Annotated in this window: 110 protein-coding genes and 1 pseudogene (1 of these 111 running past the window's edge); 70 read left to right on the forward strand and 41 right to left on the reverse strand. The window is 57.5% G+C overall.

Annotated elements, in window-relative coordinates:
* The first annotated feature begins 88 nt into the window (after positions 1-88).
* The gene (locus tag ACSVHP_RS01650) at positions 89-628 is read left to right on the forward strand and encodes a DUF2058 domain-containing protein (RefSeq protein ID WP_447550754.1); all 540 of its coding nucleotides are present in this window, start codon (positions 89-91) and stop codon (positions 626-628) included.
* Positions 629-634: 6 nt separating this feature from the next.
* Here the strand turns inward: ACSVHP_RS01650 and ACSVHP_RS01655 are convergent, their stop codons facing one another.
* Entirely contained in the window at positions 635-1,321 is a 687-nt protein-coding gene (locus tag ACSVHP_RS01655) for an RluA family pseudouridine synthase (RefSeq protein WP_417315957.1), read from the reverse strand.
* A gap of 89 nt (positions 1,322-1,410) precedes the next feature.
* Positions 1,411-2,016 (reverse strand): FMN-dependent NADH-azoreductase, encoded by a 606-nt coding sequence (gene azoR / locus ACSVHP_RS01660; RefSeq protein ID WP_447550755.1) that lies wholly within the window; start codon positions 2,014-2,016, stop codon positions 1,411-1,413.
* Between the two features lie 204 nt (positions 2,017-2,220).
* On the opposite strand from azoR, the gene hrpA reads away from it, so the two are divergent.
* Complete coding sequence (gene hrpA / locus ACSVHP_RS01665; RefSeq protein WP_447550756.1) at positions 2,221-6,123, forward strand: ATP-dependent RNA helicase HrpA; 3,903 nt, start codon at positions 2,221-2,223, stop codon at positions 6,121-6,123.
* Positions 6,124-6,192: 69 nt separating this feature from the next.
* Here hrpA and ACSVHP_RS01670 read toward each other — a convergent pair whose 3' ends face one another.
* From ACSVHP_RS01670 to ACSVHP_RS01690, 5 genes are all read right to left on the reverse strand, one after another.
* A complete protein-coding gene (locus ACSVHP_RS01670; protein ID WP_447550757.1) occupies positions 6,193-6,852 on the reverse strand; it encodes an O-methyltransferase in 660 nt (219 codons plus the stop codon).
* A gap of 100 nt (positions 6,853-6,952) precedes the next feature.
* Positions 6,953-8,332, reverse strand: a complete 1,380-nt coding sequence (locus ACSVHP_RS01675) for an efflux transporter outer membrane subunit (protein ID WP_447550758.1) — start codon at positions 8,330-8,332, stop codon at positions 6,953-6,955.
* Positions 8,329-9,411 carry an HlyD family secretion protein gene (locus ACSVHP_RS01680; RefSeq protein WP_234672584.1) on the reverse strand — a complete coding sequence of 361 codons (1,083 nt, stop codon included), beginning with the start codon at positions 9,409-9,411 and terminating at the stop codon, positions 8,329-8,331. The genes ACSVHP_RS01675 and ACSVHP_RS01680 overlap by 4 nt, the downstream gene beginning before the upstream one ends.
* 33 nt (positions 9,412-9,444) lie before the next feature.
* A complete protein-coding gene (locus ACSVHP_RS01685) occupies positions 9,445-11,097 on the reverse strand; it encodes an MFS transporter (protein ID WP_447550759.1) in 1,653 nt (550 codons plus the stop codon).
* A 158-nt stretch (positions 11,098-11,255) separates the two neighbouring features.
* Entirely contained in the window at positions 11,256-12,575 is a 1,320-nt protein-coding gene (locus ACSVHP_RS01690) for an MFS transporter (protein ID WP_447550760.1), read from the reverse strand.
* Positions 12,576-12,965: 390 nt separating this feature from the next.
* Here ACSVHP_RS01690 and ACSVHP_RS01695 point away from each other — a divergent pair, with 390 nt between their 5' ends.
* Together ACSVHP_RS01695 and aldA are read left to right on the forward strand one after the other, a co-directional pair.
* A complete protein-coding gene (locus ACSVHP_RS01695; RefSeq protein ID WP_447550761.1) occupies positions 12,966-13,769 on the forward strand; it encodes a YdcF family protein in 804 nt (267 codons plus the stop codon).
* A gap of 198 nt (positions 13,770-13,967) precedes the next feature.
* Positions 13,968-15,407, forward strand: a complete 1,440-nt coding sequence (gene aldA / locus ACSVHP_RS01700; RefSeq protein ID WP_447550762.1) for an aldehyde dehydrogenase — start codon at positions 13,968-13,970, stop codon at positions 15,405-15,407.
* Between the two features lie 36 nt (positions 15,408-15,443).
* Here aldA and gap read toward each other — a convergent pair whose 3' ends face one another.
* A complete protein-coding gene (gap, locus tag ACSVHP_RS01705) occupies positions 15,444-16,445 on the reverse strand; it encodes a type I glyceraldehyde-3-phosphate dehydrogenase (protein ID WP_447550763.1) in 1,002 nt (333 codons plus the stop codon).
* 188 nt (positions 16,446-16,633) lie between these two features.
* Between gap and cybB the strand changes: the two genes are divergently transcribed.
* Positions 16,634-17,164 (forward strand): cytochrome b561, encoded by a 531-nt coding sequence (gene cybB / locus ACSVHP_RS01710; RefSeq protein WP_447550764.1) that lies wholly within the window; start codon positions 16,634-16,636, stop codon positions 17,162-17,164.
* A gap of 68 nt (positions 17,165-17,232) precedes the next feature.
* Here cybB and ACSVHP_RS01715 read toward each other — a convergent pair whose 3' ends face one another.
* From ACSVHP_RS01715 to ycgZ, 5 genes are all read right to left on the reverse strand, one after another.
* On the reverse strand, positions 17,233-18,300 hold the full coding sequence (locus ACSVHP_RS01715; protein ID WP_447550765.1) for an oxidoreductase: 1,068 nt from the start codon (positions 18,298-18,300) through the stop codon (positions 17,233-17,235).
* A gap of 16 nt (positions 18,301-18,316) precedes the next feature.
* Positions 18,317-19,060 carry a DeoR/GlpR family DNA-binding transcription regulator gene (locus ACSVHP_RS01720; RefSeq protein ID WP_447550766.1) on the reverse strand — a complete coding sequence of 248 codons (744 nt, stop codon included), beginning with the start codon at positions 19,058-19,060 and terminating at the stop codon, positions 18,317-18,319.
* A gap of 125 nt (positions 19,061-19,185) precedes the next feature.
* Entirely contained in the window at positions 19,186-19,464 is a 279-nt protein-coding gene (locus ACSVHP_RS01725; RefSeq protein ID WP_417314853.1) for a biofilm development regulator YmgB/AriR family protein, read from the reverse strand.
* A gap of 23 nt (positions 19,465-19,487) precedes the next feature.
* The gene (locus tag ACSVHP_RS01730) at positions 19,488-19,787 is read right to left on the reverse strand and encodes a hypothetical protein (RefSeq protein WP_234672570.1); all 300 of its coding nucleotides are present in this window, start codon (positions 19,785-19,787) and stop codon (positions 19,488-19,490) included.
* Positions 19,788-19,849: 62 nt separating this feature from the next.
* Positions 19,850-20,089 carry a regulatory protein YcgZ gene (ycgZ, locus tag ACSVHP_RS01735; RefSeq protein ID WP_447550767.1) on the reverse strand — a complete coding sequence of 80 codons (240 nt, stop codon included), beginning with the start codon at positions 20,087-20,089 and terminating at the stop codon, positions 19,850-19,852.
* 174 nt (positions 20,090-20,263) lie between these two features.
* Between ycgZ and ACSVHP_RS01740 the strand changes: the two genes are divergently transcribed.
* On the forward strand, positions 20,264-20,461 hold the full coding sequence (locus ACSVHP_RS01740) for a hypothetical protein (protein WP_234672567.1): 198 nt from the start codon (positions 20,264-20,266) through the stop codon (positions 20,459-20,461).
* Positions 20,462-20,526: 65 nt separating this feature from the next.
* Here ACSVHP_RS01740 and ACSVHP_RS01745 read toward each other — a convergent pair whose 3' ends face one another.
* Positions 20,527-20,799, reverse strand: a complete 273-nt coding sequence (locus tag ACSVHP_RS01745) for a CsbD family protein (protein WP_234672565.1) — start codon at positions 20,797-20,799, stop codon at positions 20,527-20,529.
* A 151-nt stretch (positions 20,800-20,950) separates the two neighbouring features.
* Here ACSVHP_RS01745 and ACSVHP_RS01750 point away from each other — a divergent pair, with 151 nt between their 5' ends.
* From ACSVHP_RS01750 to ACSVHP_RS01760, 3 genes are all read left to right on the forward strand, one after another.
* The gene (locus ACSVHP_RS01750) at positions 20,951-21,226 is read left to right on the forward strand and encodes a metal/formaldehyde-sensitive transcriptional repressor (protein WP_234672564.1); all 276 of its coding nucleotides are present in this window, start codon (positions 20,951-20,953) and stop codon (positions 21,224-21,226) included.
* 32 nt (positions 21,227-21,258) lie between these two features.
* On the forward strand, positions 21,259-22,377 hold the full coding sequence (locus tag ACSVHP_RS01755) for an S-(hydroxymethyl)glutathione dehydrogenase/class III alcohol dehydrogenase (RefSeq protein ID WP_447550768.1): 1,119 nt from the start codon (positions 21,259-21,261) through the stop codon (positions 22,375-22,377).
* Positions 22,378-22,536: 159 nt separating this feature from the next.
* Positions 22,537-24,225, forward strand: coding sequence for a methyl-accepting chemotaxis protein (locus ACSVHP_RS01760; RefSeq protein ID WP_447550769.1), 1,689 nt, complete (start codon positions 22,537-22,539; stop codon positions 24,223-24,225).
* Between the two features lie 120 nt (positions 24,226-24,345).
* Here ACSVHP_RS01760 and ACSVHP_RS01765 read toward each other — a convergent pair whose 3' ends face one another.
* Together ACSVHP_RS01765 and ACSVHP_RS01770 are read right to left on the reverse strand one after the other, a co-directional pair.
* Positions 24,346-26,730: a glucose/quinate/shikimate family membrane-bound PQQ-dependent dehydrogenase gene (locus tag ACSVHP_RS01765; RefSeq protein ID WP_447550770.1), complete on the reverse strand. Its 2,385-nt coding sequence runs from the start codon at positions 26,728-26,730 to the stop codon at positions 24,346-24,348.
* A gap of 285 nt (positions 26,731-27,015) precedes the next feature.
* Positions 27,016-27,939: a LysR substrate-binding domain-containing protein gene (locus ACSVHP_RS01770; RefSeq protein ID WP_447550771.1), complete on the reverse strand. Its 924-nt coding sequence runs from the start codon at positions 27,937-27,939 to the stop codon at positions 27,016-27,018.
* Positions 27,940-28,211: 272 nt separating this feature from the next.
* Here ACSVHP_RS01770 and hglS point away from each other — a divergent pair, with 272 nt between their 5' ends.
* Positions 28,212-29,555, forward strand: coding sequence for a 2-oxoadipate dioxygenase/decarboxylase HglS (gene hglS, locus ACSVHP_RS01775; protein WP_447550772.1), 1,344 nt, complete (start codon positions 28,212-28,214; stop codon positions 29,553-29,555).
* 42 nt (positions 29,556-29,597) lie between these two features.
* A complete protein-coding gene (locus tag ACSVHP_RS01780) occupies positions 29,598-31,106 on the forward strand; it encodes a carboxylesterase/lipase family protein (protein WP_447550773.1) in 1,509 nt (502 codons plus the stop codon).
* Here ACSVHP_RS01780 and ACSVHP_RS01785 read toward each other — a convergent pair.
* The gene (locus ACSVHP_RS01785; protein WP_447550774.1) at positions 31,093-31,935 is read right to left on the reverse strand and encodes a LysR family transcriptional regulator; all 843 of its coding nucleotides are present in this window, start codon (positions 31,933-31,935) and stop codon (positions 31,093-31,095) included. The two genes, ACSVHP_RS01780 and ACSVHP_RS01785, sit on opposite strands and share 14 nt — an antisense overlap.
* A gap of 114 nt (positions 31,936-32,049) precedes the next feature.
* Here ACSVHP_RS01785 and ACSVHP_RS01790 point away from each other — a divergent pair, with 114 nt between their 5' ends.
* The 4 genes from ACSVHP_RS01790 to rimL all read left to right on the forward strand — a co-directional run bounded on the left by ACSVHP_RS01790 (position 32,050) and on the right by rimL (position 36,480).
* Positions 32,050-33,219, forward strand: coding sequence for a methionine aminotransferase (locus ACSVHP_RS01790; protein WP_447550775.1), 1,170 nt, complete (start codon positions 32,050-32,052; stop codon positions 33,217-33,219).
* Between the two features lie 10 nt (positions 33,220-33,229).
* Positions 33,230-34,003: an ABC transporter substrate-binding protein gene (locus ACSVHP_RS01795; RefSeq protein WP_447550776.1), complete on the forward strand. Its 774-nt coding sequence runs from the start codon at positions 33,230-33,232 to the stop codon at positions 34,001-34,003.
* A 227-nt stretch (positions 34,004-34,230) separates the two neighbouring features.
* Complete coding sequence (locus ACSVHP_RS01800; protein ID WP_447550777.1) at positions 34,231-35,886, forward strand: glucan biosynthesis protein; 1,656 nt, start codon at positions 34,231-34,233, stop codon at positions 35,884-35,886.
* A gap of 45 nt (positions 35,887-35,931) precedes the next feature.
* Positions 35,932-36,480 carry a 50S ribosomal protein L7/L12-serine acetyltransferase gene (rimL, locus tag ACSVHP_RS01805; RefSeq protein ID WP_447550778.1) on the forward strand — a complete coding sequence of 183 codons (549 nt, stop codon included), beginning with the start codon at positions 35,932-35,934 and terminating at the stop codon, positions 36,478-36,480.
* Here rimL and ydcK read toward each other — a convergent pair.
* The gene (ydcK, locus tag ACSVHP_RS01810) at positions 36,475-37,455 is read right to left on the reverse strand and encodes a YdcK family protein (protein ID WP_447550779.1); all 981 of its coding nucleotides are present in this window, start codon (positions 37,453-37,455) and stop codon (positions 36,475-36,477) included. The genes rimL and ydcK overlap by 6 nt on opposite strands.
* A gap of 122 nt (positions 37,456-37,577) precedes the next feature.
* Here ydcK and tehA point away from each other — a divergent pair, with 122 nt between their 5' ends.
* Complete coding sequence (gene tehA / locus ACSVHP_RS01815) at positions 37,578-38,582, forward strand: dicarboxylate transporter/tellurite-resistance protein TehA (RefSeq protein WP_447550780.1); 1,005 nt, start codon at positions 37,578-37,580, stop codon at positions 38,580-38,582.
* Complete coding sequence (tehB, locus tag ACSVHP_RS01820) at positions 38,579-39,172, forward strand: tellurite resistance methyltransferase TehB (RefSeq protein WP_447550781.1); 594 nt, start codon at positions 38,579-38,581, stop codon at positions 39,170-39,172. The genes tehA and tehB overlap by 4 nt, the downstream gene beginning before the upstream one ends.
* Here tehB and pepT read toward each other — a convergent pair.
* On the reverse strand, positions 39,169-40,398 hold the full coding sequence (pepT, locus tag ACSVHP_RS01825; RefSeq protein WP_447550782.1) for a peptidase T: 1,230 nt from the start codon (positions 40,396-40,398) through the stop codon (positions 39,169-39,171). The genes tehB and pepT overlap by 4 nt on opposite strands.
* A 114-nt stretch (positions 40,399-40,512) precedes the next feature.
* On the opposite strand from pepT, the gene ACSVHP_RS01830 reads away from it, so the two are divergent.
* Both ACSVHP_RS01830 and ACSVHP_RS01835 read left to right on the forward strand, forming a co-directional pair.
* On the forward strand, positions 40,513-42,108 hold the full coding sequence (locus tag ACSVHP_RS01830; RefSeq protein WP_447550783.1) for an ABC transporter substrate-binding protein: 1,596 nt from the start codon (positions 40,513-40,515) through the stop codon (positions 42,106-42,108).
* Positions 42,109-42,241: 133 nt separating this feature from the next.
* Positions 42,242-42,916, forward strand: coding sequence for a DUF3313 domain-containing protein (locus tag ACSVHP_RS01835; protein ID WP_234675023.1), 675 nt, complete (start codon positions 42,242-42,244; stop codon positions 42,914-42,916).
* A 70-nt stretch (positions 42,917-42,986) separates the two neighbouring features.
* Here ACSVHP_RS01835 and ACSVHP_RS01840 read toward each other — a convergent pair whose 3' ends face one another.
* Positions 42,987-43,883 (reverse strand): DMT family transporter, encoded by an 897-nt coding sequence (locus tag ACSVHP_RS01840; protein ID WP_447550784.1) that lies wholly within the window; start codon positions 43,881-43,883, stop codon positions 42,987-42,989.
* Positions 43,884-44,058: 175 nt separating this feature from the next.
* On the opposite strand from ACSVHP_RS01840, the gene ACSVHP_RS01845 reads away from it, so the two are divergent.
* A complete protein-coding gene (locus tag ACSVHP_RS01845; protein WP_447550785.1) occupies positions 44,059-44,931 on the forward strand; it encodes a helix-turn-helix transcriptional regulator in 873 nt (290 codons plus the stop codon).
* Here ACSVHP_RS01845 and ACSVHP_RS01850 read toward each other — a convergent pair.
* Positions 44,911-46,098 carry a benzoate/H(+) symporter BenE family transporter gene (locus ACSVHP_RS01850; protein WP_447550868.1) on the reverse strand — a complete coding sequence of 396 codons (1,188 nt, stop codon included), beginning with the start codon at positions 46,096-46,098 and terminating at the stop codon, positions 44,911-44,913. The genes ACSVHP_RS01845 and ACSVHP_RS01850 overlap by 21 nt on opposite strands.
* Positions 46,099-46,171: 73 nt before the next feature.
* Between ACSVHP_RS01850 and ACSVHP_RS01855 the strand changes: the two genes are divergently transcribed.
* Positions 46,172-46,699: a helix-turn-helix domain-containing protein gene (locus ACSVHP_RS01855; protein ID WP_447550786.1), complete on the forward strand. Its 528-nt coding sequence runs from the start codon at positions 46,172-46,174 to the stop codon at positions 46,697-46,699.
* A gap of 514 nt (positions 46,700-47,213) precedes the next feature.
* The gene (locus tag ACSVHP_RS01860) at positions 47,214-49,178 is read left to right on the forward strand and encodes a peptidase U32 family protein (RefSeq protein ID WP_447550787.1); all 1,965 of its coding nucleotides are present in this window, start codon (positions 47,214-47,216) and stop codon (positions 49,176-49,178) included.
* Here ACSVHP_RS01860 and ACSVHP_RS01865 read toward each other — a convergent pair whose 3' ends face one another.
* Complete coding sequence (locus tag ACSVHP_RS01865) at positions 49,179-49,409, reverse strand: DUF2554 family protein (protein WP_234675029.1); 231 nt, start codon at positions 49,407-49,409, stop codon at positions 49,179-49,181.
* A gap of 335 nt (positions 49,410-49,744) precedes the next feature.
* On the opposite strand from ACSVHP_RS01865, the gene ACSVHP_RS01870 reads away from it, so the two are divergent.
* Positions 49,745-50,119 (forward strand): hypothetical protein, encoded by a 375-nt coding sequence (locus tag ACSVHP_RS01870; protein ID WP_447550788.1) that lies wholly within the window; start codon positions 49,745-49,747, stop codon positions 50,117-50,119.
* A 139-nt stretch (positions 50,120-50,258) separates the two neighbouring features.
* Here the strand turns inward: ACSVHP_RS01870 and ftrA are convergent, their stop codons facing one another.
* Positions 50,259-51,299 (reverse strand): transcriptional regulator FtrA, encoded by a 1,041-nt coding sequence (gene ftrA, locus ACSVHP_RS01875; protein WP_447550789.1) that lies wholly within the window; start codon positions 51,297-51,299, stop codon positions 50,259-50,261.
* Between the two features lie 73 nt (positions 51,300-51,372).
* Between ftrA and ACSVHP_RS01880 the strand changes: the two genes are divergently transcribed.
* The 8 genes from ACSVHP_RS01880 (at position 51,373) to zinT (ending at position 59,381) form a co-directional block, all read left to right on the forward strand.
* A complete protein-coding gene (locus tag ACSVHP_RS01880) occupies positions 51,373-51,792 on the forward strand; it encodes a rhodanese-like domain-containing protein (RefSeq protein ID WP_447550790.1) in 420 nt (139 codons plus the stop codon).
* Positions 51,793-51,942: 150 nt separating this feature from the next.
* Entirely contained in the window at positions 51,943-53,046 is a 1,104-nt protein-coding gene (locus ACSVHP_RS01885; protein ID WP_447550791.1) for a cobalamin-independent methionine synthase II family protein, read from the forward strand.
* Positions 53,047-53,242: 196 nt separating this feature from the next.
* Positions 53,243-54,514, forward strand: a complete 1,272-nt coding sequence (gene urtA / locus ACSVHP_RS01890; protein ID WP_447550792.1) for an urea ABC transporter substrate-binding protein — start codon at positions 53,243-53,245, stop codon at positions 54,512-54,514.
* A 19-nt stretch (positions 54,515-54,533) separates the two neighbouring features.
* Positions 54,534-56,108 carry an urea ABC transporter permease subunit UrtB gene (gene urtB / locus ACSVHP_RS01895; protein WP_447550793.1) on the forward strand — a complete coding sequence of 525 codons (1,575 nt, stop codon included), beginning with the start codon at positions 54,534-54,536 and terminating at the stop codon, positions 56,106-56,108.
* A complete protein-coding gene (gene urtC / locus ACSVHP_RS01900) occupies positions 56,108-57,181 on the forward strand; it encodes an urea ABC transporter permease subunit UrtC (protein WP_447550794.1) in 1,074 nt (357 codons plus the stop codon). Before urtB ends, urtC begins: the two co-directional genes overlap by 1 nt.
* Positions 57,181-57,978: an urea ABC transporter ATP-binding protein UrtD gene (gene urtD / locus ACSVHP_RS01905; protein ID WP_234675037.1), complete on the forward strand. Its 798-nt coding sequence runs from the start codon at positions 57,181-57,183 to the stop codon at positions 57,976-57,978. The genes urtC and urtD overlap by 1 nt, the downstream gene beginning before the upstream one ends.
* Positions 57,979-57,988: 10 nt before the next feature.
* A complete protein-coding gene (gene urtE, locus ACSVHP_RS01910; protein WP_447550795.1) occupies positions 57,989-58,687 on the forward strand; it encodes an urea ABC transporter ATP-binding subunit UrtE in 699 nt (232 codons plus the stop codon).
* Between the two features lie 52 nt (positions 58,688-58,739).
* Complete coding sequence (gene zinT, locus ACSVHP_RS01915; protein WP_447550796.1) at positions 58,740-59,381, forward strand: metal-binding protein ZinT; 642 nt, start codon at positions 58,740-58,742, stop codon at positions 59,379-59,381.
* Positions 59,382-59,443: 62 nt separating this feature from the next.
* Here the strand turns inward: zinT and ydeE are convergent, their stop codons facing one another.
* Positions 59,444-60,661 (reverse strand): efflux MFS transporter YdeE, encoded by a 1,218-nt coding sequence (ydeE, locus tag ACSVHP_RS01920; RefSeq protein WP_447550797.1) that lies wholly within the window; start codon positions 60,659-60,661, stop codon positions 59,444-59,446.
* A 192-nt stretch (positions 60,662-60,853) separates the two neighbouring features.
* Between ydeE and eamA the strand changes: the two genes are divergently transcribed.
* Entirely contained in the window at positions 60,854-61,753 is a 900-nt protein-coding gene (eamA, locus tag ACSVHP_RS01925) for an O-acetylserine/cysteine exporter (RefSeq protein WP_447550798.1), read from the forward strand.
* 38 nt (positions 61,754-61,791) lie between these two features.
* Here eamA and marB read toward each other — a convergent pair whose 3' ends face one another.
* From marB to marR, 3 genes are read right to left on the reverse strand one after another with little or no spacing between them, the layout of a single operon-like run.
* Positions 61,792-62,007 (reverse strand): multiple antibiotic resistance protein MarB, encoded by a 216-nt coding sequence (gene marB, locus ACSVHP_RS01930; protein WP_234675042.1) that lies wholly within the window; start codon positions 62,005-62,007, stop codon positions 61,792-61,794.
* Positions 62,008-62,039: 32 nt separating this feature from the next.
* Complete coding sequence (marA, locus tag ACSVHP_RS01935) at positions 62,040-62,420, reverse strand: MDR efflux pump AcrAB transcriptional activator MarA (protein WP_001303241.1); 381 nt, start codon at positions 62,418-62,420, stop codon at positions 62,040-62,042.
* An 18-nt stretch (positions 62,421-62,438) separates the two neighbouring features.
* The gene (marR, locus tag ACSVHP_RS01940) at positions 62,439-62,873 is read right to left on the reverse strand and encodes a multiple antibiotic resistance transcriptional regulator MarR (protein ID WP_234675043.1); all 435 of its coding nucleotides are present in this window, start codon (positions 62,871-62,873) and stop codon (positions 62,439-62,441) included.
* 256 nt (positions 62,874-63,129) lie between these two features.
* Between marR and ACSVHP_RS01945 the strand changes: the two genes are divergently transcribed.
* Complete coding sequence (locus ACSVHP_RS01945; RefSeq protein WP_234675044.1) at positions 63,130-63,795, forward strand: MarC family NAAT transporter; 666 nt, start codon at positions 63,130-63,132, stop codon at positions 63,793-63,795.
* 92 nt (positions 63,796-63,887) lie between these two features.
* Here ACSVHP_RS01945 and ACSVHP_RS01950 read toward each other — a convergent pair whose 3' ends face one another.
* Positions 63,888-65,084, reverse strand: a complete 1,197-nt coding sequence (locus tag ACSVHP_RS01950) for a sugar transporter (RefSeq protein WP_447550799.1) — start codon at positions 65,082-65,084, stop codon at positions 63,888-63,890.
* A gap of 176 nt (positions 65,085-65,260) precedes the next feature.
* On the opposite strand from ACSVHP_RS01950, the gene ACSVHP_RS01955 reads away from it, so the two are divergent.
* The 3 genes from ACSVHP_RS01955 (at position 65,261) to ACSVHP_RS01965 (ending at position 67,471) form a co-directional block, all read left to right on the forward strand.
* Positions 65,261-66,049: a PhzF family phenazine biosynthesis protein gene (locus tag ACSVHP_RS01955; protein ID WP_447550800.1), complete on the forward strand. Its 789-nt coding sequence runs from the start codon at positions 65,261-65,263 to the stop codon at positions 66,047-66,049.
* A 27-nt stretch (positions 66,050-66,076) separates the two neighbouring features.
* Complete coding sequence (locus tag ACSVHP_RS01960) at positions 66,077-66,868, forward strand: PhzF family phenazine biosynthesis protein (RefSeq protein WP_447550801.1); 792 nt, start codon at positions 66,077-66,079, stop codon at positions 66,866-66,868.
* Positions 66,869-66,988: 120 nt separating this feature from the next.
* Complete coding sequence (locus ACSVHP_RS01965) at positions 66,989-67,471, forward strand: GNAT family N-acetyltransferase (RefSeq protein WP_447550802.1); 483 nt, start codon at positions 66,989-66,991, stop codon at positions 67,469-67,471.
* Here the strand turns inward: ACSVHP_RS01965 and ptrR are convergent.
* Positions 67,425-68,303, reverse strand: a complete 879-nt coding sequence (gene ptrR / locus ACSVHP_RS01970) for a putrescine utilization regulator PtrR (protein ID WP_447550803.1) — start codon at positions 68,301-68,303, stop codon at positions 67,425-67,427. The genes ACSVHP_RS01965 and ptrR overlap by 47 nt on opposite strands.
* Positions 68,304-68,402: 99 nt before the next feature.
* Between ptrR and sad the strand changes: the two genes are divergently transcribed.
* The 10 genes from sad to ACSVHP_RS02020 all read left to right on the forward strand — a co-directional run bounded on the left by sad (position 68,403) and on the right by ACSVHP_RS02020 (position 79,883).
* A complete protein-coding gene (gene sad / locus ACSVHP_RS01975) occupies positions 68,403-69,791 on the forward strand; it encodes a succinate-semialdehyde dehydrogenase (RefSeq protein ID WP_447550804.1) in 1,389 nt (462 codons plus the stop codon).
* Positions 69,792-69,885: 94 nt separating this feature from the next.
* Positions 69,886-71,475 carry a methyl-accepting chemotaxis protein gene (locus tag ACSVHP_RS01980; protein ID WP_447550805.1) on the forward strand — a complete coding sequence of 530 codons (1,590 nt, stop codon included), beginning with the start codon at positions 69,886-69,888 and terminating at the stop codon, positions 71,473-71,475.
* Between the two features lie 62 nt (positions 71,476-71,537).
* Positions 71,538-72,464 (forward strand): glutaminase B, encoded by a 927-nt coding sequence (gene glsB, locus ACSVHP_RS01985; RefSeq protein ID WP_447550806.1) that lies wholly within the window; start codon positions 71,538-71,540, stop codon positions 72,462-72,464.
* Entirely contained in the window at positions 72,464-72,826 is a 363-nt protein-coding gene (locus ACSVHP_RS01990; RefSeq protein WP_447550807.1) for a DUF4186 domain-containing protein, read from the forward strand. The genes glsB and ACSVHP_RS01990 overlap by 1 nt, the downstream gene beginning before the upstream one ends.
* Before the next feature lie 107 nt (positions 72,827-72,933).
* A complete protein-coding gene (locus ACSVHP_RS01995) occupies positions 72,934-74,379 on the forward strand; it encodes a diguanylate cyclase (RefSeq protein ID WP_447550808.1) in 1,446 nt (481 codons plus the stop codon).
* Between the two features lie 189 nt (positions 74,380-74,568).
* Positions 74,569-75,561, forward strand: coding sequence for a diguanylate cyclase (locus tag ACSVHP_RS02000; protein WP_447550869.1), 993 nt, complete (start codon positions 74,569-74,571; stop codon positions 75,559-75,561).
* Between the two features lie 52 nt (positions 75,562-75,613).
* Positions 75,614-76,579: a sensor domain-containing diguanylate cyclase gene (locus ACSVHP_RS02005; RefSeq protein WP_447550809.1), complete on the forward strand. Its 966-nt coding sequence runs from the start codon at positions 75,614-75,616 to the stop codon at positions 76,577-76,579.
* An 82-nt stretch (positions 76,580-76,661) separates the two neighbouring features.
* Entirely contained in the window at positions 76,662-77,189 is a 528-nt protein-coding gene (locus ACSVHP_RS02010; RefSeq protein ID WP_447550810.1) for an N-acetyltransferase family protein, read from the forward strand.
* A gap of 117 nt (positions 77,190-77,306) precedes the next feature.
* Positions 77,307-78,758 carry a tagaturonate reductase gene (locus ACSVHP_RS02015; protein WP_447550811.1) on the forward strand — a complete coding sequence of 484 codons (1,452 nt, stop codon included), beginning with the start codon at positions 77,307-77,309 and terminating at the stop codon, positions 78,756-78,758.
* Positions 78,759-78,968: 210 nt separating this feature from the next.
* Positions 78,969-79,883 (forward strand): bestrophin family protein, encoded by a 915-nt coding sequence (locus ACSVHP_RS02020; RefSeq protein WP_447550812.1) that lies wholly within the window; start codon positions 78,969-78,971, stop codon positions 79,881-79,883.
* Here ACSVHP_RS02020 and ACSVHP_RS02025 read toward each other — a convergent pair.
* Positions 79,871-80,419 carry a GNAT family N-acetyltransferase gene (locus ACSVHP_RS02025; protein WP_447550813.1) on the reverse strand — a complete coding sequence of 183 codons (549 nt, stop codon included), beginning with the start codon at positions 80,417-80,419 and terminating at the stop codon, positions 79,871-79,873. The genes ACSVHP_RS02020 and ACSVHP_RS02025 overlap by 13 nt on opposite strands.
* Positions 80,420-80,500: 81 nt before the next feature.
* On the opposite strand from ACSVHP_RS02025, the gene ACSVHP_RS02030 reads away from it, so the two are divergent.
* The 6 genes and pseudogenes from ACSVHP_RS02030 (at position 80,501) to ACSVHP_RS02055 (ending at position 85,977) form a co-directional block, all read left to right on the forward strand.
* Positions 80,501-80,971 (forward strand): N-acetyltransferase family protein, encoded by a 471-nt coding sequence (locus ACSVHP_RS02030; RefSeq protein ID WP_447550814.1) that lies wholly within the window; start codon positions 80,501-80,503, stop codon positions 80,969-80,971.
* Between the two features lie 12 nt (positions 80,972-80,983).
* Positions 80,984-81,424, forward strand: a pseudogene (locus ACSVHP_RS02035) (N-acetyltransferase family protein).
* A gap of 150 nt (positions 81,425-81,574) precedes the next feature.
* Positions 81,575-82,570: an alpha/beta fold hydrolase gene (locus ACSVHP_RS02040; RefSeq protein ID WP_447550815.1), complete on the forward strand. Its 996-nt coding sequence runs from the start codon at positions 81,575-81,577 to the stop codon at positions 82,568-82,570.
* 44 nt (positions 82,571-82,614) lie between these two features.
* Positions 82,615-83,355 (forward strand): response regulator, encoded by a 741-nt coding sequence (locus ACSVHP_RS02045; protein ID WP_447550816.1) that lies wholly within the window; start codon positions 82,615-82,617, stop codon positions 83,353-83,355.
* Entirely contained in the window at positions 83,352-84,650 is a 1,299-nt protein-coding gene (locus ACSVHP_RS02050; RefSeq protein WP_447550817.1) for a sensor histidine kinase, read from the forward strand. The genes ACSVHP_RS02045 and ACSVHP_RS02050 overlap by 4 nt, the downstream gene beginning before the upstream one ends.
* 136 nt (positions 84,651-84,786) lie before the next feature.
* Positions 84,787-85,977, forward strand: coding sequence for a cytochrome c biogenesis protein/redoxin (locus ACSVHP_RS02055; protein WP_447550818.1), 1,191 nt, complete (start codon positions 84,787-84,789; stop codon positions 85,975-85,977).
* Here ACSVHP_RS02055 and tam read toward each other — a convergent pair.
* Positions 85,974-86,732 carry a trans-aconitate 2-methyltransferase gene (gene tam, locus ACSVHP_RS02060; RefSeq protein ID WP_447550819.1) on the reverse strand — a complete coding sequence of 253 codons (759 nt, stop codon included), beginning with the start codon at positions 86,730-86,732 and terminating at the stop codon, positions 85,974-85,976. The two genes, ACSVHP_RS02055 and tam, sit on opposite strands and share 4 nt — an antisense overlap.
* A gap of 82 nt (positions 86,733-86,814) precedes the next feature.
* Positions 86,815-87,399 carry a GDP-mannose pyrophosphatase gene (locus ACSVHP_RS02065; protein ID WP_447550820.1) on the reverse strand — a complete coding sequence of 195 codons (585 nt, stop codon included), beginning with the start codon at positions 87,397-87,399 and terminating at the stop codon, positions 86,815-86,817.
* A gap of 87 nt (positions 87,400-87,486) precedes the next feature.
* On the opposite strand from ACSVHP_RS02065, the gene ACSVHP_RS02070 reads away from it, so the two are divergent.
* Complete coding sequence (locus ACSVHP_RS02070) at positions 87,487-88,260, forward strand: DeoR/GlpR family DNA-binding transcription regulator (RefSeq protein WP_417313568.1); 774 nt, start codon at positions 87,487-87,489, stop codon at positions 88,258-88,260.
* A gap of 99 nt (positions 88,261-88,359) precedes the next feature.
* Positions 88,360-89,652 (forward strand): glycoside hydrolase family 28 protein, encoded by a 1,293-nt coding sequence (locus tag ACSVHP_RS02075; RefSeq protein ID WP_447550821.1) that lies wholly within the window; start codon positions 88,360-88,362, stop codon positions 89,650-89,652.
* A 44-nt stretch (positions 89,653-89,696) separates the two neighbouring features.
* Here the strand turns inward: ACSVHP_RS02075 and ACSVHP_RS02080 are convergent, their stop codons facing one another.
* Entirely contained in the window at positions 89,697-90,056 is a 360-nt protein-coding gene (locus ACSVHP_RS02080) for a DUF4406 domain-containing protein (protein WP_447550822.1), read from the reverse strand.
* 240 nt (positions 90,057-90,296) lie between these two features.
* Between ACSVHP_RS02080 and ACSVHP_RS02085 the strand changes: the two genes are divergently transcribed.
* The 7 genes from ACSVHP_RS02085 to ACSVHP_RS02115 all read left to right on the forward strand — a co-directional run bounded on the left by ACSVHP_RS02085 (position 90,297) and on the right by ACSVHP_RS02115 (position 97,669).
* The gene (locus ACSVHP_RS02085) at positions 90,297-91,025 is read left to right on the forward strand and encodes a hypothetical protein (protein WP_447550823.1); all 729 of its coding nucleotides are present in this window, start codon (positions 90,297-90,299) and stop codon (positions 91,023-91,025) included.
* 478 nt (positions 91,026-91,503) lie between these two features.
* Positions 91,504-92,196, forward strand: coding sequence for an aldehyde dehydrogenase iron-sulfur subunit PaoA (gene paoA, locus ACSVHP_RS02090; protein WP_447550824.1), 693 nt, complete (start codon positions 91,504-91,506; stop codon positions 92,194-92,196).
* Positions 92,193-93,149: an FAD binding domain-containing protein gene (locus ACSVHP_RS02095; protein ID WP_447550825.1), complete on the forward strand. Its 957-nt coding sequence runs from the start codon at positions 92,193-92,195 to the stop codon at positions 93,147-93,149. Before paoA ends, ACSVHP_RS02095 begins: the two co-directional genes overlap by 4 nt.
* Positions 93,146-95,344: an aldehyde oxidoreductase molybdenum-binding subunit PaoC gene (gene paoC / locus ACSVHP_RS02100; protein WP_447550826.1), complete on the forward strand. Its 2,199-nt coding sequence runs from the start codon at positions 93,146-93,148 to the stop codon at positions 95,342-95,344. The genes ACSVHP_RS02095 and paoC overlap by 4 nt, the downstream gene beginning before the upstream one ends.
* A gap of 9 nt (positions 95,345-95,353) precedes the next feature.
* Positions 95,354-96,292 (forward strand): XdhC family protein, encoded by a 939-nt coding sequence (locus ACSVHP_RS02105; protein ID WP_447550827.1) that lies wholly within the window; start codon positions 95,354-95,356, stop codon positions 96,290-96,292.
* Entirely contained in the window at positions 96,289-96,840 is a 552-nt protein-coding gene (locus ACSVHP_RS02110; RefSeq protein ID WP_447550828.1) for a nucleotidyltransferase family protein, read from the forward strand. Before ACSVHP_RS02105 ends, ACSVHP_RS02110 begins: the two co-directional genes overlap by 4 nt.
* A gap of 88 nt (positions 96,841-96,928) precedes the next feature.
* Positions 96,929-97,669, forward strand: coding sequence for an NADPH-dependent oxidoreductase (locus tag ACSVHP_RS02115; protein WP_447550829.1), 741 nt, complete (start codon positions 96,929-96,931; stop codon positions 97,667-97,669).
* 32 nt (positions 97,670-97,701) lie between these two features.
* Here ACSVHP_RS02115 and ACSVHP_RS02120 read toward each other — a convergent pair whose 3' ends face one another.
* Positions 97,702-97,983, reverse strand: coding sequence for a hypothetical protein (locus ACSVHP_RS02120; protein ID WP_447550830.1), 282 nt, complete (start codon positions 97,981-97,983; stop codon positions 97,702-97,704).
* A gap of 131 nt (positions 97,984-98,114) precedes the next feature.
* Here ACSVHP_RS02120 and ACSVHP_RS02125 point away from each other — a divergent pair, with 131 nt between their 5' ends.
* Positions 98,115-98,402, forward strand: coding sequence for a VF530 family protein (locus ACSVHP_RS02125; RefSeq protein ID WP_234675081.1), 288 nt, complete (start codon positions 98,115-98,117; stop codon positions 98,400-98,402).
* A gap of 7 nt (positions 98,403-98,409) precedes the next feature.
* Positions 98,410-99,702: a glycoside hydrolase family 10 protein gene (locus ACSVHP_RS02130; RefSeq protein WP_447550831.1), complete on the forward strand. Its 1,293-nt coding sequence runs from the start codon at positions 98,410-98,412 to the stop codon at positions 99,700-99,702.
* Between the two features lie 38 nt (positions 99,703-99,740).
* Here the strand turns inward: ACSVHP_RS02130 and dsbG are convergent, their stop codons facing one another.
* The 5 genes from dsbG to ACSVHP_RS02155 form a co-directional block, all read right to left on the reverse strand.
* On the reverse strand, positions 99,741-100,499 hold the full coding sequence (dsbG, locus tag ACSVHP_RS02135; RefSeq protein ID WP_447550832.1) for a thiol:disulfide interchange protein DsbG: 759 nt from the start codon (positions 100,497-100,499) through the stop codon (positions 99,741-99,743).
* Positions 100,500-100,602: 103 nt separating this feature from the next.
* Positions 100,603-102,153, reverse strand: a complete 1,551-nt coding sequence (locus ACSVHP_RS02140) for a methyl-accepting chemotaxis protein (RefSeq protein WP_447550833.1) — start codon at positions 102,151-102,153, stop codon at positions 100,603-100,605.
* 181 nt (positions 102,154-102,334) lie between these two features.
* Entirely contained in the window at positions 102,335-103,549 is a 1,215-nt protein-coding gene (locus tag ACSVHP_RS02145; RefSeq protein WP_447550834.1) for a diguanylate phosphodiesterase, read from the reverse strand.
* A 145-nt stretch (positions 103,550-103,694) separates the two neighbouring features.
* Positions 103,695-105,179, reverse strand: coding sequence for an alpha/beta hydrolase (locus tag ACSVHP_RS02150; protein WP_447550835.1), 1,485 nt, complete (start codon positions 105,177-105,179; stop codon positions 103,695-103,697).
* Positions 105,180-105,295: 116 nt separating this feature from the next.
* Positions 105,296-106,048: an SDR family NAD(P)-dependent oxidoreductase gene (locus tag ACSVHP_RS02155; protein WP_447550836.1), complete on the reverse strand. Its 753-nt coding sequence runs from the start codon at positions 106,046-106,048 to the stop codon at positions 105,296-105,298.
* A gap of 154 nt (positions 106,049-106,202) precedes the next feature.
* On the opposite strand from ACSVHP_RS02155, the gene ACSVHP_RS02160 reads away from it, so the two are divergent.
* Positions 106,203-107,129, forward strand: coding sequence for a LysR family transcriptional regulator (locus ACSVHP_RS02160; protein ID WP_447550837.1), 927 nt, complete (start codon positions 106,203-106,205; stop codon positions 107,127-107,129).
* A 4-nt stretch (positions 107,130-107,133) separates the two neighbouring features.
* Here ACSVHP_RS02160 and ACSVHP_RS02165 read toward each other — a convergent pair whose 3' ends face one another.
* The gene (locus tag ACSVHP_RS02165) at positions 107,134-107,562 is read right to left on the reverse strand and encodes an OsmC family protein (RefSeq protein ID WP_234674655.1); all 429 of its coding nucleotides are present in this window, start codon (positions 107,560-107,562) and stop codon (positions 107,134-107,136) included.
* A gap of 98 nt (positions 107,563-107,660) precedes the next feature.
* Entirely contained in the window at positions 107,661-108,536 is an 876-nt protein-coding gene (locus ACSVHP_RS02170; protein WP_447550838.1) for a LysR family transcriptional regulator, read from the reverse strand.
* Positions 108,537-108,647: 111 nt separating this feature from the next.
* On the opposite strand from ACSVHP_RS02170, the gene ACSVHP_RS02175 reads away from it, so the two are divergent.
* The 6 genes from ACSVHP_RS02175 to ACSVHP_RS02200 form a co-directional block, all read left to right on the forward strand.
* Positions 108,648-109,499 (forward strand): Vmh family MBL fold metallo-hydrolase, encoded by an 852-nt coding sequence (locus tag ACSVHP_RS02175; protein ID WP_447550870.1) that lies wholly within the window; start codon positions 108,648-108,650, stop codon positions 109,497-109,499.
* Positions 109,500-109,550: 51 nt separating this feature from the next.
* Positions 109,551-110,072 (forward strand): VOC family protein, encoded by a 522-nt coding sequence (locus ACSVHP_RS02180; RefSeq protein WP_447550839.1) that lies wholly within the window; start codon positions 109,551-109,553, stop codon positions 110,070-110,072.
* Between the two features lie 142 nt (positions 110,073-110,214).
* Positions 110,215-110,430 (forward strand): biofilm-dependent modulation protein, encoded by a 216-nt coding sequence (gene bdm / locus ACSVHP_RS02185; RefSeq protein WP_234674658.1) that lies wholly within the window; start codon positions 110,215-110,217, stop codon positions 110,428-110,430.
* Between the two features lie 95 nt (positions 110,431-110,525).
* The gene (gene sra / locus ACSVHP_RS02190; protein ID WP_234674659.1) at positions 110,526-110,663 is read left to right on the forward strand and encodes a stationary-phase-induced ribosome-associated protein; all 138 of its coding nucleotides are present in this window, start codon (positions 110,526-110,528) and stop codon (positions 110,661-110,663) included.
* Positions 110,664-110,834: 171 nt separating this feature from the next.
* Positions 110,835-112,532 carry an NAD-dependent malic enzyme gene (locus tag ACSVHP_RS02195; protein WP_447550840.1) on the forward strand — a complete coding sequence of 566 codons (1,698 nt, stop codon included), beginning with the start codon at positions 110,835-110,837 and terminating at the stop codon, positions 112,530-112,532.
* 691 nt (positions 112,533-113,223) lie between these two features.
* Positions 113,224-113,292 carry the 5' portion of an ABC-F family ATP-binding cassette domain-containing protein gene (locus ACSVHP_RS02200; protein ID WP_447550841.1) on the forward strand. 1,641 nt of this gene lie beyond the right edge of the window, so only the first 69 of its 1,710 coding nucleotides appear in the window; its start codon is at positions 113,224-113,226; its stop codon lies beyond the right edge, outside the window.

A 113,292-nucleotide genomic window follows, 5' to 3' on the forward strand; every position in this document is an offset into this window, starting at 1 on the left:
CTTAATTTCACTGCAACATGAGCGATCTTCATGAAGCTCTCGATTCCCGGTATAATCCCTGAAAATTCCTGATGATTAAGAAACGAACATGACAAAACTCACCTTACAAGAGCAGATGCTGAAAGCGGGCTTAGTGACCAGCAAAAAGATGGCGAAGGTCCAGCGAACGGCGAAGAAATCACGCGTGCAGGCTCGCGAGGCGAGAGAGGCGGTAGAAGAGAATAAAAAGGCCCAGATCGAGCGCGACAAGCAGCTGAGCGAGCAGCAAAAGCAGGCGGTGCTGGCAAAAGAGTTTAAGGCGCAGGTGAAGCAGCTTATCGAGATGAACCGCATCACCGTGTCCCGTGGCAACATCACCTTTAACTTCACCGACGGCAATCTTATCAAAAAGATTGAGGTGGATAAGCAGACCCAGGCCCAGCTGATCAACGGACGTCTGGCTATCGCGCGTCTGGTGATTAACGCCAACGGCGACTGCGATTACGCCATTATTCCGGCGGTGGTGGCGGATAAAATCGCCCAGCGCGATGCCGACAGCATCGTGCTTAACAGCGCGTTAACTCAGGAAGCGGAAGATGAAGACGATCCGTACGCTGATTTCAAAATCCCTGACGATTTAATGTGGTAAACAGTGTCAGAACGGTGCGTCGTGGCGCGCCGTTATCTCCTCTCCGCTCACCGGATGCCTGAAATCCAGCCCGCTGGCGTGCAGCATCAGCCGCGGCGTCCGTTCGGTGCCGGGCAGCGTCAGCCCGCCGTACAAATCACAGCCCAAAATAGGGTGCCCTGCGTGCTGGCAGTGAATGCGCAGCTGGTGGGTGCGCCCGGTTTCCGGGAACAGCTCGACCCGCGTTAACGGCAGCGTCGCCCCTTGATAAAACCGCTCGACGACCCGATAACGTGAACGGGCCGGTTTTCCGGTTTCTGCGCAAATTGACATCAGCGGGAACAGCGCCGGATCGCTGGCAATCGGCGCGTCTATCAGCCCTTCGTCACGCTCAACGTGCCCGCACAGCAGGGCGCTGTAGCGCTTTTCCACCGCGCGCTGGCTAAACTGCTGGCACAGGGCGGCGTTAATCGCTTTGTTGCGCGCCACCACCATTAAACCGGACGTGCCGAAATCCAGCCGATGCACCAGCGTGCAGCCGGGAAACAGCTTCACCAGACGATGATGTACCGAATCGAGGTTTAGCGGATTTTTGCCCGACAGGCTGAGCAGCCCGGAGGGTTTGTTGATCAGCACCAGATGATCGTCCTGATAAAGGATCTCGATCTGTTCGCTACAGGGTGGGGCAATAAAGGTATCGACAATAACAGACATCAGGCTGCCCGGCTGGAGAGTGGGAGCGGATGATAGCGAAATGCGGGGAAAAGAAAAACCCTCCCACCGGGCGGTGAGAGGGGGAAATCTTAGGCTGCAACCAGGCTGTCGATTGCGGCTTTCGCGTCGTTCTGCGCTTTCGTCGCCACTTCAGGGCCGTAAGCGATGCCTTCAGCGAACACGAAGTTCACGTCGGTGATGCCGATGAAGCCCAGGAACAGGCTCAGGTACGGCGCAACCAGGTCGGTTGGAGTATCTTTATGGATGCCACCGCGGCTGGTCAGCACAACGGCACGCTTACCTTTAACCAGACCTTCCGGGCCGTTTTCGGTGTAGCGGAACGTTACGCCAGCACGTGCCACCAGGTCGAAGTAGTTTTTCAGCTGAGTCGGGATGTTGAAGTTGTACATTGGGGCGTTAATCACGATAACGTCGTGCGCCTGCAACTCAGCGATCAGCTCGTCGGACAGCGCCAGCGCTTCCTGCTGACGCGGGGTCAGTGGCGCGTCGCTTGGACGCAGCGCGCCAACCAGTTCACCGTCCAGCACAGGAATCGGGTTTGCTGCCAGGTCGCGTACGGTGATTTCGTCAGCAGAGTGCTGTTCGCGCCATTGTTCAACGAAATAGTCGGACAGCTGACCGGACTGAGAGTACCCTGCCAGAATACTGGATTTCAAAACTAATACTTTGCTCATGGGTGATTCCTGTTGTGTATTTGATTGAAGGGGGTTGCCCCGTTGCTTGTTGACACTCTATTCACAATCCTGTCGCAGAGAAAGCGCAATATATCGAAGTCTATGTTCGAAATTTTTGAATAAGGCGGCGAAAGCCGCGATGTGGTACTCTATATCAATCATTAAAAAGAGATTTTATCCGGCAGTGCACTGCCCGTTAACGCTATGACAGAACAACAAAAGTTATCCTTCCCCATGCTCATGAATCAGCTGGATATGCTGATGCTGCGCGACAAACAGCGCTTTGCGCGTCGTCTGCACGGGGTGAAGAAGGTTAAAAATCCTGATGCACAACAGGCCATTTTCCAGGAGATGGCGAAAGAGATTGAACAGGCGGCAGGGAAAGTTGTGCTGCGCGAGGCGGCGCGTCCGGCGATTACGTACCCGGAAAATCTGCCCGTCAGCCAGAAAAAGCAGGACATCCTCAACGCCATTCGCGATAACCAGGTGGTGATCGTGGCCGGGGAAACCGGTTCGGGTAAAACCACCCAGCTGCCGAAAATCTGTATGGAGCTGGGGCGTGGGGTGAAAGGGCTGATCGGCCACACCCAGCCGCGTCGACTGGCGGCGCGTACCGTGGCGAACCGTATTGCCGAAGAGCTGCAAACGGAGCCGGGCGGCTGCATCGGCTATAAGGTGCGCTTTAGCGACCACGTCAGCGACAATACCATGGTCAAGCTGATGACCGACGGTATTCTGCTGGCGGAAATCCAGACCGATCGCCTGCTGATGCAGTACGACACCATCATCATCGATGAGGCGCACGAGCGCAGCCTGAACATCGACTTCCTGCTCGGCTATCTGAAAGAGCTGCTGCCGCGCCGTCCGGATCTGAAAATTATCATCACCTCCGCGACCATCGATCCGGAGCGTTTTTCAAAGCATTTCAATAACGCGCCGATTATCGAAGTTTCCGGGCGCACCTTCCCGGTGGAAGTGCGCTATCGCCCGATCGTTGAAGAGGCGGACGACACCGAGCGCGACCAGCTCCAGGCTATTTTCGACGCCGTGGACGAGCTGGGTAACGAAAGCGCAGGGGATATCCTGATCTTCATGAGCGGCGAGCGCGAAATCCGCGACACCGCCGATGCGCTGAGCAAACGCGACCTGCGCCACACCGAGATCCTGCCGCTTTACGCGCGCCTGTCGAACAGCGAACAGAACCGCGTCTTCCAGGCGCACAGCGGACGTCGCATCGTGCTGGCGACCAACGTGGCGGAAACGTCGCTCACCGTACCGGGCATTAAATATGTGATTGACCCGGGCACGGCGCGTATCAGCCGCTACAGCTATCGCACCAAGGTGCAGCGCCTGCCGATCGAGCCGGTGTCGCAAGCCTCGGCCAACCAGCGTAAAGGGCGCTGCGGCCGCGTGTCGGAAGGGATCTGTATTCGTCTTTATTCCGAAGACGACTTCCTGTCGCGCCCGGAATTTACCGACCCGGAAATTCTGCGTACCAACCTCGCGTCCGTTATCTTGCAGATGACCGCGCTGGGGCTGGGCGATATCGCCGCCTTCCCGTTTGTGGAAGCGCCGGACAAGCGTAATATTCAGGACGGCGTGCGCCTGCTGGAAGAGCTTGGCGCCATCACCACCGACGAGCAGGCCACGGCCTACAAACTGACGCCGATGGGGCGCCAGCTCAGCCAGCTTCCGGTGGATCCGCGTCTGGCGCGTATGGTGCTGGAAGCACAGAAATACGGCTGCGTGCGCGAGGCGATGATCATCACCTCTGCGCTGTCGATTCAGGATCCGCGCGAGCGTCCGATGGACAAGCAGCAGGCCTCCGACGAAAAACACCGCCGCTTCCACGACAAAGAGTCCGATTTCCTCGCCTTCGTGAACCTGTGGAACTACCTCGGTGAGCAGCAAAAAGCGCTGTCGTCGAACCAGTTCCGCCGCCAGTGCCGCGTCGATTTCCTCAACTATCTGCGCGTGCGCGAGTGGCAGGACATCTACACCCAGCTGCGTCAGGTGGTGAAGGAGCTGGGCATTCCGGTAAACAGCGAGCCGGCGGAGTACCGTGAGATCCACATCGCGCTGCTGACCGGTCTACTGTCCCATATCGGGATGAAAGACGCCGATAAACAGGAGTTTACCGGCGCGCGCAACGCCCGTTTCTCCATCTTCCCGGGTTCTGGCTTATTCAAAAAGCCGCCGAAGTGGACGATGGTGGCAGAGCTGGTGGAAACCAGCCGCCTGTGGGGACGCATTGCCGCGCGTATCGATCCGGAATGGGTCGAGCCGCTGGCGCAGCACCTGCTGAAACGCTCGTACAGTGAACCGCACTGGGAGCGCGCACAGGGCGCGGTGATGGCGACGGAGAAAGTAACCGTCTACGGCCTGCCGGTGGTTGCGGCGCGTAAGGTCAACTACAGCCAGATCGATCCGGCGCTCTCCCGCGAGCTGTTTATTCGTCACGCGCTGGTGGAGGGCGACTGGCAGACGCGTCACGCCTTCTTCCGAGAAAACCTCAAGCTTCGCGCCGAAGTGGAAGAGCTTGAGCACAAAACGCGCCGCCGCGACATTCTGGTGGACGACGATACGCTGTTTGAGTTTTACGATCAGCGCATCAGCCATGAGGTGATTTCCGCCCGCCACTTCGACAGCTGGTGGAAAAAGGTCAGTAAAGAATCGCCGGATCTGCTCAATTTTGAAAAGAGCATGTTGATCAAAGAGGGCGCGGAGCAGGTCAGCAAGCTCGACTACCCGAACTTCTGGCATCAGGGCAACCTGAAGCTGCGCCTGACCTATCAGTTTGAGCCGGGAACCGACGCCGACGGCGTAACGGTGCATATCCCACTGCCGCTGCTCAATCAGGTGGAAGAGAGCGGCTTCGAGTGGCAAATTCCGGGCCTGCGCCGCGAGCTGGTGATTGCCCTGATTAAGTCGCTGCCGAAGCCGGTGCGCCGTAACTTTGTGCCCGCGCCAAACTACGCGGAAGCCTTTTTAGGCCGCGCGACGCCGCTGGAGCTGCCGCTGCTGGAATCCCTCGAACGCGAGTTCCGCCGTATGACCGGCACGACCATCGACCGGGAAGACTGGAACTGGGATCAGGTGCCCGATCACCTGAAAATCAGCTTCCGCGTGGTGGACGATAAAAACAAAAAGCTTCAGGAAGGCCGTTCCCTGACGGCGCTGAAGGACGCGCTCAAAGGGAAAGTGCAGGAAACCCTCTCCGCCGTGGCGGACGATGGAATCGAACAGAGCGGGCTGCATATCTGGAGCTTTGGTCAGCTTCCGGAAAGTTACGAGCAGAAACGCGGGAACTATAAGGTGAAAGCCTGGCCCGCGCTAGTGGACGAGCGCGACAGCGTGGCCATCAGGCTATTTGATAATCCGCTGGAACAGCAGCAGCAGATGTGGCGCGGCCTGCGTCGCCTGCTGTTGCTGAATATCCCGTCGCCGATCAAATATCTGCACGAAAAGCTGCCGAACAAGGCCAAGCTGGGGCTGTACTTTAACCCGTACGGCAAAGTGCTGGATCTGATCGACGACTGCATCTCCTGCGGCGTGGACAAGCTCATCGACGAAGCGGGTGGCCCGGTCTGGACCGAAGAGGGCTTTGCTAAGCTGCACGAGAAGGTCCGCGCCGAGCTGAACGATACGGTGGTCGAGATTGCCAAACAGGTCGAACAGATCCTGACGGCGGTGTTCAATATCAACAAACGTCTGAAAGGGCGTGTGGATATGACCATGGCGCTGGGGCTGTCGGACGTGAAGGCGCAGATGGCGGGGCTGGTGTATCGCGGTTTCGTTACCGGCAACGGCTTTAAGCGTCTGGGCGATACGCTGCGTTATCTGCACGCGATTGAAAAGCGTCTGGAGAAGCTGGCGGTCGATCCGCACCGGGATCGTGCGCAAATGCTGAAAGTCGAAAGCGTGCAGCAGGCGTGGCAGCAGTGGCTTAACAAACTGCCGCCTGCCCGTCGCGACGATGAAGACGTCCAGGCGATCCGCTGGATGATCGAGGAGCTGCGGGTGAGCTTCTTCGCGCAGCAGCTTGGTACGCCGTACCCGATTTCGGACAAACGCATTTTGCAGGCGATGGAGCAGATTTCGGGTTAACGCCATGCCAGTTTTTATCCCTCTCCCCGTGGGAGAGGGCCAGGGTGAGGGCATCAGACCGCACTGTTTTTACCCGTTAACCACCGCCAGCGTAAACCCATCCCACCCTTTGATCCCGACCGTTTGCAGCGCCGTTGCCGTCAGGCGCGGGTTATCGCCAATCATCTCAATAAACCGGCGCACGCCCTGAACGCGCGCGTCGTCGCTTTGGCCGTTAATCACTTCACCGTCGCGCACCACGTTATCGCCAATAATCAGCGTCCCGGGACGTGAATAGTGCAACGCCCACTCCAGATAGCCGGGGTTATTGGGTTTATCGGCATCAATAAAGATCAGATCGAAAGGTGGCACCTCACCAAACCCTTCGAGGGAGCGCAGCGCCGGGCCTTCAATCAGCTCAATGCGATCGCTAAGCCCCGCCAGCGCAATGTTCTGCCGCGCCACGTCGGCATGAACCGGATCGGCTTCGAGGGTGATGAGCTGTCCATCGGCCGGTAATGCCCGCGCCATCCAGATAGAGCTGTACGCCCCGAGCGTGCCGATTTCAAGAACGCGTTGCGCCTGGGTCATGCGCACAAACAGCGCCAGCAGCTGCCCCTGGTTGGCGGCCACGTCGTGGGCAGGCAGCCCGGCGCGCTGGTTGTTGTCGAGCACCTTTTGCAGGACATCATCCTGGGGAATAAGTGAAGAAATCATGTAATTATCTACGGCAGACCACTGTTGTTGCATAGATTGACTCCTGAAGAGAATCGCCGGGTGGAGGCTGCGCCTTACCCGGCCTACGGGGAGAAATGTAGGCCCGGTAAGCGCAGCGCCACCGGGCAGGTTTTCAGGCACTGACCCAACCTCCGCCCAGCGCCTTGTAAAGGTCGATCTGCGCCAGCAGCAGGTTGTTTTTCACCTGCACCACGCTGGTTTGCACCGAGAAGAGGGTTCGCTGCGCGTCCAGCACGTCAAGATAAGAAGAGTAACCGTTGTTATAGCGGTTTTGCGCGATCCGCAGGGTCTCCTGCGCCACCTCCTGCTGCGCCAGCAGCTCCGTGAGCTGTTCCTGATAGCGCGTAATGGCGTCCAGGCTGTCGTTGACCTCGCCAAAGGCATTACGCACAGTTTTTTCATAGCTGTAGAGCGCCTGATTGCGCTGGGACTGGGAAATATCCACCTGCGCATTCAGCGCCTGACGGTTCAGCAGCGGGGCGAGAATGCTGCCGCCCACGCTCCAAAGCTGAAGCGGGTTATCCAGCAGGCCGTGCAGGGCCGGATCCTGTACCGATCCGGTGGCGGTCAGGTTGATCGACGGTAGCAGGCTGGCGCGCGATGCCGCAAGGGTGGCATCTGCGGCAATCAGCTGGCGTTCCGCCTGCACGATATCCGGGCGGCGGTTCAGCAGCGAAGAGGGCAGCTGCGAAGGGATGCGCAGCGGCGTGAGGTTATCAAAGCTGGCGTTACGCGCCACCTCGCCGGGATTGCTGCCCACCAGCTGGCTGAGGGCGTTTTCCTGCTGGGCGATCTGATGCTGTAGCTGCGGGACCTGCGCCCGCGTGGCGCGCAGTTCGGAATCCGACTGCATCAGTTCGAGCCGCGAGCTATAGCCGGTCTCAAACTGCCGCTTTGCCAGGTTAAACGCCTCTTCGCGGGATATCAGCGTGGACTGCGTGACGCGAAGCTGTTCATCCAGCGACAGCAGGGTGACGTAACCCGACGCCACCGACGAGGCCACGGTAAGATCCGCTGCGGCGGCGGCCGCTTTCTGCGCATCAAGAGAAGCCTCGGCCGCGCGGGAGGTGCTGCGATTCACGCCCCAGATATCCACGTCATAGCTTGCCGTCAGGCTGCCTTTATACAGCGAGCCGTAAACCGGAAGCCCGGTGGCGGCAGATTGCGAACGGGCGCGCGTACCCGATAACCCTGCATCCAGCGACGGAAAAAGGCTGCCGTCGCTGGCGTATACCCGCGCCTGATATTCATTGATCCGCTCGCGGGCAATCAGCACGTCGCTGTTGTTTTTAAGCGCCAGATCCACGTAGCGGTTCAGGTCGTTGTCATGAAAATTGCGCCACCACAGCTGCTCCGCCGGGCTGGCAGGGCCAGAGGCCGCGCGCCACTGCGCCGGGATCTGCAACGTTGAACGGGCGGGCGCGACGTCAACCGACTGGCATCCTGCCAGCAGCGTCACCAGCAGCGCGGCGGTTAGCGGGCGAAGCCTCATGGTTTCGCCTCCTGGGTGTCGATAGTGACCTGCACCGACATGCCGGGGCGCAACAGCGCGGCCTCTTCAGGCTTGCCGAGCACCTCGATGCGCACCGGAATACGCTGGGCGATTTTGACGAAGTTACCCGTGGCGTTATCCGGCGTGATGGCGCTGAACTCCACGCCCGTAGCCGGCGAAATGCTCTCCACGCGCCCCTGATAGGCTCTGTTGTTTAGCGCATCGACGGTGAACTTCACTGGCTGCCCGACGCGCAGGTTCGCCAGCTGGGTCTCTTTGATATTGGCAATCACCCAGTGCTGCGGCGGCACCAGAGTGGTGAGATGCGTTCCGGCGGTGACGTAAGCCCCAAGACGCACGGCGATTTGCCCAAGCTGCCCGTCGCGCGGGGCGACAATGCGGGTGTTTTGCAGGTCTATCTGCGCCAGCTCCAGCGCGGCTTTGGCGTTTTCAACGTCCGCCTTGAGCGACTCGCGGTTAACAATCACCGTTTGCAGATCCTGACGCGACATCTCAAGCGTGGCTTTCGCCTGGTCAATGTCCGCGCTGCCCTGCGCGGCGCTGGCGAGGGCGGCGTCGCGCTCGCGAATGGAGAGCGAGCCGTCGGCGGTCAGATCCTTCACGCGCTTTAGGTCGGCCTGGGTTTTCAGGCTCTGGGCGCGGGCGTTTTTCAGCGCCGCCTCGTTACGCGCAATCACCGCTTCGGCGCTTTTACGCTGCTGCTGGTTGTTGTTCAGCGCGGCAATCTTCATCGCCAGCTGCGCCTCGGCCTGATGGACGCGCTGGCGATAGATGCGGTCGTCAATTTGCAGCAGCAGATCGCCTTTTTTGACCTGCACAAAATCCTGCACCTTGACCTCGGTGATATAGCCGTTCACCTGCGGGCTGATAAAGGTGGTCTGGCCGCGCACGTAGGCGTTATCGGTGAACTGCGCGTCGCGGGTAAACGGCGGCAGCTGCCACGCGTAGAGGATCACCAGCACCCCGACAATCCCGATTGCCGCGGCGGTGAACACGGAAACAATGCGCACATTCTTGCGGGTGTTGGCCTGCTCTTTGGCGGCATCCTGCTGACTCATAACGTCTCCCAAACCATCATCTGTCGATATCCCTTATTGGTTGCCAGTGGCTTTTTTGAGCGCCATCCGGGCCGTAATGCGCAGGCGCAGCAAGCGCCACAAAATCCACACCAGCGTGGCGGTCGCGATGCTGGCGGTCAGTAAATAGGTGTCGTTATAGGCCAGAATATTGGCTTCCACGCTGGTCACAGATTGCAGTTGCAGAATAGCCTGGGTGCCGAGCAGCGAGCTGTCGCCTATCAGGCTTTTATACAGTTGGGTATAGATCTGAATGCGCTCGTTCACCAGCGGATTAAGCGTGGTGAGCTGCTCCGCCAGCAGGCTGGAGTGGTATTTCTCGCGCCAGGTCTGGAAGGTGCCCAGAATAGCGGAACCCAGCAGGCCGCCGAGGTTCTGGCTCATGCCGAACAGCACCGAGAAGCTGACCAGGTTGCGCGGGTCGGCAATCACGCCGCCAATGCCCGCCAGCATCGCGGGCGCGAGGAAGAACGCGCTGCCGAAGCCGAGCAGGAACTGGCTGACCATCAGCTGATCCGGGCGGGTCAGGTTGCTGGACTGGCTGTCGAGCAGCGAGGCGATAATCATCAGCACCAGCGAGGTGACAATCGGCCAGGCCAGTTTTGTCGGCTTGATGGTCAGACAGCTGGCGACGATCCCGCAGACAATCCCGGCCAGTATCGACCAGGCCAGGTGGGTCATCTGCTCGTTTTGCAGGCCGACGTATTGCAGCCAGCCAATCACCCCGGTGTTTTGCTCCGCCAGCACGATGCGGATCAGCAGCATAATCAGCCCCAGGCGCACGATACTGCCGCTCGACAGCCAGCGGGTATTGAGCAGGGGATTGGCGCGGTTATGCTCAAAGACAATCGCGGTGACAATCAAAACCAGCGAGAGCGCCAGCGACCAGCCGATCCACGGCGCTTCAAACCACCAGTCGAGGCGGCCTAACGACAGCACTCCGCACAGCAGGGCCATCCCCGGCGCGAGCAGAATAAAGGTGACGAAATCTTTCTTCTCAAAAACTTTGCGTCGGTCGCCGGGCGGGAGCTTCAGCGCTATTACGCAGGCCAGCGACACCAGCGCCAGACCCAGCTCAAAAAAGTACAGCCCGCGCCACTCGTCGAGCTGAAGCAGTTCAGAAGAGAAGAGGCGGGCGATGGGGATCGCCAGCGACGAACCGGTGATGCCGATGGTCAGCGCCTTCAGGCGGTGCTTCGCGGGCCAGGCCTGGATTTGATAGTAAATGCCCAGCGAGCTCAGCGCCGCCGCCACCATGCCGTGGGCGGCGCGCACCATCAGGGCGGAGCTGAGATCGTTCACAAACAGGTGGAAGAAGGTCACCAGCACATACAGCACCAGAAACCCTTCGGTAAAGGCGCGCAGCCCGTACTGCTGACGAAATTTCACCAGCAGCAGGTTGATGGACACGTTGGTCATCACGTATACGGCAGGCAGCCAGGCGATTTCGGTGGACCAGGCGGCAAAGGTACCCTGTAAATTTTGCAGGTTGGCGGCGACGAGCGCATTGCCCAATGCCCCGGTCAGGCAGACCAGTAACCCGACCACGCCATAGGCGACGCGCTTTGGCGTGCTGTGGACAGGCGTTGAGGGCGAGCCCAGCAGGGCCGGTTTCTCGTGTGGCTGCCACTCGCGAGGAGCATAAGGATCGCGTTGAGGCAGGCGCATAACGTCGTTTACCTTTGTAAAAATGGAATAGTTAGTGGGCTAATGATTCTATGTCTGACGCAAATGATAATTCAAGCGAATGTGATTATCGCATGATAATCATATGTATTGAGAGAGAATAAGGCAAAAGCGCGACCCGGGAACGGGTCGCGTGAGGATCACAGCTCGTTGGGCTGAGCCTGAATCGCGGGCGCGCGTTTCACCCGGCTGGCGCAGAAGATAGCAATCAGCGAGATAGCGATGGTGACGGCCAGATACCAGGCCACCGGCACCCAGTCGCCGTCGTATTTTGCCAGCAGTCCGGTGGCGATAAGCGGCGCCGTACCGCCCGCCAGCGCTGCGCCAAGCTGGTAACCGAGCGTGATGCCCGTGTAGCGCACGTTAGCGCTGAAAATTTCCGAACAGAGCGTGCCCAGCACGGCGGTGACCGGCGCCCACAGCACGCCAAAGGCGATCACCGTGGCAAGGACAATCCCCCAGGTGGTGCCGGTATTGAGCAGCATAAACCACGGCACGATAAACAGGCCGAGGATGAACACGCTTACGGCGTACATCCGCTGGCGACCGATTTTATCGGACAGCAGGCCCATCAGCGGGATCATCACAGTGGCCACCAGCGCGCCTAGCGTGACCGCCTCCAGCGCCTGGGATTTCTGGTAGGTCAGGGTAGTGGTGGCGTAACTCACGACAAAGGTCGAGAAGATGTAAAAAGGTGCGGTTTCGACCACCTTCAGCCCGGCGGCGATCAGCACTTCGCGCCAGTGGTGCTTCAGGGTATCGCGCAGCGGCGCTTTTGCCACCTGGCCGGCGGTTTTCACCTTTTTAAACTCGGGCGTTTCGTCGATATCTTTGCGGATCCACAGGCCGAGCAGCACCAGAACCGAGCTTAACAGGAACGGAATACGCCAGCCCCAGGAGAGGAAATCCTCTTCGCTGAACAGCGTCATCAGCGACACGATAAAGGTCGCCATCAGCATCCCGATGGTGACCCCGGCCTGCGGAATACTGCCGAAGAAGCCTTTACGCTTTTCCGGCGCATATTCATAGGCCAGCAGCAGCGCGCCGCCCCATTCGCCGCCGATGCCCATTCCCTGAATTACGCGCATCAGGATCAGCAAGGCGGGTGCCCACATGCCAATCATGTCGTAGGTCGGGAGCAGGCCAATCATGACGGTTGCACCGCCCATTAGCGAAAGCGTAAGCACCAGCGTTTTTTTGCGCCCGATACGATCCCCGATGTGGGCGAAAAGCACGCCGCCGATAGGACGGATAAAAAAGGTTAGCGAGAACGAAAGATAGGAGAGGATCAGCCCGATAACCGGGTCGACCATTGGAAAGAAAATCTTGTTAAACACCAGCGCGGCGGCCGTGCCGTAGAGAAAATAGTCAAACCATTCAATTGCGCTGCCGGTCAGGCTTGCGATCAACACCTTCTTATTTTTGCGTAATACCGTCGTTGTGCTTTCTTGTTGTGCCATGACATCTAACCCCGCCACGTAGAGGATGAAAGAGGTGTCACCTGGCGCGCTTCAGGTGCAACCTCAGGAAAGTAAAAGGTTGTGAAATTGTTAAGCAACTTAGGGTTGGATGTTGTATTTGGCAAGCGGGGTGCGGGCGTGACTGGTCAGATCACGCTGAAATAAGCAGCAATGGGTGCTTTTGTAGACGGCATGGCTGGCAGGATGTTTTGTACGGCTCACGATTAAAAGCATAAAATGCAGGTGCAACCCGGCGATTTTTGGATGTTTCTGGTTATTTCAGAAAAATGACAAATGGCGCTTAATTTTGTCTCCTGGCTTTCGGAGGTCTCCTCTGGTTCGTCAGGGAAAACGAACTACCCTGAAAAGAGTTGAGCGAAGGAGAACATCATGACCCAGGCTAATTTTCCTAATTTGCCGGACGTCACCCTGGCGGCCGTCAATACCGTCGGTCAATGGCTGGCCCAGGATGATATCGGGACGAACGCACCGGCGCAGCGTATCGACAGAGTGGTGCTGGCCGGAAATGCGGTGATCCCAACCATCGACGCCGCCTGCCGCTTTGCAGCCGACCATCAAGTCCCGCTGTTGATAAGCGGCGGTATCGGTCACTCCACCGCCTTCCTCTATGCCGCCATCGCGCATCATCCTCGTTATCACAGACTCGCCACCGCCGGGCGGGCGGAAGCCAGCATTCTGGCGGACGTGGCACAGCAGTTCTGGCAGATCCCGCAGGCGCAGATCCTGATTGACGATCAGTCCACCAACTGCGGGGAAAATGCCCGCTTTAGCTGGGACATGATGAAACGCCATAGCCTACAGGCTGAAAAGGTGCTGGTGGTGCAGGACCCGACCATGCAGCGCCGCACGATGGCAACCTTTGCGCGGGTGTGCCGGGATGAGCCCGTGTCGCCTCTCTGGATTGCCCATCCCGGCGTGCTCCCTCTGCTGGAAAACAGCGATAAGGGCCTGGCGTTCAGCGGCGGCGGTGACGGGCTGTGGCCTGTCGATCGCTATCTGTCGCTGGTGCTGGGTGAACTGCCGCGCCTGTACGATGACGTCAACGGCTACGGCCCCGCCGGGCGCGATTTTATTGAGCACGTCGCGTTCCCCGGCGACGTGCTGACGGCGTGGGAGATCTTACGCCGGGACGCCATTCTCACCGATGCCCTGACCAGCCGCTCTCTTATTTAGCCCGCTGCCCGTTTGCGCCGCTGTTCACGCAAACGGGCAATTTGTGTTGCTGGAATGTAATAATTTCCCGTAGCTGACCCGATTCTTTTTTGAGATATCTCACAAAAACAGCGCGATAGAGTAGGCAAGCGGACGTGTGACTGTAGTTTTTAACAATAAATTTACTTGTTAAAAACAGTGTAACTACAGGAGCAGGTCATGACAGTACCCGTACAACATCCTATGTATATCGATGGTCAGTTTGTTACCTGGCAGGGTGATGCCTGGATTGATGTGGTCAACCCGGCGACCGAAGAGGTCATTTCCCGTATTCCCGACGGTCGTGCTGAAGATGCGCGCAAGGCTATCGACGCCGCTGATCGTGCGCAGGAAGCCTGGGAAGCGCTGCCGGCTATCGAACGAGCGGGGTGGTTACGCAAAATTTCTGCCGGGATCCGCGAACGCGCCAGCGAAATCAGCGCGCTGATCGTCGCCGAGGGCGGCAAAATCCATCAGCTCGCGGAGGTTGAAGTGGCCTTCACCGCCGATTACATCGACTACATGGCCGAGTGGGCGCGCCGCTACGAGGGCGAAATCATTCAGAGCGACCGTCCGGGCGAGAACATTCTGGTCTTTAAGCGTGCGCTTGGCGTCACCACAGGGATCCTGCCGTGGAACTTCCCGTTCTTCCTGATTGCCCGCAAGCTTGCTCCCGCGCTGCTGACCGGGAACACCATCGTGATCAAACCGAGCGAATTTACCCCCAACAACGCCATCGCGTTTGCGAAAATCGTCGATGAGATCGGTCTGCCGAAAGGGGTGTTTAACCTGGTGCTCGGACGCGGTGAAACCGTCGGACAGGAGCTGGCGGGCAACCCGAAAGTGGCGATGGTCAGCATGACCGGCAGCGTCGGCGCCGGGGAAAAAATCATGGCCGCCGCCGCGAAGAACATCACCAAAGTGGGGCTTGAGCTCGGCGGCAAAGCGCCTGCGATTGTGATGGACGACGCGGATCTTGAGCTGGCGGTGAAGGCGATTGTCGACTCCCGCGTCATCAACACCGGGCAGGTCTGCAACTGCGCCGAGCGCGTGTATGTGCAAAAAGGCATCTACGACCGCTTCGTTAACCGTCTGGGCGAGGCGATGAAGGCGGTGCAGTTCGGTAACCCGGCGGAGCGCAGCGATATCGCCATGGGGCCGCTGATCAACGCCGCCGCGCTGGAGCGCGTGGAGCAGAAGGTGGCGCGCGCGGTGCAGGAAGGGGCGAAGGTAGTGCTCGGCGGTAAAGCGGTCGACGGAAAAGGGTATTACTATCCGCCGACCCTGCTGCTGGACGTGCGTCAGGATATGGCCATCATGCACGAAGAGACCTTCGGCCCGGTGCTGCCGGTGGTGGTGTTTGATACGCTGGAAGAGGCCATTAAGATGGCGAACGACAGCGACTACGGCTTAACCTCGTCGATTTACACGCAAAATCTGAACGTGGCGATGAAGGCAATCAAAGGGCTGAAGTTCGGGGAAACCTACATCAACCGCGAGAACTTTGAAGCGATGCAGGGCTTCCACGCGGGCTGGCGCAAATCGGGGATTGGCGGAGCGGACGGCAAGCACGGCCTGAATGAATACCTGCAAACCCAGGTGGTCTATTTGCAGTCATAGGCGAACGCCCCCTCCGGCCAGCGAGGGGGCATTTTTTTACAGCGCCGCGTATTTATCCAGCGTGCGCACCAGCTGCGTCACAAAGCCATATTCGTTGTCGTACCAGGCAACGGTCTTCACCAGCTGCACATCGCCCGCGTCGGTCACTTCCGTCTGGGTGGCATCAAACACCGAGCCGAAGTGCGAGCCGATCACGTCAGACGAGACAATTTCCTCTTCGGTATAGCCGAATGATTCGTTATTCGCCGTGGCCTGCTTCAGCGCCTGGTGGATCTCTTCGACGGTCACCTTTTTATCCAGAATCGACACCAGTTCAGTTACCGATCCGGTTTTGACCGGCACGCGCTGGGCGTGGCCTTTGAGCTTGCCGCTCAGCGCCGGGATCACCAGCCCAATGGCCTTTGCCGCCCCGGTGGTGTGCGGAATGATATTTTCCGCCGCCGCGCGAGAGGCGCGTAGATCTTTACCGCGCGGCCCGTCGACCAGCGCCTGGGTGCCGGTGTAGGCGTGGATGGTGGTCATGGTGCCGACTTTGATGCCAAAGGCGTCGTGTAGCGCTTTTGCCAGCGGAGCCAGGCAGTTGGTGGTGCAGGAGGCCACGGAAATAATGGTATCGCTGGCCTCGATGGTGTCGTCGTTAACGTTGAACACAATGGTTTTCATCTCACCCGCAGGGGCAGAAATCAGCACTTTTTTGGCTCCCGCCTCCAGGTGGGCCTTAGATTTCTCTTCAGAGGTATAAAAACCGGTGCATTCCACGACGATATCCACGCCTGCCGCTTTCCACGGGATATGTTTGGCCTCTTTTTCGGCGTACACCGAAATCGATTTGCCGTCGACAATCAGCGAATCCTCGGTGAAATCCACGCTCCACGGGAAACCGCCGTAGTTAGAGTCGTGCTTGAGCAAATAGGCCAGCACTTTGGGAGAGGTGAGGTCGTTGATGGCGACCACGGTATTGCTGTCCTGGGTTTCAAGAAGACGGCGCAGTACAAGGCGTCCAATGCGTCCAAATCCGTTAATACCAATTTTACTCATGGTTATCTCCTGGTTGGCTGTCGGTGCGACAGAGTTAACTCATCCAGGCTTAGACCATCAGATAGAGAGAGGCAATTGAAGTACGTCATGCGTCGGGAAGCATTTGAAAATCCATACAGAAAAGTTAATGAATTTTTAAGGAAAGCTGGTTATGTTGACGCGATAAACGTTTTTTCTCGGGAAATCATATGCGAACTAAATATACGGGCCTGCAAATTGGCATTCACTGGCTGGTGTTTCTGCTGGTCATCGTGGCGTACTGCGCCATGGAGTTCAGGGGCTTTTTCCCGCGCGCTGACCGTCCGCTCATCAACATGATCCACGTGTCCTGCGGGATCTCTATTCTGGTGCTGATGGTGGCGCGCCTGCTGGTGCGTCTGAAATACCCGGCACCGCCGATCCAGCCTAAGCCGAAGGCGATGATCACCGGGATGTCTCACCTGGGGCATTTAATCGTTTATCTGCTGTTTATTGCGCTGCCGCTGATCGGCATTGTGATGATGTACAACCGTGGAAACGACTGGTTTGCCTTTGGCATGGTGATGCCACACGCGGCGGAGTCGAATTTCGACCTGGTTGATATGCTAAAAGAGTGGCACGTCACCCTGGCGAATCTGGGCTATTTCGTGATTGGCCTGCACGCCCTGGCGGCGCTGATGCATCACTACTACTGGAAAGACAACACCCTGCTGCGCATGATGCCGAAAAAACGGACGTAGCGGACGTAATTGCCCTTCGGGGTACTGAATTGCAGGCCGGGCAAGCGCATCGCTACCCGGCCTGTTTTTTAACGCAGCTGAGACCGCTCTTCAGCCGTTAATTCCAGCGTCTGAGTTGACCCTGTTTCAGATGACGTTACCGCCGCTTCCAGCACCGCCATCACCGCCAGCGCTTCGACCGGGTGAACCGGATTCTCAATCTTGCCGTTCAGCGCATCGCGCACGTTAATGTAATACTGACGCTGATCGCCTTTCGGCGTCGTGATGGTTTGCGGCTCGCCGCTGGCGTTGAACAGCACCATGCTGTCGCTGTCTTCACCCCAGGTTTCGCTTCCCGGGACAACGCCTGCCAGCAGCTGTGCTTCCTGCTGATCGATACGGGCTTTCACCACGCTGGCCTTATCCCCGTGGACGGTAAAGCGCGACACGCCCCCGGCAACCAGCATACTGCAATGCAAAACGACCTTATGCTGCGGATAATTTAATACCACATGCGCCCAGTCGTTGATCTCCGCGCCGTCGCGCAGGGTGGCGATATTTCCCTGAACGGACTGCGGCAGGCCAAACAGCTGGAGCGTCTGGTCGATCATGTGTGGGCCGAGATCGAACCACAAACCGCTGCCCGGCACGTTTTGCTCTCTCCAGCGCACGCGCACTTCCGGGCGGAAGCGGTCAATGTGCGACTCAAAATGCTTCACGTTGCCAATCTGGCCCTGTTCGATAACCTGTTTAATGCCGAGGAAATCGCTGTCCCAGCGGCGGTTATGGAATACCGAAAGCAGCAGCTGTTTATCTTCGGCCAGCGCAATCAGCTCGCGCGCTTCCTGCATGTCCAGGGTAAAGGGCTTATCGACGACAACGTTCTTGCCCGAGTTCAGGGCAAGGGTCGCCAGCGGGGCGTGGGTGGCGTTAGGGGAGGCGATCACCACCAGGTCAATATCCGGATGCTGAATGGCCTCCTCCGGCGTGGCGACCACGGCCACGTCCGGGAGATCGCGTTTCACCTTCTCTTCATCACTGGAAGAAACGACCGCCAGCTTCAGTCCCTCGACGGACTGGATCAGCGGGGCGTGAAAGGTCTTACCCACAAACCCATAGCCGATCAGCGCTACATTGATTGTCTTATCGTTTTTCATGACCCTCTCCACGTTATTAAGCGTCCGCAATGATGACTTGCAGCGCGCCGTTATCCCCAAGCTCGGCCCAGGGACGATCTAAATACAGTTGATGAATGTCGGATAACCCGGCAACCAGGTAAGGCTCGCAGTGGTTGAGCTTAAGATGGTCGGCCACGATCCAGTGCTCATGGCTTGCCGCCAGCATGGCCCGTTTGACTTCGGCATCGGCCTCTTTACTGGCGCTTAAGCCCAGCTGCGGATGAATGGCGCAGGCACCAAGAATGGCGATATCCGCGCGATAGCGCGACAGCAGGGAAAGGGTGGCGCTGCCGGCAAACAGGCGCTGCTTTTGATCCCATTTTCCGCCGAGCAGGATCAGGTCGATCTCGGCCCGGTCGCTAAAGTGCTGAGCGATATCCAGCGACGTGGTGATGATCGTCAGCGGTCCCTGAAGTAAGGTGGCTACCGCCATCACCGTGCTGCCCGCATCCAGAAACAGGGTTGATCCCGCAGGAACGTTTTCCGCGACTTTTTTACCCAGCTGCTGTTTGGTTTTTGGCAGAAGTGCGCTTCTGCTCTGGCGATTCATAGCGGAGAGATCGAGAGCGATAGCGCCACCGTGATTCTTCTGCGCCAGGCCCTGATTTTCAAGATCGGTTAAATCACGACGAACGGTGTCCGCAGAAACCTGCAACTTTTCAGCAAGCTCGTTGATGCTGGCCTGGCCTTTTTCGGTAAGAATATCAAGCAGGTATTTCTGTCTGGCAGTTTTATGCATGAGGCGTTAATCCTGCAAAATGTTGCAATAATTCGCATATTACAGCATTTTGCAGGTAAAGGCATCCCTCTCGCGACAGCGAGAAACGAGAGTGGATGAGGGGGAGTCAGTGCAGGCAGGAGATCTCAGACGTCGTCGCGGGTGAAGCCCACAACAATTTCCAGCGTATTGCGAATAACGTCGCACGCTTCAGGCTCCTGGGTAATTTCCAGAGCGTGAATAAGTTGCAGGATAATCTCTTTATTAGAGAGGTTATCGCCGGTCAGCAAAATACAGCGAATAGCTGAACCCAACACTTCAACTTCATCATTCAGGTGTGCGCCTGCATTAATGAAATGGTCCGCCAGTAATTTGTCGTGCAGTGCGTCGAAATTATAAGTCTGCTGCCTCATTGCTTTACTCATCGTAGTCACCGTTGCTGTGGAAATTAATGTTTTTTGTTCGGGGTAGAAAGACTGTCTTTTTTGAACAGAGAGCGAATTCTGCCGACGTCGTAATCACCAATAATGGTGCCTCTGTCTGGCGAAACGCGCGTCACTTTCTGACGAACCTCTTTTTCAGCGGCGATCAACGCATCCTTACGCTCGTCATTTGTTTCGACTTCCGCCATACTCAGTAACCGATCGGCCAGAGCGACAAACGTGATCGGGCCTTCCTCTTTTAGAATGGACAATACGGCCTCGCCTAATAAGTCATCTTTAAGTCGTTCAAATAAAGTTCTATGCATAACGTTTTCTCACCCCGCTACCTGAAAAGGCGCAGTCAGTAAGTTAAAAATCAAAATTCACTTCATCGCTCAAAAAAGAGGGCGATAAGGCCGTTGTAGTGGGCGATTTCTTCCTCGCCGGAGGCCTCTTCAATACGGCGCAACAGTTTTGTACAAATTGTCATTCTGCTGAGCTGTACGTTTTCTTTCAGGATTTCACCAACGATTAACCCCAGCGTTTCTTGCTGAGTTGGAATGCTATTTTTATTGTAAATCAATGCAATAGCACTATCCGTTGAAGAGGGGGCACGGTTACGTTTCATCTAATCCCACCATTTAAAAACTTTTTAGTAACATCGTTGAGAATGAATCTATACCATCTGTACAAATCTGTACAGAGAAAGTGTACAAGTTTTATAAAAAAACATTCTGCCGCTCCGCTACCCCTTTTTCAGATCTCTGCAATACTTTAACCATGCCAAAAAGGAGGGTATGCCATGCAAGACGGTTACTACTGGATTAAATTCCGCGGAATTGTGCAGCAGGCTCGTTATACAGACATGCTGATTACCGATGTTGAAAGCGGCGGGACGTCACGCGGCGTCTGGCATTTAATGGGGGAGGATATAGAGATATGTACGTCGGACGAAGCGGTGGTATTGTCCGGTAGATTAAGTTCGAGCCAGGCGGGATAGAAGAATATATTCTCTGCGGCACAAAAAAATAAGGCCCCGAAGGACCTTAATTTTATAGGTAACGATTATTTGCGGCCGAGCAACAGCCCCAGCACGATACCCACTGCACCCGCTGCGATCACGCCCGTCAGCGGATTATTACGAACCGTATCTGTGACGTCAGAAACCACATCGCTGGCCTGGGCAGCATATTTCTTCGCTGCGCCTTTAACCTGATGTTTTGGTGAATCAACGATATCACCAAACTGCTGCTGCGCTGAGCCAGCCAGTTCATCCAGTTTATTCTTGGCTTTATCACCTGCGTATTCTGCATTTTTATCAGTGTTGAAGTCAGACATTACTACCTCCTTTGTTGATACTTTAATGATAGTCACTCTAGCGAGGGGGTAATGCTTTTTAAGATATATCTTTATGGAGGGAGATCTGGGGTTTACGGAGCGCTACTGTTTCTATACCATACCCCCCTATAGTATCAATCCCGGAGCCAACATGCCGCATTCACCCGCTGATAAAAAACGAATCCTGACCCGCGTCCGGCGTATCCGGGGGCAGGTCGATGCCCTTGAGCGCGCGCTTGAGGCGGGCGATCCCTGTCTTGCCATCCTGCAACAAATCGCCGCCGTTCGCGGTGCGGCGAATGGCCTGATGGGCGAAATGGTCGAAATTCACCTCAAAGATGAGCTGGTCACGGGGGAGACAACCCCGGATCAGCGGGCAGTTCGCATGGCGGAAGTCGGCCATTTGCTGCGCTCTTATCTAAAATAACTCCACAAGACCTCACAAAAAGGGAAGTCATTATGAAATCTCGTGCTGCTGTTGCATTTGGCCCTGGCCAGCCGCTGAAGATCGTTGAAATCGACGTCGCGCCGCCAAAAAAAGGCGAAGTGCTGGTTAAAATCACCCACACCGGCGTGTGCCATACGGATGCCTTTACCCTGTCCGGTGACGATCCGGAAGGCGTGTTCCCGGCGGTACTGGGCCATGAAGGCGGCGGGATCGTGGTGGAAGTGGGCGAGGGCGTCACCAGCCTGAAGCCGGGCGATCACGTTATCCCGCTGTACACCGCCGAGTGCGGCGAGTGCAAGTTCTGTAAATCCGGTAAAACCAACCTCTGCCAGGCGGTACGCGCCACCCAGGGTAAAGGGCTGATGCCGGACGGCACCACCCGTTTCTCTTATAACGGCGAGCCGATTTATCACTATATGGGCACCAGCACCTTCAGCGAATACACCGTTTGCGCGGAGATCTCGCTGGCGAAGGTCAACGAGCAGGCGCCGCTGGATAAAGTTTGTCTGCTGGGCTGCGGCGTGACCACCGGTATCGGCGCGGTTCACAACACCGCGAAAGTAAAAGAAGGCGACACCGTGGCGGTGTTCGGTCTGGGCGGAATTGGTCTGGCTGTTATCCAGGGCGCGGTACAGGCGAAAGCCGGACGTATCATTGCGGTGGATACCAACCCGGAAAAATTCAAGCTGGCGGGTGAAATGGGTGCGACCGATTTCGTTAACCCGAAAGACTACGACAAGCCGGTTCAGGACGTGATCGTTGAGCTGACCGACGGCGGCGTGGACTTCAGCTTCGAATGTATCGGCAACGTTAACGTGATGCGTTCCGCGCTTGAGTGCTGCCATAAAGGCTGGGGCGAAAGCGTGATCATCGGCGTGGCGGGGGCGGGTCAGGAGATCAAAACCCGTCCGTTCCAGCTGGTGACCGGGCGCGTGTGGCGCGGTTCGGCGTTCGGTGGCGTAAAAGGGCGCACCCAGCTGCCGGGTATGGTTGAAGACGCGATGGCCGGAAAAATCCAGCTCGACCCGTTCATCACCCACCGTCTGCCGCTGGATCGGATCAATGAAGCCTTCGATCTGATGCACGAAGGTAAATCCATTCGTACCGTCATACATTTCGGCGACAACTAATTATTCTGCCAGCGGTTTTTGCCGCTGGCGTTTTTTTAATAATCTTCTCTAAAGTGTGACCTGGCTGGCGCTTTTAACCGTAAGCTAATTTCCCGCCGTGCCGATGACTATTTTACAGGCGTGTTTTTACGCATCTTACCTATAAGAGAGTCGACGGTCATGGACAACACAACTTCGATGCAGGCGCAGCGCAAGCTGAGCTTCTTGCATCACATCAGGCTGGTTCCGCTGTTTTCCTCCATTCTCGGTGGCATTATTCTTCTGTTTGCCTTGAGCTCCGGTCTGGCAGGGTATTTCCTGCTGAAGGCCGATACCGACCAGCAGGACGTCACTGCTGAAATTCAGGTGCGTACCGGGCTATCCAATAGCTCCAACCATCTGCGTACCGCCCGAATCAACATGATCCACGCCGGTGCCGCGAGCCGTATCGCCGAAATGGACGCGATGAAGCAGAACATCGCCGAAGCCGAAACGCGCATCAAACAGTCTCAGGACGGATTCGCCTCCTACATGAGCCGCTCGGTGCGCACTCCTGCGGACGAAGCGCTGGACGCCGATCTGAAGGCCCGCTATGACGCCTACATCGCCGGGCTTCAGCCGATGCTGAAATATGCCAAAAACGGCATGTTCGAAGCCATTATTAACCATGAAAACGAGTCAGCGCGCCCGCTGGATGATGCCTATAACGCTGTGCTGCTCAAGGCGATCAAAATCCGCACCGATCGCGCGAACGCCCTGACTGCCCAGGCCCACACCCGTACCCAGCTTGGCCTGATGTTTATGATCGGCGCCTTTGCGCTGGCGCTGGTACTGACCGTGATTACCTTCGTGGTGCTGCGCCGCACGGTGATCCATCCGCTGCAACGCGCGGCGACCCGCATCGAGAAGATCGCGAAGGGCGACCTGACGATGGCGGACGACGCGACCGGGCGCAGCGAAATTGGCCGTCTGACGCGCGATCTGCAAACCATGCAGCACTCGCTGGTGACGACGGTCGGCACCGTGCGCCAGGGGGCGGAAGAGATCTATCGCGGCACCAGCGAGATCTCGGCGGGCAATACCGACCTGTCATCCCGTACCGAACAGCAGGCGGCGGCCATTGAGCAGACGGCGGCCAGCATGGAGCAGCTGACGGCAACCGTGAAGCAGAACGCCGACAACGCCCATCACGCCAGCAAGCTGGCGGAAGATGCCTCCGGCAAGGCCAGCCGCGGCGGCCAGATGGTCTCCGGCGTGGTGAAAACCATGGGCAATATCTCGACAAGCTCGAAGAAAATTTCGGAAATTACCGCCGTCATTAACAGCATCGCGTTCCAGACCAACATTCTGGCGCTGAACGCCGCCGTTGAAGCCGCCCGTGCGGGCGAGCAGGGGCGCGGTTTTGCGGTCGTGGCAAGCGAAGTGCGCACGCTGGCAAGCCGAAGCGCGAACGCCGCGAAAGAGATCGAAAGCCTGATTAACGAATCGGTGACGCTGATTGACCAGGGCTCTGGCGAGGTGGTTGCGGCGGGCAACACCATGAATGAGATTGTCGAGGCGGTGAAGCGCGTCACCGATATCATGCTGGAGATCGCGGCGGCGTCTGACGAGCAGAGCCGTGGCATTGTGCAGGTGAGCCAGGCGATTTCGGAGATGGACAAAGTGACCCAGCAGAACGCCTCGCTGGTGGAAGAAGCCTCAGCGGCGGCGGCATCCCTTGAAGAGCAGGGCGCGCGTCTGACCGAGGCGGTAGGGGCGTTTCGCCTGAACGGGACGACGACAGGCCGTCCGGTGGCGTCAGCACCTGCGGCGAGCGCGCCGTTACGTCCGGCGGTAGCGGTGTCCGGGGATAACTGGGAAACGTTCTGAGTGGCGGGTTGTGTCGGGTGGCGCTTCGCTTACCCGACCTACAGATGAGGCGTGTAGGCCCGCGTAAGCGAAGCGCCACCGGGCAAAAAAAAGGACCCTTTCGGGTCCCTTTTTCAATGGTTACTTCTTATCCGGCAACGCATAGGCAATCACGTAATCACCGCGATCCGGCGACTGGCGTGCGCCACCCGCGTTAATGATGATGTACTGCTTGCCGGTCTTCGGCGACACGTAGGTCATCGGGCCGGACTGGCTGCCCACCGGCAGACGGTCTTTCCAGATCTCTTTCCCTGTGGCGGTATCAAACGCGCGCAGGTAGAAGTCCTGAGTGCCCGCAAAGAACAGCAGGCCAGACTGGGTAGAGAGCGAAGCGCCCAGCGTTGGCATTCCGATTGGGATCGGCATATGCATACGAATACCGAGCGGGCCGGTATCTTCCACGGTGCCGACCGGAACCTGCCACACCAGCTTGCCGGTTTTCAGATCCACGGCGGACATGGTGCCAAACGGCGGTTTCTGGCACGGAATGCCCAGCGGAGAGAGGAAACGCTCGCGCATCGCGCCGTAAGGCGTGCCGTCCATTGGGACGATACCCATCTCGATGCCGCTGGCGTTTTTCGCCACGTTTGCGCGCGGAACCATGTAGTTTGCCAGCCCCAGACGCATATCGTTGACGAACATCAGGCTGTTGTTCGGGTCAACCGACACGCTGCCCCAGTTCATGCCGCCGAGGGAGCCAGGGAATTGCAGGGAACGATCCAGACCCGGCGGGGTGAAGACGCCCTGATGGCGCATCTCTTTAAACTGGATGCGGCACAGCAGCATATCGACCGGAGTTGCGCCCCACATGTCGGATTCCGTCAGGGTCTGGTTGCCAATCATCGGCATTCCCACGGAGTACGGCTGGGTTGGCGAGTAGCGCTCGCCCTGCACGTTTCCGGCCGGAACCGGGCGTTCTTCAACCTTCGCGACCGGTTTACCCGTTTCGCGGTTCAGCATGAAGATCATCCCCTGCTTGCTGGTCTGGACCAGAACAGGCGTCGAACCGCCTTTACCGTCCGGCAGATCGTAGAGCAGCGGCTGGGATGGCAGGTCAAAGTCCCACAGATCGTGGTGGGTGGTCTGGAAGTGCCAGCGCACCTGACCGGTGGCGGCATCGACCGCGACGATAGACGAGCTGTATTTGTCGTCCAGCGCGGTGCGCTCGCCCGCGAAGAAATCTGGCGTGGCGTTACCGGTTGGCAGATAAATCAGGTTCAGCTTAGCGTCGTAGGACATCGCCGACCAGACGTTCGGCGTGCCGCGCGTGTAGGTCTGGCCTTCCGGCGGCAGGCCGGTCAGGTTCGGATTACCCGGATCCCACGCCCAGGCCAGTTTCCCGGTGTGAACGTCATACGCGCGTACCACGCCCGGCGGTTCGCCCGTGGAGAAGTTGTCCGCCACGCGTCCACCGACGACCACCACATTTCCCGCCACCAGCGGCGTAGAGGTCTGCTGGTAATAGCCCGGCTTGATTTCGCCCATGCCTACGCTCAGATCGACAGTCCCGCGATCGCCAAAGTCTTCGCAGACCTTGCCGTTATCCGCGTTGATGGCAATCAGACGCGCGTCGGTGGTTGGCAGGAACAGACGGCGGGAGCAGGCCGCAGGCTGGGTTTTTTGCTGTGACGTTGTCACGTTCGCGTGGTCTTCAAAATAGCCCAGACCCCGGCAGCGCTGCCAGTTTGGCGCGGTCGCTTTGGAATCGTAGCGCCATTTCTCTTTCCCGGAATCCACGTCCAGCGCCAGCACTTTGCTGTACGGCGTACAGACATACAGCGTGTCGCCAATCTGTAACGGGGTGTTCTGATCTTCCGCGCCGGAGCCGTTGCTCTGCGGGATATCACCCGTATGTGCCACCCAGGCCACCTTCAGATCGCCGACGTTCTGCTTGTTAATCTGATCGAGCGCGGCGAAGCGGTCGCCGTGCGTGGTATTACCCCAGTGTTCCCAGTTTTTCTGCTGCTCGCCCGGTGCGACGGGTTTAACCGGAACCGGCTCATTGGCCGCGACCAGCGTTTGCGGCTTAAACATCCAGCCGAAGCTTACCAGCATCAATACCGCCAGCACGGCCGCGATGCCAAAGGCAGGGGCCTTATTAACGGGGGCTCCGGCGTTTGCCGCGCGCAGGAAGGGCCATACTAGGGCACACAGGAAGGCCAGCACCGCGAAGGTGAACAGGCGTGAGAAGAGCGGCCAGAAGTCCCAGCCCGCATCGCTGACCGCCCAGAAGAGAGAGGCGATAAACGCGATAGCGTAGAGCACAATCCCGCTGGTACGGTTGGTGAAAATGAGGATGGCGGCCACCACCATCGCCACGCCCATGATCAGGAAGTACCAGGTTCCACCGACGGTGGCGAGCTTAAAGCCCAACCCGCCAACGGCCAGCCCGATGATTGCCATCAGTCCGGCCAGGAGCCACTGCAAAATACGAGGTATTCCGCGCGGCGCGCTGCCAAAAGCCATTTCTGTCTCCTTAATTCCTCGTCTTTCAGGTCTGTGCTGTGCGGCATCTGTACCAAATGGGTCAGTAAAGACGAGGATAATGATGATATACAGGGTAAAAATCGATTTAATAGCGTTGGAATCCACCTGAGGAATGATGTAATGAACCATTTGGTGAATTCGTCGCTATGATAAATCTGTTAAATTGTTTTGCGCAATTGTTAATGAATGATTTCGCATTATTTGATTAAGGGCGATAGAAAACCCGCCAGCGGGCGGGTTGTCGGAAGAAAGGATGCGCTGAGATCAGCCTGGCATTGATTTGCGGATAGCGCTTAGCAGGGTCTGCGCGCCGGTCGAAAGCGGCGTATCGACGCGGGTCAGAATGCCGATCGGTTCCCCGGCGCCCGGCGAGGTCACCGGAAGTGAGGTGAGATTCCCGTGGCGCAAATCATCTTTTACCGCGCCCGACGGGACAAACCAGACGTAGTCAAAATCCACCGTCAGCTGGCGGGAAAGGGAGGCCGACAGCGTTTCAATGCACCCGGAGGGTAGCGTACAGCCCTGGAGTTGCAGCAGGGCTTCGGCATTCTGGCGCGGCACCGTACCTTTTGGTGACACGACCACCGGCCACTCCATCACCCGGCTTAAGGTGACGGTATCCTGCAACAGCGGATGTCCGGGGCGAACCACCAGTTTGAGCGATTCCAGGAACAGAAGTTCATAGTTAAGCCCGGTCATCAGCTCGGGATCGGACATTCTGCCAATTCCCAAATCAAGCTCGCCGGATTTCAGCCCCGCCAGCAGCATGGTGTTATTCATGGTCGCCACCTGAATGGTGGTGTGCTTTTGGTGGCGGTGAAACTGGCCGATAACCGCAGGGAGAATGCCGAGCGCCGCGGTGGGCAGGGCGCCGACGCGTACGATCTCGGTGGCGTGTTCTTCTTTGCGGTTAAGCGCCTGGCCTGCGGTGTTCAGGGCATCCAGCACCTTCACGGCGTGGGTAAGGAACTGTTCGCCCACCAGCGTCAGCTGTGCGCCCAGGCGTCCTCGGTCGAACAGGCGGGTTCCGGTAAGTTGTTCCAGCTCGTTTAGCGTTTTAGACAGCGCGGGCTGGCTCAGATTAAGGGTTTCAGCCGCTCGCCCCAGCGTTCCCTGTTGAGCGACGGCCACAAATGTATGTAAATGGCGCAAGCGTATGCGCTGACTGAACAGACCATTTTTTTCCATAGGCGATGTTAAAAACAGAGCGGTGTGGGTGACAAGTTAAGTTGTTTAATTTTGATAACCTGATAGCAAAATATTTTTAACATTTGATCTGTTTGAGTTACAAGAATTTTTTCGAAATGCGGTCTGCGTCACTGCATCCTTGTTAAAGCATTCCTTTCTTAAAGCACAGCCTTTAACCACTCGCCCTGTCAGATCACAATTCGAAAATTCTTCCTGCCGGGGGAAAAGAGCTTCTCTACACTCCAGGTAATATTCACTGGAGGCATGACATCATGGCGAACACCATCACGGCTAATGATATTAGGGAACACTTTTCGCAGGCTATGTCGGCGATGTACCAGCAGGAAGTTCCGCAGTACGGCACCTTACTGGAGCTGGTCGCAGACGTTAACCTGGCCGTTCTGGAAAATAACCCGGCGTTACATGAACAGCTGGCGAACGCCGACGAACTGGCGCGGCTGAACGTTGAGCGTCACGGCGCGATCCGCGTGGGCACAGCGCTGGAGCTGTCGACCCTGCGCCGCATGTTCGCCATCATGGGGATGTTCCCGGTCAGCTATTACGATCTCTCCCAGGCGGGCGTGCCCGTTCACTCCACGGCCTTTCGCCCGATTGACGATGCGGCGCTGTGCCGAAATCCGTTTCGTATTTTTACCTCGCTGCTGCGCCTGGAGCTGATTGAAAACGCGGCCCTGCGCGAGAAGGCGGCGGCGATCCTCGCGCGTCGTTCTATTTTTACCCCGCGCTGCCTGGAACTTATCGACCTCTACGAGCACGAGGGGCAGTTTACTGACGCTCAGGCGCGCGAGTTTGTTCAGGAAGCGCTCGAAACCTTCCGCTGGCATCGCCATGCCACGGTCGATCGGGAAACCTATCTGGCGCTGGCAGACGAGCACCGCCTGATTGCCGACGTGGTCTGCTTCCCGGGCTGTCACATTAACCACCTGACCCCGCGCACGCTGGATATCGACCGGGCGCAGGCGCTGATGCCGAAATACGGCATTGAACCGAAAATTCTGATCGAAGGGCCGCCGCGCCGCGAGGTGCCGATCCTGCTGCGCCAGACCAGCTTTAAGGCGCTGGAGGAGCCGGTGCTCTTTGCCGGGGAAAATCTCGGCACCCATACCGCCCGTTTTGGCGAGATCGAACAGCGCGGCGTGGCGCTGACGCCGAAAGGACGCGAGCTGTACGACAGGCTGCTCGGCGAGGCGGGGACGGGCAAAGACAACCTGACCCATCAGCTGCACCTGTCCGGGGTGTTCAGCGCCTTCCCGGATAGCGACATGTTCCTGCGCCGCCAGGGGCTGGGCTATTTCCGTTACCGTCTGACGCCGGCGGGTGAAGCACATCGTCAGGCATTTCGCCCGGGCGACGATCCGCAGCCGCTGATAGAACGCGGCTGGGTGGTGGCGCAGCCGATCACCTACGAAGACTTTCTACCCGTGAGCGCGGCGGGAATTTTCCAGTCCAATCTCGGTAACGAAACGCAGGCGCGCACCCACGGCAACGCCAGCCGCGACGCCTTTGAAGCCGCGCTCGGCTGCACGGTGTATGACGAGTTCGCGCTGTACGAGGAGGCGGAAATGCGCAGCAAACAGCGTTGCGGTTTGCTCTGAAAGCGGTACTCTGCGGGGGTGTGATGGAAAAGGAAGGCTGTAATGCAAAATCCCACCGCCCCTGTGGTAGAAACGCGCCAGGGCAAACTGATCGGTTTTACGCAAGATAACGTCGACGCCTGGTGCGGCATTCCCTATGCCGCGCCGCCCGTCGGGCAGTGGCGCTGGCGCTCTCCGCGCCCGCCGGAACCCTGGGAAGGGCTGCGCCCGGCGACCGCCTGTTCCGCCTCAAGCTGGCAAAGCAGCGAATATTGTCAGGAGCTGGGCGGCGGCGATCCCGGCCAGTTCTCCGAAGATTGTCTCTATCTCAACGTCTGGTCCCCTAGTACGCGCACGGCTCCGCTGCCGGTAATGGTCTGGCTGCACGGCGGAGGATTCACTATCGGCGCAGGCGGGCTGCCGCCCTACAACGGCGCGCCGCTGGCCCGGCGGGATGTGGTGGTGGTTACCCTCAACTACCGCCTGGGCCATCTCGGCTTTTTCGCCCATCCGGCCCTTGAAGGGGAAGAGGATCGGGTGGTGCATAACTTTGCGCTGCTGGATCAGATTGCCGCGCTGCGCTGGGTTCAGGAGAACATCGCGGCATTCGGCGGCGATCCGGATAACATCACCCTGTTTGGCGAATCCGCCGGGGCGCGCAGCGTTCTCTCACTGCTGGCTTCGCCTCTGGCGGGCGGGCTATTCCATAAGGCCATCGTCCAGAGCGGCTATACCTTGCCGGATACCCCGCGCGAACAGGCGCTAAAAAAGGGCGAGGCGCTGGCGAGCCACTTTGGGCTTAAGCACGCCACCGCTGAACAGCTTCGCGCCATCCCGCCGGAGTCCTTCTGGCCGCTGGAGGCGCCGCTGAATATTGCCCCCGCGCCGATTGTGGGCGACTGCGTGCTGCCCGAGGCCATGCTCGACGTCTTCTTTGCCGCCCGCCAGCATCCCGTGCCGATCATGATTGGCTCGAACAGCGATGAGGCGAGCGTGATGGCGGTGTTTGGTATCGATCTGGCCGGGCAAATTCAGAAGCTGCGCCGCGAACGCCGCTTCGGCCTGGGGCTGATCAAGCTGCTCTATCCCGGCGTGAAAGGGGACGAGGAGCTGGGCAGACAGGTGTGCCGCGATATGGCGTTCACCACCATGGGGTTTGTGGTAATGCAGGCGCAGCAGAGAGCGGGTGCGCCGTGCTGGCGCTACTGGTTCGACTACGTTGCCGAGGCGGAACATGCCACCTATGTTAACGGAGCGTGGCACGGCAACGAGGTGCCTTACGTGTTTGATACGCTGGGGCAGGTGGAGCCTTCACGCCAGTACGTCAACGAACGCGACCTGGCCTTTGCCGCGCAGGTGGCGGATTACTGGGTAAATTTCGCGCGTCACGCCAGCAGCGACCGCGACGTGCTTAAGGGGCCGACAAAGTGGCCCGCCTGCCGCAAGGGGCGGGACGTGTTGTTACGTCTGGGAGTGAATAAACATGCAGGTTTCCGGCTCGAAAACCGCTTTATGCGCGCCCGGATGAGCCTGTTTAAACGGGTGATGAAGCACCACGTCAGTCTCGACTGAGCAGACAGGCGCGAAACGCCGCCAGCCCGCTGTCCTGAGGGTGCGATTCGCGCATCACCAGGCGGTAGCTGGCCCCGGTCTTAATGCTGGCGTCATAAGGGCGCATCAGCCTTCCGGTACGAATATCTTCTTCTACCAGCGTTTCGTCCGCGATGGCGATCCCCAGCCCCTGAATGGCGGCGGTGATCGCCAGATCCATCGTATCGAAGTGTTGATTTTTGAGCATGGCTTCGGGCGACAGCGGTTTTTGGGTCAGCCACAGGGACCAGTCGGTTTTGTCGCGCGTCGGGTGCAGGAAGGTCAACGACTCCGGCACACAGCCCGCACGTAGCGGGCTCACTACGGGGGTTAGCGCCTCTTCGAACAGCAGATCACCGGCGCTCATATGGGTGCCAAAGACGATGGCCGCGTCGTAGGATTCGGTTTTGAAATTGACGTTGTGATCGGTGGTGGTGGTCAGCGCGATTTGCAGATCGGGCAGCTGTCGCTCAATCTCCAGCAGGCGCGGGATCAGCCAGCGCATCGCGCAGGTGGGCGCTTTCAGACGCACCACCGTTTGCTGGGCGCGGCCCTGTTCGGCCACCGTCAGCAGATGTTCAAAGGCGGATTGCAGCTCGGGAAGCAGGGCGCTGCCCTGAGGCGAAAGCCGCAGCCCGCGCGCGTGTCGCTCAAAAAGCGGGAAGCCGAACCAGTTTTCCAGCGCGGCGATCTTGCGGCTCACCGCGCCCTGAGTAAGACACAGCTCTTTCGCCGCATGGGTCAGATTCAGGTGACGGGCGGTTATCAAAAAAGCGTCAACGGCATTGAGCGGAAAGGAACGGCGCGACATCGAAACACCTCAGGTATGCGTTTTTCTCATGGCTATTATGACAACAATTCGTTTGTCGCCACAATCGACTTATTGTTTGAATAGTTATGCATTCTTCATGAGAAGGGAAAAACGATGACCTTGAGAACTCCGGTTCACACCCGTTCAAAACTGCCTGACGTGGGTACGACCATTTTTACCGTTATTGGCCAGCTTTCAGCCCAGCATAACGCCATCAACCTTTCTCAGGGCGCGCCGAACTTTTCCTGCGATCCCGCGCTTGTGGCGGGCGTGACCCGCGCAATGGAGGCCGGGCATAACCAGTATGCCTCAATGACCGGGTTGCAGACCCTGAAAGAGCGCATTGCCGAGAAAATCGCGACCCTTTACGGCACCCATTACGATCCCGGTAGCGAAGTGCTGGTGACCGCCAGCGCCAGCGAAGGGCTGTACACCGCCATCAGCGGGCTGGTGCATCCGGGTGATGAAGTGATCTACTTTGAACCCTCGTTTGATAGCTACGCGCCCATCGTGCGCTTGCAGGGCGCCACGCCGATCGCCATCAAGCTGACGGTGCCGGATTTTGCGGTGAACTGGGAAGAAGTGCGCGCCGCCATCACGCCGAAAACGAGGATGATCATCGTCAATACGCCGCATAACCCCAGTGGGCAGGTCTTCTCCGCAGACGATTTACAGCAGCTCGCGGCGCTGACCCGCAATACCGATATCATTATTTTGTCTGACGAAGTGTACGAACACGTCGTTTTTGACGGTCAGCCGCATCACGGAATGGCGACGCATCCGCAGCTGGCGGAGCGTAGCGTCATTATTTCATCCTTCGGAAAAACCTATCACGTCACCGGCTGGCGCGTAGGCTACTGTGTTGCTCCGGCAATGCTGATGGATGAGATCTGCAAAGTGCATCAGTTTTTAATGTTTTCTGCCGATACCCCTATGCAGCACGCGTTTGCAGAGCACATGACCGATCCGCAAACCTGGCTTTCGCTGGCGGCATTTTATCAGCGCAAGCGCGACCTGCTGCAAACGCTGCTGGCAGAGTCGCCGTTCCGCCTGTTGCCGAGCGCCGGTTCGTTCTTCCTGCTCGCCGATTACAGCCATTTCAGTGACGAAAGCGACAGTGAGATGGTGAAACGGTTGATTACCGAGTGCGGCGTTGCCACCATTCCGCTGTCGGCCTTTTACGCCGACGGCACGGATAATAAATTGATTCGCCTCTCTTTTGCGAAAGATGAAGCGACGTTACGGGCAGGTGCTCAGGCCCTCTGCCAGGTTAAGCCACGCTAAGGAGCAAAACATGAAATTACGCGCGTTAATTGTCGGCCTGGGATTGCTGTCTACGTTTTCCTCTTTTGCGGCCACGGAACTGCGTTACGGCGTTGAAGCCGAATATCCACCGTTTGAAAGCCGCAATGCCTCGGGCGAGCTGGAAGGGTTCGACATTGAGCTGGGCAATGCGATTTGCAAAGCCGCCGAGCTGAAATGCAGCTGGGTTGAAACCTCGTTTGATGCACTCATCCCGGGGCTGGTGGCGAAGAAGTTTGATGCGATCAACTCGGCGATGAACATCACTGAACAGCGCAGCAAGAGCATCGACTTTACCCAGCCGATCTACCGCATTCCGTCGCAGCTGGTGGGAAAAGCGGGCAGTGCGGTCGAGGCCACGCCTGAAGGACTGAAGGGGAAAACCATCGGCGTGTTGCAGGGCTCTATTCAGGAAACCTACGCCAAAGAGCACTGGGAAAAGCACGGTGTCACCGTGGTGTCGTATAAAGATCAGAATATGGCGTGGGGTGACCTGCTGAATGGCCGTATCGACGCCTCGCTGGTGATGTCCGCGGCCGGGCAGGCAGGGTTCCTCAGCAAGCCGCAGGGGAAAGGGTTTGGCTTTATTGGCAAACCGGTGTCTGACGACACGATCCTCGGCAGCGGTATCGGTTTTGGGCTGCGCAAAGGGGATGAGGCCACCAAAAAGCAGCTTGATGCCGCTATTGATAAAGTACGTGCCGACGGCACGATCGCTAAACTCGCTGATAAGTACTTCCCGGGTATCGATGTCAGCGTAAAATAACCGCCTTGTTAGCCCCGGTGATTGATGTGCTGGGGCTCTTTTATACCTATCTTTACACCATTTTCAGTCCGTTCCGGTCGACAGAAAATATTTCTCGGTTTGTTCAGATTATCACCCGCCAACAATTGGATTCTTAACCGTTTTTGTTTAGGCTGTGCGTTCTTTCTTGCCGTCATTTCGCTGCGCGCGAAACTCATTCACACGACCATAAGGACGTTTTTCCAGGCATGAATCGCAGACGTTTTCTAAAAGGCTCGCTGGCAATGGCAGCCCTGAGCGGCACTTCTGGCCTTGCTTCCCTGTTTTCCCAGGCAGCATTCGCTGCTGATTCCGATATCGCTGACGGTCAGAGCCGTCGTTTTGACTTCAGCGTACTGCAATCGATGGCCCATGACCTGGCGAAAACCCCGTGGGGCGGCGCGCCGCGTCCTCTGCCGGACACGCTGGCGACCATGACGCCGCAGGCCTACAACGCCATTCGCTACGATGAAAAACAGTCCCTGTGGAACAACGTTGAAGACCGTCAGCTGGACGTGCAGTTCTTCCATATGGGGATGGGGTTCCGCCGCCGCGTGCGCATGTTCTCGCTGGATTCGGCCACCTCCCAGGCGCGTGAAATTCACTTCCGCCCGGAGCTGTTCAGCTATGGCGAAACTAACGTCGATACTAAACAGCTGGAAGGGCAAAGCGATCTTGGGTTTGCGGGCTTCCGCGTTTTCAAAGCCCCAGAGCTGGCGCGTCGCGATATTGTCTCTTTCCTCGGCGCGAGCTATTTCCGCGCGGTGGACGACACCTATCAGTACGGCCTGTCCGCTCGCGGTCTGGCGGTAGATACCTTCACCGACACGCCGGAAGAGTTCCCGGACTTCACCGCGTTCTGGTTTGAGACCGTCAGGCCGGGCGATACCACCTTTACTGTCTACACGCTGCTGGACAGCCCGAGCATTACGGGCGCCTACAAGTTTGTGATCCACTGCGAGAAGAGCCAGGTGATCATGGAGGTGGAAAACCATCTTTACGCGCGTAAGAACATCAAACAGCTGGGCATTTCGCCGATGACCAGTATGTTCAGCTGCGGCAACAACGAACGCCGCATGTGCGACACCATCCACCCGCAGATCCACGACTCCGACCGTCTGGCCATGTGGCGCGGCAACGGGGAGTGGATCTGCCGTCCGCTGAACAACCCGCAGAAGTTGCAGTTCAACGCGTATCAGGACAAAAACCCGAAAGGCTTTGGGCTGTTGCAGCTTGACCGCGACTTCTCGCACTATCAGGACATTATGGGCTGGTACAACAAACGCCCGAGCCTGTGGGTCGAGCCGCGCAATAACTGGGGCAAAGGGGCAGTCAGCCTGATGGAGATCCCGACCACGGGTGAAACCCTGGATAACGTGGTCTGCTTCTGGCAGCCCGAAAAGCCGGTTGAAGCGGGCGACGAGCTGGAGTTCAAATACCGCCTCTACTGGAGCGCGCAGCCGCCGGTGCGTTCACCGCTGGCCAACGTCTACGCGACCCGCACCGGCATGGGCGGCTTCCCGGAAGGCTGGGCGCCGGGAGAAAACTATCCGAAAGTCTGGGCGCGTCGTTTTGCCATTGATTTTGTGGGCGGCGATCTGAAAGCGGCGGCACCGAAGGGCATTGAGCCGGTGATCACCCTGTCCAGCGGGGAGGCGAAGCAGGTTGAGATCCTCTACGTCGAGCCGTTTGACGGTTACCGCATCCAGTTTGACTGGTATCCGACCTCGGACTCCACGGAGCCGGTGGACATGCGTATGTTCCTGCGCTGTCAGGGGGATGCCATCAGCGAAACCTGGCTGTATCAGTATTTCCCGCCAGCGCCGGATAAACGTAACTACGTTGACGACCGCATAATGCGCTAACGATCGAGACCCTCTCCCTTAGGGAGAGGGTTAGGGTGAAAGGCAATGACCGCAGCAAAATCCGAAATAATCCCGGTATCTGACGCTATCGAACTACGCGCCGTGGATGAGCGCTATACCGCCGACCTGCATAATCTGGTCATTAAAAACAAAGCCTGGCTGCAAACCGCGTTCGACTGGATCCAGCACGTTGGTACAGAGGACGACACCCGGCGCAATATTCAGAGCAACCAGATGCTGCACCAGCGCGGTTACTCGAAAATGTTTCTGATATTTCAGGATGAAAGCCTGGTCGGCGTGCTGTCCTTTAACGCCATCGAACCCGCGAATAAAACGGGCTACATCGGCTACTGGCTGGACGAAGAACAGCAGGGCAAGGGGATTATTTCCCGGTCGCTCCAGGCCTTTATGCGCTACTACGTGGACGCCGGGATCGTTCGTCGCTTCGTGATCAAATGCCGGATGCACAACGCCAGCAGCAACCGGGTGGCGGTGCGCAACGGCTTTACGCTGGAAGGGTGCTTGCGCGAGGCGGAGTACCTTAACGGCCGTTTTGACGACGTAAATCTCTACGCCAGAATTTTCAGCCTATAGCGCGCCGAGCAGCGGGGTGCGGATCACCCGCTGATTGCCGTTAATCACCTTTTCACCGCGCAGGTGGATATTCTCGCCGTCAAAGGCCTCGATAACCGCATCGTCGGTAATTTCAATTCGATGCTCGATCAGCACATCCCCGCTGATGCGCGCGCGCCCCTGTATGACCACCCGGTCATCAACCATAATCGGCCCGCCGCGCAGCCACGCCTGGCCGCCAATCAGGACGTGATGTTTGATCACGCAGTTGCCCTCGACAACCGCATTTTCCGCCACCTGCGAGCTGTAGCGCAGGGTGGGGATGGCATCGTCCTCTTTTCCGGCAATCAGCCGGGCGCTGCCGTAGACTTTTGCGCAGTCGCACACCCAGACGTTGTTCAGGTCGTTGCCTTCCAGAATCGCGCGATCGAAGACCTCGGCGCGGTGCTCAATAAAGGCGAAATTCACCAGCGCGTCGCCGTAGATTTGCGCCTGGTGCACCACCCGCGACTGGCTTACGGTGGCGTTACCGTATATCTGCAAAATCTGTTCGCGATCCGGCGTGAGTCCCTTAGCGGCGATCACCTGAGAATTATGGAGCACGCGGGCGTTGCCGAAAATATGGCACTCACCGCGCACCGTGGAATGCTGGACTGTGACGTTGTCACTTATTCGTGCGCCGTGGCTGATGTCCGACCCGTCAATCCAGCATTCGCCGCCGATCGAGGCATGATGGCTTATCACGCAGGGCTGGGTGATCCGCGCGTTGCCCTGCACCCGGGCGAGGGCGAACGCCACGCTGTTCTCGTCGTAGATCCAACAGTTGCCTTCCTGGGAAAGGACGCTTTCGTCGTCAACCCAGCCGCCTTTAGTTCCGCTGCTGACATCGCTAAAATCCGCAGTGGCGATAATTTGCCGCAGCGCGGTAGTGTGCTTTTCTTCACCGTTTTGCCAGTGCCACAGGCGGGTTTCATCCCCGAGTCGATACTTTTTCATCACGTTTTCTCTGATAAGCGTCTTCACTAAACGTAGCAAACTTTTGGCTTTTCGAAACGCTGGCGCTCGTGGCGGAAACCTCTTAAAATGGCATTTAAAATACATTTTAAAATATCAAATAAATGCACAAACTTAACAAAAGCGAACAGGCCCTCAACTTGCCCTCTGGCTACTTCGGTATGGTGCTGGGGACTATCGGGATGGGGTTTGCCTGGCGCTACGCCAGCACGCTCTGGCCGGTGACGCGCTGGCCGGGCGATATTCTGGTCGCGCTGGCGGTCGCTATCTGGTTTTTACTTACCCTGGCCTTTATTACGCGCGCGATCCGCTTCCCGCGCAGCGTGCTGGCGGAGATGCGCCATCCGGTGATGAGCAGTTTTGTGAGCCTGTTTCCCGCCACCACCCTGCTGGTGTCGATTGGTTTTGTTCCCTGGTGTCGCCCGCTATCGCTGGTGCTGTTTGCCGCAGGCGTGGTGATGCAGCTTGGCTATGCGGCCTGGCAGAGCGCCGGGCTGTGGCGGGGTAAACACCCGCAGGAGGCGACCACGCCGGGGCTCTATCTGCCGACGGTGGCGAATAATTTCATCAGCGCGATGGCCTGCGGCGCGCTGGGGTTTACCGATGCCGGGCTGGTGTTTTTAGGGGCGGGCGTTTTCTCGTGGCTGAGTCTCGAACCGGTGATTTTGCAGCGCCTGCGCAGCGCCGGGGAGCTGCCGTCCGCGCTGCGCACCTCGCTTGGGATCCAGCTCGCCCCCGCGCTGGTGGCCTGTAGCGCCTGGTTTAGCGTCAACGGCGGCGAGGCGGACACCTTCGCCAAAATGCTCTTTGGCTACGGCCTGCTTCAGCTGCTGTTTATGCTGCGCCTGATGCCGTGGTATCTGTCGCAGCCGTTTAACGCCTCGTTCTGGAGCTTCTCGTTCGGGGTTTCCGCGCTGGCGACCACCGGCCTGCATCTGGGGCACAGCAGCCCGTCGGGCTTCTTTCACGCGATCGCCATTCCGCTGTTTATTTTTACCAATATCATCATTGCGCTGCTGCTGGTGCGAACCGCTGTCCTGCTGATGCAGGGCAAACTGCTGGTTCGCACGGATAAGGCGCTGCTTATGCTTCCTGAGGAAAAACAATGACCGTTGATGAGAACTACTTCACTGATAAATATGGCCTGACCCGCACCCACTCTGAGGTGCTGTACAGCGCCGGGATCGTTAAGCCGGGCAAAACGCTGGATCTGGGGTGCGGCAATGGCCGTAACAGCCTCTATTTAGCGGCGAACGGCTTTGACGTGACCGCGTGGGATAAAAACCCGATGAGCATCGACAATATCGAGCGCATCAAGGCGGCGGAAGGGATCGAAAACCTCCAGGCGGCAATAAAAGATCTTAACAGCCTGAGCTTTGACGGGGAGTACGATTTTATTCTCTCTACCGTGGTGCTGATGTTCCTGGAGGCGAAAACCATCCCTGGACTTATCGCCAATATGCAGCGCTGCACGAAGCCGGGCGGCTACAACCTGATTGTGGCGGCGATGGATACCCCGGATTACCCGTGTACGGTGGGCTTCCCGTTTGCCTTCAAACAGGGCGAACTGAGCCACTACTATGAAGGCTGGGAGCTGCTCAAGTACAACGAAGAGGTCGGTGAGCTGCACCGCACCGACGCCAACGGCAACCGCATTAAGCTGCGTTTCGCCACCATGCTGGCCCGTAAACCGGCCTAACGCGCCGCCAGCAGGCAGAGTTGCAGGGCGGTGTTGTAAGAGGCCTCGAACGACGACAGCGGTAAAAACTCAAACTTCGAGTGGAAGTTGTGCGCGCCGGTAAAGAAGTTCGGGGTCAGCAGCCCTTTAGCAGACAGGGCTGCACCGTCCGTACCGCCGCGCATCGGGGTCGGTTTCGGCGTGATGCCTAAGGATTCCATTGCCGTGAACATCAAATCGATGGCGCGGCGATCTTCCCCAATCGCGTTGCTGATATTGCTGTAGGTATCTTCGATGTGGAACGCAACGCTGGCCGTCGGATGCTGGTCGGCTATCTTTTTCGCCACGTCGGCGATCTGCTGCTTACGGGCGGCAAAGCTAACTTTGTCAAAGTCGCGGATATTGACCTTCAGCACGGCCTCGTTTTGCCCGGCCTGCATGCCGTTAAACCAGACATACCCCTCGCGGCCTTCGGTGCATTCCGGCGTTTGCTGGCGATCGAAATGGCCTATAAAGTCGGTTGCCATCAGCAGCGGATTCACCAGTACCCCTTTGGCCGACATCGGGTGTGCGGTCACCCCGGTAAAGCGGATTTCCGCCGCCGCCGCGTTAAAGTTCTCGTAGACGATTTCGCCCAGCTCGCAGCAGTCGATGGTCCAGGCAAAGTCGACGTCGAAGCGCTTAAGATCCAGCGCTTTTGCCCCGTTCAGGCCGATCTCTTCATCAGGCACAAAGGCCACCACAATGTCCCCGTGCTGGTGCGCTGCGGTGAGGTTTTCCAGCACCGTCATGACCACGGTCACCGCCGCTTTATTATCTGCGCCTAATACGCTGGTTCCGTCGCTGAAAATAATCTCTTCATTGGGATAAGCCAAAATTTCCGGGTGCTCTTTTACGCGTAACCAGACGTCCTGTTCTTTATTAAGACAGAGGTCTTCTCCGGCAAACGTTAATATTTGTGGATGAATATCCGGTGATAAACCCACGTCGACGGTATCAATATGGGTAATAAATCCAATCCTCGGCGCGCCCGGCACATTCCCTTTTTTTACCGCCGTCACCGTCGCAAATTCATCAATCACGATATCGTCTAAACCCAGCTGCGACAGCTCCTGTGCCAGCTCTCGCGCCATGTCGTGCTGGCCCGGCGTAGAGGGCAGGGTTTTCACTTTAGGATCGCTCTGGCTGGTGATGGCGAGGTAGCGGAAAAAGCGTTGGGTTAATTGTCTGGAAAGATCTGAAGCCATAGTGATTCCTTCTTTATTCGTTTTATCAGGTGTTTGCGATATCACTTTAATGTTATTTATGGGTTGGCAACAATATTTAATTAGCCGTCGAATTAAAAAGACAGGAATAAAAAAATGAAAAGCAAACTCACAACATTCACGCTGGCGATGGCGGCGCTGACGGTCAGTTCTGCCGTGAGTGCCAAAACGCTGGTGTATTGCTCCGAGGGATCGCCGGAGAACTTCAATCCTCAGTTATATACCTCCGGGACCAGCGTGGACGCCAGCGCGGTGCCGGTCTATAACCGGCTGGTGGATTTCAAACCCGGAACGACCGAGCTGGTGCCGAGCCTGGCAGAAAGCTGGGACGTGAGCGAGGATGGCAAGGTCTATACCTTCCATCTGCGCAAAGGGGTGAAGTTCCAGAGCAACAAGATCTTCAAACCCACGCGCGACTTTAACGCCGACGACGTGATTTTCTCGTTTATGCGCCAGAAAGACGTCAATCATCCGTACCACAATGTCTCCAACGGCAGCTATTCCAACTTCGAAAGCCTGGAGTTTGGCAGCCTGATTACCGCTATCGATAAGGTGGACGACCATACGGTACGCTTCACGCTTGCGCACCCGGAGGCGCCGTTTGTGGCCGATCTGGCATGGTATTTCGCCTCGATCCTCTCGGCGGAGTATGCCGACGCGATGCTCAAGGCCGGTACGCCGGAGAAGGTGGATATGGAGCCCATCGGTACCGGGCCGTTCAGGCTGGCGCAGTATCAGAAGGATTCCCGCATTCTGTTTACCGCCTTCCCGGAGTACTGGCAGGGCAAATCGAAGCTGGATCGTCTGGTGTTTACCATTACCCCGGACGCGTCGGTGCGCTTTGCGAAGGTCGAGAAAAACGAATGTCAGGTAATGCCGTTCCCGAACCCGGCCGATCTGCCGCGTATGAAGGCCAATAAAGATATCAACCTGATGAGCAAAGCGGGGCTGAACACCGGATTCCTGGCCTTCAACACGCAAAAACCGCCGCTGGACAACGTGAAGGTGCGTCAGGCGCTGGCGATGGCGATCAATAAACCGGCGATTATCGATGCGGTGTTCCACGGTACGGGCACGGCGGCGAAAAACCTGCTGCCGCCGGGCGTCTGGAGCGCGGACAGCGAGCTGAAAGATTACGACTACACGCCGGAGAAGGCCAAAGCGCTGCTCAAAGAGGCGGGATTCGCCAACGGTGTGACTATCGAGCTGTGGGCGATGCCGGTGCAGCGTCCGTATAACCCGAATGCAAAACGCATGGCGGAGATGATTCAGGCGGACTGGGCGAAAATCGGCGTGCAGACCAAAATCGTCACCTACGAGTGGGGCGAGTATCTCAAGCGGGTGAAGGGGGGCGAACACCAGGCGGCGCTGATGGGCTGGACCACGGCCACGGGCGATCCGGATAACTTCTTCGGTCCGCTGTTTACCTGTACCTCCGCGAACGGCGGGTCAAACTCGGCGAAATGGTGCTATAAACCGTTCGATAAAATCATCGCTGAGGCGAAATCAATAACCGATCGCGATAAGCGCGTGGCGCTGTACAAAGAGGCGCAGCAGATGATGCACGATCAAATGCCTGCGGTGATGATCGCCCACTCGACCATTTTCGAACCGGTGCGCAAAGAGGTAACGGGTTACGAAATTGATCCGTTCGGCAAACATCTGTTCTGGCAGGTGGATATCAAAGAGTAATTTCTTCTGCCCGGCGTGAGTCGGGCAACTTTTTCGCAATTTGTGCTCTCTACGCCATTTTTTGTCACACTCGCGACGACGATCTTTTGCTATAACTTCAACTGCATACTTGCAGATAACATGGAATACCATCATGCGTACTCAAACTTTATTTAAAGTTGCAGTGCTTTCTGGTCTGTTGGCGTTAGCGGGTTGTTCTTCAAAAGTCGCCGCGCCTGAACAGTACTCAGGCTTTTTAAAAGATTATTCTGGCTTGCAGCAAACCACCTCAGCGACGGGCAAACCTACGCTGCGCTGGGTAGATCCTTCCTATAACGAAGCGAATTACGACAGTATCCTGTGGACGCCAATCACCTATTATCCAGCGCCAAAACCAACCACACAGATTGGTCAAAAAACGCTGGATGAGCTTCTGAACTATACCAATACCAAAATGAAAACGGCTATTGGCCAGCGTAAACCGGTGGTGAGTACGCCGGGCAAACACAGCCTGATCTTCCGTGGCGCTATTACGGGTGTCAGCTCGCAGAAAGAGGGGCTCCAGTTCTATGAAGTGGTTCCCGTTGCGCTGGTTGTCGCAGGTACGCAGATGGCGACCGGTCATCGTACGATGGACACGCACCTGTTCTTTGAAGGCGAGCTGATTGATTCGGCGACCAACAAGCCGGTCATGAAGGTCGTGCGTAAGGGTGAAGGCAAAGAGCTGGCAAATGAAAATACGCCGATGGGCTTTGCGACGCTGAAGCAGGTTGTTGATGACATGGCGACCGATGCCACCATGTTTGATGTGCATCAGACCGCGAAGTAAGTAAAAAGCCGGGTGGCGCTTACGCTTACCCGGCCTACAAACGGCTCTGACACCCGGCTTCTTTATCGCATTACGCCATCCTGACTCTTCTGAACCAGGTCTCCGGCTTCATAAACATCACCATATTCCCCCCCAGAATCAGCACCAGCCCAACAATTCCGTTGATATGCCAGACATACCCTTCGTACACCGTTGAAATAGACAGCGCCACCAGCGGGAACAGCAGGGTGCTGTAGGCCGCTTTCCCTGCGCCAATGCGTCCTACCAGCGTGAAGTAAGCGCCAAACGCAATTACAGAGCCAAACAGCGCCAGATAGAGCAGCGCGCCGATATAGCTCACCGTCCACTCCGGCATAAAGCTATCGCCCCGGAACAGCGCGATACAGCCCATCACCAGCGTCCCGTACAGCATCGCCCAGGCGTTGGTGGTCATGGTTTCCAGCCCGTTACGCTGGTGGCGGAGGCTGATCATATTGCCCAGCGAGAACCCGTAGGTGCCGAGCGCGGACAGGCCAATGCCCGTCAAGAGCGACGCGCTCCAGCCGCTGGCGAGCAAATCGTCCCAGAAGAGGGTGATGATGCCGATTAACCCCAGCGCCGCCGCCGTCCAGAAGCGGGCAGGCGGGCGTTGTCCGAAGAAGATAAAGCTGTTGATGGCGTTATACAGCACCGCCATGCTGAAAATCACCGACTCCAGCCCGGTGTTAATGTGCGACGCGGCGGTGTAAAAGCACCAGAAGTTGAAGCAGAAGACGCAGCAGCCCTGCACCATGCAGAACAGGTGGTCGCGCAGGGCCAGCTTGCGCAGGCGGCGCAGGGCGATCAGGGCGATCATCATGATGGCGCAGGCCACGGCGAAGCGCCAGAAAATGGAGACCGGCGCCGCGACGGGCCCCTGTTGCAGGAAAATCGCAATCCAGGTGGTTCCCCAAATCACCACCACCAGTCCGTATAACAATGCGTTCATGTTTTCTCTCTTCTCAAGCGTCGGAAACCCGCATTGTGTCGCCAGAGGCGAAGCCGCGCTGTCACAGACTTGCGCGCCACTTGCAAATTCTTGCGCTTTTTTCTCGCGAGCCTACTGGCAACCGAGGGCAACACTTCTTAGACTGAGACTCCTTATCAATAACGTGTTAACGGTTATGTCTCACGCTTACGACACCTTCGAAACGCTTAGCCAACAGAACGCCGTGCTGCGGGAGACCGTGGCGCTCAACTCCGGCATTCAGCTGGCGGCGTGGTACAACAAGCACGACACCATCACCGTTAAAAGCAACCACCACACCCTGAGCCTGTACGTGGCCGACGGCTACGAGAGCTATCAAAAAACGCCGGGCGGCTGGAAAAACGGCGGCGGGCCGGACCGTTTCTGCCTGATGCCAAAAGAGAGCGAATCGACGTGGGATATCCGCGACGACCTGTCGTTTGTGCATCTCTACTGCACCGATGAACATCTGCGGGACGTGGGGGAGAAGATCTGGGATCGCCGCCCGCTGTCGCTGACGCTGGATGAAAAAATCTTCGGCAGCGATCCGAAAATCACCGCCCTGTACCGTCAGTTTTTGCTCGGCTGCGACTGGCAGCAAAAGGCCAATCAGCTGACCCTGAGCACCGCCTCCACGCTGCTGCTGACCCACCTGCTGCAAAACTACTCCAACGTGCAGTGGAAGCTGCCGGTGGTGACCGGGGGATTATCGCCGTTTGTCCTGCGCAACGTGCTGGCGTTTATCGAAGAGAACCTCGCACAGCCGCTGACCCTTGCAGAACTGGCGGCGCAGGCCGCGCTGAGCGAATATCACTTCGCGCGCATGTTCCGCCAGTCGATGCAGCTGGCGCCGCACCAGTACGTGATGCAGCGCCGGATGGAAAAAGCCAAAACCCTGGTGATGCACACCCAACAGCCGCTGACCGATATCGCGCTGGCCTGCGGGTTTAACTCGGCCAGCCACTTCAGCAACCGCTTTCGCAGCGTGACGGGCGTAACGCCTTCGCAGCTACGCGCGGCGAGCGCGTGACAGCAGGGCGTAACACATCCCGCCGCCAACCAGCCCCCAGAATGCTGAACCAATACCCAGAATCGTAACCCCGCTGGCGGTCATCAGGAAGGTGACGATCGCCGCGTCCCGCTCTGCTTCATGATTTAACGCCTGATACAGGCTGCCGCCGATGGTGCCAAGCAGCGCCAGCCCGGCCAGCGTCTGGATCCAGCTGAGCGGCAGGGCGGCCATCAGCCCGGCGATCGACCCGCCAAAAATCCCCGCCAGCAGATAAAAAATGCCTGCCGCCGCCGCTGCAATCCAGCGCTTGTCCGCATCCTGATGCGCGTCCGGGCTTTGGCAGATGGCGGCGGTGATCGCCGCAATGCAGATGGAGAAGACGCCGAAGGGGGAAAAGAGCAGCGCTAACCCGCCGGTTACGATCATTAACGGCGACACCGCCAGCGGATAGCCCGAGGCCTTCATGGTGGCAAACCCCGGCGCGTTCTGCGACGCCATCGTTACCAGGAAGAAGGGCAGCCCGATGCTTACCAGGCTCGCGAAGCTGAATTCCGGGGCAATAAACTGCGGCATCACCACGGAGAACGTGAGTTTATCCGTGACAACGTCACCGCCCGCCCAGGCGACGATGGTGCCCACCAGCAGCGTGGCGACGATGGCGTAGCGCGGGGCAAACGCTTTAGCCATCAGCCAGGCGGCGAACATGCTGCCGCACAGCAGGAAATGCCCGTCGAGGTGGCTGAACGCCTGTAGGCCAAAGCGCAGCAAGACGCCTGCCAGCATCGCGGCGGCAAGAGAGTGCGGGATAAGCTTCATCAGCCGGGCAAACAGCCCGGTTACGCCGCACAGCAATATCAGCGCGTTGGCAAAGACGAAAACGCCAATGGTTTCCGCGAGGGTTACGTCGTGCAGGCTGGTGGCGAGCAGCGCGGCGCCGGGCGTTGACCAGGCGGTGAGGACAGGGGCTTTGTACCACCATGAGAGCGCCAGCGTACTGACGCCCATCCCCAGGCCGAGCGCGGTCATCCAGCCGGCAATCTGCTGCGGGTTAGCGCCTGCGGCCGCGGCGGCCTGCCAGATGATGGCCGCCGAGCTGGCATAACCGACAAGGACGGCGACAAACCCGGCCAGGACGGCGGGAAAAAGCGGTGTTGAACTGCGCATGAAAACTCCATCGTGCGTTATAACGTCCGCGGTAATGTATCACTGTGCGTTATAGCGTACAAGTGGTACACTTTGCCCCAACGGGAGGAATATCATGGACATCACGCAACATCTTGCATCCACGCTGAAAGCCCTGCGTCAGGCGCGCGGGTGGAGCCTGTCGAAGCTTGCCGACGAAACGGGCGTGTCGAAGGCGATGCTCGGGCAAATCGAGCGCAACGAATCCAGCCCGACGGTCTCGACGCTGTGGAAAATCGCCACCGGGCTTAACGTCCCGTTCTCGGCGTTCATTACCCCTGACGCCAGCCCGGAAGCGGTGTTTGATCCGCAGCAGCAGGCGATGGTCGTTAAGCCGCTATTCCCCTGGGACGAGGCGCTGAAGTTCGATCATTTCTCGATAACGCTGGCCCCCGGCGCGCTGAGCGAATCCACGCCGCACGAGAAAGGGGTGATTGAACATGTGGTGGTGATAAGCGGCGAGCTGGAGATGCAAATCGACGGCGAATGGCGAACCATTGCGGCGGATTCCGGGGTGAGATTTGCAGGCGATAAACCCCACGCCTACCGCAACCGTAGCGCCCGGACGGTGCACTTTCATTCACTGATCCATTATCCCCGCTGACGAGAGAGATCTCCAAAAAATATGGGGCACGAAACCATTCCCTCGCCCCTTTGGGGAGAGGGTGAGGGTGAGGGGAACATACGGCTCAGGTGGTCATTCCGTTCACCTTAGGTTCCTTGCTTCTCTGTTACCACACTACTTGTGAACGTGTCAGGGCGGTTCACCGCCACCGCCCTGACCACCCGGGCTCCCGGCAAGAAAATCGCCGCTTCGCGGTGACCCTCAGCTTATTCCTTTCGGCTTTCGGGTCGGGCGCGATGCAACGTCCCTGTAAAACGCGCCCTCTCGGCGCATCCCTGCGCCTCGCCCCGGCCTACAGGAAACGCTTCGGCGATTTTCAGCCGGACTATGGCGTCGCTGTAACATCTTTATCTCTATAAATAATTCTCACCGCTTTATGGGAATACATTTACGGTTAACTCGAAGCCCGCTGACGCTACGCAAAACTGTTTCGCTGGCGCAGACTTCTGACTACAATAGCCGCCATTTTGACCATAACGGATAACGACGACGTATGCGCCTGCAATCCCATCATCTTGAACTTTTAAGCCCGGCCCGCGACGCCGCCATTGCCCGTGAAGCAATTCTTCACGGTGCCGATGCGGTCTACATTGGCGGCCCTGGCTTCGGTGCCCGCCATAACGCCAGCAACAGCCTGAGCGATATCGCCGAGCTGGTGCCGTTCGCCCATCGCTACGGGGCGAAAGTGTTCGTGACCCTGAACACCATCCTTCACGATGATGAGCTGGAGCCCGCGCAGCGTCTGATTACCGATCTCTACCAGACCGGCGTAGACGCCCTGATCGTTCAGGACATGGGCGTTCTGGAGCTGGATATCCCGCCAATTGAACTGCACGCCAGCACCCAGTGCGATATCCGCACCGTGGAAAAGGCGAAGTTTCTCTCGGCCGTGGGCTTCTCGCAGATTGTGCTGGCGCGCGAGCTGAACCTGAACCAGATCCGCGATATTCACCAGGCCACCGACGCCACCATCGAGTTCTTTATTCACGGCGCGCTGTGCGTGGCCTATTCCGGGCAGTGCAACATTTCCCACGCCCAGACCGGGCGCAGCGCCAACCGTGGCGACTGTTCGCAGGCGTGTCGTCTGCCGTACACCCTGAAAGACGACCAGGGCCGCGTGGTGGCCTTTGAAAAACACCTGCTGTCGATGAAGGACAACGATCAGACCGCCAATCTGGGCGCGCTGATTGACGCGGGCGTGCGCTCCTTCAAGATTGAAGGGCGTTACAAAGACATGAGCTACGTGAAAAATATCACTTCGCACTACCGTCAGATGCTGGATGCCATCATTGACGATCGCGGCGACCTGGCGCGCGCGTCGGCCGGGCGTACCGAGCACTTCTTTATTCCGTCGACCGACAAAACCTTCCATCGCGGCAGCACCGATTACTTCGTCAACGCGCGTAAGGGCGATATCGGCGCGTTCGACTCGCCGAAGTTTATCGGGCTGCCGGTGGGTGAAGTGCTGAAAGTGGCGAAAGATCACCTCGACGTGGAAGTGACCGAGCCGCTGGCGAACGGCGATGGCCTGAACGTAATGATCAAGCGTGAAGTGGTGGGTTTCCGCGCAAACACGGTAGAGAAAATCGGTGAAAATCGCTATCGCGTCTGGCCAAACGAGATGCCCGCGGATCTCTACAAAGCCCGTCCTAACGCGGCGCTGAACCGTAACCTCGACCACAACTGGCAGCAGGCGCTGCTGAAAACCTCCAGCGAGCGCCGCATTGCGGTGGATATCGAACTGGGCGGCTGGGAAGAACAGCTGATCCTGACCATGACCAGCGAAGACGGCACCAGCGTCACGCACACCCTGGACGGTCAGTTTGAGGTGGCAAACAACGCTGAAAAAGCGATGAACAGCCTGAAGGACGGCGTGGCGAAGCTCGGCCAGACCATTTATTACGCGAACCGCATTGAGGTGAATCTGCCCGACGCGCTGTTCGTGCCAAACAGCCTGCTGAACCAGTTCCGCCGTGAAACGGCAGAGATGCTGGACGCCGCACGCCTGGCGAACTACCCGCGCGGTAGCCGTAAGGCCGTTTCCGTGCCTGCGCCGGTCTACCCGGATACGCATTTGTCCTTCCTGGCGAACGTCTATAACCATAAGGCGCGCGCGTTTTATCATCGCTATGGCGTGCAGCTGATTGACGCGGCCTATGAAGCGCATGAAGAGAAGGGCGACGTGCCGGTGATGATCACCAAGCACTGTCTGCGTTTTGCCTTCAACCTGTGTCCGAAACAGGCCAAAGGCAACATCAAGAGCTGGAAAGCGACGCCGATGCAGCTGGTGAACGGCGATGAAGTGCTGACCCTGAAATTCGACTGCCGTCCGTGTGAAATGCACGTCATCGGCAAGATGAAAAACCACATCTTCAAAATGCCGCAGCCGGGCAGCGTGGTGGCCTCGGTCAGCCCTGAAGAGCTGATGAAAACCCTGCCAAAACGCAAGGACAGCTAATCAGCGAAAATGAGTCTCCGGTTTGCGCGACTTCTGCCAGTGGTGGTGCTCGCGCAAACCGTCTGCTGCATCCTCCGCCCGACTGCGCAGTTCGTCGCTGTCGGCTTCATGACGAAGCTGATGGTCGACGTTCTTCACCCACAAAAATTCATGCCCCTTGTGTCCCGCCATCAGCTGCCCTGAAAAGAGCGCGCAGATAAGCAGCACGCCAGATAACCCCTGTTTAATCATTCCGTCGCCCCTGCTGAATATTCCCGGCAATGATGCGGATAATTTCTTTTAGTTATTATTCAATAATTCAAATTCGCGAAAAGAGAGTGTCAGTTTCTGTGCGCACTGCGCCAGGAATAATCACCGGGTCTGATTGAGATTATTCTTAAAATGACATCGGTCAATGTCCCAAAACCGCGTCATATGACGGATATATGCAATGTAAAGTCAATAGAGTAAAGGAAGCGTAAAGCAAGGCTTTATTTCCACCCAAAATAAGTAAGCAAAGATAAATGGGATTAAGAGATTATTCTTATATAATGAGACTTTTCTGGCTAAGGATTGGGATCATCTAAATGAAAAGAAAAATAGCAGGGGCGGTTGCGGTGATAGCTCTGGCGGCGACGGCCTGCGTCAACTATGCCTACAGCGATAAGCCTGAATTTATGGAGTCTGCGGAGTCGCGGGTGGGATCATACTTGACCAGCGATTACGGTAAGGTTGCCTGCACCAGCACCAAAATTAATGAGCAACGCTGGGAGCTCGACTGCCTGAATCCGAGACAAGGGAAAAAGTTCCAGTTCGCGGTTTATTCAGCGGAACATGCCCCTTATGAAGTGTCGCGCTCTTTCTATCTCGAAGCGATTAACGAAGACGCGAAGCAGAGCGCGGATCAGGGATTAATGCGCTATCTGCAAATTAATACCCAGGCCGGCGCAACGCAGTCCTGATAATTAATGGGGTTAACAGAATTGTTTAGCCTTCGTTGAGATACGCAATGGTAGGGTACTTTTAGTCCACATCCTGTCAGGGAATGACGGGGACGTAGATACTAAAATACAAATCTATCCATGCAAGCATTTACCGCCATTATATGGCGGTATTTTTTTGTCCAGATCCCGCCCCGGCGGGAGAGCCGAAAAGGGAATGTTGTTTGCGGTACTGGGCCGGAGAGAGTGAAAATTGCTGGCGGAAATGGTGGCGCAGGGTGGCGGAATGGCCAAAACCGGTCTGCTCGGCAATGCTGTCGACGCTAAGGCGGCTGTTTTCCAGATAATCTTTCACCCGCAGCAGACGTTCGTTGAGCAACCAGCGGGCCGGCGTGGTGCCCGTGGCATCCTGAAAGCGGCGTAAAAAGGTGCGCTGGCTCATTCCCACACGGCTGGCGAGGCGCTCAACGCTGTGCGGCTGTGCCAGATTCTGGTGCAGAAAATCGAACAGTTGCCCCATACGCTGGCTTTCCCGAAGCTGCGCTACCGGGCGGCTGAGCTGCTGCGTCTGCGAGCCGTCACGGTGCGGAGGGATCACCAGCCGACGCGCCACGCGGTTAGCCGCCTCGGTGCCGTAGTCCCGGCGGATCACGTGTAAACAGAGGTCAATTCCGGCGGCGCTGCCCGCCGAGGTCAGAATGTCCCCCTCGTCCTGATAGAGCACATCTTCCACCACCTTTATGGCAGGAAAGCGCTGCCGGAGAGCGTCGGTATAGCGCCAGTGGGTGGTGGCGCGTCGTCCGTCCAGCAGGCCGGAGGCCGCGAGCACAAACACGCCGGAGCAAATCGACAACACCCGGCAGCCTCTGCTATTGGCCCGGCGCAGCGCCCCGCACAGCGCGTCCGGAACCGGGGCGTCCAGTCCGCGCCAGCCGGGCACCACCACCAGATCCGCGTCGTCCAGCAGGCTCAGGTCGCCGTCGGCCAGAATACGTATGCCGCCCGTCGCCCGCAGCTCGCCATCATCCACCGCCGCCACGGCGAAACGATACCAGTCATCGCCCATTTCCGGGCGGGGAAGACCGAAGATCTCGACCGCAACGCCAAACTCGAAGGTGCATAGTCCGTCATACGCCAGCACCACCGCGCGCGGGCGGGCAGGCTGTCGTAAGTTTGTCATCATTTTGCGGTTTTCTGGCATGAGCGGATGCATTCAGTAGATGAATTTGTGAATAGAGTAGTGTTAACACAAACGCCAAACCGGAGAAAGAGTCATGAGCTATGTCACTGAATTTCCTGCCGCAGAGCCGCAGGAGGCGGTCACCCATTTTTTACGCCGCCTGAGCGTCGAGACCGACTGCGCCGACGTGCATCACGCCCTCGAAAACCAGCAGCAGGACTTCGTTTTACTGCACGTGGTAGGGAAAGCAGAACAGTTTGCCCGTCGCCACGTGCCGGGAGCGCTGCATCTGCCCTGGAGCCAGATCGCCGCAGAGCGCATGGCGCAGTGGCCAGCCGATACGCTGTTCGTGGTGTACTGCGCCGGGCCGCACTGCAACGGTGCCGACCGCGCCGCGCTGAAGCTGGCCCGCCTGGGGCTGCCGGTCAAAATCATGCTCGGCGGCATCACCGGCTGGGAAGATGAAAAGTTTGCCTTTGCGGGTGAAAGCGAAACCGCTACGCAGGGATCATGAATTTTTTTCAACACAGATGAAATTTTCTCGTTTGTCCTGACGGGGCGGATATGACATCTTTTTTGGACATTTAGACATCCAGAAGTCTAAAGATTCAAATAATGAATTATCACTGCTGGCAACTACCGCCAGCAGACAGAGGAGATTTCCATGCAACGACAACACGCCCCGTACCGCGCCGATGTAGTAGGCAGCTTTTTACGCCCGGATGCCATCAAGCAGGCTCGCCAGCAGTTTGCCAGCGGTGAAATTGATGCGGGGCAGCTTCGCGCCGTAGAGGACGAGGCTATCCGCCACGTTGTCGAACAGCAGTGCGCCTGCGGCCTGCACGTTGTCACCGACGGCGAGTTTCGTCGCGCCTGGTGGCATTTTGACTTCTTCGACGGCTTGCAGGGCGTGGAGCGCTACGACGCAAATCAGGGGATCCAGTTCAACGGCGTGCAGACCAAAGCGCACGGCGTGCGCGTGACGGGCAAACTCGGCTTTGGCGATCACCCGATGCTGGAAGATTTCCGCTATCTGAAAAGCATCAGCGGCAATGCCCAGCCGAAGATGACCATTCCAAGCCCGAGCGTGCTGCACTTCCGCGGCGGCCGCAAAGATATCGACGCCACCGTCTACCCGGATCTTGACGCCTATTTCGACGATCTGGCGACCACCTGGCGCGACGCGATTCAGGCCTTTTACGCCGCAGGCTGCCGTTATTTGCAGCTGGACGATACCGTCTGGGCGTACCTTTGCTCTGACGATCAGCGCCGCCAGATCCGCGAACGCGGGGATGATGCAGACGAACTTGCGCGAACCTATGCCCGCGTGCTGAATAAAGCGCTGGAAGGCAAGCCGGAGGATCTCACCGTCGGGCTGCACGTCTGCCGCGGCAACTTCCGCTCGACCTGGATTTCCGAAGGCGGCTACGAGCCGGTGGCCGAAGTGCTGTTTGGCACGGTCAACGTTGATGCGTTCTTCCTGGAGTACGACAACGACCGCAGCGGCGACTTTGCGCCACTGCGCTTCGTGCGCCCCGGCAAGCAGCAGGTGGTGCTCGGCCTGATCACCACCAAAAACGGCGAGCTGGAGAACCCGCAGGGGGTTAAAGCGCGTCTGGAGGAGGCGGCGAAGTACGTGGCGAAAGAGCAAATCTGCTTAAGCCCGCAGTGCGGCTTTGCCTCGACCGAAGAGGGCAACACCCTGAGCGAAACCCAGCAGTGGGACAAGGTGCGTCTGGTGACGCAGATCGCCAGCGAAGTCTGGTAAGGAGTAAGCAGCGCTGCATTATAAAAGTGCAGCGCTGACTCATTGTGAGTCGTTTTCCCGCCACGCCGTTTCTTCATCCCTGCAAATCCACCGTCTTCATCCTGGCATCCTTTTTGCTCTGTCTAAGCTGACACCTTTTTCTGCGTCCACGCCGTAACGGACGTTTTCGCACAGCTTTCTTTTCAGGAGTGAAAATATGCATCGTCGTACCTTGTTAAAAGCTTTTGCACTGTCGGCCAGCGTGGTTGCAATGGGAATGAGTTTTGGCGTACAGGCTGCCGACACCATCAAAGTGGGGATCATGCACTCGCTCTCCGGCACGATGGCGATTTCCGAAACGCCCCTGAAAGACGTTGCGCTGATGACCATCGATGAGATCAACGCCAAAGGCGGCGTGCTGGGGAAAAAGCTGGAGCCGGTGGTGGTGGATCCCGCCTCTAACTGGCCGCTGTTTGCCGAAAAAGCCCGTCAGCTTCTGAGCCAGGATAAAGTGGCGGTGGTCTTCGGCTGCTGGACGTCGGTGTCGCGCAAATCGGTGCTGCCGGTGTTTGAGGAGCTGAATGGGCTGCTGTTCTATCCGGTTCAGTACGAAGGGGAAGAGATGTCGCCAAACGTCTTCTACACCGGGGCGGCGCCTAACCAGCAGGCGATCCCGGCGGTGGAGTACCTGATGAGCGAGGACGGCGGCAGCGCGAAGCGCTTCTTCCTGCTCGGTACCGACTACGTTTATCCGCGCACCACCAACAAGATCCTCCGCGCCTTCCTGCACTCAAAAGGCGTCGAGGATAAAGATATCGAGGAGGTCTACACCCCGTTTGGCCACAGCGATTACCAGACCATCGTTGCCAACATCAAAAAATTCTCGGCGGGCGGAAAAACGGCGGTGGTGTCGACCATCAACGGCGATTCCAACGTGCCGTTCTATAAAGAGCTGGCAAACCAGGGGCTGAAGGCGACCGACGTGCCGGTGGTGGCCTTCTCGGTAGGCGAAGAGGAGCTGCGCGGGATCGACACCAAACCGCTGGTGGGCAACCTGGCGGCGTGGAACTACTTTGAGTCCGTTGATAACCCGACCAACCAGGCCTTCGTGGCGGATTACAAAGCCTACGCCAAAGCGCACAAGCTGCCGAACGCTGACTCGGTCGTCACCAACGACCCAATGGAGGCCACCTACGTGGGCATTCATATGTGGGCGCAGGCGGTAGAAAAAGCGGGCACCGCCGACGTAGACAAAGTGCGTGCGGCGATGGCGGGGCAGTCCTTTAAGGCGCCGTCGGGCTTTACGCTCACCATGGACGCGACTAACCACCACCTGCACAAGCCGGTGATGATCGGCGAAATCGAGGGCAACGGGCAGTTCAACGTGGTGTGGCAGACCGAAGAGCCGGTGCGCGCCCAGCCGTGGAGCCCGTTCATCGCCGGGAATGACAAAAAGCCTGACCAGCCGATGAAAACCGCCAGCAACTAAGCCACGCCGGGAGAAAGCCATGAACGCCATGCGCATTATCGTCGCACTTGTATGGCTTGCCGGACTGCTGCCAGGGATGGCGCAGGCATCGGATGCCGATAACTTTGTTGCCGCCAGCCGCAGCCAGCAGGCTGCGATGCTGGAGCAGTGGGCCGCGTCGCCCGACCCGGCACGCCTGCCGCTGTTGCGGGCCCTGCAAAAAGAGAGCCTGTTTCTCGATAGCCAAAAACACGCCTTCGTGCGCAATAAGGACAAGTTCGTGCCGCTCGGTGATGCCGCTGCCGCACAGGGCCAGACCAAAGCCGTCCGCCTGACCAACCGGCTGCGGGTAATATCCGCCACCGCGCTGGCAACGCATCAGCTGGTGAGTGACAGTGTCACCGAAAGGCGCGCCGCCGCCCGCCAGATCCAGCGCGACGTGCGGCCGGATATGGCCGATTTTCTGCAAACGCGCCTGAACAGCGAAACGGACGACGTGGCGCGCCAGTCGCTGAAGCTGGCGCTGGCGGCCCTGCAACTCGCCAGCCCGCAGGCGGAGGTTCGCCGCAGCGCCGTGACGCTGTTGGGGCAGTCTGACGATCCGGACGTGCAGTCAACGCTCACGCCGTTTACGCAGCCGCAAACCGAGCCGGATGCCGGCGTGCGCGCCGCCGCGCAGGAGAGCCTCGACGGCATTCAGCATCGTCTGATGTGGGGGGATCTGCTCGGCCAGGCCTTTATGGGGATGTCGCTGGGCTCCGTGCTGCTGCTGGCGGCGCTCGGGCTGGCGATCACCTACGGGCTGCTTGGGGTGATCAATATGGCGCACGGGGAGATGCTGATGCTCGGGGCATATGCAACCTGGATGGTGCAGCAGGCGATGGCGCAGTTTACCCCGCAGTGGCTGGCGCTCTATCCGGTGGTGGCGCTGCCGGTGGCCTTTATGCTGACCGCGTCGGTGGGGATGGTGCTGGAGCGCACGGTGATCCGCCATCTCTACGGCCGTCCGCTGGAAACCCTCCTCGCCACCTGGGGGATCAGCCTGATGATTATTCAGCTGGTGCGCATGACCTTTGGCGCGCAAAACCTGGAGGTGGCTAACCCGGCCTGGCTCTCCGGCGGGGTGCAGGTGTTCGCCAACCTGACGCTGCCCTGGAACCGCATCGTGGTGCTGGGCTTTGTCCTGCTGGTGCTGTTCTTCACCTGGCTTATTTTGAACAAAACCCGTCTGGGGCTGAACGTGCGTGCGGTGACGCAAAACCGCAGCATGGCGGCCTGCTGCGGCGTGCCGACCGGGCGCGTGGACATGCTGGCCTTTGGGCTGGGATCGGGGATTGCCGGGCTGGGCGGCGTGGCGCTCTCGCAGCTGGGCAACGTCGGCCCGGAGCTGGGACAGGGTTATATCATCGACTCGTTCCTGGTGGTGGTGCTCGGCGGCGTCGGGCAGCTGGCGGGCAGCGTGGCGGCGGCCTTTGGGCTGGGCATTTTCAACAAAATTCTGGAGCCGCAGATGGGGGCCGTTCTCGGCAAAATCCTGATTCTGGTGGCGATCATTCTGTTTATTCAGAAGCGTCCGCAGGGGCTGTTCGCCCTGAAAGGGAGGGTTATTGACTGATGAGCCAGCCGCTTACCTTAACGCTGGCGCGTAAAGCGCCGCGAACCACCCGGATTGTCGGCAGCCTGCTGGTTGCCTTCCTGCTGGTGCTGCCGTTTATGGCGCTGTTGCCCGCCACCCATCCGCTGGCGCTCTCAACCTGGATGTTGACCCTTATCGGCAAGATCCTCTGCTACGCCATCGTTGCCGTGGCGCTGGATCTGGTCTGGGGCTACGCCGGAATGCTGTCGCTCGGCCACGGGATATTTTTTGCCCTCGGCGGCTATGCGATGGGGATGTACCTGATGCGTCAGGCGGCGGGCGACGGCCTGCCTGCGTTTATGTCGTTTCTCTCCTGGAGCGAGCTACCGTGGTTCTGGTGGGGCACGCAGCACTTCGCCTGGGCGCTGGTGCTGATCGTCGCCGTTCCCGGCCTGCTGGCGCTGGCGTTCGGCTGGTTTGCGTTTCGCTCAAAAATCAAAGGGGTCTACTTCTCCATCATGACCCAGGCGCTGACCTACGCGGGAATGCTGCTGTTCTTTCGTAACGAAACCGGCTTTGGCGGCAACAACGGTTTTACCGGCTTTACCACGCTGCTGGGCTTTTCGGTGACCGCCACCACCACGCGCATCGCGCTGTTTGTCGCCACCGTGATGCTGCTGTTGCTGGCGCTGGGGATCGGCTTTGCGCTGGCGAAAAGCAAGTTTGGCCGCATTCTGACGGCGGTGCGCGATGCGGAAAACCGCCTGACCTTCTGCGGCTACGATCCGCGCGGCTTTAAGCTGCTGGTCTGGACGCTCTCCGCCGTGCTGTGCGGGCTGGCGGGGGCGCTGTATGTCCCGCAGGTGGGGATTATCAACCCCGGCGAAATGTCGCCGACCAACTCCATTGAAGCGGCGATCTGGGTGGCGCTGGGCGGTCGCGGCACGCTCGTCGGCCCGGTGATTGGCGCGGCGCTGGTCAACGGCGCGAAAAGCCTCTTTACCGTGGCGATGCCGGAGTACTGGCAGCTGTTTCTGGGGCTGATTTTTATCGCCGTCACGCTGTTTTTACCGCGCGGCGTCTACGGTCTGTTTCGTAAGGGAGAGAAATAATGCAGCCAGCCGAAGGCCTTTTTACCCGCCAGCTGCCGGGCGATCGCTACCGGGAACAAACCGATCCGGTGCTCCAGCTTGACGCCATCAACGTGAATTTTGACGGCTTTCAGGCGCTGACGGATCTGTCGCTCAATATCGGCGTAGGGGAGCTGCGCTGCGTGATTGGCCCTAACGGCGCGGGGAAAACCACGCTGATGGACGTTATCACCGGCAAGACGCGGCCCCAGAGCGGAAGGGCGATTTACGATCAGTCTATTGACTTAACCGCGCTGGACTCCGCCGCCATCGCCCGTCAGGGGATCGGGCGCAAATTCCAGAAGCCGACGGTGTTCGAAGCGCTGACGGTGTGGGAAAACCTTGAGCTGGCGATGAAGTGCGATAAGTCGGTGTGGGCCAGCCTGCGGGCAAAGCTGACCGGGGAACAGGCCGACCGCATTGACGAGATGCTGGTTCTGCTGCGCCTGAGCGGGGAACGCGACCGCCGCGCCGGGCTGCTTTCCCACGGCCAGAAGCAGTTTCTGGAGATCGGGATGCTGCTGGTGCAGGACCCGCATCTGCTGTTGCTCGACGAGCCCGCCGCCGGGATGACGGATGCGGAAACTGAATACACCGCCGAGCTGTTTCGCACCCTGGCGGGCAAACATTCGCTGATGGTGGTGGAGCACGACATGGGGTTTGTCGAAACCATTGCCGATCGCGTAACCGTTTTGCATCAGGGCCGCGTGCTGGCGGAAGGATCGCTACGCGAGGTGCAGGCCAACGAGCAGGTGATTGACGTCTATCTGGGGCGCTAAAGGAGCCGACATGCTACAGGTTAACGAACTGAATCAGTATTACGGCGGGAGCCACATCCTGCGCGGCGTGAGCTTCGAGGCGGTGACGGGGGAAGTGACCTGCCTGCTCGGGCGCAACGGGGTGGGTAAAACCACGCTGCTGAAGTGCCTGATGGGGCTGATCCCGGCGAAAACGGGCGAGGTGATCTGGCAGGGCAAGAAGATCACCCACAGCAGGCCGCACCAGCGGGTGCAGTCCGGCGTGGCCTACGTGCCGCAGGGGCGGGAGATCTTTCCGCGCCTGACGGTGGAAGAGAACCTGCTGCTGGGGCTGTCGCGGTTTTCCGCGCGGGAGGCGAAAAGCGTGCCGGAAGAGATCTGGCAGCTTTTCCCGGTATTAAAAGAGATGAGGCACCGTCGCGGGGGCAATCTCTCCGGCGGGCAACAGCAGCAGCTGGCGATTGGCCGCGCGCTGGCGAGCCGTCCGCAGCTGCTCATTCTGGACGAGCCCACCGAGGGCATTCAGCCGTCGGTCATCAAAGAGATTGGGCTGGTGATCCGCCAGCTTGCCAACCGGGGTGATATGGCGATTCTGCTGGTGGAGCAGTTTTACGACTTCGCCGCCGAGCTGGCGGACAGCTACCTGCTGATGTCGCGCGGGAGCATTATCCAGCGCGGACGCGGTGAAAATATGGAGCAGGAGGGCGTTCGCGGGCTGGTTGCGATTTGAAATGTTATACTATAACATCCTCATTCTTATAAAACGGAATGAGGGTTTTGTTTTGGCTATACATATTGGGAAATTTGCACTGGCTCTGGGGGCGCTGCTGGTCAGCGGCCAGCTGTTCGCCCACTCGCACGGTCACCAGATGACCGAGGCCGAGCAGAAAGCGGCGAACGGCGTGTTTGATGATAAGGACGTCAAGGATCGAAAACTGTCCGACTGGGACGGGACCTGGCAGTCGGTCTACCCGTTCCTGGTCGACGGCGCGCTGGATCCGGTATTTAAAAAGAAAGCCGAAAAGGACAAGAGCAAGACGTTTGACGAGGTGAAGGCCTATTACCGCACCGGTTACGCCACCGACGTTGATTCCATCGGCATTGAAAACAACGTGATGGAGTTCCACAAAGGCAAGGCGGTGAGCAGCTGCCGGTATGATTACAGCGGCTATAAGATCCTGACCTACGCGTCGGGCAAGAAGGGCGTTCGCTACCTGTTTGAGTGTAAAGACGCCAGCAGCACGGCGCCGAAATTTGTGCAATTCAGCGACCATATCATCGGGCCAAAAGCCTCCTCGCATTTCCACATCTTTATGGGCAACACCTCCCACGAGTCGCTGCTGAAAGAGATGGATAACTGGCCGACCTATTATCCAAACGAGATGTTTAAAGAGCAGGTGGTGGAGGAGATGCTGCACCACTAAGCGGTTACGTTTGCCGGGTGGCGCTGCGCTTACCCGGCAAACGTTGGCTAAATACGATGCAATTAGGGTTTTGTAGGTCGGGTAAGCGTAGCGCCACCCGACACGCTGTAGCTATTCTTGACGCTCATCCCGCGTAAAATCATCAGCCACGCCACCACGATTGCCGCCATCATGATGGCAAACAGCGACCAGTGCGGCATGTGGGTCAGGATAATCCCGGTGATCATCGGGTTTGCGGCGGCACCCAGCCAGCCCAGCGCCTGCGCGGAGAAATAGCTCGCTTTCATTCCCGGCGGGGCGATGTTATCAATCAGCATGTACTCACCCGGCGCGTAAATAATCTCCCCGAGGGTAAAGATCGCGGCGGCGATCCCCCAGTAGACCAGGTTCTCACCGGACACCATAAATCCGCCTAAGCCAATAATGAAAAACAGGGTTGCCGCCGTCATCAGCGGGCGAATGTTAGTGGCTGAGATCTTGCGTCCGAGGACGTATTGCAGCGTCACCACCACGGCGGCGTTGACCGGAAGCACCACGGCGACCACCTTCTGTGCGAAATCGCTGTCGGCGTTTGCGGCCAGCACGTACTGGGAAATACAGGTGGCAAACGATCCCCCAACGTAGGAGGCGAGCAGGCCCGACAGCGTATACCAGAACAGCGCCCGGTCTTTCAGCAGGATCGACGGTTGCCACGGAGCCGCTTGCTCTGCGCTATCAGCGGCAACGCTTTTTTGTACATAAAACTGGATAAACACCAGCGGCAGCGCGGCGCAGACGGCCGCCAGCCAGAACGGCAGTTGCAGGCTGTACATCACCAGCCAGGTGCCGATCGGCGGGCCGACGGTCCAGCCGATGTTCAGAAAGCTGTAGTTCAGCGAGAAGACGCGCGCCTTTTCGCTCGACGTTAATACGTCAGAGAACCAGGCTTTCAGCACGGTGGAAAAGACGGAGTAGGCGCAGTTAATCAGCGAGAAGAACAGCACCACCAGGGTGACGTTATCCACCAGCGGGATCGCCGCGAAGCCCAGAATAAAGGCCGCGATGGCGATCAGCATGTAGCGCTTTTTATCGAACTTGTCGGCGAGAATGCCGAATCCCAGGCTAAACACCACGCCAACGGTCAGCGCGATCGTCAGGGCATAACCGATATTCTCAACGCTCATGCTATAGACGCGCGTTAAATAGATGGTCATAAACGGCAGCGTGGCCCCGCGACCAATGGTTAATAACAATGACGATGCCAGCAGCGCCGCGGTTGAGCGCCTGAGAGAGGGTTTCATAATGGTATCCGACGAATGCTCAGTAATTTTTTGTCATGTCTTATCAGGATTATCACGCCATACGCGTCTTGTATAGCACCTGTTTTATCCGTAAGTGCTTCGCCTGACTGCCAAAATTAATGATCTATTCGCGGCGCTATTATTTCTGTTACCTTGAAGTGTTTACAATTTTTTAATAATTAAGGGCAGGGTATGACGCGTAAAGACGGACTGCTGGCGCTGCTGGTGGTCATAGTATGGGGACTGAATTTTGTGGTCATCAAAATGGGCCTGCACAATATGCCGCCGCTGATGCTGGCAGGTCTGCGTTTTATGCTGGTGGCCTTCCCGGCGCTGTTTTTTATCGCCCGTCCTAAGATCCCGTTTCGTCTGCTGCTGGGCTACGGCCTGACCATCAGCTTCGGCCAGTTCGCCTTTCTGTTTTGCGCGATTAAATTTGGCATGCCGGCCGGACTGGCGTCGCTGGTATTACAGGCCCAGGCCTTCTTTACCATTATTCTCGGCGCGTTTGTCTTTGGCGAACGCTTGCAGGGCAAACAGCTGGCGGGAATTACGCTCGCGGTCTTTGGCGTGCTGGTTCTGGTGGAGGCCAGCCTTAACGGGCAGCACGTGGCGCTGCTCGGCTTTATGCTGACCCTGGCGGCGGGGCTGAGCTGGGCCTGCGGCAACATCTTCAACAAGCTGATTATGCAGCACGAGGCCCGCCCGGCGGTGATGTCGCTAGTGGTCTGGAGCGCGCTGATCCCCATCGTGCCGTTTATGGTGGCCTCGCTGATCTTTGACGGCCCGGCGCAGATGGTGCAAAGCCTGGTGAATATCGATCTGACGACCATTCTGTCTTTGGTTTACCTGGCGTTTGTCGCCACGATTGTGGGCTACGGGATCTGGGGCTCGCTGCTCGGGCGCTACGAAACCTGGCGCGTGGCGCCGCTCTCGCTGCTGGTTCCGGTAGTGGGTATCGCCAGTGCGGCGCTGCTGCTGGGGGAAACCTTAAGCGTGTTGCAGATGCTGGGCGCGGTGCTGATCATGGCCGGGCTGTATATCAACGTATTTGGGTTACGCTTTCGCCGGACGGCGCAGGTGAGAAACTAAAGCTAAAAAAAGCCCCGCATCCGCGGGGCAAAAACGAATCACAGGTCGTGGTTGTAATACGGCACGCCTAATTCGTCGGATTTGTCGCTGCCAGCACCCATGTGGTTAAAATCAAAGGGGGTCTGGTTGTTTGCAGAGGGCAGGATCATCGCGTCGCGATTGTTCTGCTGCGCTGCAACGGGAGTTTGCTCCGCAAAAGTCTGGCCGGAGACCAGCACCAGTAAGGTGAGGGCGGCGGAGGCGATAAATTTCATGATTTCCTCGGTTACGTCTGTACAGGCGATGATTAACTACAGTGTTTTAACGGATAAAGGTATCGGGATTCGCCAGGCATACTGGTAATGCGATACTTATGCGGCGGCACGTCGAAATAGTTCTTGAACGTGCGGGTCAGGGTCTGTTGCGATTCAAACCCGTAGCGCTCCGCCAGATAAAGGATCGGTTCATTACTTTCTTTGAGCTTCTGGGCAATTTCCGTCAGCTTACGGCTGCGAATATATTGACCTAATGAATGACCGGTCTCTTTTTTGAACATCCGTTGCAGGTGCCATTTTGAGTAACCTGAACGCTCAGACACCTTTTCAAGGGAGAGCGGCGATTCCAGGTTATCTTCGATCCAGTCCAAAATGCTATGAATGGTGATAGCGTCAGTATTGCGTCTGGACATCGTCATACCTCTTTCTGTTTACGGCAGTATTTTCTTAAGCAAAAGCTCAAGCGTTGCCACTTCATCTGCCGTTAAGTTTTTTGTTAGTTCCTGGTGCAGTGTTTGTCCTACTAATTGGTGACATTGCTCGCACATCGCCGCGCCGTCGCTGGTGAGTTGCACCAGTACGCCGCGTTTGTCGTTAGGGTTTGGGCTTCTTTCAATCCAACCTTTGCAGACGAGGCGATCCAACATGCGCGTCAGGGCGCCGAGATCGACAGAAAGGACCTTTTTCAGCTCAACGGGGGTGATACACACTTCGCAGCGAATGGAACACAGCACTTTGAACTGTGTTGCGGTGATATCAAGCGGAGACAGGTAGTCGTTAAGCAGGCGGTCTTTTTTCTGGTTAACCATATGAATAAGACGACCCAGTGGGATGATGTCGTTAAAGAGATCACTGGTGTTTTTCACAATGGTTGCCCTGGCAAGTAGTTTAGTCACGGCAGATATTATTGCTCAGGCAAGTATAAGTCAACTGAATGACTCAGCCGATGCCACGAATTGCTAAAACGTTTCATGAACTTTTTTTTGCAGCTTTCAAATCAGAAACATAACGAACCGTTATCGTACCCGGGTGAAAATAATGGTTACGTTGTGTACGTGGCTGAACGGGGCGGTTTGCCCCTATAATTGCGGTGTTGAATATGGATAAGGACAACGAGGCACTATGTTGGATTTGATTAAAGCCATTAGTCTGGGTCTGGTGGTGCTGCTGCCGCTGGCGAACCCGTTAACCACGGTGGCGCTGTTTTTAGGGCTGGCAGGGAACATGAACAGCCAGGAGCGCAATCAGCAGTCGATGATGGCCTCCGTCTATGTTTTTGCCATCATGATGGTGGCCTATTACGCCGGACAGGTGGTGATGAACACCTTCGGGATTTCGATTCCGGGCCTGCGTATCGCGGGCGGGCTGATCGTGGCGTTTATCGGTTTCCGGATGCTATTCCCGGCGCAAAAGGCGCATGAATCGCCGGAGGCCAAAAGCAAGTCCGAAGAGCTGGAAACCGAGCCATCCGCCAATATCGCCTTTGTGCCTTTAGCCATGCCGAGCACGGCGGGGCCGGGAACCATTGCGATGATCATCAGTTCCGCCTCCACGGTGCGCGACGGCTCGACCTTCCCGGACTGGGTGATTACGGTGGCGCCGCCGATTATCTTTGCGCTCATCGCGCTGATCGTCTGGGGTTCGCTGCGCAGTTCTGGCGCGATTATGCGCTGGGTGGGCAAGGGCGGCATCGAAGCGATCTCCCGCCTGATGGGGTTCTTACTGGTCTGTATGGGCGTGCAGTTTATTATTAACGGCGTGCTGGAAATTATTAAGACCTACCATTGAGTGTGTTGCCGGGTGGCGCTGCGCTTACCCGGCCTACAAAACCCGTAGGCCCGTGCAAGCGTAGCGCCACCCGGCACAATCCCGCAAAACGGTCACCCGTGCTGACCCTGCTCCTCCATCGCTACCGGCCACTTGCGGAAAATCAGCACCGACCAGATAAAGGCCGCCAGCGCCGGGATCGCCCCGATATAGCCAATCGACGACATAGAAACGTGCAGGCTGATCTGATTCCCCACCAGCGCACCCGCGCCAATCCCAATGTTGAATATCCCTGAGAACAGCGCCATTGCCACGTCGGTGGCGTCCGGGGCCAGCGCCAGGACCTTCACCTGCATTCCCAGACCGATAATCATGATCGCCACGCCCCAGAAGATGCTCAGCACCGCCAGGTGCATTTCGCTCCCGGCCGCAGGCATCAGCAGCACTAAGCTTGCTACCAGCACGCCGATGGCGCTACTGACCAGCAGCGAGGCGTGCTGATTGCCGAGCTTGCCAAACAGCACGCTGCCGATAATGCCCGCACCGCCCAGCACCAGCAGCAGAACGGTGGCGAAGTTGGCGCTAAACCCGGCAACCGTCTGGACGAAAGGTTCGATATAGCTGTAGGTCGTGTAGTGCGCGGTCACTACCACCACGGTAAGCAGATAAATACTCATCAGCGCCGGACGACGGAACAGCAGCGGCAGGCTTTTCAGCGATCCGGAGTGCTCGCTCGGCAGCGTCGGCAGCAGCTTCACCAGGCACACCAGCGTGATCAGCGCCCCGGCGCCAATGGCGAAGAAGGTGGTGCGCCAGCCAAAATACTGACCCACCACGCGGCCAATCGGCAGGCCCAGCACCATCGCCAGCGCCGTGCCGGTGGCAATCAGGCTCAACGCCTGGGCACGTTTTCCCGCCGGGGCCAGACGAATGGCTAACGAGGCGGTAATCGACCAGAACACCGCGTGGGCAAAGGCAATGCCGATACGGCTAATCACCAGCACCGTAAAGTTCCAGGCCATAAACGACAGCACGTGGCTGGCGATAAACAGCACGAACAGCCCGATCAGCAGCTTGCGCCGCTCCATCTGGCTGGTCAGCAGCATAAAGGGCAGGGACATCAGCCCCACCACCCAGGCGTAGATGGTGAGCATGATGCCCACCTGCGCCGTTTCCATATGGAAACTGTCGGCGATGTCAGACAGCAGCCCGACGGGGACAAATTCAGTGGTATTAAAGATAAACGCGGCAATGGCCAGCGTGACCACCCGTAGCCACGCGACCTCGCGGGAAACAGTGTTTGTTGTCATAGGAACGTCAGGGATTCGTTGCTTGAAAGATGAGAAGGCGATCTTAAAGCGTTAAACGGCTAAAACTCAATCATTATGTGATGCAGATCTCATTATTTACCTTATGCCAGCGGTAGCGGTGAGCCATTTTTTCCTTGAATATAAAGGACAACAAAAAATTAACAGGCGACAGGACAATGCAGGAGATTGATTTTTATCTGGTTGATGCGTTCAGCGATACCTCGTTTGGCGGTAATCCGGCGGCGGTCTGCCCGCTTAAAGCGTGGCTGCCGGACGAAACGCTGCTCAAAATGGCGCAGCAGCATAACCAGTCGGAAACCGCGTTCTTTGTCTGCCACAAGGGCGGCATCGAGCTGCGCTGGTTTACCACGCTGACGGAGGTCAACCTGTGCGGTCACGCCACGCTTGCCACGGCATACGTTCTGTTTAACGAGCTGGGCTACCCGGACTCGCGCATCCATTTTGAAACCGCGTCCGGCATTTTGACTGTCACCCGCGAGGGAGAGTGGATGACGCTCGACTTCCCGGCCTGTCCAACCGAAGCACAAACCCCGCCGCCGGAGATGCTCGCGGCGCTGGGCGTTGACCACTATGTCGATGCCCGTAAAGGCCGCGCCTGGGTGGTGGTGCTGGACAATCAGCAGCAGGTGGAAGCCATAAGCCCCACTATCTCGGCGATGACGCCGGGCGAGCATAAAGTCGCAGTTACCGCGCGGGGCGACAACGGTTACGATTTCGTCAGCCGCTTCTTCTCGCCGGGCGTGGCCGTCTGGGAAGATCCGGTGACCGGGTCTTCGCACACCATGCTGATCCCGTACTGGAGCGAGAAGCTGAATAAAACCGCGCTCTTTGCCCGCCAGGTTTCCGCGCGCGGCGGCGACGTGCGCTGCGAAGTCAAAGGCAATCGCGTGCTGATGAGCGGCAAGGCGTCGCTCTATCTCAAAGGAAGCGTATTTCTGCGCTAAGGCGTTTTAACAACAGGGGAAGAGATAATGCAGGAAATTGATTTTTATCTGGTCGATGCCTTCAGCGATAAAAACTTCGGCGGTAACGCGGCGGCGGTCTGTCCGCTCGAAGAGTGGCTGCCGGACGACACGCTGCTCAAAATGGCGCAGCAGCACAACCAGTCAGAAACCGCGTTCTTCGTGCGCACGGACGAGGGCTTTGAGCTGCGCTGGTTCACCACGCTCTATGAGATCAACCTGTGCGGACACGCCACCCTCGCGGCGGCGCACGTTATCTTTGAGTATCTCGACTATCCGCACACGGAAATTGTCTTCTCAACGCGCTTTGTCGGCGATCTGACGGTCAAGCGCAGCGGCGACTGGCTGACCTTAAACTTCCCGGCGTGGTCTACGGAGCCGGTAGATAATCCTCCTGAGCTGCTGCTTAGCGCGCTGGGCATCACCCAGGCCAAAGAGGTGCGCGTCGGGCGCGACTACCTGGTGGTGCTGGAGAGCCAGCAGCAGGTGGAAGCCCTGAAACCGGACACGTCGGCGATGATCCCGCTGGAGAAAATGGTCTGCGTGACGGCGCCCGGCGAGCAGTATGATTTTGTCAGCCGCTTTTTCTGTCCGGGGGAAGGCGTGCCGGAGGATCCGGTGACCGGCTCCACCCACAGCATGTTAATTCCGTACTGGAGCGAAAAGCTCGGCAAAACGCAGCTCAGCGCCCGCCAGGTATCGTACCGCGGCGGCGATCTGCGCTGCGAGCTGAAGGGCGACCGGGTGCTGATTGGCGGTCAGGCAACGCTCTACCTGAAAGGTAAAATATACCTGCGCTAAAAAGGGTAAAGGTGGCGGGGCTAACCCGTCACCGGGCTTTAGGATTCTATAAGTTAATACTATGAACGCCCCGCGCGCGGCTGCGTTATAACCTTGAATTAAAAAGACAAGGAGCCCGCCATGTATTCCATTTCCTCTGCATCTGCACGCCATCCCGATATCCTGAATCTGATTGCGGCGCTTGACCGCTACCAGAGCGAGCTTTACCCGGCCGAAAGTAATCATCTGCTCGATCTCAGCGAGCTGTCGCAGGAGACTCTGATCCTGATGATTATCCGCGATCCGCAGCTGAACGCGGTGGGGTGCGGCGCGGTGGTGCTTAACGGCGACGGAACGGGCGAAATGAAGCGGGTCTATATCGATCCGGCCCATCGCGGCCAGCATCTTGGCGAAAAGCTGCTGGCGGCGCTGGAAGATGAAGCCCTGAGCCGGAACTGCCATACCCTGCGCCTGGAAACGGGCATTAAACAGCACGCCGCCGTGCGTCTTTACGAACGCTGCGGCTACGAGACTCGCCCGGCCTTTGCCCCTTACGCGGAGGATCCGTTAAGCCTGTTTATGGAGAAGGCGCTGGTGGCTGACGTTCGTTTAGCAGCGCTATAAAGGCCTCCAGCTGGCGGGTCATCGCCCCGCGCCGCCACACCAGCCAGGTGGTCAGCCAGCGCCAGTTTTCCGCCAGCGGCCAGGCGGCGACCTGGTGGTGTCCCGGCATACTTTCCAGCATCGAGCGGGGCATCAGCGCAATGCCTGCCCCCGCGATAACGCAGGCCAGCATCCCGTGATAGGACTCCATCTCGTGAATACGCCCCGGCGTGGCGCGGTCGGCGTGAAACCAGCTTTCCAGATGGCGGCGGTACGAGCAGTTGGCACGAAAGGCGTACACGTCGCTGCCGCTGACCTCCGTCGCGCGGTTCACCTCCGGGTGCCCGGCGGCGGCAACCAGCATCATCTCTTCCCGGTAAACCGGCATCCCTTCCAGCTCCGGGTGCGATAGCGGCCCGTCGACAAAGGCGGCGCTGAGCGTACCTTCCAGCACGCCGTCGATCATCGTCCCGGACGGCCCGGTCGACAGGGCAAACTGAATGCGCGGGTAACGTTGGTTAAACTGCGCCAGACTTTCCGGAATGCGCACCGCGGCGGTACTCTCCAGCGCCCCCAGCGCAAACAGCCCCTGCGGCTCGTCACCGGCGACCACCATGCGCGCTTCGTCCACCAGCGCCAGGATCTGCCTGCTGTAGCGCAGGAAGTTATGTCCGGCGGGGGACAGGCGCAGCCGCTGATTCTCGCGAATAAACAGCTCGACGCCCAGATCCGCCTCCAGCTGACGAATACGGGTGGTGAGATTCGACGGCACCCGATGCACCTTCTGCGCCGCCTGGGTGATGCTCCCGGTCTGGGCGACGGCGTTAAACATTTCAAGCTGAGTTAAATCCATACCATTCTCGATTCGTGAACAAAGTGGTCATTATTATTCATTTTTAAGAAATAGCAGAGTCGGTCACAATGAATCAACCGTTACCGCATGGAGAACATCATGACTTACTCACCTGCAACACATGCCCTGTCCGTCAATCCCGCTACCGGGGAAACCCTTAACGCCTACCCGTGGGCAACCGCTGGCGACGTCGATCGCGCCATTGCCCAGGCCGATGCCGGGTATCGCGCGTGGCGCAAAGAGAGCGTTGAATTCCGGGCGCAAAAGCTGCGCGATCTGGGCGCGGCGCTGCGCCATCGCGCGGAAGAGATGGCGCAGATGATGTCCCGCGAGATGGGCAAGCCGATTGCCCAGGCGCGGGGCGAAGTGGCTAAATCCGCTCACCTGTGCGACTGGTATGCCGAACACGGCCCGTCAATGCTCAACGCCGAGCCAACCCAGGTCGAGAATAACAATGCGGTGATTGAATACCGTCCGCTTGGGCCTATCCTTGCGGTAATGCCGTGGAACTTCCCGCTGTGGCAGGTACTGCGCGGCGCGGTACCGATTTTGCTCGCCGGTAACAGTTACCTGCTGAAACACGCGCCGAACGTCCTCGGCTCGGCGTCGCTGATTGCGCAGATCTTTGCCGACGCGCGCTTCCCGCAGGGGGTGTTTGGCTGGGTCAATGCCACCAACGAGGGCGTGAGCCAGGCGATTAACGATCGTCGTATCGCGGCGATTACCGTCACCGGCAGCGTGCGCGCCGGGGCGGCGATTGGTGCCCAGGCGGGGGCGGCGCTGAAAAAATGCGTGCTGGAGCTTGGGGGTTCCGATCCCTTTATCGTGCTCAATGATGCCGACCTGGATCTGGCCGTGAAAGCCGCCGTCGCCGGGCGCTATCAGAATACCGGGCAGGTCTGCGCCGCCGCGAAGCGCTTTATCGTTGAAGAGGGGATCGCAGAGCGCTTTACGCAACGCTTTGTCGAGGCGACGGCAGCGCTGAAGATGGGCGCACCGGAGAGTGAAGAGACCTATATCGGCCCGATGGCGCGTTTTGACCTGCGCGACGAGCTGCATCAGCAGGTGCAGGCGACCCTGGCCGAAGGGGCGACGCTGCTGCTGGGCGGCGAGAAGCTTGCCGGGGAGGGCAACTACTACGCGCCGACGGTGCTGGGCAATGTCACCCCGGAGATGACCGCGTTTCGTCAGGAGCTGTTTGGCCCGGTCGCGGCGATTACCGTGGCGAAGGATGCCGACCACGCGCTGCATCTGGCGAACGACAGCGATTTTGGCCTGTCGGCAACGGTCTTTACCGCAAGCGAAGCCAGGGCGGCGATGTTCTCCCGCGATCTGGAGTGCGGCGGGGTGTTTATCAACGGCTACAGCGCCAGCGATGCCCGCGTGGCGTTCGGCGGCGTGAAGAAGAGCGGTTTTGGCCGTGAGCTTTCCCACTTTGGTTTGCACGAGTTCTGTAACGTGCAGACGGTATGGAAGGATCGCCTGTAGTTCGCGCCTGGCGCTGTCATGATATTGCAATGGTTCTGTCATTTTCGTTTCGTAGACTCGCTCGCGTCTAACGCATTGTTTACAGAAGAAAATTATGAACCTAACGCAAATTTTTCGCCGTATTGCGCAGCGCATCATGCCCCGTCAGTTTGGCCTGCTGGCGGGGATTTTTTGTATTATCGGGCTGTTCTCCGCGCTACAGCTCTCCTCGTCATTTCTGCTGACCGCCTCCCTGCGGGAAGCACAGCATAACGAACGCCATAATCAGCTGGCCTATCAGCAGCAGGGGAAGCTGGATCAGGCTCGCGTTTCGCTGCTGGCGGCAAGCGATCTGCTTAACCGCGCGGGCGTCTGGTTTATGCAGGATAAAGAGACCGGCTCCGAAGGCAGCTGGCACAGCCTGATGGATGAAGCGCAGCAGGCGCTGGCGGCCTCTCAGCAGGCATGGAACGCCTGGCTTGCGCTAAACCCGCCGAAGGACGAGGCGCTGGTCAACAGCTACCAGCTTTTCTTCGGCGCCATTAAGGAGCAGACGGAAGGTCTGGTGAAAACCCACTCCATCGACAGCTTCTTTGCCGTACCCGCCCAGGCGTTTCAGACCGACTTCAACGATAACTATGCCCGCTATCAGCAGACGAGCGAGCAGCAGGCCGTAGAGGGGAGACAGTCGTTGATGGAGCGCCTGTCGGGGCTGCAAACCCTGTTCCTGTTTGCGCCGCTGGTGCTGCTGGCGATTGCCGTGCTGGTCTGGTTTGGCATGGTGAAGTGGGTGATCGCCCCGCTGCGTCGGCTGATTGGGCATATCGACAGGCTGGCGGCAGGGGATCTCTCAGCCCCACCGCCGGGCGTGAAGCGCTTTAACCGGGAAATTAACCAGCTTGGCGACAGCATTTCAACCATGCAGGGCGGGTTGCAGCAGCTGGTGTCGCAGGTTCACGACGCCACCGCCTCGATGGTTGAGAACATTGGCGCACTGGCGCAGGGGAATCAAAGGCTGTATCAGCAGTCGATTCGCCAGGCGAAAGAGCTTGAGGACGTCACCGCCCATATCGCCACGCTGGAAACGCACGTTGAGGGCAACACCGGGTATGCGACGCTTGCCCGCTCGCGGGCGGACGAAGCGCGGCAGGCGGCGGAGGGGGGCGACCAGATGATGTCTACCGTGAACGCCTCGATGCAGGCGATCGTCGAGCGATCGTCCGAAATGCGCGGGATCGTATCCATGATCGACAACGTGGCGTTCCAGACCAACATTCTGGCGCTCAACGCGGCCATCGAAGCGGCCCATGCGGGTAATCAGGGGCGCGGTTTTGCTGTGGTGGCCCGGGAAGTGGGGTTACTCGCCCGTAAAAGCAGCCACTCGACGCAAACCATTCAGCAGCTGATTAATCACTCGTTGCAGGGGATTGACGAGGGCTCCAGAGCGGTGAATCGTTTAGAGGATAATTTGCAGCAGGTTACCGGACTGGTGGGCACGCTGAGCAGCCTGCTGAATGATATCTCAGTTGCCACCCTGAGCCAGGGGGAGAGCATTCATCTGATGACCCGTCAGCTTCACGCCCTGAACCAGGTGTCGCGGCAGACGGATGCGCTGGTGTCCGGCGCGTCGCAGGCCTCGGAGCGGCTGCATCAGGAGTCCGATCTGCTGCTTCAGGCCGTGTCCCGATTTCGTCTTCCCGCCTGACGTGATACATAAGCCTCTGTTATACTCGCAGCCCGTTTTAGCCTGAGGGCAAGGAGCAAAGTGTGGCTGCGGTCATCCATAATGAGATGCTGGACGAGATTCTGGCGCAGGTACGTCCATTACTGGGACAGGGGAAGGTTGCCGACTACATTCCGGCGCTGGCGTCGGTAAGCGGTAACAAGCTTGGTATCGCGATTTGCACGGTAGACGGGCAGCGCTTTCAGGCCGGGGACGCGGGCGAGCGCTTCTCGATTCAGTCCATCTCCAAGGTGCTGAGCCTGGTGGCCGCTATGCGTCAGTACGAGGAGCAGGAGATCTGGCAGCGCGTGGGTAAAGATCCCTCCGGCCAGCCGTTTAACTCGCTGCTTCAGCTTGAGATTGAACAGGGTAAACCGCGTAACCCCTTTATCAACGCCGGGGCGCTGGTGGTGTGCGATATGCTGCAAAGCCGCCTGAGCGCGCCGCGTCAGCGGATGCTGGAAATTGTGCGTCAGCTTAGCGGCGTGCAGGACATCGCCTACGATCCGGTTGTCGCCCGCTCGGAGTTCGAGCACTCGGCGCGCAACGCGGCGATCGCCTGGCTGATGAAATCCTTTGGAAATTTCCATAACGACGTTGCCACCGTGCTGCAAAATTATTTCCACTACTGCGCGCTGAAAATGAGCTGCGTCGAGCTGGCGCAGACCTTTTTGTTCCTCGCGCACCAGGGCGTTGCGCCGCACCTGTCGGAAGAGGTGGTGTCCCCGATGCAGGCGCGGCAGATTAACGCCCTGATGGCAACCAGCGGGATGTATCAAAATGCCGGGGAGTTCGCCTGGCGCGTGGGTCTGCCGGCAAAATCCGGCGTCGGCGGCGGGGTGGTTGCCATTGTGCCGCACGAGATGGCGATTGCCGTCTGGAGCCCGGAGCTGGACGAGACCGGGAATTCACTGGCGGGTGTGGCGGCGCTCGAGCGGCTTACCCAACGACTTGGACGCTCGGTCTACTGATGTCTTCGCTCGATCCGTTATTTTCTCGCCTGGCGCGTTCAACCTTCCGCTCGCGCTTTCGTTTAGGCCCAAAAGAGCGGCAGTACTGCTGGGATAAAGGGGCCGAAACCATTGACCAGCACGCCGCCGATTTCATTGCCAGGCGACTCACGCCCGCGCACCCGGTCAACGACGGGAAGCAGACGCCCATGCGCGGCCATCCGGTATTTATCGCCCAGCACGCCACGGCGACCTGCTGTCGGGGATGTCTGGCGAAGTGGCACAATATCCCGCAAGGTGTAACACTGGATGACAGGCAGCAAAATTATATCGTCAGCGTGATACATCACTGGCTGGTGTTGCAGATGAACGGCCAGAATTGACGGATTATTATCCTGCTGTATTTGTGTTATAGATGCATGGCTGATATTCCGGTACATGCTGACACCCGCAAATAATTGCGATAAGCGATTATATGGATTGATATTTAATGCCTGCTGCTCTCTCATCGTTCACGATTTTCCAGCCAGAAAATCCCCTGCGTAACGCGCTGGGGATCTTTATTCTCACCACCCTGTTTTATTTTATTGGTGCGGAACTGCGGTTGGTGGAAGCCTTATCTCTCTTCTGGCCGCTGAATGGCGTGATGGCGGGGGTGTTTGCACGTTATGCGTATCTTAACCGCCTGCGCTACTACGCGGTGTCTTATGTGGCGATGCTGCTTTACGATGCGGTGACAACCAGCTGGGGCGTGGCCTCGCTGGTCATCAACCTGTCGAATATGGTCTTTATCGTCACCGTGGCGCTGCTGGTGGTGCGTGATAAACGGCTCCTGAAGGGCAGACCGGATCCCATCAACGCGCTGCGGCTGTTCAACTACTGCCTGGTGGCCGCCGTGCTGTGTGCGCTGCTGGGGGCGTTTGGCTCGGTGGGCATTGACAGTCAGACCTTCTGGCCGCTGTTTGCCGACTGGTTTAGCGAACAGTTCTCTACCGGGGTGCTGATTGTGCCGTGCATGTTGACGGTCAAAATGCCCGGTAACGAAACCCTGGAGCGTCTGCGCCTCGACAAGATGCTGCCGGTGCTGGCGCTGATCGTGTCCGTCGGGGCATCGGTGGTGATTGGCGGAGCCGGGAGCCTTGCCTTCCCGCTGCCTGCGCTGATCTGGTGTGCCGTGCGCTATTCGCTGCCCGCCACCTGTCTGCTGACCTTTGTCACCGGGGCGGTGGAAATTGTTCTGGTGGCGAACTCCATTATTAATATTGCCGTTGCCGCACCCCTTTCCACGCCGATGATGTTCTCCGCGCGTCTGGGGATCGCCACGATGGCGATTTGTCCGGTGATGGTCTCCGTGAGCGTCGCGGCGATCAACTCCCTGATCAAGCAGGTCTCCCTGCGTGCCGATTTCGACTTCCTGACCCACGTCTACTCCCGTTCCGGGCTGTACGAGGCGCTTAAGCAGGAAGAGGGGCATCGTCACTCCCGCTTCCTGACGGTGATGCTGCTGGATATCGACTACTTCAAAAGCATTAACGATAACTACGGTCACGAGTGTGGCGACAAAGTTCTCGCCACCTTTGCTCAACAGGTGCGAAACGTGGTTGGCGAAGACGGACTGGTTGCGCGCATGGGCGGGGAGGAGTTTGCCGTAGTGGTTAACGCCGGCGATTCGCATCAGGGCTTTGAGCTTGCTGAGCGGATCCGTACGTCGATCGCCAGCCACCCGTTCGTCTGGCGCGATCGAACCCTGTTCCTGACGGTCAGTATTGGTCTGGGAAGCGGTAAGGCAGAATCCAGGCAGTTGACCGAGGTCTTTAACAGGCTGATGGCCGAAGCCGACGACTATCTGTATCGTTCGAAAAAAGCAGGTCGAAATCGTACGACGGCCCGTCTGGCAGACGATTTACTGGTGGCAGAACCCGAACGCAGGGCTTAACAGGTGTAAGCGTAACCACTCAAGGAAGAATGCACCCTCAATGTGATGGTTTCGTTAATAAATTGCTTGCTACACATTTTTAAGCTCAATAAGATACCGCAAGAAACATTTCGGAAAAATCTTAGCATGAACGGAACTGACTCACTCAGTAAACAGGCTCGCTTACCAGGAAGTCGGTTCGTCAAACGTATGTACCTGATGCGTATTCTGGGTACGTTTCTCTGCTTTATTCCCATTCTCTCCGTTCTGATTGAACATCAGCGTTCCGTCTGGCTGATGGTTTTGCTGGCGGTGAACGCCTTTGTCTGGCCTACCTTTGCCTGGCTTCGGGCGCGCAGCTCCGCCATACCGCTGGCGACAGAGCATCGAAATCTGGTGATTGACGCCGGGGCCGGGGGCTTCTGGATAGCGATGATGGCGGCCAGCCCGCTGCCGTCGGTGACGATCGCCGCGATCCTGCTTGCCGACCGGCTGGCGGCAGGCGGCGTTGTCCTGATGAGAAAGGCGGCCATCACCATGCTGGTGGTGTTTCTCGCCACCTGGCTGACGCAGGGGATGGCGGTGGATCTGTTTGTCTCCCAGCGCACCATGTTTGCCACGCTGCCGCTGGTGGCGATTTATATCATCGCCCTGAGCGTGTTGACCGACAGCATTGCGCTTCGCCTGCGGGTCAAAAGTCGCGAGCTTGAACGTATTGCGATGATGGATCCGCTGCTGGATATTGCTAACCGGCGTCTGCTGGAAAAGCGTATCGATCATGAACTGAAAAAGCTGCGCCTCTCGCGTCGTGAATCGGCGCTGATGTTTATCGATATCGATAATTTTAAAGAGGTAAACGATCGGTTCGGGCACAAGGTGGGGGATGCGATGCTGGCAACCGTGTCGCAAATCCTGCATCTTGCGACGCGGCCGACCGATACCCCCGCGCGGCTTGGCGGCGACGAGTTTGTGATCCTGCTTCCCGAAACCACGCTCGACGAGGCCCACATCGTCGCCACCCGCATAATGGACGCCACGGCGGTGATGAAAGATGTGGCCCAAGAGGCCGTTCACTGTACGCTCAGTATCGGGATTGCCTGCGCCACCCGCGAGATGGAAAACGTCACCGACTGGCTACAGGCGGCGGATAACGCGCTTTACCGGGCTAAGCGAGAGGGCAAGAACAGGATCTTCGCACACTGACAATGTCTCTGTTTAGGCTACGCTTTTAAGAAACCCCGCGTCAGGAGACAGCATGAAAGCACCTGAATTCCCTGCAAACGAACTGGAACGCCTGAATTCTCTGCGAGAGTCCGGTTTGCTCGACATCGACGGTTCCGCGGCGTTTGACCGGCTGACCCGCCTGGCAAAACGTTTTTTTAAGGTGCCGCTGGTGATGGTCAACGTGCTGGACGAGCATGAGCTTTTCGCTAAATCGATTGACGGTGAGGCCAGCCCAACTTACCCGCGCAATATCTCGTTCTGCGGCCACACCATTTTGCAGTCCACGCCGCTGGTGATTTCCGATACCCGTCAGGACGCGCGTTTTGTTGATAACCCGCTGGTTATCGGGCAGAAGGGCATCCGTTTTTATGCCGGCATGCCGCTGCGTTTACGCGACGGCGCGAGCGTGGGTTCGCTGTGTCTTATCGATTATGCCCCGCGCGAGTTTTCAGAAGCGGATCTGGCGGTATTAGCCGATCTCGGTGCGCTGGTGGAGGATGAATTTGCCGCCGTCAGCGCCGCCACCACCGACGATCTGACGGGCCTCTTTAACCGTCGCGGGTTTAACCAGTTTGTGAACTTTGCGCTTTCCGTTGCTCGCCGCCGGGCCGAGCCGCTGACGCTTGGCTGGATCGATCTCGACAAGTTTAAGCAGATAAACGACCGGTTCGGCCATGAAGAGGGCGATAAGGCTCTTAAAACGATGGCGGACCTGATGCGCGGTTCGTTCCGCGAGGCGGACCTGCTGGTGCGTTTCGGCGGGGATGAGTTTGCGGTGCTGTTCGCCGACACGGACGAGCAGGGCGCGTGGATTGCCATGCAGTATCTGGCGGAGCAGGTCGCGGCGTATAACGCGCGCAGCCTTCATCCCTGGTCGCTGGCCTTCTCCTGGGGCGTCAGCGAGTTCGATCACGCCAGCAATGACCAGCAGCAGTGGCTGAAAGAGGCCGATGAGAGGATGTATGACATGAAGCGCCAGCACGGCCTGGCACGCTGACATAGTAAAATCCTATCACCCCGGTGATTGCGTTAAATAATTGTTAAATGCAAAGTGAGGGTACTCTATACAAGGACATCCCATGACAACCTCACTTCATCTGCAAACTCTCTCCCGGGAAGCGATTCTGACGCACGTTGACGCGCTTTCCGACATCCTCGAAAACTGCGTAAACGGCGGCGCGTCCGTCAGCTTTATGCTTCCTTTCAGCCATGAAAAAGCCCGTGCGTTCTGGCTCAGCGTCGCCGATAGCGTGGGGCGCCAGGAGCGTACCGTGCTGGCCTGCGCCGACGAGCAGGGCGAACTTATCGGTACGGTACAGCTCATCACCGACCAGCCGGAAAATCAGCCGCACCGTGCGGACGTCGCCAAGCTTCTGGTGCATGAAAAAGCGCGGCGCAAAGGCGCAGCGATGGCGCTGATGGAAGCGCTGGAGGGGGAAGCCCGGAAACAGGGCAAATCGGTGCTGGTTCTGGATACCGCGACCGGCAGCGGCGCGGAGATGTTTTATCAGCGCGCGGGCTGGCAAAAAGCCGGGGAGATCCCGCGCTACGCCCTTATGCCTGACGGCGCGTTAACGGCCACCTCGGTGTTCTATAAATTCTTGTGATTTTTTTTCACAATGACGTTATGAATTGATCAAAACAGGGGTCCTGGTCGAAAAGTTTTGGTAAGTTATTACACCAATCTTATCAGGCTGTATGACTAATCAAAAAAGGACTCCAATGTGAACACACTCAACCGTCGTGATTTCCCCGGTGCTCTCTATCCAGAACGTATCATTCAGTTTGGTGAAGGCAACTTTTTACGTGCGTTCGTGGACTGGCAGATTGACCTGCTGAACGAACATACCGATCTCAATTCCGGCGTGGTGATTGTTCGTCCTATCAAGAGCGATTTCCCACCGTCGCTGAGCACGCAGGACGGTCTTTACACCACCATCATTCGCGGCCTGAACGAGCAGGGTGAAGCAGTGAGCGACGCGCGTTTAATCCGCTCGGTTAACCGCGAAATCAGCGTCTATGACCAGTACGACGAATTTCTGAAGCTGGCGCATAACCCGGAGATGCGTTTTGTTTTCTCGAACACCACCGAAGCAGGCATCAGCTACCATGCGGGCGACAAATTCGACGACGCGCCTGCGGTGAGCTACCCGGCGAAGCTGACTCGTCTGCTGTTCGAGCGTTTCACCCACTTTAATGGCGCGGCGGATAAGGGCTGGATCATCATTCCGTGCGAACTGATTGATTATAACGGCGATGCGCTGCGCGAGCTGGTCTTGCGCTACGCGCAGGAGTGGGCGCTTCCGGCGGCCTTTACCCAGTGGCTGAACGAGGCCAACAGCTTCTGCTCTACGCTGGTCGACCGCATCGTCACCGGCTATCCGCGTGATGAAGTGGCGGCCCTGGAAACGGAGCTGGGCTATCACGACGGCTTCCTCGATACCGCTGAACACTTCTACCTGTTTGTTATTCAGGGACCTAAATCCCTCGCCAGCGAGCTGCGCCTGGATAAACTCCCGCTCAACGTGCTGATCGTCGACGACATCAAGCCGTACAAAGAGCGTAAAGTGGCAATTCTGAACGGTGCCCACACGGCGCTGGTGCCGGTGGCGTACCAGGCAGGGCTGGATACCGTTGGTGAAGCCATGAACGATACCGAGGTGTGCGCGTTCGTTGAAAAGGCGATTTACGAGGAGATTATCCCGGTTCTCGATTTACCGCGCGACGAGCTTGAATCCTTTGCCAGCGCGGTGACCGGGCGTTTCCGCAACCCGTACATCAAGCACCAGCTGCTGTCGATAGCGTTGAACGGCATGACCAAATTCCGCACGCGTATTCTTCCGCAGCTGCTGGCAGGGCAGAAGGCGACCGGTAAACTGCCCGCGCGCCTGACCTTCGCGCTGGCGGCGCTGATTGCGTTCTACCGCGCCGAACGTAACGGTGAAAGCTATCCGGTTCAGGACGACGCGCACTGGCTTGAGCGCTACCAGCAGCTGTGGACGCAGCATCACGACAAGCAAATCAGTACCCAGGATTTAGTGCGTTCTGTACTGAGCGTCAGCGAGCACTGGGAGCAAGATCTTACTCGGGTGAACGGATTGGTAGAACAGGTTGCGGCAGACCTCGATGCGATTCTGCAAAAAGGGATGCGCGACGCGGTAAAACCGCTCTGCTAACTCGCTAAGGGGAGAAGCCGCAAGGCTCTCCTCTGTTTTTTACACCTTAATTAGTTACAACATACTATGTGCCGTTGTTTTAAAAAACAGGTTCAGCACCGTGCGGTTTAGGCTTAACAGGTCATAAAGGGCAATGTTCTGTTAACAAGCTTGCAACTGTGAGAGGGATCACGTTTAATAACCGCGCTCTTTCCCTTTCTGATACTGACTATGATCGTTCGTCCTCAACAGCACTGGTTACAACTGATTTTCGTCTGGCACGGCTCGGTTCTTCCAAAGATTTATACCCGACTGCTGCTTAACTTCCTGCTTTCTATCGCCGTAATCCTGATGCTGCCGTGGTATACCTCGCTGGGCATCAAGTTTACCGTCGCGCCGTTCAGCATTCTGGGCGTGGCCATCGCGATATTCCTCGGTTTCAGAAACAACGCCTGCTATTCGCGCTACGTCGAAGCTCGCCAGCTTTGGGGACAGCTGATGATAGCGGCACGCTCGCTGTTTCGCGAGGTAAAAAACACCTTACCTGACGATCCGCACCTGGGAGAGTTTGTGCGTCTGCAAATCGCGTTCGCCCACTGCCTGCGCATGACGCTGCGTCGCGTGCCGCTGGAAGACCGCCTCGCGTCGTATTTGTCACCGCAGGATTTACATAAAGTGGTTGAATCAACGTCACCCGCCAACCGTATCCTGCTGATCATGGGCGAGTGGCTCGCGGTCCGACGCCGGGAAGGGCAGCTGTCCGATATTCTGTTCCACAGCCTTAATAATCGTCTTAACGACATGTCCATCGTGCTGTCGGGCTGCGAGCGCATTGCGACCACGCCCGTGCCGTTTGCCTACACGCTGATTTTGCACCGCACGGTCTACCTGTTTTGCATCATGCTGCCGTTCGCGCTGGTTGTGGATCTGCACTACATGACACCGTTCGTGTCGGCGCTGATCTCCTACACCTTTATTTCGCTCGATACGCTGGCGGAAGAGCTGGAAGATCCGTTTGGCACCGAAGATAACGACCTGCCGCTGGACGCCATCTGTAACGCCATGGAGCGCGACCTGTTACAGATGAACGATGAAGAGACCATTCCCGCACGCATCATGCCGGACAAGCATTATCAGCTGACCTGACGGGCGTTCCATTCGTCGCGGGTGATCTCCCACAGCTCGGAGTCGAGCAGCCCGCTGACGTAGGCTTTCTTTTCGGTTCTGATTAGCCTCATGCCGCTGCTCGCGGAAATACGCTGAGAGCGGCTGTTCTGTGCCGCTTTTGGGGCGCGCAGCACCGGCTTGTTTAGCGTGTTAAACCAAAAGTCCGTTGCGGCGATACTCGCTTCACGCATATAGCCTTGCCCTTGCCACTCCGGTGCCAGCCAGAATCCACGGTTGTTATCCTCCACGTCGTACAGGCAGATTAACCCCATCAACTCGTCAGGCGCTTCACGCCGCCGAATCGTCCAGAACCAGGCGATACCTTTTTCCATATCCGGCAACGCCACGTTGTTCACGTAATGCGCCGCGCCGTTCTCCGGGTAAGGCCAGGGCACGGTCGCCACCATATACCGCACGATCTCCCAGCGAGGATATAATCTTTGGATCTGCGGGGCATCCTCGGACGTAAGCGGTTGGAGCAGTAAGCGTTCGGTGGTTAAGGTGGGTATGGTCATCGGCCGATCTCCATTTTTATCAGTTATGCTTTTGTTTGCCTTCTGGTATTTTCATCAGTATCACACCTTCGAGGGCCCATCATGACCTTAAGACACGCAAAACCGCAAGAGGCCGAAATACTCTGGGACGTGCGCAATCAGGCGATCCTTTTTGGCTGCAAAAACAGCTATCCCGAGGACGTTATTGCGCGCTGGACGCCCGAGCAGATGCCCGAACATTACCGGCAGATGGTGGTGGAAAACCCGTTTTACGTGGTTGAGGATGAGAAGGGCGTTATCGCGGCGACAGGCTATCTGGATCTTGAAACCAACTGTATCGAAGCGATATTTACCTTGCCCTCAGCGGCGGGAAAAGGGCTGGCGACGCAAATTATCGATGCCTTAAAAGCAGAGGCGAGCTCGCGCGGTATTACCCGTTTATCCCTTTCATCGACGCCTAACGCGCAGTCGTTTTACCAAAAGCTCGGGTTTATTACGCTCGGTGAAAATTACCATTCGTCGCGCATGGCCGGGGCGGAACTGCGCTGTTTTGACATGACGTTAGATCTATAAAGAGAGGAACACATGGCGGTAACGGTAAGGGCATTACGCGAAGAGGATTATGACCAGTGGCGCCCGCTGTGGGACGGGTACACGCACTTTTATGACTGCGTGCTGGAGGAGTCCGTGACGGCGGCAACCTGGGAAAGGGCGCTTAGCCCGTCGTCATCGATGTTTTGCCGGGTGGCATAAAAAGAGGGTCGGGTAATGGGTTTTGCCATGTGCGTGTTGCATGAAGGCACCTGGTCAACGGCACCCATTTGCTATTTGGAAGATCTGTTTGTTGATGCCGACGCGCGCGGTGCGGGCATCGGGCAGGCGCTGATTGACGCCCTGATGGACGAAGGCAAACGCGAAGGGTGGTCAAAACTCTACTGGGTCACCCGCCAAAACAACGCGGCGCGCAAGCTTTACGACCGCTTCGGCGAGGCCGATGACTATGTTCGCTACCGTATTTCGCTGTAACAGCCTCCGTTAAATCGCCTGTGTTTGTATCACACTGTATCTGTCCGCGAGATACATACACAGGCTTGCAAAAAAGACCTTTCCGCAAACATCCCTAATACAAAAACCTGTTGTTATAGACCCGTAATTTACTCAACCGGAGATATCAACATGTTTAATAAACTCGCTTATTCAACCCTGGCGCTGACCGTTTCTCTTGGTAGCGTCATGTCCTGCCAGGCGGAAGCTACCGGCAAAGACTTCACCGCCGCCTTTAATCAGATCCACCAAATCAACGCGGGCGATCTAAACGTCGGCTACGTCGATATCGGCCCGAAAAATGGGCAACCCGTGATCCTGCTGCACGGCTGGCCGTACGATATTCACAGCTACGCGGAAGTAGCCCCGGCCCTTGCCGCAAAAGGGTATCGGGTGATCGTGCCTTCTCTGCGCGGATACGGCACCACGCGCTTTATCTCGGACAAAACCCCGCGTAACGGCCAGCCTTCGGCATTAGCGAAAGATATCGTCAATCTGATGGATGCGCTGAATATTAAACAGGCCGATTTTGCCGGGTACGACTGGGGCGCCCGTACTGCGGATATCGTCGCCGCGCTGTGGCCAGAACGCGTCAAATCGTTAGTCTCCGTCAGCGGGTATCTGATCGGCAGTCAGGCATTGGGCAAACAGCCGTTGCCGCCGAAAGCGGAACAGCAGTGGTGGTATCAGTTTTACTTTGCCACCGAGCGCGGCGCGCAGGGGTATGCGAAAAACACCCACGATTTCGCCCGTCTGATCTGGTCCCAGGCCTCGCCTGACTGGAGGTTCAGCGATGCGACCTTTAACGCCAGCGCAAAATCGCTGGATAACCCGGACCATGTCGCCGTTACGCTCAGCAACTACCGCTGGCGTTTAGGTCTGGAAAAAGGCGAACGCCAGTACGATCGATACGAGCAAAAACTGGCGACGCTGCCGACCATCAGCGTGCCGACCATCACCATTGAAGGCGGGAACAACGGCGCGCCGCACCCGGCCCCTGAAGCCTATGCCGCGAAATTTACCGGTAAATATGAACACCGCACCTTCGGCGCGACCGTCGGACACAACCCGCCGCAAGAAGCCCCGCAGGACTTCGTGAAGGCCGTCGTCGACGCTGATAAGCTCTGAAATGTGCTATTTTCAGAACGTTACCCCTCTTTCAGGAGCTACCGGTGGAGCATATTGATCATATCCTTGTCGTCGATGACGACAGGGATATTCGCGAGTTGGTTGTCGACTATCTTGTGAAATCGGGCTACCACGCCTCGGGTGCCGCGAACGGCAAAGAGATGCGTCAGGTGCTTGAGAAGCAGCATGTCGATCTGGTGGTGCTGGATGTGATGATGCCCGGCGACGACGGGCTAACTCTGTGCCGCCAACTGCGCAGCAGCAGGCACAAAGATCTGCCGATCCTGATGCTCACCGCCCGCAACGACGATACCGATCGCATTCTCGGGCTGGAGATGGGGGCGGACGATTACGTGGTCAAACCGTTCGTCGCCCGTGAATTACTGGCGCGTATTAAAGCTATTTTGCGCCGTTTTCGCACCATGCCGCCCAATCTTCAGGTGACCGAAGCCGGGCGTCGGGTGGAGTTCGGCGACTGGCAGCTTGATACCGTCGCGCGCCACCTGATCGACAACGACGGCCTGGTGGTGGCGTTAAGCGGGGCGGAGTATCGGCTGTTGCGCGTGTTTCTGGATCATCCACAGCGGGTGCTGACGCGCGATCAGCTACTTAACTTGACCCAGGGACGCGATGCCGAGCTGTTTGAACGCTCTATCGATCTGCTGGTCAGCCGCGTTCGCCAGCGTCTGAATGAAGACGCCCGCACGCCAGCCTATATCAAAACCGTGCGCAGCGAAGGCTATGTCTTTACGATGCCGGTGACCATCGTTGAGGCCAACGAATGAGGATCTGGCCGCGATCGCTGCTCGCGCGACTGCTGATTATCGTCCTTATCGGCCTGTTACTGGCGAATTCCCTCAGCCTGACGCTGGTTATGGTTGAGCGAATGCGCAGCGCCCGAACGGTGATGCTGGGTAATCTGGAATACGACGTCGCCACCAGCGTGGCGATCCTCGACCGACTTCCGGCAAACGAGCGCGAAGGGTGGCTTTCCCGCCTCGATCGCGGCAATTATCGTTATATTCTCGGCGCAGGCGAGGCGGGTTCGCCCCCGCAGGATAAACGCTCAAAAGATGCAATTCGCACCCTGAAAGCCACGCTTGAACCGCACTATCCGCTGCGGTTCACCGCCGTTCCGGGGCCGATATCCCATATTCAGGCGCATTTGCAGCTGCGCGACGGATCCCCGCTGACCATCGACCTGATCCCCCGAATGCCGCCCGTGGCCAGCTGGCTGCCGGTGGTGCTTATTCTGCAACTGCTGCTGGTTGCGATCTGCTCGTGGATAGCGGTGCGTCAGGTGGTGCAGCCGTTTTCCCGCTTTACCCGCGCGGTCGACTCCCTCGATCCGGCGGCGAACACCCCGATGCCCGAGCAGGGGCCGGTTGAAGTTCACCGGGCCGCACACGCCTTTAACGCCATGCAGTCGCGCATTCAAACGCATCTTCGGGAACGTACGCAGATTCTGGCCTCTATCTCTCACGATCTCCAGACGCCGATCACCCGCATGAAGCTGCGCGTGGAGATGGCGGAACAGCCTGAGCTGCGCGATAAGCTGTTAAATGATTTAGACAATATGTCGCGCCTGGTGCGGGAGGGGATTGCCTATGCCCGTTCATCAGAACCTCTTGAAGAGACGTCGTTAAAGCTGGAGCTGAACGCCTGGATCAACAGCATTGTGGGTGATTATCAGGACATCGGTAAAAGCGTGCAGTTTCAGGCATTGTCCACGCGACTGCCGCTGACCACGCGTCCGCAGGCGCTGCGCCGCGTGATGACCAACCTGCTGGATAACGCACTGAAGTTTGGCGACCGGGCGACTGTTGAGATTGTCGAGCCGGACGCGCAGCACGTTGCGATCCACATTATCGATAACGGGCCGGGTATTCCTGATGCGGAGCTGGACGCGGTGCTGCAACCCTTTTACCGGGTGGAGACCTCGCGTAATCGCGACACCGGCGGCACCGGGCTGGGGCTGGCGATTGCCGCCCAGCTCACGGCGCAGCTTGGGGGCACGCTGCAACTGGTCAACGCGTCCGAAGGCGGCCTTAAGGTGATAATCACTTTGCCGCGCAATTAATTGTACGGCTTTGTATCTGGCAGGGCGCAGATACAGAGCCTCACAAAACCGGACTTTTTGCACATCTCCCGCACACATCCACGCGCTGAAATGACCTCACTGCAACGTCGCAGAGACTCTGTCATGTGAGGTCATTATGTTTTTGTTAATCGCTTTTCTGGGCGGAATGGTCAGCCTTCTTAGCCCCTGTACGCTGCCCGTTATTCCGCTGCTGTTCGCCGGATTTCAGGGGCAGCGCCGCCATATCGTTGCGCTGTTCGCGGGGATGATCGTGATGTTCACGGCGGTGGCGATGCTGGTTACGGTCGCCAGCGACTGGATAGTCAACGCAACCCTGGTCGGCCGCTGGCTTGCCCTGGTTATTCTTGCCGTAGCGGCGCTGGCGCTGATCTTCCCGCGATTTGCACAGCGTATTGCCGGGCCTGCGGTCAGCGCGGGGAATCACCTGAATAATCGCGGCGTGCAAACGCGCGGCGTGCCTGCCGCCTTTCTGGCGGGGCTGGCGGTCGGGCTGCTGTGGTCACCCTGCGCCGGGCCCATACTGGGAGCCATCTTTAGCATTAACATCGCCGGGCATTCGGCGGTAACTACCGGCGCGCTGCTGGCAGCCTACGGAAGCGGATGCGCCGTAATGCTTGGCGCACTGGGGCTGGGAGGGGGCAAACTCATGGCGCCGCTGCGGGCGAAGTCGGCGCTGATGGAACGTCTGCGTCAGGGAGCGGGCGTGGTGATGTTAGGGGCGGTGGTGTTCAATGCCACGGGGTTAACCTCCGCGCTGCAAGGTGCCAACGGCATCGCCGATAAGCTGGAAAACTCACTGCTGAGTTTATCCCGACCCGCATCATCGCCAGTCAAATTACAGCCCGTTGTACAGCCCATCACACGCAGCCAGTTGCCCTCACTGAGCGGCGGCACCGGATGGATAAACGGTGACCCTGTCACGCCGGAGTCGCTTAAGGGCAAAGTGGTGCTGATCGATTTCTGGACGTGGGACTGCATTAACTGCCAGCACACGCTGCCTTACGTGCGCGCGTGGGCCAACCAGTATCAGTCTCAAGGACTGGTGGTAATCGGGGTACACACGCCGGAATATCCGTGGGAAAAACCGCTCTCCTCGGTGAAAGAGGCGGTCGCTAAATGGCAACTGCCGTACCGCGTGGTGGCGGACAACAACTATCAAATCTGGAATACCTTCGGAAACCAGTACTGGCCCGCACATTATTATTTCGATGCCAAAGGCCAGCTGCGTTACACCTCCTTTGGCGAAGGCAATTACGCCAAACAGGAGCAGGTTATCCAGCAGTTGCTGAAAGAAGCCCGCTCTTAAGGAACGCGCTTCGCGACGATAAACAGTCGCGGGAAGGCCAGCAGTATCTGCCCGTTCTCCTGAAGCGGATACTGCTCTTCCAGGAGCTGGTGATAACGCGTCAGATAATGTTTCTGTTCGCTCTCGTTCAGATCCTGCAACCACGGGCGCAGCCCCGTGGCGCTCACCCAGTCGATGATGGCCTGATGCGAACGCATCTGATGGAAATAGGTCGTTCGCCAGATATCCACCTCACAGCCCGCGTCGGTCAGGATATCGTAATAGGCATGAACGCCGGGCAGCGGCTCGCGGCCCCGGTCGGAATAGCCTTGCTCATACGCCACTTCACGCATCGCCACGTGCGTCGGCTCCAGCCAGTTATCCGGCATCTGTATCGCCAGCACGCCGTTCAGACCGAGCAGCGAGGCCAGATGCGGCATCAGGTCATAATGGTCGGGGATCCATTGCAGCGAGGCGTTTGCATACAGCAGGTTCAGGGGATGCGCGGGTTTGTATTTTCGGATATCCGATTCTACAAACTGGCAGTCTGGCAGCGCCGCGCGCGCCTCGTCCAGCATCGCCGGGGAATTATCAACGCCGGTTATCTCAGCCGAGGGCCAGCGGTGGCGGAGTAACGCCGTGCTGTTGCCCGGCCCGCAGCCGAGATCGGCGATAGACGTCACTTCATCAAGGGGAATACGGGCGAGCAGTTCAGCGGCGGGGCGAGTGCGTTCAGCCCCGTATTGCAGATAAAGCGAAGGGTTCCAGTCGGCCATATTGCGCATCTCCTGTTATCACTGTTCAGCAAGAATAGCACAGGCAGATACCTGCGCCGGGGCAGGTATCTGATGCGATAATTTACAAAATCCCTTTCAGGGCAACGTGATAGAGCAGCATGATGGTTTTACCGTCGACGATTAGCCCGGTTTCGATACCGCGCAGGGCCTCGTCCAGCGTCATCTCCAGAACCTCAATATCTTCGCCTTCCGCTTTTATTCCGCCGCCCAGACCGGCCCGGTCGCGAGGCTGGTATTCCGCCAGGTAAAAATAGAGTTTCTCCGTCACCGAACCGGGGCTCATATAGGCTTCAAACACCTTCTGAACGTGCGAAACGCGAAAGCCGGTCTCTTCTTCAGCTTCAGCTTTAATGCGGCTTTCGGGATCCATGTTGTCCAGAAGGCCCGCCGCCGATTCGATGAGATAGCCGTCGTGGCCGTTGATAAACACCGGAAAGCGGAACTGACGGGTAAGAATGACCGTTTTTTTGTCGCGATTGTAAAGCAGGATCGTCGCGCCGTTGCCCCGGTCATAGACCTCGCGCTCCTGACGCTGCCATTCCCCGTCCTGGCGTTGCAGCTCGAAGGTGTATTTTTTCAGGTTGTACCAGTTATCCGACAGGATCGTGCTGTCGATGATGCGTATTTCTGCCTGTTTGCTTTGCACAATTTATCTCCTCGCGTAGAGCTGTTATCATAATCAGCATATTCGTGCATTTTCAAGATAAAACATGCAACCTCAGGAAAAACCAGAATGCTTACCAGTCAGCGAAAGCAATTGATCCTTGAACAGCTCGCCGCCCAGGGGCAGGTGCTCTCCCGCGAGCTTAGCGTGCAGTTTGACGTTTCCGAAGACACCATTCGCCGCGACCTGCGCGAGCTGGCGGCAGAAGGGCGTTTGCAGCGCGTTCACGGTGGCGCGCTGCCGTCGTCCTCCGCGATTGCCCCGTTTGCCGAGCGCAAATCGCTTAAAATCGACGCAAAGAAAAGCGTTGCCCGCAAAGGCGCGAAGCTGATTTCTGACGGCCAGGTGGTGATTGTCGACGGCGGAACCACTACCACGGAGCTGCTGAGCTTTTTGCCTAAAAACCTGCGCATCACCGTGGTGACGCACAGCCCGAGCATCGCGCTGGGGCTGGTTGAACACCCGACTATTGAGGTCATTCTGATCGGCGGGCGTCTGTATAAACACTCGATTGTGACCGTCGGCGCGGCGGCCATTGAGGGGATCGATAAGATTCATGCGGACATTTTCTTTATGGGCGTAACCGGGATCCACCCGGATGCCGGATTAACCACCGGCGATTACGAGGAAGCGTGCATCAAACGTGCATTTTCAGGCAGGGCGGCAGAAACCATCGTGCTGGCGTCACCGGAAAAAATTAACACTGCGTCGTCGTTTGTTATTGGCGATCTGTCGCTTATCAACACGGTGGTGGTTGAGCCCGACACGGACGCCGCCTGGATGAAAGCGGTGCGGGAGAAGGGCGTTTCGGTGGTGATGGCGTCGGATACGGATAGCCAGTAACGGCTTCACTGCCATTCCGGTCCAACGCCTGTCAGTGAGACAAAGGTTTTGGCCTAAGTCGTTCCCTATACTCATGATTTTCCCCACGCAGGTAGAATCATGATGCAACTTAATATCTGTGATTTTGGTGCCGATCCTACGGCTCAGCGCCTCTCCACGCAGGCGATTCAGCGGGCGATTACCGAAGCGGCCCCTGGCACAACGGTAGCGATCCCGGCGGGTCGTTTTCTTTCCGGCGCTATTTTCCTGAAAAGCGGCGTGACCCTGCATCTTCACGCTGGCGCGCAGCTTTTGGGCAGCCAGCAGCTTACTGATTACCCGCTGATAGATACCCGCGTGGCCGGCATTGATATGCGTTGGCCCGCCGCGCTTATCAACATCGTTGGCTGTCACGACGTCAGCATTACCGGCAGCGGAACTATTGATGGTCAGGGGCGCGTCTGGTGGCAACGCTTCTGGGGCGATGATGAGAAGAGCGGGCTTCTGGGGGAGTACAGCGCCAGAGGGCTGCGCTGGGTGGTGGATTACGACTGCCAGCGGCCGCGCAATATTCTGGTCTTCGAGAGTGACAACATTGCGCTGCGCGACTTTACCAGCCGGGAGTCCGGCTTCTGGAACCTTCATCTTTGCTATTCACGCCGGGTCGTGGTTGAGGGCGTAACGATCGCCAATTCAGCGGGGCCGAGCACCGACGGGATCGACATCGACTCCTGTGAACAGGTGAGGGTGGAGCGCTGCGTGGTCGCCTGTAATGACGATAATATCTGCATCAAGGCGGGACGCGGTCAGAAGGCAGCGGTGAAAGCCCGCAGCGCTAGGGATATCGTTATCCGCGAGTGTACGCTGAACAGCGGTTCCGGGATCACGATTGGCAGCGAAACGTCGGGCGGTATCGAGCGCGTGTTGATTGAACATAATCGCTTTAACGGTACGGGCGTCGGTTTCCGAATTAAGTCAGCCCGCAATCGCGGCGGCTTTATCCGCGATATAACGGTGCGTCATCTGCACCTTGTCGACGTCCGTTTTCCTGTGATGATCCAGCTGAACTGGTTCCCGCAATACAGCTACGGCGATCGTTCAAACCTGGACAGCCATCCTGAGCACTGGCGAAAACTGGCGGAGGGCGTTGAAGGCGAGGCGGGCCTGACGCGGGTCAGCCAGCTGCGTCTGGAAAATATCACGGCGCAGCGCTCGGACAACGGCGTTTTTTCCCGGGCTTTCTTTATCGAAGGCTACCCTGAACGGCCCATTTCCGCGCTGACGCTGGAGTCTGTAAGCATCGACGCCCGTGAGTTCGGCAAAATATCGGGCGTCGAAGGGCTGATATTAAAAAACGTGCAGGTTTCAGCGGCGGAGGTTACGCGGGACGAGAATGACGGATATGAACGGTGATTCTGTGACAACCTGTCTGAAATCCAGACAGGTTGCCTGATGCGTCACGCCTGAGGGATTGCGTCGAGAGAGGTATACACCGTTAATCCCAGTTTCTTCGCCACCTCAATATCCATATCCGCGCCCCGGGATTCGCCCGCTATCCGGTAAATCGCATCGCACTTTGTAATCAGGCGATGCGCCACCGGATAGAGCATCGCTTCGCTAATTTCATCGCCGACCGCTTTCGACCCCGCCGCGTGCGCCAGCGGCAGTGCCAGCCATTCACCAATCACCGGCACGTGCCCGAGCTGGTAAACCGCCAGCGCAGCCTCTTCCAGCTTTTTAAGATTTGCATCGATACGCGCCTGTACGCCGTCAGTTCCGCTGCGGTACGGGCCAGCGATGAGGATCAGTTGTGTCATAGGGAGCTCCAGATGTGTTGGTGTATGCATGAAATTGCGTGTTTTAGTAGGCTGATAGATATTATTGTGCAACTTCGTGCAGATCCAGGGGTTTTTGTGAAGAATTAACGGAATGGCAGCAAAGATGTCGGCCCTGGGGCTGCACCGAATAAAAGTAGGTTACTGTTATGTAAGCCATTGTGGAATTTTAAGCGACTGGTAACATTGCATTTTTACAATTTGGTGAAGACCGTCAGCAAAGTGAAATCCCTGAAAAGTATTAACATTCAAAGCGGTGATGTCGAGCTTGAGATCCTCCTGAAAGCCTGGGTAAAGGCAATTGTGCGTTATACGTCTGCTAACCAACGCGATAACCCCTGGTGGTATAATGAAAGGGCGTCACTAAGTGTATTAGCGGGTGCAGCATGGACTTTGAAGGACTGGCATGCTCTGGAAGAATTTTCGACATATAAACGCTTTCGTACGCTTGAGCCGGGTGTCGATAGCGGTGCGCTGCGATCAGGACGTTGCGATCTCTACATACAATCTCCCGATACGAGTTTTGCAATCGAAGCGAAGCAGACGGTACAGTCCATAGGGGCTCGCTCCGATGGTTCCACTTATATTGCGCGAGCAATGAAAAAAGCCTGGGATGACTCCGGTGACTTGAGTCACCAAGAGGCAGACCGTCGTTTTGCTGTGACTTTTATCGTTCCATCGATACCTCTGAGAGAAGTGTCGATTAATGAGGCAGGCTCTGAGAAAGTCTGCTCAAAGAAAATCGAGACTGCGATTAAAGGCTGGCTACACGAGCGACCTGAGTTTGTTGGTGCATCCGGCAAAGAAACTGACTTCGCGTATGTTTTTCCGCAGTTGGGCAATCCAAATTATGCGGAGGGTGAAAAGTATTATCCAGGCGTAGTCATCGTGCTTGAAGAGCGCTACCGCGCACATCGTCGTCAAGCATTAGCAGAAGAACAGGTCGCCTGACTGAGCCAACTCGTACGTTTGCTCCTGAGCGAACGTACATTACCAGGAAAGTAACTTAATTCAGATCGTAAATGATATTCTCCGGTAAAAGGTTTCCTCGGACCGAAGTCAAATCAGCAGCGCCATTCAATTTTTTATCAGCAAAACTGGGCAACACGAATCCTCAAGATTTATGCATCTCTTACTTCGGTGCGCATAATGTATATTATGTTAAATGCAATTAATACAGCCTCCACATAACCCCATACATAAAACCCTCTATAAATCAGCATCTTCAAACTCCCTTTCCCATAGCTCGTATTCGAAAACCGCTCTCTCTGTTCACGTCTTTTGTCACACGCTTGAATCCGCCTCCGCGCCCCATCCGTCTTTTCGGAATAATTACATCGACATCTCTGACTATGCTTAGTGTCTGGAAAACAGATAACACCTACACAAAATCCTTTTTATTTTCCCTTTTGAATACTGGAGGCCTGGCATGAGCAACCAAGGCGAATACCCACGGGACGATCGTGCCGGACATGGCGAGCAGCACGATTTAAGCCTGACCCGTCGCGATCTGATTAAAGTGAGCGCGGCTACTGCGGCGACGGCCGCTATCTATCCTCACTCATCGGCGCTGGCCGCACGAGAAAACGCTACCACGCCAGCCCCTGAAATGATGCCGTTGACGCTAAAGGTTAACGGCGAAAGCCGTCAGCTTGAGGTCGATACCCGAACCACGCTACTGGATGCGCTGCGTGAAAAACTGCATCTGACCGGGACAAAAAAAGGCTGCGATCATGGTCAATGCGGCGCCTGTACGGTGCTGGTTGACGGTCGCCGGCTTAACGCCTGCCTGACGCTTGCCGTAATGCATCAGGACGCGGACATCACCACGGTTGAAGGACTCGGCTCGCCTGAAAACCTTCATCCGATGCAGGCCGCCTTTATCAAGCACGACGGTTTCCAGTGCGGTTACTGCACCTCCGGGCAAATCTGCTCGTCGGTGGCCGTGTTGCAGGAAATAAAGGACGGTATCCCGAGTCACGTCACCCTTGACCTCGTTTCCTCGCCGGAAATGAATGCCAATGAGATCCGCGAACGCATGAGCGGCAACATCTGCCGCTGCGGCGCCTATGCCAACATCCTGGCAGCTATCGAAGACGTCGCGGAGGATGTGCAATCATGAAAGCGTTTACTTACGAACGTGTAAACTCCCCCGTCGAAGCGGCAGCCAGCGCCCAGCGCGCGCCGGGCGCAAAATTCATCGCGGGCGGCACCAATTTGCTCGACCTGATGAAGCTTGAAATCGAGTCGCCCACCCATCTTATTGACGTGAACGGCCTGGGCCTGGATAAGATCGAAGAGACCGACGATGGCGGACTGCGTATCGGCGCGCTGGTGCGTAACACCGATTTAGCCGCCAACGAGCGGGTGCGTCGCCATTATGCCGTTCTTTCTCGCGCGCTTCTCGCCGGTGCGTCCGGCCAGTTACGCAACCAGGCAACCACGGCAGGAAATCTGCTTCAGCGGACCCGCTGCCCCTACTTCTACGACACCAACCAGCCCTGCAACAAACGGCTGCCCGGCAGCGGCTGTGCCGCGCTTGAGGGATATAGCCGCCAGCTGGCGGTAGTGGGCGCAAGCGAAGCCTGCATTGCTACCCATCCGGGCGACATGCCCGTGGCGATGCGCCTGCTGGATGCGGTCGTCGAAACCGTCACGCCCGAGGGTAAAGAGCGCAAAATCCCCCTCGCCGACTTCTATCGCGCCCCGGGCAAGACTCCGCACATTGAAACCGTTCTCACGCCCGGTGAACTGATCGTCGCCGTAACGCTGCCTGCACCAACCGGCGGGACGCACATTTATCGGAAGGTTCGCGATCGCGCCTCTTACGCGTTTGCCCTGGTCTCCGTTGCCGCGATTGTCCTGCCGGACGGTACGGGCCGCGTGGCGGTGGGCGGCGTGGCGCACAAACCCTGGCGAATCGACGCCGCGGATGCGCAGGTGCCGCACGGCGCGCAGGCGGTCTATGACGCCCTCTTTGCCGACGCGCACCCTACTCCCGAAAACAGTTTCAAACTACTCCTGGCGAAGCGAACGCTTGCCTCCGTACTGTCAGAAGCGAGGGCCGAGGCATGAAATTTGATAAACCCGCAGGTGAAAACCCAATCGATCGGCTCAAGGTTGTTGGCCGTCCACACGATCGTGTCGACGGGCCGCTGAAGACCACGGGCAAAGCGCATTACGCGTACGAATGGCATGAAAACGCGCCGAACGTGGCCTACGGCTATGTGGTGGGTTCCGCCATCGCGAAAGGTCGAATCACCTCGATTGAAACAGAGGCGGCGCAAAAAGCACCGGGCGTACTGGCGGTCATCACCGCCGCGAATGCCGGGGCGCTGGGCAAAGGTGACAAGAACACCGCCAGATTATTAGCGGGCACCGAGATTGAACACTACCATCAGGCGGTGGCGCTGGTCGTTGCCGAGACCTTCGAGCAGGCCCGCGCGGCGGCGTCGCTGGTACAGGTACAGTATCGACGCGAGCAAGGCGCTTATTCTCTGGAAGAGGAAAAGCCCACGGTTAATCAGCCGCCGGAGGATACTCCTGACAAGAACGTTGGTGATTTTGACGCGGCCTTCTCCGCCGCCGCGGTCAAGCTGGACGCGACCTACACCACGCCCGACCAGAGCCATATGGCGATGGAGCCTCACGCCTCGATGGCCATGTGGGAAGGCGAAAAGGTCACCGTCTGGACGTCAAATCAGATGATTGACTGGTGTCGCACAGACCTGGCGAAAACGCTCAAGATCCCCACCGATAACGTGCGGATCATCTCGCCGTATATCGGCGGCGGGTTTGGCGGCAAGCTGTTTTTACGAAGCGACGCGCTGCTGGCCGCCCTTGGCGCCCGTGCCGTCAAACGCGCGGTGAAAGTGATGCTGCCCCGCCCTGTTATCCCTAATAACACCACCCACCGTCCGGCTACGCTCCAGCACGTTCGTATCGGCACCGATAAGCGCGGGAAAATTACCGCGATCTCCCATGAGAGCTGGTCCGGCAACCTGCCCGGCGGCACGCCAGAACCGGCGGTGCAACAATCAGAATTGCTCTACGCGGGAGAACATCGCCATACCGGCGTGCGGCTGGCAACGCTCGATCTGCCTGAGGGAAATTCTATGCGCGCGCCAGGTGAAGCGCCTGGGCTGATGGTGCTGGAAATTGCCATTGACGAACTGGCGGAAAAAGCCGGTATCGACCCGGTCGAGTTCAGGATCCTCAACGATACTCAGGTCGATCCGGCCAATCCGGAGCGCCCCTTCTCCCGTCGCCAGCTGATTGAATGCCTGCGCACCGGCGCCGATAAGTTCGGCTGGAAACAACGTAACGCCACACCAGGGCAAGTGCGGGACGGCGAATGGCTTGTGGGTATCGGCGTGGCGGCGGGTTTTCGTAATAACCTCGTCGAAAAATCCGGGGCGCGCGTGCATCTCGACGTGAACGGGAACGTGGTTGTTGAAACGGACATGACCGATATCGGCACCGGGAGCTACACCATTATTGCCCAGACGGCGGCGGAAATGCTCGGCCTGCCGCTGGAAAACGTCGACGTGCGGCTCGGTGATTCCACGTTCCCGGTATCTGCCGGCTCCGGTGGCCAGTGGGGCGCGAACACGTCCACGGCCGGGGTTTACGCCGCGTGCGTCAAGCTGCGCGAAAGCATTGCCGCGCAGCTAGGGTTTGACGCTAATCAGGCTGAGTTTACCGACGGCAAAATCACCGACGGCACGCGCAGCGCGCCGATCGGCGAGGCGGCAAAAAACGGCACCCTCACGGCAGAAGACAGCATCGAGTTCGGGGATCTCAGCGAGAAATACCAGCAGTCGACCTTTGCCGGACACTTCATTGAAGTGGGCGTTCATCATGCGACGGGTGAAGTTCGGATACGACGTATGCTCGCGGTGTGTGCGGCGGGACGTATTCTTAACCCGAAAACCGCACGCAGCCAGGTGATTGGCGCTATGACGATGGGCATTGGTGCCGCGCTGATGGAGGAGCTGGCCGTTGACACTCGTCTGGGCTATTTCGTCAATCACGACATGGCGAGCTACGAGGTGCCGGTTCATGCGGATATTCCCGAACAGGAAGTAATTTTCCTCGATGATACCGATCCGATCTCCTCACCGATGAAAGCCAAAGGCGTCGGCGAGCTGGGCCTGTGCGGGGTCAGCGCCGCGATTGCCAACGCGGTATACAACGCCACGGGCGTCCGGGTCAGGGATTACCCCATCACGCTGGACAAGCTGCTCGCGGCGCTGCCGGAAGTGGTTTAAGGAGAAGCGATGGCCGACTCTTTACTGGAGCTGTCTGACGAAAAGCTTTGCATGCCGGAACAGGCGTTTTGCACGGACGACAGCCGGGAAATACTGCGCTTTGCCACCGATGCGATGATGTCCGGTCACGGGGTGGTTCTGGTAACGCTGGTTGAGATCCGCGGCGGCGCGTCGCGCCCGCTCGGGGCACAGATGGCGGTGCGCGATGATGGCCGCTACTGCGGTTTTGTGTCGGGCGGCTGTGTCGAAGCCGCCGCCTCCTTTGAAGCCCTGGCGGTGATGGAGTCAGGTCAGGATCGCGAGATCAAATACGGCGAAGGATCGCTGTGGTTCGATATCGTCCTGCCCTGCGGTGGCGGAATCACTCTTGCGCTCCACAGGCTGCATTCGCCCCAGCCGTTGCTGAGCGTGCTGAACTGCCTTGAGCAGCGAAAATCGGCGGTATTGCGTTACGATCCGCTGGCGAAGACCCTCTCCTGCCTGTCCGGTAACCTTAAGACCGGCTGGGATCGTGAGTGTTTTAACGTAATGTTTCAGCCCTGCGTCAGGCTTATCGTCTTTGGGCGTTCTATTGAAGCGCATGCCACGGCCGCTCTGGCATCGGCCACCGGGTATGACGTTCACACCGTCGAGGGTTTTCCGGCGACCAGCACGCCAGACATAGACTCTGACACGGCGGTAGTGCTGCTGAGTCACGACCTCAACCGCGAATTGCCCGTGCTTCAGGCCGCTCGCGGTGCGCAACCGTTCTATATTGGCGCGCTGGGCAGCCAACGCACGCACGCTAAACGTCAGGAAAAGCTCAGGGAACTGGGCTGGCAGCAAAGCGAGATCGACCAGATCAAAGCGCCGATCGGGATCTTTCCGAAAGCCCGGGATGCGAAGACGCTGGCGCTGTCGGTGCTGGCCGATATCGCCGCCGTGCGTTTAAGGCAGCAGGAGGAATGACGCCCTCCCCCGTGGTCCTGATTCTGGCCGCCGGACGAGGAGAACGGTTCCTCGCCTCCGGCGGCAAAACGCATAAGTTGGCCGCCCGGCTTGGCGATAAGAGCGTGCTGGAGCACGTTATTCACGCCGTCGATAGCGCCGGGCTGGCGTGGCATCTGGTCAACCCCGTGGGGGGTACGGGCGGAATGGGCGAGTCAATCTCGCTTGGCGTTCACGCCACCTCAGACGCATCGGGATGGCTGGTCCTCCCGGCCGATCTGCCGCTAGTTCAGCCGCACTCCTTGCAGCGCGTAGCCGACGCGCTTTCGGAAAATCCTGTCGTGGTTCCCTGTTTTGACCACCAGCAGGGGCATCCGGTGGCGTTTCGCCGGGAGTATCGTGAAAAGTTACAGGCGCTTAGCGGCGACACGGGCGCGCGCGATATTGTGAAAGCCGCACGGCATCGGGGTGAGGTTAAGGATCTCATGCTCGCGGATCGGGGGATTACGCAGGATATCGATACGCTAGCAGACCTGGAGGCGGCGCGACGTTCATTTTTGAAATACTAAAGCGTGCAGCCCGAAAGATATCGCAAAGAGTGTTAATGACAAACAATCGCTGGCCTGTCAGGATTTTACGATTCACACCGGAGATGCCATGAACACTATCATTGATCTTTTCAACGACCATAAAAGCGAGCGTAGCTTTACCGATAAAGCCATTGATGACGCTACGCTTGAACGAATTATCAGTACCGCCTACCGCGCACCGACCTCTGTCCATTCTCAGCAGGTCTCGGTTATTGTTACGCGTGATGCACAAAAACGTGCGCAGATTTCTCAAATCGCGGGCGGGCAGCCGTGGATTGCCAAAGCACCGGTGTTTATCACCTTCGTGCTGGATATGTATAAAACGCAGGTGGGCATGAAGCTCGCCGGAAACGAGCAGGTCGCGCACCAGAGCATCGAAAGTATCGTTGCGGGCGCGACGGACGTGGGTATCGCGCTTGGCTCGGTGATGGCGGCAGCCCGCTCTGAAGGGTTGGGGATCGTGCCGATTGGCGGTATTCGCTTACATCCCGAGGCGATGATTGAACTGCTCAACCTGCCGGAAAACACCTTCCCGGTCGCAGGCGTGGTGATTGGCCACGTTGATGTTCCTTCCCATCACAAACCGCGTCTTCCGCTCGACACCTTCCGTCACGACGAAGCCTATGTTGCGGATGGGCTGGAAGAGAAAATCGCGCACTACAATCAGCAGATGACCGATCACTGGCAATCCATCAACCGTAACGACGGTGAGACCTGGAGCGAAAGCGTGAGCGGGTACTACAAGCACATCTACTTCCCGGACGTCCTCCCTGCGCTGCTTAAGCAAGGCTTCGGCGTGGATAAATAAGCGTTTACGCCAGGCAATACCTGGCGTTTGTTTCAAAAGCAGTTGAAAACTAACTGTTCTTTAAGTTTCTCAAAAAAAGTATTATCTCCTTCATCAGGATTATTAACAAACAGCTTCTCGATGAGAGTCAGGTTTTTGGGCGTCCATAGCTGGCGTTCGCTAAATACAGACCCATTGTTTAATAAACACGCTTTTTTCCAGTGATTTGCTGCATGTAATAAAGGGGGTAGATCGTGCATACCAATAAAACGACTCATAGCTAACGCCTTAATATTTTTATTTTTCCGGCTGATAAAAGCACAGTAGTTAGCCATTTTCTACTACCCTTTATCACTGTTTTACCCTGCATGGATACACACGCGCATTTACATTGCCGCCCTCCCGCCTTTCTTGTAACCTTTGACCGCTTAATCCTTACCAAAAACAAGAGATAACCGGACGCAACATGACAGCACATACTTCTAAGGATCCTTTACATGGCGTAACGCTGGAGATGCAAGTCAACGCGCTGGTTGCCCGCTATGGCTGGGATGAACTGAGTAAGCGAATCAAGATTAACTGCTTTAAAAACGATCCAAGCGTCAAATCGAGTCTAAAATTCTTACGCAGGACTCCCTGGGCGCGTGCAGAAGTGGAAGCGTTATATCTGGATTCTCTGGAAGACAGTGCCGCCGATGAAACGGATGTTCCCGCCTTTAACCCCTGGGCAAATAGTCGGTTTACTAAGAGCTAATAAATCAATGTCACGACACGTAAAAAGGACTGGTGCGCTCGTTGGCTGCGCGCTTTTACTTGTTAGTTGCGCTTCAAAACCACCCAAATCACTCGTCACCCCTCTGCCTCCGGTGAGTCAACCCGGCCAGCAGACTAACGAACCGATGCGCGGCATCTGGCTGGCGACAGTTTCGCGCCTCGACTGGCCACCCGTGTCATCCGTGAACGTCAGCAGCCCTGACGTGCGTATTAACCTGCAAAAGCAGGCGCTGAAGGACAAGCTCGATAATCTCAAAAGCCTCGGCATTAACACCGTCTTCTTCCAGGTCAAACCCGACGCTACCGCGCTATGGGCGTCTAAAATCCTGCCGTGGTCAGATATGATGACGGGCACGATTGGCGAATATCCGGGTTACGATCCGCTGCAATTTATGCTTGATGAAGCGCACAGGCGCGGGATGAAGGTTCACGCCTGGTTCAACCCTTACCGCGTATCAACCAACATCAAGCCGTCGACCGTCGCCGCGCTCAACAGAACGCTCTACCAGCACCCGTCCAGCGTCTATGTGCAACACCCTGAATGGATACGCACCTCGGGCGATCGGTTTGTGCTCGACCCGGGGATCCCGGAGGTGCGCGACTGGATAACCGCGGTCGTGACCGAGGTCGTCGCCAACTACGCGATAGACGGCGTCCAGTTTGATGACTACTTCTATACCGAAACGCGCGGTTCAGCGCTGAACGACAACCAGACCTTCCGGCGTTACGGCGCGGGGTTTGCCTCTAAGGCTGACTGGCGCAGACACAATACGCAGCAGCTGATTGCGCAGGTTTCTAAAGCGATCAAACAGCAAAAACCCAACGTTGAGTTTGGCGTCAGCCCGGCGGGCGTCTGGCGAAACCGTTCGTTTGATCCCGCCGGGTCAGACACGCGCGGCGCAGCGGCTTACGACGAGTCTTTCGCGGATACGCGTCAGTGGGTGCAGCAGGGCCTGCTGGACTACATTGCGCCACAAATTTACTGGCCCTTCTCCCGCAGCGCGGCGCGCTATGACGTGCTGACAAAATGGTGGGCTGACGTGGTGAAGCCTACGCACACGCGGCTGTATATCGGCATTGCGTTCTATAAGGTGGGCGAGCCGTCCAAAATGGAGCCGGACTGGACGATGAACGGCGGCGTGCCGGAGCTGAAAAAGCAGCTGGATTTAAACGAGTCCCTGCCTGGCGTGAGCGGCACCATCCTCTTCCGCGAAGATTACCTCAATAAGCCGCAGACGCAGGACGCGGTAAGCTACCTCAGAAACCGCTGGGGCAGCTAAACAGACGGGCAGAAACGCACTGTTTCTGCCCTTTTTTCTCAGGGTTTCGGCCCAAACATCTCCGTTAACTGTTTCTCGTCCGGTTTCCCTACTACCTGCTGAAGCTCGCTTTGCGCGTTCAGATAATAGATCGCGGGCGTGGCGTTCGCCCCCAGCGAGTCCATCAGCTTCTGATGCTGCTGCAAAATAGCGAAGGTCGAGCGCGGCGTATCGCCAGGGTTTTTCGGCAGCGTTTTACCGCCGGAAAGCTCATACTCCCGCCAGGCGCTGACCGGATCTTTCGCGTTCAGGATAGCCGACGCATAGGGCCCGCTTTGCGGGTTGAGGAAGGCCACCAGCAGCGTGTTGAGCTGCACTTTTCCGGCCTTAACCCAGGGCTGCGCCTCGGACCAGAAGGCTTTGCAGTACGGGCAGAACGGATCGGCAAAAACGAACACTTTGCGCGGCGCGTTATCTGCGCCCTCTTTCAGCGGATGCGCGGCGTTAAGCGATTTCCACATCTCTCTGCCCAGCGGAATATAAATCTCTTTCTGGAAAACCGCTTCGCTCAGGTTCTTCCCCTTGTCGTCATACAGATAGCCGGAAATCACATGCTTGCCGTCGGGCGTTAGAAACAGCGTAACGCCCATATCCTGATACTGTCCCAGCCATGCGGGGGCCCCGCCGGGCGCGTCGATCTTCTTAACGATCTTAATACCCTGCTGTTCGCCAAAATTCTTAATCACTTCAGGCACCGCCTCTGCCGATATCGCGCGTCCCGCTATTGCCAACAGGGAAAGTAACAGTAATTTTTTCATCTTGATCTCCATAATGAGCGGGGCCTGATTTTTCAGCGCATGACGGACCATATCATTAAAACGAATGAATGAAAAAAAGGCCCCTTGCGGAGCCTTTCACTTTTTACGCACGGGCGGGCAGGCTAAAACTCGAAATACTCCGGGTAAGATGCTGCGCCTGTTCCTCCAGCGAGGCGGCCGCAGCGGCGGACTGCTGCACCAGGGCGGCGTTCTGCTGCGTCACGCCATCCATCTCGGTTACCGCCTGTCCAACCTGGCCGATGCCGCGGCTTTGCTCTTCCGAGGCCACCGAGATCTGCTCCATCAGCGTATTCACTTTATTCACCGAAGTGATGATCGCATTGATAACATCCCCGGAACGGTTAACCAGCTCGGCGCCGTTTTTCACGCTCATAACGGACTGGGCAATCAGGTTTTCGATATCCTTCGCGGCTACAGCGCTTTTCTGCGCCAGGGTGCGCACTTCGCTCGCGACGACCGCAAATCCACGCCCCTGCGTACCGGCGCGGGCCGCTTCGACGGCAGCGTTCAGCGCCAGAATATTGGTCTGGAAAGCGATGCTGTTAATGACGCTGGTGATATCTTCGATACGCTTCGAGTTCGCGGCGATGGTATTCATGGTGTCGATCACTTCGCGCGTCACGGCTTCCCCGGTATGGGCGTTTTTCACCGCGTCCTGCACAAGCTTGCCTGCCTGATGCACGTTATCAGTGTTATTCGCCACGGTCGCACTCAGCTCTTCCATGCTGGCGGCGGTCTGGGTCAGCGCGGAGGCCTGCTGCTCGGTACGCGAAGCCAGATCGATATTGCCCGAGGCAATCTCCTGCGCCGCATGGGTTACCGTATGGCTGGCATCCCGCACCTGAGAGATGGTCGACAGCAGCGCCTGACGCATCTGCTCCATCGATCCCATCAGGTGGTCAATCTCATTCCCGGCGCTGCCTTTTACGGGAACCGGAATACTCAGTTTACCCGCCGCGATTTGGCTGCAATGCTCACGCGCAAGGTTGATCGGCGCAAACACCAGACGCGTCATCAGCATACTGACCACAATAATCACCACCACAAACAGCAGGGCAATAGCGGCAACAATAACCAGCCCTGAGACAAAGTGGCTGTGCGCATCCTCATTCAGGCTTTTGGCATATTTCTGATGCACGTTCAGCACCTGGTCGAGCACCCTCTCGTACTGGCGATCGAGCTGAGACACCACCGGGATGAGCGCGTTAAATCTGGCGACACCGTGCGCCTGCGCGGCAGTTATCAGCGGCTCCAGCCCCTGATTGCGGTAGTTCTGCCAGGCGTCCTGATAGGCGCTGACCAGCGGCGCTTCGTCCGCCAGTCGCGGAGCAGCCATAAAGGCGGCAAAGGCGTTATCGGCTTTCGTCAGCGCCTCTTTTACGGCTGAGAGTTTCGCCGACTGGTCCGTTGCGTCACCGGCTTCAACCATCTTGACGTACTCCATCACCCTGACCCGCAGCGTCCGGCTATGGTTGATGGGGTCAATAATCGACAGAACGACCTGAATCTCTTTATTGACGTTATCGAGGGAGGTATTGCTTTTAACGATCAGCCCGACGCTGGTGAGGGTGCTGACAACAAAGAAAAATAATAAAGCGAACAAAATAATAAGTGATGATTTTTTCAACGACATAGACAGATACCTCAGGGATAAATATTCCCTATGGTTATCGGCGTATTCAGATCTTTATTTAATTAAAATTACTGGATTGTTAAGTAAATAAAACAAACAAAAAGCAGTGTAAAATCATGCGGATAATAAAATCAACGAGCCAGCATAACCGTTATTATTCATGCTGGCTAATCTGTTGCGGCTATAGAGTGTGCGGCCAGTGAATATCCCCAACGCCGTTGAGCTGGGGTCGGGCAAACAAAAAGCCCTGAAAACGCCTTATCCCGGCGGATTCCAGCCAGCACCACTCCTCTATCTTCTCGATCCCTTCCGCCACCAGCGTGATTTCCAGATCGGTACAGCAGCTAACGATCGATTTCACGATGGCCTGCTTCGGGCCGCTCAGGTGAATATTGCTGACGATTTCACGGTCAATCTTGATCTTATCCGGCTGGAACCGGGTCAGCAGCGACAGTCCGGCATAGCCAGACCCAAAGTCATCAATCGCCAGGCCGATTCCTTCCGCACGAAGTTGCTTAATAGCGCTGTTGAACTGGTTAAAGCCGGAAATCATCTCGTTTTCCGTGACCTCGATAATGACCTGCTCCGGTAACAGCCCGTGGAGCTTAATTTGATCCACCAGAAACTCCACCGCACCGGGCACGTTCACCAGGGACATCGGCAGAAGATTCACCGCAATTTTATGCCCGCCGAGGCCAATTTTCTCCGCCAGCGCAAAGGCCCAGGCTTTGGTTTGCAGATCGACTTCGTAGATTTTGTCCTGATCGATACTCTGGAAAAAATGCTCCGGACTGCCGCCATCGTTGCCGCGAATAAGCGCCTCAAGCGAGGAAATTTTCCCTTCATTAGGTTCAACGATGGGCTGTAAGGCGAACTGGCAGGTTTGCCCGGCGATAAGCCCGTCGATGTGATGACCAAACGGCGAAGACTCTTTTGCAAGCGTCCACTTTTCAGGGTTTAGCGCCGAGGACGTGACGTGCGCGGGCGTCTTGCGGGTAATAAAACTCTGGATGAATTTAAATACCCGGTCATCAGAGGTCAGATAGCTTTCAAGCTTGCTGTAGCGCAGCACCGACTCCAGCACGGTTTTTGGGGATTCAACGCGCAGATCGAAAAGCAGCATCCCCACGTCTTCGAAGCGCCGGCGCGGGCCGTAGTCCCGCATCAGTTCGACCACTTCGCTGTGCCGCTTATCATCGCGAATGCGGTGGAAAAGCTTAACGATGCTCTCTTCCGACCCTTCGAGGATTTGCAGGATTTCATGGCCGTTAAACAGCAAAATCCCGGTGATGTTCATGAGCGCGTTGCGCTGGCGCGCCTGCTTAACCAGTGCGGTAAGCTGAGTAGATTCACAGGATGAATTTAACTGGCTTCGATAAATGAGTGTGGTCAGCACAGAAACTGTTCCTGATATGTTGAAAGCGCCTATAAGCTATTGTTTAGCATACTTCATCATTGCCGACTATTTATATCGACCCGATGCCGGGTTTTATATTACTTACAGGACAATATCATTCAGATCCATTAATGCCCTCCAGCATTCACTGTTTTTCATCCCCTTCTATTTGCCCGTCGATTCGCGCCTGCATCCAGCTATAAAACGGATTCGACGTCACCCGCATCAGCGCGTCTTTCCCCACGCTGAGCACCGACGTTTCCCCCCACAGCGACACCGTTCCCAGACTCACGCCGTAGCGGTTTTTCTCTTCAGGGCGGCTGCCGTACAGATCGTCTTCCGGCGGGAACGGCACCGCCACGTGTGAAAGCGAATAGACGTCCTGCGGGTACGGGGTGGAAAGCGGCGTAACCTGGGTGTTCATGCTCCCCGCCGGGGTGGTTTTCGCGACCGTATCAAATGTTTTCGGGGTTGCATTCGTAATAACGGTGACACTGTAACGCCTGACCGCAGGAGGAAGCAGTTCAGAGACCGCCGTCCAGGAGGCGGGTTTAAACAGCGGCCGGAAAATCGCGGCCTGATTGATATCAAACACCACCAGTTCGCTGCCGTTCTCAGGCAGCTTGTCGAACAGATCGGTGACCACCGCGCGGGTACTTACCGTGGAATCCATTACCGACTGGAACGCCAGCACCGGCGGCAGCGCAGCAAGCTTACCTGCCGTTTCATCCTGACCGAGCTGTTTTTGCAGCGCCCGGGTCAGCAGCCAGGACTGACGCGCGGCGTTAACTGGAAACGAATTGTACTTATAGGGATTGTATTCCGGGTTGATGTTCAGCCACGCCGCTTTGGCAAACGCGGGCAGCATCGCGGGCAGTCCCGCCAGCCCGGCGAAGCGCGCAAACGACGTTACGCCAATCATCGGCGAGAGCAGGATCAGCCGCTGCGGTTTGCGCAGCTGCGGCGAGTCCAGGCTGTCGAGGGCATACTTCATCGCCAGCGCCCCGCCGTTTGAATAGCCCACCAGATGCAGCGGCACCGCGTTGCCCGCCAGGCGCGTGGCTTCTCTTACGCCAAGACGCGCTACGGCAAGCCAGGACTCCCACTCCACGTCCGTCAGCGCGCCGGGCGCGGTACCGTGCCCCGGCAGGCGCGGCACAACGGCGACAAAGCCGTGCTGCTGATAATCCACCGCCAGATGCCGCACGCTGTAGGGCGAGTCCGTCAGTCCGTGCAACAGCACCACCGCACCGCGCGGTTTACCCGCGGGCATCAGCACAAACGAGCGGTTGCCGTCAGGGGAAAATTGCCCCGGCCAGACCAGGCTCTGACGATAAAAGCGGTTGAGCGGCGTGCGTTCGCTCTCTTCGGTTTTGTCAGTCACCTGACGCTTCATATCGCGAAAAATGGCATCCTCTGTGGCGAGATAGTCGGCAAAGCTGGCGCGGTCGATCTCACGGGCGGACATTTCGTTACCCGTCCACTTATGCCACTCATGCAGAGGCGGCCCCTTCTGCGAGGCATAAATGCGAATGGCGAGCAGCACCAACAGCACTACCCCGAGTATCAACGCTACTTTCCTGGCAATAATCATCAGACGCGCGCTGATGCGCCACGGCAGGTTAGCCATGCCGGTGTTCCTTTCCTTTATTACGATGCCTCTATCTTAACAAATATGCTGCGGTCTGCGCCGAAGCCATAAAAAAACCGCCACTTACGCGGCGGTTATAAAATGCGTTATCCGGATCAGATTTGCGCCATACCGCCGTCCACGAACAGCTCGACGGCGTTGATAAAGCTTGCGGCATCCGAGGCTAAAAACGCCACCGCTTTACCCACTTCCTGAGGCTGGCCCAGACGACCCAACGGCACCTGGGCCGCCAGCGCGTCGTACAATCCCTGGCGATGCTCTTCCGGCACTAAATCCCCCAGGCCCGGCGTTTTGACGGGGCCCGGGCTTACCACGTTCACGCGGATCCCACGGCCTTGCAGATCCAGCGCCCAGGAGCGGGCAAAGTTTCTTACCGCCGCCTTGCTGGCGCTGTACACGCTGAAGTTTGCCGTCCCTTTAACAGAGACCGTCGAGCCGGTCAGAATAATGGACGACCCGCTCGAGAGCAGAGGCAGCGCCTTTTGCACGGTAAATAGCACGCCGCGAACGTTTGTGCCAAAGATGCGGTCAAACTGCTCTTCGGTAATGGCCCCGATCGGCAGCATGTCACCGCCGCCAGCGTTAGCAAACAGAATGTCCAGACGCCCTTCTTCTTTTGCAATCTGCGCGTAGACCCGATCGAGGTCGGAGAGTTTAGACACATCCGCGCGGATACCGACCGCCGATGGCCCAATGCTGTTCACTGCGGCGTCCAGCTCAGCCTGACGGCGTCCGGTAATGTATACCTTCGCGCCCTGCACGGCCAGCTCTTGCGCGGTGGCCAGACCGATACCCGTACTCCCGCCGGTGACCAGAGCAATTTTTTCTGAAAGCGTTGTGTTGTTCATGTTCTTTACCTTCTGTTACGTGGTTTTAGATGCCAGCAAAAACGGTTGAAGGGGCTTTCGCTTGCGTTGAACATACTGTAGCGTTGGCTCGATTAGTGAAAAACCAGCAAAAATGAAAATGACTATTCCCTCAGGGAAATAATCAGGAGGCAACGTGGATCGGCTAATGGCAATGCGGGCGTTTACGCGGGTGGCAGAAACCGGGAGCTTTACCCGGGCGGCGGATTCACTGAACATGCCCATCGCGACGTTGAGCAAGCTGGTGAAATCCCTGGAGGCGCATCTGGAGGTGCGCCTGCTGCACCGCACCACGCGACGGGTAGTGACCACGCCCGAAGGCGAAGCCTATTATGAGAAAGCCCTGCGGGTGCTCATCGACATTGAAGATATCGACGCCTCGTTTCGCGTGACCAGCGGCACGCCGAAGGGCCACTTGCGCATTGACGTGGGCGGCTCCACGGCGCGGGATGTGTTAATCCCCCTGCTGCCGGACTTTATGCAGCGCTATCCCGATATCCGCATCGATCTGGGCGTTGCCGACCGGCCCGTTGATCTGATAAGCGGCAACGTAGACTGCGTGATCCGCGGCGGCCCGCTCACTGACTCAAGCCTCATCGCCCGCCATATTGGTGACGCAGAAATGGTGACCTGCGCCTCGCCGGGCTATCTGAAGGCCTACGGCGTTCCGGCGTACCCTGACGAGCTGCGTAACGGGCACCGGCTAATCAGTTACCTCTCACCGGTAACGGGCCGACCGTTTCCCTTCCGCTTTCGGGAGAATGGCCAAACGCGCGAGATCGGCGTGCCGCACTATCTGGGGGTTAATGAAAGCAATGCCCATCTTGCCGCTTCTGTGGCGGGCCTGGGTATCATTCAGACGTTCTGCTATTCGGTGAAGCCGCATGTCAATGACGGGACGATGACGGAGATCCTTAAGGCATGGCGCCCGGCAGCCTATCCGTTTCACGTGGTTTATCCGCAAAACCGGCATCTGACGCATCGTTTGAGGGTGTTTATAGCGTGGCTGGCCGAGGTATTTCCTGCGGCATTGAAGGGGAAGCCGGGCGAGTGCCCGGCTTAACGGCTTAATTCAGGGTGTAGTCGAGGGTGATTTCAGCTTTCAGCAACTGCGACACCGGACAACCGGCTTTCGCCTTCTGAATGATGCCGTCAAACTGCTGCGGATCGATACCCGGCACCGTCACTTTGCTTTGCAGCGCCACTTTAGTGATGGCAAAACCACCGTCGTTTTTGTCCAGCGAGACATCGGCGGTAGTGTCGATGGAATCCGCGGTATAGCCCGCCTCACCCAGCATCAGGGACAGCGCCATCGAGAAACAGGCCGCGTGCGCCGCGCCAATCAGCTCTTCCGGGTTAGTACCCTTCGCCCCTTCGAAGCGGGTGTTGAAGCCGTAAGGCTGTTGATTCAGGACGCCGCTCTCGGTAGAAACCGTCCCTTTGCCGTGTTTAATGTCGCCAGACCAGTGTGCCGAACCGTGCTTATGAATAGTCATTATTGCTCTCCTTTTGGCTTACAAAGGATTAAGTATAGTCCGCTGGTCTGAGGCGATAAGGAAGACGGAACATTCCTGGCGAATCGCTGGCGTATTCATCAGCCCAGATGACCAGCAAGCTCATCCAGAAACATCCTGATTGAGGCCGGTTGATAGTCCCGTGACTGGTAAATGCCGTAAATCGCCAGCGATTTTGGAATGAGCGAGGGCAAAACGGGAACCAGCAGCCCCTGCTCCAGCGCGGAACGGGCCTCCTGCTCCGGGAGCATCACAATACCGCAATGCTGAATAGCGGCATCCATCAGCAGTGAAGACATGCTCGCGCTCAGATTTCCGCTCACCGCCACGCTCAGGCTCTCGCCTTCAGGCGTGATGAAGCGCCAGGACTGCCCGGCAAAAAAGCTGTAGTGCAGACAGTTGTGCTGTGCCAGATCTTCCACGCGTTCTGGGGTGCCCCGGGTAGCAAGATACTGCGGCGAGGCGCAGAGGACCGAGTGGCACTCCCCAAGCCTGCGGGCAATCATCCCCGGCTCCGGGTTATCGGTGATGCGGACAGCGACGTCGATACGCTCCCCGACCAGGCTTACCGGATGATTATTCACGTCCAGCTCGATCCTGAGCTGCGGGTAGCGCGACAGCAATCCCGGCAGCACCGGGGCGATGATCTGGATAGCGGTAAAATGGGCGCAGGCGACCCTCAGCGTGCCCGAGGGCAATTCGCTCGCGGACTGTCCTTCTATCTCCTGAGAGAGCTGCGAGAGCGAGCGTGTTTTCAGCAATACCTTTTCCCCGGCGGCGGTCAGCGTCAGCTTGCGCGTCGAGCGGTTAACCAGCCGGGTTCCGGCCCACTTCTCCATCTGTTCCAGATAGCGGCTGACCATCGGGCGGGAAATGCCCAGCGAGCGCGAGGCGGCGCTTAAACTTCCCAGTTCACATATCCGGTTATAGACCTGTGCAGCAATAACGCGATCCATGTCTGACTCCATTTGCTCGATTTATGAAACTAAGCATGTCTTGTTTCAGGAATTCTGGCAAATCTCGATATCCGTACAATAGAGACTTTCCCGAACTAATGAGAATTGATGATGAAGCTGACCCGCCTTGCTCTCCTGACCGCCCTTTTCACTCCGGCCGTGTTCGCCGCCCCGTTAACCGTGGATACCTATAACCCGCAGGAAAAAGGCATTTTTGCGGTCTCCTCAACGCTGGTCTCCGGCCCGACGGAAGCGGTCTTGTTCGACGCGCAGTTCAGCGTGAAGGACGGTGAAGCGCTGGTTGAGAAAATCCGCAAAAGCGGTAAGACGCTCAATAAGATTGTGATCACCTCCGGCGATCCGGATTTCTATTTCGGCCTGCAACCGCTGGTGAAGGCGTTTCCGAATGCCAAAGTCGTTGCCACCCAGAGCGTAGTTGATCACATCAAGGCCACCAAAGACGCCAAGCTCGCCTTTTGGGGGCCGCAGATGAAAGACGGCGCGCCGACAACGCTGGTGGTGCCGCAGGTTATCGCCTCAACGACCTTTATGATTGACGGTGAAAAGGTGGATATCGAGGCGCCGGAGAGCTACGCGGCTTACGTGTGGATCCCGTCGGCCAAAACCATTCTGGGGGGAACGGGCGTATCCTGGGGCATTCACCTGTGGACCGCCGATACGCAAACCAAAGCAAGTCGTCAGCAGTGGCAGCAGACGCTGGATTCAATGGCGGCCCATAAACCTGAGCGCGTGATCCCGGGTCATTATCTCGGCACGCCTCCGGCTGGCGCAGGCGCCATCGACTTCACCCGCCAGTATCTTCAGCAGTTCGAGGTGGCCCTGAATAAACACAAGGATTCAGCCAGCGTAATCGACACCATGAAAAAACAGTGGCCCAATCTGGCGGAAGTCAGCTCGCTGGAGTTAAGCGCCAAAGTGAATACCGGCGAAATGAAGTGGTAATAGCCTGAAATTCTCCTGCTATATTTAATTTTTTTATAGCAGGAGAAATATATGCAGTCGTCAGTCAGAGGAATTGATCATATTGGTCTAACGGTGCCAGACATTGAGCTTGCCACGCTGTTTTTTGAACAGGCTTTTGGCGCGAAGGTGTTATATCACTCGGTAGAGAGTGGGAACGATAATATTGACCATGACGCCCAGCAGCACACGCTGCGGTTATTTCCCGGCACCCGCGTTCACGCCATCCGGATGCTCGCCATGCCGCACGGCCCCGGCGTAGAACTCTTCGAAATGCACGGCCCCGAACAGGGTATGCCCGCCCGTGCCAGCGACTTCGGCTTGCAGCATTTTGCTGTTTACGTTGACGATTTCAATCAGGCGATATCCGCCTTCACCGCCGCCGGCGGCGAAATGTTTACCGAACCGAAACCGCTCACCTTCCCGGATGAAAAGGGTGAAGGCAATGCTTTCTGCTACGGACAAACGCCCTGGGGCAGTATTGTCGAATTAATCTCCTGGCCTTCCCCTATGCCTTATGAAAAAAAGACGAATTTACGTCGCTGGAAACCCTGAATTTAAAATTTGTGCTATGGAAAAATACTCTTTTTATTTCCAGGACGAATCTGAGCCACAACGAGAAAAATATTTGAGAGTCTGTTTATGAATTAGGTTTTTGGAAGCCGTAACACTAAACAGATAACGACACGGAGGCACCATGTTTACTTATTACCCGGCACACACTACCTCAGCACAACCTGAACTCGTTAACGCGATCGCACAGGGTCTGCACGCGGAACACGGTGCTGTGACTGAAGATGACATTTTGATGGAACTCACCCGTTGGCTGGAAGCCACAGACAATGACATCCTCAGTGACATCTACCAGCAGACCATTAACTACGTTGTGAGCGGGAAAAACGCATCGTTTTAAAAACCTGCTAAGCTGGATCTGCAACCTAAGGGGTTACATTTCGTCCGCATCTGCGGAGTTGTCCTTAAAACTATCAACAGGATTGAGGAGTACATATGAAATCAAACCGTCAGGCACGCCATATTCTGGGACTGAACTACAAGCTCTCTAACCAACGTAAAGTGGTGATCGAGGGCGACAGCGAAACGCAAATCGCACACGCCACCGGGCGCAAGCGCCACGCTGGCCAGTAAGTCCCCGCACGAAATCGACAACCCACCGGCAAAACCGGTGGGTTTTTTTTATGTGTTGAGGTAATTGGTATTCAGCTCCTCTATAATATCGCCCGACCCCACCCCGCAGTACAGGCCAGAAAGATGACAACCGCCGCGTCAGGGACGGATCTTCAAAAAAGAGTGAGTGACATGGACAACAAACTGAAAAAACATCGTTCCCTATATATTCCGTACGCCGGACCCGTTCTGCTTGAATTCCCCTTGCTCAACAAAGGCAGCGCCTTCAGTATGGAAGAGCGCAGCAGCTTCAACCTGCTGGGACTGTTGCCAGAAGTGGTTGAAACTATCGAAGAACAAGCTGAACGTGCCTGGATCCAGTACCAGGGCTTCAAAACCGAGATCGACAAGCACATCTACCTGCGCAACATTCAGGACACCAACGAAACCCTCTTCTACCGCCTCGTGCAAAACCATCTTGAAGAGATGATGCCGGTAATCTACACCCCGACGGTGGGCGCGGCCTGTGAACGTTTCTCCGAGATCTACCGCCGCTCCCGTGGGGTGTTTATCTCCTATCAGAACCGTCACAACATGGACGACATTCTGCAAAACGTGCCGAACCACAACATCAAGGTGATTGTGGTGACCGACGGTGAACGTATTCTGGGCCTCGGCGACCAGGGCATCGGCGGCATGGGGATCCCAATCGGTAAACTGTCGCTCTATACCGCGTGCGGCGGCATCAGCCCGGCCTATACCCTGCCGGTGGTGCTGGATGTCGGCACCAATAACCAGCAGTTGCTGAACGATCCTCTTTATATGGGCTGGCGTCACCCGCGTATTACCGACGACGAGTATTACCAGTTTGTTGATGATTTCATCCAGGCCGTGAAGCACCGCTGGCCGGACGTGCTGTTGCAGTTCGAAGATTTTGCGCAGAAAAACGCAATGCCGCTGCTTAACCGCTACCGCGATGAGATCTGCTCCTTTAACGACGATATTCAGGGCACCGCCGCCGTGACCGTGGGTACGCTGATTGCCGCCAGCCGCGCGGCGGGCAGCCAGCTCAGCTATCAGAAAATCGTCTTCCTCGGCGCGGGCTCGGCGGGCTGCGGCATTGCCGAGCAGATCATCGCGCAGACCCAGCGCGAAGGATTAAGCGAAGAGCTGGCCCGCTCCCGCGTCTATATGGTCGATCGCTTCGGCCTGCTGACCGACGGAATGCCGAATCTGCTGCCGTTCCAGACCAAACTGGTGCAGAAACGCGAAACCCTGAAAAACTGGGATACCGATAACGAAGTGCTCTCCCTGCTGGACGTGGTGCGCAACGTGAAGCCGGATATTCTGATCGGCGTGTCTGGCCAGACCGGGCTCTTCACCGAAGAGATCATCCGCGAGATGCACAAGTACTGCGAACGCCCTATCGTCATGCCGCTGTCTAACCCGACCTCCCGCGTCGAAGCCACCCCGCAGGACATCATCGCCTGGACCGAAGGTAACGCGCTGGTCGCCACCGGCAGCCCGTTCGAACCGGTACTGTGGAAAGACAAGCTCTACCCGATTGCCCAGTGCAATAACTCCTACATCTTCCCGGGGATTGGTCTGGGCGTTATCGCCTCCGGCGCGTCGCGCATTACCGACGAAATGCTGATGTCTGCCAGTGAAACGCTGGCCGGTTACTCGCCGCTGGTTAACAACGGTGAAGGGCTGGTGCTGCCGGAGCTGAAAGATATCCAGAAGGTCTCCCGCGCGATCGCCTTCGCGGTGGGTAAGATGGCCCAGCAGCAGGGCGTGGCGGTGAATACTTCTGCCGATGCGTTGCAGCAGGCTATCGACGATAACTACTGGATGCCGGAGTACCGGAGCTATCGCAGGACGTCGATTTAAGGCATCGGAGTCGCTTTAACATTTCCCTCTCCCCTTTGGGGAGAGGGTTAGGGTGAGGGGAACATACGGCTCTGGTGGTCATTCCGTTCACCTTACGTTCCTTGCTTCTCTTTCACCACACTACTTGTGAACGTGTCAGGGTGGTTCACCGCCACCACCCTGACCACCCGGGCTCCCGGCAAGAAAATCGTCGCTTCGCGATTCCCTCAGCTTATTCCTTCAGGCTATCGGGTCGGGCACCAGCCTGCATCCATGCAGGCTATGCCCTCTCGGCGCGTCCATGCGCCTCGCCCCGGCATTACGGAAACGCTTCGGCGATTTACAGCCGGACCAGGGTGCCCGTAGCTGGCATTCGAATCGCTGTAACCATTCCCTCTCCCTGTGGGAGAGGGTCAGGGTGAGGGCATCAGACCGCACCCTCTAGCCAAATCCCCTTTCTCCCGCTACACTGCACTCATTCATCAACCTACTGAATATATAAGGAGGCCAATTATGCTGTACTGTGAAATTTTCAATGTTTCACATACATTTGGTGATCGCACCAGCTCAAGCGTTATCGGTATCGTGCTGCGATAACTTCTGCTTGAGCGAAGACACCAACCCCTGAATCCCTTCTCTCGGGCTTACTGAGTTATCGTCAGCGATGTTTGACGAGGCATAAACATGCCTGTAACTCTTGGGTAAGCAACAAATGAGCACTTTACTCACTGCACAATCTTTACGCGTTGATACGGCGTTTGGCACGCTCTTCGACTCACTC

The sequence above is a fragment of the Enterobacter sp. 186315 genome (assembly GCF_053290175.1).

Excerpts from the sequence above, each read along its gene's own strand:
- ACSVHP_RS02125 (WP_234675081.1), top strand. The coding sequence starts at position 98,115 with ATGACAGCACATACTTCTAAGGATCCTTTACATGGCGTAACGCTGGAG.
- ACSVHP_RS01855 (WP_447550786.1), top strand. The coding sequence starts at position 46,172 with ATGGACATCACGCAACATCTTGCATCCACGCTGAAAGCCCTGCGTCAG.
- tehB (WP_447550781.1), top strand. The coding sequence starts at position 38,579 with ATGACCGTTGATGAGAACTACTTCACTGATAAATATGGCCTGACCCGC.
- ACSVHP_RS01680 (WP_234672584.1), bottom strand. The coding sequence starts at position 9,411 with ATGAGTCAGCAGGATGCCGCCAAAGAGCAGGCCAACACCCGCAAGAAT.
- ACSVHP_RS01695 (WP_447550761.1), top strand. The coding sequence starts at position 12,966 with ATGACCCAGGCTAATTTTCCTAATTTGCCGGACGTCACCCTGGCGGCC.
- ACSVHP_RS01675 (WP_447550758.1), bottom strand. The coding sequence starts at position 8,332 with ATGAGGCTTCGCCCGCTAACCGCCGCGCTGCTGGTGACGCTGCTGGCA.
- ACSVHP_RS01860 (WP_447550787.1), top strand. The coding sequence starts at position 47,214 with ATGCGCCTGCAATCCCATCATCTTGAACTTTTAAGCCCGGCCCGCGAC.
- ACSVHP_RS01655 (WP_417315957.1), bottom strand. The coding sequence starts at position 1,321 with ATGTCTGTTATTGTCGATACCTTTATTGCCCCACCCTGTAGCGAACAG.
- ACSVHP_RS01955 (WP_447550800.1), top strand. The coding sequence starts at position 65,261 with ATGCAGGAGATTGATTTTTATCTGGTTGATGCGTTCAGCGATACCTCG.
- ACSVHP_RS02120 (WP_447550830.1), bottom strand. The coding sequence starts at position 97,983 with ATGGCTAACTACTGTGCTTTTATCAGCCGGAAAAATAAAAATATTAAG.
- ACSVHP_RS02000 (WP_447550869.1), top strand. The coding sequence starts at position 74,569 with ATGTACCTGATGCGTATTCTGGGTACGTTTCTCTGCTTTATTCCCATT.
- ACSVHP_RS02075 (WP_447550821.1), top strand. The coding sequence starts at position 88,360 with ATGATGCAACTTAATATCTGTGATTTTGGTGCCGATCCTACGGCTCAG.
- ACSVHP_RS02150 (WP_447550835.1), bottom strand. The coding sequence starts at position 105,179 with ATGGCTAACCTGCCGTGGCGCATCAGCGCGCGTCTGATGATTATTGCC.
- ACSVHP_RS02195 (WP_447550840.1), top strand. The coding sequence starts at position 110,835 with ATGGACAACAAACTGAAAAAACATCGTTCCCTATATATTCCGTACGCC.
- aldA (WP_447550762.1), top strand. The coding sequence starts at position 13,968 with ATGACAGTACCCGTACAACATCCTATGTATATCGATGGTCAGTTTGTT.
- pepT (WP_447550782.1), bottom strand. The coding sequence starts at position 40,398 with ATGGCTTCAGATCTTTCCAGACAATTAACCCAACGCTTTTTCCGCTAC.
- ACSVHP_RS01840 (WP_447550784.1), bottom strand. The coding sequence starts at position 43,883 with ATGAACGCATTGTTATACGGACTGGTGGTGGTGATTTGGGGAACCACC.
- ACSVHP_RS02080 (WP_447550822.1), bottom strand. The coding sequence starts at position 90,056 with ATGACACAACTGATCCTCATCGCTGGCCCGTACCGCAGCGGAACTGAC.
- ACSVHP_RS02165 (WP_234674655.1), bottom strand. The coding sequence starts at position 107,562 with ATGACTATTCATAAGCACGGTTCGGCACACTGGTCTGGCGACATTAAA.
- ycgZ (WP_447550767.1), bottom strand. The coding sequence starts at position 20,089 with ATGAAACGTAACCGTGCCCCCTCTTCAACGGATAGTGCTATTGCATTG.
- azoR (WP_447550755.1), bottom strand. The coding sequence starts at position 2,016 with ATGAGCAAAGTATTAGTTTTGAAATCCAGTATTCTGGCAGGGTACTCT.
- rimL (WP_447550778.1), top strand. The coding sequence starts at position 35,932 with ATGACCGCAGCAAAATCCGAAATAATCCCGGTATCTGACGCTATCGAA.
- ACSVHP_RS02170 (WP_447550838.1), bottom strand. The coding sequence starts at position 108,536 with ATGGATCGCGTTATTGCTGCACAGGTCTATAACCGGATATGTGAACTG.
- ftrA (WP_447550789.1), bottom strand. The coding sequence starts at position 51,299 with ATGCCAGAAAACCGCAAAATGATGACAAACTTACGACAGCCTGCCCGC.
- ACSVHP_RS01980 (WP_447550805.1), top strand. The coding sequence starts at position 69,886 with ATGAACCTAACGCAAATTTTTCGCCGTATTGCGCAGCGCATCATGCCC.
- ACSVHP_RS01950 (WP_447550799.1), bottom strand. The coding sequence starts at position 65,084 with ATGACAACAAACACTGTTTCCCGCGAGGTCGCGTGGCTACGGGTGGTC.
- ACSVHP_RS01995 (WP_447550808.1), top strand. The coding sequence starts at position 72,934 with ATGCCTGCTGCTCTCTCATCGTTCACGATTTTCCAGCCAGAAAATCCC.
- ACSVHP_RS01750 (WP_234672564.1), top strand. The coding sequence starts at position 20,951 with ATGCCGCATTCACCCGCTGATAAAAAACGAATCCTGACCCGCGTCCGG.
- ACSVHP_RS02130 (WP_447550831.1), top strand. The coding sequence starts at position 98,410 with ATGTCACGACACGTAAAAAGGACTGGTGCGCTCGTTGGCTGCGCGCTT.
- ACSVHP_RS01760 (WP_447550769.1), top strand. The coding sequence starts at position 22,537 with ATGGACAACACAACTTCGATGCAGGCGCAGCGCAAGCTGAGCTTCTTG.
- gap (WP_447550763.1), bottom strand. The coding sequence starts at position 16,445 with ATGAGTAAAATTGGTATTAACGGATTTGGACGCATTGGACGCCTTGTA.
- marA (WP_001303241.1), bottom strand. The coding sequence starts at position 62,420 with ATGTCCAGACGCAATACTGACGCTATCACCATTCATAGCATTTTGGAC.
- ACSVHP_RS01965 (WP_447550802.1), top strand. The coding sequence starts at position 66,989 with ATGTATTCCATTTCCTCTGCATCTGCACGCCATCCCGATATCCTGAAT.
- cybB (WP_447550764.1), top strand. The coding sequence starts at position 16,634 with ATGCGAACTAAATATACGGGCCTGCAAATTGGCATTCACTGGCTGGTG.
- ydeE (WP_447550797.1), bottom strand. The coding sequence starts at position 60,661 with ATGAAACCCTCTCTCAGGCGCTCAACCGCGGCGCTGCTGGCATCGTCA.
- ACSVHP_RS01685 (WP_447550759.1), bottom strand. The coding sequence starts at position 11,097 with ATGCGCCTGCCTCAACGCGATCCTTATGCTCCTCGCGAGTGGCAGCCA.
- ACSVHP_RS01720 (WP_447550766.1), bottom strand. The coding sequence starts at position 19,060 with ATGCATAAAACTGCCAGACAGAAATACCTGCTTGATATTCTTACCGAA.
- sad (WP_447550804.1), top strand. The coding sequence starts at position 68,403 with ATGACTTACTCACCTGCAACACATGCCCTGTCCGTCAATCCCGCTACC.
- bdm (WP_234674658.1), top strand. The coding sequence starts at position 110,215 with ATGTTTACTTATTACCCGGCACACACTACCTCAGCACAACCTGAACTC.
- ACSVHP_RS01990 (WP_447550807.1), top strand. The coding sequence starts at position 72,464 with ATGTCTTCGCTCGATCCGTTATTTTCTCGCCTGGCGCGTTCAACCTTC.
- ACSVHP_RS01865 (WP_234675029.1), bottom strand. The coding sequence starts at position 49,409 with ATGATTAAACAGGGGTTATCTGGCGTGCTGCTTATCTGCGCGCTCTTT.
- ACSVHP_RS01870 (WP_447550788.1), top strand. The coding sequence starts at position 49,745 with ATGAAAAGAAAAATAGCAGGGGCGGTTGCGGTGATAGCTCTGGCGGCG.
- ACSVHP_RS01670 (WP_447550757.1), bottom strand. The coding sequence starts at position 6,852 with ATGCAACAACAGTGGTCTGCCGTAGATAATTACATGATTTCTTCACTT.
- urtD (WP_234675037.1), top strand. The coding sequence starts at position 57,181 with ATGCAGCCAGCCGAAGGCCTTTTTACCCGCCAGCTGCCGGGCGATCGC.
- ACSVHP_RS01745 (WP_234672565.1), bottom strand. The coding sequence starts at position 20,799 with ATGTCTGACTTCAACACTGATAAAAATGCAGAATACGCAGGTGATAAA.
- ACSVHP_RS02020 (WP_447550812.1), top strand. The coding sequence starts at position 78,969 with ATGATCGTTCGTCCTCAACAGCACTGGTTACAACTGATTTTCGTCTGG.
- ACSVHP_RS01780 (WP_447550773.1), top strand. The coding sequence starts at position 29,598 with ATGCAAAATCCCACCGCCCCTGTGGTAGAAACGCGCCAGGGCAAACTG.
- ACSVHP_RS01770 (WP_447550771.1), bottom strand. The coding sequence starts at position 27,939 with ATGGAAAAAAATGGTCTGTTCAGTCAGCGCATACGCTTGCGCCATTTA.
- ACSVHP_RS01885 (WP_447550791.1), top strand. The coding sequence starts at position 51,943 with ATGCAACGACAACACGCCCCGTACCGCGCCGATGTAGTAGGCAGCTTT.
- ACSVHP_RS02095 (WP_447550825.1), top strand. The coding sequence starts at position 92,193 with ATGAAAGCGTTTACTTACGAACGTGTAAACTCCCCCGTCGAAGCGGCA.
- ACSVHP_RS02055 (WP_447550818.1), top strand. The coding sequence starts at position 84,787 with ATGTTTTTGTTAATCGCTTTTCTGGGCGGAATGGTCAGCCTTCTTAGC.
- ACSVHP_RS01730 (WP_234672570.1), bottom strand. The coding sequence starts at position 19,787 with ATGCATAGAACTTTATTTGAACGACTTAAAGATGACTTATTAGGCGAG.
- ACSVHP_RS02155 (WP_447550836.1), bottom strand. The coding sequence starts at position 106,048 with ATGAACAACACAACGCTTTCAGAAAAAATTGCTCTGGTCACCGGCGGG.
- ACSVHP_RS01650 (WP_447550754.1), top strand. The coding sequence starts at position 89 with ATGACAAAACTCACCTTACAAGAGCAGATGCTGAAAGCGGGCTTAGTG.
- ACSVHP_RS02110 (WP_447550828.1), top strand. The coding sequence starts at position 96,289 with ATGACGCCCTCCCCCGTGGTCCTGATTCTGGCCGCCGGACGAGGAGAA.
- ACSVHP_RS02180 (WP_447550839.1), top strand. The coding sequence starts at position 109,551 with ATGCAGTCGTCAGTCAGAGGAATTGATCATATTGGTCTAACGGTGCCA.
- ACSVHP_RS02010 (WP_447550810.1), top strand. The coding sequence starts at position 76,662 with ATGACAACCTCACTTCATCTGCAAACTCTCTCCCGGGAAGCGATTCTG.
- ACSVHP_RS01790 (WP_447550775.1), top strand. The coding sequence starts at position 32,050 with ATGACCTTGAGAACTCCGGTTCACACCCGTTCAAAACTGCCTGACGTG.
- paoA (WP_447550824.1), top strand. The coding sequence starts at position 91,504 with ATGAGCAACCAAGGCGAATACCCACGGGACGATCGTGCCGGACATGGC.
- eamA (WP_447550798.1), top strand. The coding sequence starts at position 60,854 with ATGACGCGTAAAGACGGACTGCTGGCGCTGCTGGTGGTCATAGTATGG.
- sra (WP_234674659.1), top strand. The coding sequence starts at position 110,526 with ATGAAATCAAACCGTCAGGCACGCCATATTCTGGGACTGAACTACAAG.
- dsbG (WP_447550832.1), bottom strand. The coding sequence starts at position 100,499 with ATGAAAAAATTACTGTTACTTTCCCTGTTGGCAATAGCGGGACGCGCG.
- paoC (WP_447550826.1), top strand. The coding sequence starts at position 93,146 with ATGAAATTTGATAAACCCGCAGGTGAAAACCCAATCGATCGGCTCAAG.
- ACSVHP_RS02140 (WP_447550833.1), bottom strand. The coding sequence starts at position 102,153 with ATGTCGTTGAAAAAATCATCACTTATTATTTTGTTCGCTTTATTATTT.
- ACSVHP_RS02050 (WP_447550817.1), top strand. The coding sequence starts at position 83,352 with ATGAGGATCTGGCCGCGATCGCTGCTCGCGCGACTGCTGATTATCGTC.
- ydcK (WP_447550779.1), bottom strand. The coding sequence starts at position 37,455 with ATGAAAAAGTATCGACTCGGGGATGAAACCCGCCTGTGGCACTGGCAA.
- ACSVHP_RS01845 (WP_447550785.1), top strand. The coding sequence starts at position 44,059 with ATGTCTCACGCTTACGACACCTTCGAAACGCTTAGCCAACAGAACGCC.
- ACSVHP_RS02070 (WP_417313568.1), top strand. The coding sequence starts at position 87,487 with ATGCTTACCAGTCAGCGAAAGCAATTGATCCTTGAACAGCTCGCCGCC.
- ACSVHP_RS01830 (WP_447550783.1), top strand. The coding sequence starts at position 40,513 with ATGAAAAGCAAACTCACAACATTCACGCTGGCGATGGCGGCGCTGACG.
- ACSVHP_RS01945 (WP_234675044.1), top strand. The coding sequence starts at position 63,130 with ATGTTGGATTTGATTAAAGCCATTAGTCTGGGTCTGGTGGTGCTGCTG.
- ptrR (WP_447550803.1), bottom strand. The coding sequence starts at position 68,303 with ATGGATTTAACTCAGCTTGAAATGTTTAACGCCGTCGCCCAGACCGGG.
- urtE (WP_447550795.1), top strand. The coding sequence starts at position 57,989 with ATGCTACAGGTTAACGAACTGAATCAGTATTACGGCGGGAGCCACATC.
- ACSVHP_RS02175 (WP_447550870.1), top strand. The coding sequence starts at position 108,648 with ATGAAGCTGACCCGCCTTGCTCTCCTGACCGCCCTTTTCACTCCGGCC.
- marB (WP_234675042.1), bottom strand. The coding sequence starts at position 62,007 with ATGAAATTTATCGCCTCCGCCGCCCTCACCTTACTGGTGCTGGTCTCC.
- ACSVHP_RS01715 (WP_447550765.1), bottom strand. The coding sequence starts at position 18,300 with ATGAAAAACGATAAGACAATCAATGTAGCGCTGATCGGCTATGGGTTT.
- ACSVHP_RS01835 (WP_234675023.1), top strand. The coding sequence starts at position 42,242 with ATGCGTACTCAAACTTTATTTAAAGTTGCAGTGCTTTCTGGTCTGTTG.
- ACSVHP_RS02040 (WP_447550815.1), top strand. The coding sequence starts at position 81,575 with ATGTTTAATAAACTCGCTTATTCAACCCTGGCGCTGACCGTTTCTCTT.
- ACSVHP_RS01690 (WP_447550760.1), bottom strand. The coding sequence starts at position 12,575 with ATGGCACAACAAGAAAGCACAACGACGGTATTACGCAAAAATAAGAAG.
- ACSVHP_RS01800 (WP_447550777.1), top strand. The coding sequence starts at position 34,231 with ATGAATCGCAGACGTTTTCTAAAAGGCTCGCTGGCAATGGCAGCCCTG.
- ACSVHP_RS01795 (WP_447550776.1), top strand. The coding sequence starts at position 33,230 with ATGAAATTACGCGCGTTAATTGTCGGCCTGGGATTGCTGTCTACGTTT.
- ACSVHP_RS01755 (WP_447550768.1), top strand. The coding sequence starts at position 21,259 with ATGAAATCTCGTGCTGCTGTTGCATTTGGCCCTGGCCAGCCGCTGAAG.
- ACSVHP_RS02005 (WP_447550809.1), top strand. The coding sequence starts at position 75,614 with ATGAAAGCACCTGAATTCCCTGCAAACGAACTGGAACGCCTGAATTCT.
- urtC (WP_447550794.1), top strand. The coding sequence starts at position 56,108 with ATGAGCCAGCCGCTTACCTTAACGCTGGCGCGTAAAGCGCCGCGAACC.
- urtA (WP_447550792.1), top strand. The coding sequence starts at position 53,243 with ATGCATCGTCGTACCTTGTTAAAAGCTTTTGCACTGTCGGCCAGCGTG.
- tam (WP_447550819.1), bottom strand. The coding sequence starts at position 86,732 with ATGGCCGACTGGAACCCTTCGCTTTATCTGCAATACGGGGCTGAACGC.
- ACSVHP_RS01785 (WP_447550774.1), bottom strand. The coding sequence starts at position 31,935 with ATGTCGCGCCGTTCCTTTCCGCTCAATGCCGTTGACGCTTTTTTGATA.
- ACSVHP_RS02025 (WP_447550813.1), bottom strand. The coding sequence starts at position 80,419 with ATGACCATACCCACCTTAACCACCGAACGCTTACTGCTCCAACCGCTT.
- hrpA (WP_447550756.1), top strand. The coding sequence starts at position 2,221 with ATGACAGAACAACAAAAGTTATCCTTCCCCATGCTCATGAATCAGCTG.
- ACSVHP_RS01960 (WP_447550801.1), top strand. The coding sequence starts at position 66,077 with ATGCAGGAAATTGATTTTTATCTGGTCGATGCCTTCAGCGATAAAAAC.
- ACSVHP_RS02105 (WP_447550827.1), top strand. The coding sequence starts at position 95,354 with ATGGCCGACTCTTTACTGGAGCTGTCTGACGAAAAGCTTTGCATGCCG.
- ACSVHP_RS01725 (WP_417314853.1), bottom strand. The coding sequence starts at position 19,464 with ATGAGTAAAGCAATGAGGCAGCAGACTTATAATTTCGACGCACTGCAC.
- ACSVHP_RS02115 (WP_447550829.1), top strand. The coding sequence starts at position 96,929 with ATGAACACTATCATTGATCTTTTCAACGACCATAAAAGCGAGCGTAGC.
- hglS (WP_447550772.1), top strand. The coding sequence starts at position 28,212 with ATGGCGAACACCATCACGGCTAATGATATTAGGGAACACTTTTCGCAG.
- ACSVHP_RS02030 (WP_447550814.1), top strand. The coding sequence starts at position 80,501 with ATGACCTTAAGACACGCAAAACCGCAAGAGGCCGAAATACTCTGGGAC.
- ACSVHP_RS01765 (WP_447550770.1), bottom strand. The coding sequence starts at position 26,730 with ATGGCTTTTGGCAGCGCGCCGCGCGGAATACCTCGTATTTTGCAGTGG.
- urtB (WP_447550793.1), top strand. The coding sequence starts at position 54,534 with ATGAACGCCATGCGCATTATCGTCGCACTTGTATGGCTTGCCGGACTG.
- ACSVHP_RS01880 (WP_447550790.1), top strand. The coding sequence starts at position 51,373 with ATGAGCTATGTCACTGAATTTCCTGCCGCAGAGCCGCAGGAGGCGGTC.
- tehA (WP_447550780.1), top strand. The coding sequence starts at position 37,578 with ATGCACAAACTTAACAAAAGCGAACAGGCCCTCAACTTGCCCTCTGGC.
- ACSVHP_RS01740 (WP_234672567.1), top strand. The coding sequence starts at position 20,264 with ATGCAAGACGGTTACTACTGGATTAAATTCCGCGGAATTGTGCAGCAG.